This window comes from Flavobacterium cellulosilyticum (assembly GCF_004349355.1).
Classification (GTDB): Bacteria; Bacteroidota; Bacteroidia; order Flavobacteriales; family Flavobacteriaceae; genus Flavobacterium; species Flavobacterium cellulosilyticum.
In genome coordinates, this window is sequence record NZ_SMFK01000009.1 from 57,672 (window position 1) to 155,711 (window position 98,040).

General features: G+C 33.1%; 64 protein-coding genes, 1 tRNA gene and 1 pseudogene (1 of these 66 cut by a window edge). 34 read left to right on the forward strand and 32 right to left on the reverse strand.

Features of this window, described 5'->3' with window-relative positions; translation table 11 throughout:
- The 5 genes from E0F76_RS13145 to E0F76_RS13165 form a co-directional block, all read right to left on the reverse strand.
- Positions 1–742 carry the 5' portion of a family 43 glycosylhydrolase gene (locus E0F76_RS13145; RefSeq protein WP_246022060.1) on the reverse strand. 302 nt of this gene lie to the left of the window's left edge, so the window shows 742 of its 1,044 coding nt (coding positions 1–742); its start codon is at positions 740–742; the stop codon falls past the left edge of the window.
- 86 nt (positions 743–828) lie between these two features.
- Entirely contained in the window at positions 829–2,406 is a 1,578-nt protein-coding gene (locus E0F76_RS13150) for a glycoside hydrolase family 43 protein (protein WP_132006833.1), read from the reverse strand.
- Between the two features lie 21 nt (positions 2,407–2,427).
- Positions 2,428–3,783 carry a glycoside hydrolase family 28 protein gene (locus E0F76_RS13155; protein ID WP_132006836.1) on the reverse strand — a complete coding sequence of 452 codons (1,356 nt, stop codon included), beginning with the start codon at positions 3,781–3,783 and terminating at the stop codon, positions 2,428–2,430.
- 208 nt (positions 3,784–3,991) lie between these two features.
- Complete coding sequence (locus E0F76_RS13160; RefSeq protein WP_132006839.1) at positions 3,992–5,512, reverse strand: sialate O-acetylesterase; 1,521 nt, start codon at positions 5,510–5,512, stop codon at positions 3,992–3,994.
- 229 nt (positions 5,513–5,741) lie between these two features.
- A complete protein-coding gene (locus E0F76_RS13165; protein WP_132006842.1) occupies positions 5,742–6,839 on the reverse strand; it encodes a T9SS type A sorting domain-containing protein in 1,098 nt (365 codons plus the stop codon).
- Positions 6,840–7,440: 601 nt separating this feature from the next.
- On the opposite strand from E0F76_RS13165, the gene E0F76_RS13170 reads away from it, so the two are divergent.
- From E0F76_RS13170 to E0F76_RS13220, 11 genes are all read left to right on the forward strand, one after another.
- Entirely contained in the window at positions 7,441–11,097 is a 3,657-nt protein-coding gene (locus tag E0F76_RS13170) for a rhamnogalacturonan lyase family protein (RefSeq protein WP_132006845.1), read from the forward strand.
- A 66-nt stretch (positions 11,098–11,163) separates the two neighbouring features.
- A complete protein-coding gene (locus E0F76_RS13175) occupies positions 11,164–12,300 on the forward strand; it encodes a hypothetical protein (RefSeq protein WP_132006848.1) in 1,137 nt (378 codons plus the stop codon).
- Between the two features lie 75 nt (positions 12,301–12,375).
- Entirely contained in the window at positions 12,376–13,656 is a 1,281-nt protein-coding gene (locus E0F76_RS13180; protein ID WP_132006851.1) for a HupE/UreJ family protein, read from the forward strand.
- A gap of 408 nt (positions 13,657–14,064) precedes the next feature.
- Positions 14,065–16,296 carry a polysaccharide lyase family protein gene (locus E0F76_RS13185; protein ID WP_132006854.1) on the forward strand — a complete coding sequence of 744 codons (2,232 nt, stop codon included), beginning with the start codon at positions 14,065–14,067 and terminating at the stop codon, positions 16,294–16,296.
- 843 nt (positions 16,297–17,139) lie between these two features.
- A complete protein-coding gene (locus E0F76_RS13190; protein ID WP_246022061.1) occupies positions 17,140–19,362 on the forward strand; it encodes a fasciclin domain-containing protein in 2,223 nt (740 codons plus the stop codon).
- Position 19,363: 1 nt separating this feature from the next.
- Complete coding sequence (locus tag E0F76_RS13195) at positions 19,364–22,648, forward strand: SusC/RagA family TonB-linked outer membrane protein (protein WP_132006860.1); 3,285 nt, start codon at positions 19,364–19,366, stop codon at positions 22,646–22,648.
- 19 nt (positions 22,649–22,667) lie between these two features.
- Complete coding sequence (locus E0F76_RS13200; RefSeq protein ID WP_132006863.1) at positions 22,668–24,164, forward strand: RagB/SusD family nutrient uptake outer membrane protein; 1,497 nt, start codon at positions 22,668–22,670, stop codon at positions 24,162–24,164.
- A 14-nt stretch (positions 24,165–24,178) separates the two neighbouring features.
- The gene (locus E0F76_RS13205; protein WP_132006866.1) at positions 24,179–25,867 is read left to right on the forward strand and encodes a fasciclin domain-containing protein; all 1,689 of its coding nucleotides are present in this window, start codon (positions 24,179–24,181) and stop codon (positions 25,865–25,867) included.
- A gap of 53 nt (positions 25,868–25,920) precedes the next feature.
- On the forward strand, positions 25,921–27,375 hold the full coding sequence (locus E0F76_RS13210) for a fasciclin domain-containing protein (RefSeq protein WP_132006869.1): 1,455 nt from the start codon (positions 25,921–25,923) through the stop codon (positions 27,373–27,375).
- Positions 27,376–27,395: 20 nt separating this feature from the next.
- Positions 27,396–30,575 carry a SusC/RagA family TonB-linked outer membrane protein gene (locus E0F76_RS13215; protein ID WP_132006872.1) on the forward strand — a complete coding sequence of 1,060 codons (3,180 nt, stop codon included), beginning with the start codon at positions 27,396–27,398 and terminating at the stop codon, positions 30,573–30,575.
- 28 nt (positions 30,576–30,603) lie between these two features.
- Entirely contained in the window at positions 30,604–32,364 is a 1,761-nt protein-coding gene (locus tag E0F76_RS13220) for a RagB/SusD family nutrient uptake outer membrane protein (protein ID WP_165932704.1), read from the forward strand.
- 1,697 nt (positions 32,365–34,061) lie between these two features.
- Here E0F76_RS13220 and E0F76_RS13225 read toward each other — a convergent pair.
- Both E0F76_RS13225 and E0F76_RS13230 read right to left on the reverse strand, forming a co-directional pair.
- The gene (locus E0F76_RS13225; RefSeq protein WP_132006875.1) at positions 34,062–36,005 is read right to left on the reverse strand and encodes a RagB/SusD family nutrient uptake outer membrane protein; all 1,944 of its coding nucleotides are present in this window, start codon (positions 36,003–36,005) and stop codon (positions 34,062–34,064) included.
- Between the two features lie 27 nt (positions 36,006–36,032).
- Complete coding sequence (locus E0F76_RS13230; RefSeq protein WP_132006878.1) at positions 36,033–39,101, reverse strand: SusC/RagA family TonB-linked outer membrane protein; 3,069 nt, start codon at positions 39,099–39,101, stop codon at positions 36,033–36,035.
- A gap of 1,282 nt (positions 39,102–40,383) precedes the next feature.
- On the opposite strand from E0F76_RS13230, the gene E0F76_RS13235 reads away from it, so the two are divergent.
- From E0F76_RS13235 to E0F76_RS13255, 5 genes are read left to right on the forward strand one after another with little or no spacing between them, the layout of a single operon-like run.
- Complete coding sequence (locus E0F76_RS13235) at positions 40,384–41,649, forward strand: oligogalacturonate lyase family protein (RefSeq protein WP_132006881.1); 1,266 nt, start codon at positions 40,384–40,386, stop codon at positions 41,647–41,649.
- A gap of 9 nt (positions 41,650–41,658) precedes the next feature.
- Complete coding sequence (locus E0F76_RS13240) at positions 41,659–44,394, forward strand: glycosyl hydrolase (RefSeq protein WP_132006884.1); 2,736 nt, start codon at positions 41,659–41,661, stop codon at positions 44,392–44,394.
- A 21-nt stretch (positions 44,395–44,415) separates the two neighbouring features.
- On the forward strand, positions 44,416–45,540 hold the full coding sequence (locus E0F76_RS13245) for a glycoside hydrolase family 88/105 protein (RefSeq protein WP_132006887.1): 1,125 nt from the start codon (positions 44,416–44,418) through the stop codon (positions 45,538–45,540).
- Positions 45,540–48,521, forward strand: a complete 2,982-nt coding sequence (locus tag E0F76_RS13250) for a glycoside hydrolase family 2 protein (protein WP_132006890.1) — start codon at positions 45,540–45,542, stop codon at positions 48,519–48,521. The genes E0F76_RS13245 and E0F76_RS13250 overlap by 1 nt, the downstream gene beginning before the upstream one ends.
- Positions 48,511–50,304 carry an alpha/beta hydrolase fold domain-containing protein gene (locus E0F76_RS13255; protein WP_132006893.1) on the forward strand — a complete coding sequence of 598 codons (1,794 nt, stop codon included), beginning with the start codon at positions 48,511–48,513 and terminating at the stop codon, positions 50,302–50,304. The genes E0F76_RS13250 and E0F76_RS13255 overlap by 11 nt, the downstream gene beginning before the upstream one ends.
- A 54-nt stretch (positions 50,305–50,358) precedes the next feature.
- Here the strand turns inward: E0F76_RS13255 and E0F76_RS19715 are convergent, their stop codons facing one another.
- Positions 50,359–50,700 carry a helix-turn-helix domain-containing protein gene (locus tag E0F76_RS19715; RefSeq protein ID WP_246022062.1) on the reverse strand — a complete coding sequence of 114 codons (342 nt, stop codon included), beginning with the start codon at positions 50,698–50,700 and terminating at the stop codon, positions 50,359–50,361.
- Positions 50,701–51,227: 527 nt separating this feature from the next.
- Here E0F76_RS19715 and E0F76_RS13265 point away from each other — a divergent pair.
- The 4 genes from E0F76_RS13265 to chrA all read left to right on the forward strand — a co-directional run bounded on the left by E0F76_RS13265 (position 51,228) and on the right by chrA (position 54,791).
- Positions 51,228–51,584: a carboxymuconolactone decarboxylase family protein gene (locus tag E0F76_RS13265; protein WP_220398924.1), complete on the forward strand. Its 357-nt coding sequence runs from the start codon at positions 51,228–51,230 to the stop codon at positions 51,582–51,584.
- 10 nt (positions 51,585–51,594) lie between these two features.
- A complete protein-coding gene (locus E0F76_RS13270) occupies positions 51,595–52,653 on the forward strand; it encodes an NAD(P)-dependent alcohol dehydrogenase (protein WP_132006899.1) in 1,059 nt (352 codons plus the stop codon).
- A 170-nt stretch (positions 52,654–52,823) separates the two neighbouring features.
- Positions 52,824–53,384 (forward strand): DUF6642 family protein, encoded by a 561-nt coding sequence (locus E0F76_RS13275; RefSeq protein WP_132006902.1) that lies wholly within the window; start codon positions 52,824–52,826, stop codon positions 53,382–53,384.
- A gap of 96 nt (positions 53,385–53,480) precedes the next feature.
- On the forward strand, positions 53,481–54,791 hold the full coding sequence (gene chrA / locus E0F76_RS13280) for a chromate efflux transporter (protein WP_132006905.1): 1,311 nt from the start codon (positions 53,481–53,483) through the stop codon (positions 54,789–54,791).
- A 69-nt stretch (positions 54,792–54,860) separates the two neighbouring features.
- Here chrA and E0F76_RS13285 read toward each other — a convergent pair whose 3' ends face one another.
- A complete protein-coding gene (locus E0F76_RS13285) occupies positions 54,861–55,541 on the reverse strand; it encodes a TetR/AcrR family transcriptional regulator (RefSeq protein WP_132006908.1) in 681 nt (226 codons plus the stop codon).
- Positions 55,542–55,680: 139 nt separating this feature from the next.
- Between E0F76_RS13285 and E0F76_RS13290 the strand changes: the two genes are divergently transcribed.
- The 3 genes from E0F76_RS13290 to E0F76_RS13300 are packed head-to-tail and all read left to right on the forward strand — an operon-like array spanning position 55,681 to position 58,533.
- Positions 55,681–57,216, forward strand: a complete 1,536-nt coding sequence (locus tag E0F76_RS13290; protein ID WP_132006911.1) for a SulP family inorganic anion transporter — start codon at positions 55,681–55,683, stop codon at positions 57,214–57,216.
- Between the two features lie 43 nt (positions 57,217–57,259).
- Positions 57,260–57,892: a DUF2490 domain-containing protein gene (locus E0F76_RS13295; protein ID WP_132006914.1), complete on the forward strand. Its 633-nt coding sequence runs from the start codon at positions 57,260–57,262 to the stop codon at positions 57,890–57,892.
- 11 nt (positions 57,893–57,903) lie between these two features.
- Positions 57,904–58,533: a carbonic anhydrase family protein gene (locus E0F76_RS13300; RefSeq protein WP_132006917.1), complete on the forward strand. Its 630-nt coding sequence runs from the start codon at positions 57,904–57,906 to the stop codon at positions 58,531–58,533.
- A gap of 245 nt (positions 58,534–58,778) precedes the next feature.
- On the opposite strand, the gene E0F76_RS13305 is transcribed toward E0F76_RS13300, so the two are convergent.
- From E0F76_RS13305 to E0F76_RS13385, 16 genes are all read right to left on the reverse strand, one after another.
- Positions 58,779–59,903: an ABC transporter permease gene (locus tag E0F76_RS13305; RefSeq protein ID WP_132006920.1), complete on the reverse strand. Its 1,125-nt coding sequence runs from the start codon at positions 59,901–59,903 to the stop codon at positions 58,779–58,781.
- A gap of 301 nt (positions 59,904–60,204) precedes the next feature.
- Positions 60,205–61,311 (reverse strand): ABC transporter permease, encoded by a 1,107-nt coding sequence (locus E0F76_RS13315; protein WP_132006925.1) that lies wholly within the window; start codon positions 61,309–61,311, stop codon positions 60,205–60,207.
- A gap of 100 nt (positions 61,312–61,411) precedes the next feature.
- Complete coding sequence (locus E0F76_RS13320; RefSeq protein ID WP_132006928.1) at positions 61,412–62,146, reverse strand: ABC transporter ATP-binding protein; 735 nt, start codon at positions 62,144–62,146, stop codon at positions 61,412–61,414.
- A gap of 129 nt (positions 62,147–62,275) precedes the next feature.
- Complete coding sequence (locus E0F76_RS13325; RefSeq protein ID WP_132006931.1) at positions 62,276–63,172, reverse strand: ABC transporter ATP-binding protein; 897 nt, start codon at positions 63,170–63,172, stop codon at positions 62,276–62,278.
- Positions 63,173–63,261: 89 nt separating this feature from the next.
- Positions 63,262–64,137, reverse strand: a complete 876-nt coding sequence (locus E0F76_RS13330) for an HlyD family secretion protein (RefSeq protein ID WP_132006934.1) — start codon at positions 64,135–64,137, stop codon at positions 63,262–63,264.
- Between the two features lie 47 nt (positions 64,138–64,184).
- Entirely contained in the window at positions 64,185–65,465 is a 1,281-nt protein-coding gene (locus E0F76_RS13335; protein WP_132006937.1) for a TolC family protein, read from the reverse strand.
- The gene (locus tag E0F76_RS13340) at positions 65,462–66,055 is read right to left on the reverse strand and encodes a TetR/AcrR family transcriptional regulator (protein ID WP_132006940.1); all 594 of its coding nucleotides are present in this window, start codon (positions 66,053–66,055) and stop codon (positions 65,462–65,464) included. Before E0F76_RS13340 ends, E0F76_RS13335 begins: the two co-directional genes overlap by 4 nt.
- Before the next feature lie 84 nt (positions 66,056–66,139).
- Positions 66,140–66,760 carry a methyltransferase domain-containing protein gene (locus E0F76_RS13345; protein ID WP_132006943.1) on the reverse strand — a complete coding sequence of 207 codons (621 nt, stop codon included), beginning with the start codon at positions 66,758–66,760 and terminating at the stop codon, positions 66,140–66,142.
- Positions 66,753–67,058 (reverse strand): DUF202 domain-containing protein, encoded by a 306-nt coding sequence (locus E0F76_RS13350; protein WP_132006945.1) that lies wholly within the window; start codon positions 67,056–67,058, stop codon positions 66,753–66,755. The genes E0F76_RS13345 and E0F76_RS13350 overlap by 8 nt, the downstream gene beginning before the upstream one ends.
- A complete protein-coding gene (locus E0F76_RS13355) occupies positions 67,055–67,261 on the reverse strand; it encodes a YgaP family membrane protein (protein WP_132006947.1) in 207 nt (68 codons plus the stop codon). The genes E0F76_RS13350 and E0F76_RS13355 overlap by 4 nt, the downstream gene beginning before the upstream one ends.
- Before the next feature lie 25 nt (positions 67,262–67,286).
- Positions 67,287–67,484, reverse strand: coding sequence for a DUF6132 family protein (locus E0F76_RS13360; protein WP_132006950.1), 198 nt, complete (start codon positions 67,482–67,484; stop codon positions 67,287–67,289).
- Positions 67,484–67,786, reverse strand: a complete 303-nt coding sequence (trxA, locus tag E0F76_RS13365) for a thioredoxin (RefSeq protein WP_132006953.1) — start codon at positions 67,784–67,786, stop codon at positions 67,484–67,486. Before trxA ends, E0F76_RS13360 begins: the two co-directional genes overlap by 1 nt.
- Before the next feature lie 2 nt (positions 67,787–67,788).
- A complete protein-coding gene (locus tag E0F76_RS13370) occupies positions 67,789–67,986 on the reverse strand; it encodes a hypothetical protein (RefSeq protein WP_132006956.1) in 198 nt (65 codons plus the stop codon).
- A gap of 18 nt (positions 67,987–68,004) precedes the next feature.
- The gene (locus tag E0F76_RS13375; protein WP_132006959.1) at positions 68,005–69,411 is read right to left on the reverse strand and encodes an MBL fold metallo-hydrolase; all 1,407 of its coding nucleotides are present in this window, start codon (positions 69,409–69,411) and stop codon (positions 68,005–68,007) included.
- A gap of 77 nt (positions 69,412–69,488) precedes the next feature.
- Positions 69,489–70,292 carry a sulfite exporter TauE/SafE family protein gene (locus E0F76_RS13380; RefSeq protein ID WP_132006962.1) on the reverse strand — a complete coding sequence of 268 codons (804 nt, stop codon included), beginning with the start codon at positions 70,290–70,292 and terminating at the stop codon, positions 69,489–69,491.
- A gap of 64 nt (positions 70,293–70,356) precedes the next feature.
- Positions 70,357–70,986, reverse strand: coding sequence for a Crp/Fnr family transcriptional regulator (locus E0F76_RS13385; RefSeq protein WP_132006965.1), 630 nt, complete (start codon positions 70,984–70,986; stop codon positions 70,357–70,359).
- 860 nt (positions 70,987–71,846) lie between these two features.
- Here E0F76_RS13385 and E0F76_RS13390 point away from each other — a divergent pair.
- Positions 71,847–72,704 (forward strand): alpha/beta fold hydrolase, encoded by an 858-nt coding sequence (locus tag E0F76_RS13390; protein ID WP_132006968.1) that lies wholly within the window; start codon positions 71,847–71,849, stop codon positions 72,702–72,704.
- 56 nt (positions 72,705–72,760) lie between these two features.
- Positions 72,761–73,324 carry a C40 family peptidase gene (locus E0F76_RS13395; protein WP_132006971.1) on the forward strand — a complete coding sequence of 188 codons (564 nt, stop codon included), beginning with the start codon at positions 72,761–72,763 and terminating at the stop codon, positions 73,322–73,324.
- Between the two features lie 155 nt (positions 73,325–73,479).
- On the opposite strand, the gene rocD is transcribed toward E0F76_RS13395, so the two are convergent.
- Positions 73,480–74,730 (reverse strand): ornithine--oxo-acid transaminase, encoded by a 1,251-nt coding sequence (gene rocD / locus E0F76_RS13400; protein WP_132006974.1) that lies wholly within the window; start codon positions 74,728–74,730, stop codon positions 73,480–73,482.
- Between the two features lie 150 nt (positions 74,731–74,880).
- Between rocD and E0F76_RS13405 the strand changes: the two genes are divergently transcribed.
- The 3 genes from E0F76_RS13405 to E0F76_RS13415 all read left to right on the forward strand — a co-directional run bounded on the left by E0F76_RS13405 (position 74,881) and on the right by E0F76_RS13415 (position 77,246).
- The gene (locus tag E0F76_RS13405) at positions 74,881–75,333 is read left to right on the forward strand and encodes an Lrp/AsnC family transcriptional regulator (RefSeq protein WP_132006977.1); all 453 of its coding nucleotides are present in this window, start codon (positions 74,881–74,883) and stop codon (positions 75,331–75,333) included.
- 96 nt (positions 75,334–75,429) lie between these two features.
- Positions 75,430–76,203 carry a dienelactone hydrolase family protein gene (locus E0F76_RS13410; RefSeq protein WP_132006980.1) on the forward strand — a complete coding sequence of 258 codons (774 nt, stop codon included), beginning with the start codon at positions 75,430–75,432 and terminating at the stop codon, positions 76,201–76,203.
- A 26-nt stretch (positions 76,204–76,229) separates the two neighbouring features.
- Entirely contained in the window at positions 76,230–77,246 is a 1,017-nt protein-coding gene (locus E0F76_RS13415) for a M28 family metallopeptidase (protein ID WP_132006983.1), read from the forward strand.
- Positions 77,247–77,558: 312 nt separating this feature from the next.
- Here the strand turns inward: E0F76_RS13415 and E0F76_RS13420 are convergent.
- Positions 77,559–77,632, reverse strand: a tRNA-His gene (locus E0F76_RS13420).
- Between the two features lie 62 nt (positions 77,633–77,694).
- Complete coding sequence (gene bshB1 / locus E0F76_RS13425) at positions 77,695–78,411, reverse strand: bacillithiol biosynthesis deacetylase BshB1 (RefSeq protein ID WP_132006986.1); 717 nt, start codon at positions 78,409–78,411, stop codon at positions 77,695–77,697.
- A 40-nt stretch (positions 78,412–78,451) separates the two neighbouring features.
- Here bshB1 and E0F76_RS19890 point away from each other — a divergent pair, with 40 nt between their 5' ends.
- Complete coding sequence (locus E0F76_RS19890) at positions 78,452–78,586, forward strand: hypothetical protein (RefSeq protein ID WP_281275286.1); 135 nt, start codon at positions 78,452–78,454, stop codon at positions 78,584–78,586.
- Positions 78,587–78,589: 3 nt separating this feature from the next.
- Here E0F76_RS19890 and E0F76_RS13430 read toward each other — a convergent pair whose 3' ends face one another.
- Positions 78,590–79,660: an isochorismate synthase gene (locus tag E0F76_RS13430; RefSeq protein WP_132006989.1), complete on the reverse strand. Its 1,071-nt coding sequence runs from the start codon at positions 79,658–79,660 to the stop codon at positions 78,590–78,592.
- A complete protein-coding gene (locus E0F76_RS13435; protein WP_132006992.1) occupies positions 79,660–80,097 on the reverse strand; it encodes a PaaI family thioesterase in 438 nt (145 codons plus the stop codon). Before E0F76_RS13435 ends, E0F76_RS13430 begins: the two co-directional genes overlap by 1 nt.
- A 128-nt stretch (positions 80,098–80,225) precedes the next feature.
- Between E0F76_RS13435 and E0F76_RS13440 the strand changes: the two genes are divergently transcribed.
- Together E0F76_RS13440 and purL are read left to right on the forward strand one after the other, a co-directional pair.
- Positions 80,226–81,743, forward strand: a complete 1,518-nt coding sequence (locus tag E0F76_RS13440; protein WP_132006995.1) for a right-handed parallel beta-helix repeat-containing protein — start codon at positions 80,226–80,228, stop codon at positions 81,741–81,743.
- An 88-nt stretch (positions 81,744–81,831) separates the two neighbouring features.
- On the forward strand, positions 81,832–85,503 hold the full coding sequence (gene purL / locus E0F76_RS13445; RefSeq protein WP_132006998.1) for a phosphoribosylformylglycinamidine synthase: 3,672 nt from the start codon (positions 81,832–81,834) through the stop codon (positions 85,501–85,503).
- 262 nt (positions 85,504–85,765) lie between these two features.
- On the opposite strand, the gene E0F76_RS13450 is transcribed toward purL, so the two are convergent.
- Together E0F76_RS13450 and E0F76_RS19720 are read right to left on the reverse strand one after the other, a co-directional pair.
- Entirely contained in the window at positions 85,766–86,077 is a 312-nt protein-coding gene (locus tag E0F76_RS13450; protein ID WP_132007001.1) for a hypothetical protein, read from the reverse strand.
- 324 nt (positions 86,078–86,401) lie between these two features.
- Positions 86,402–86,581, reverse strand: a pseudogene (locus tag E0F76_RS19720) (SemiSWEET family transporter); the annotation flags it as partial.
- 437 nt (positions 86,582–87,018) lie between these two features.
- On the opposite strand from E0F76_RS19720, the gene recQ reads away from it, so the two are divergent.
- From recQ to E0F76_RS13470, 3 genes are all read left to right on the forward strand, one after another.
- Positions 87,019–89,115 (forward strand): DNA helicase RecQ, encoded by a 2,097-nt coding sequence (gene recQ / locus E0F76_RS13460; protein WP_132007004.1) that lies wholly within the window; start codon positions 87,019–87,021, stop codon positions 89,113–89,115.
- Between the two features lie 1,423 nt (positions 89,116–90,538).
- Complete coding sequence (locus tag E0F76_RS13465; RefSeq protein ID WP_132007007.1) at positions 90,539–95,821, forward strand: polyketide synthase; 5,283 nt, start codon at positions 90,539–90,541, stop codon at positions 95,819–95,821.
- Positions 95,822–95,902: 81 nt separating this feature from the next.
- Positions 95,903–98,040, forward strand: a 2,138-nt coding sequence (locus E0F76_RS13470) for a non-ribosomal peptide synthetase (RefSeq protein ID WP_165932705.1), incomplete at its 3' end; no start/stop codon positions are given.

The window sequence follows — 98,040 nt, forward strand, 5'->3', positions numbered from 1 at the left end:
ATGAAAAAACACCTAAGCCTTTCCAAGAATCAATTATCATCCAATTATTATTTTTCCATCGAAATACTTTTGGACCTTCACCACGATCTTTTACCACTTTTTTTCCACTATCTGTCCAAGTATACAAGTCTACGCTGTCTGCATAATAAATGGATTTTCCTTCATTTTCATTGTTGTAATACATCCGCCAAGTGCCATTTGGCAATCGAAAAACGGAGGCGTCAATGCAGCGATCAGAAGCCAAGTTTAGTCTAGATTCAAATTTCCAATCGATTAAATTTTCACTGGTCAAATGAACAATGTAACGCGGATGATACCAATCTTCAAAAATACCTGGGACAATAGTCAAGTACATGTGGTATTTTCCATTGTTCTCGATGACTTCGGGCGCCCAATAAGTCACATCTTTTAGGGTATAATTTATTTTACAATCGGTTTTATACGTCCAATGCGCCCCATCTTTTGATTCGGCAATGCCAATGGGAGTTCCATGGACCCAACTTACTCCATTTCCCCCGATATTGGCTCTTCGATTGGTGTAAAACATAAACCATTTCTTCTCTTTCTTATTCCAAATCAAAGTTGGATCAGCAGCTCCATCGTATATTTTATCACGATATAAAGGTTTATCGGCGTTATTTTCCTCCATATTTTTTGGCTGGTTTTGACCAAAAAGAGGTAAAAAAAGATGGAATAATACAATAGCACCTACTATTTTAATTCTCTTATTTATTTTTTTCATATTTAATATCTAACCTTTTTCATATTTATAATAATTTCCATGGTTGCAAACCTCATTTTTAATGACGGTATTCTTTAATTTATAAACTATTTGACATCAAAGAAATCAAAATCGGCATACCCTTTAGACGGAAGTAAACTTGGACTAATATACGTGATTCCGACTTTGGCTCCAATCCATGTGCCCACTTGCGAAACATAACTTTTTCCGATAGAACTATAATTTTCACCATCTACGCTGTACAAATACTGATGATTTAGTTTATCGTCTACTTCGACTTTTAACCAAATGGTATTGGTGTTCATTGGTATACTTACAACCCGTGTTGGAATGACTGTTCGCGAACGAAGTTTAACGGCTTCAAAAAGAGTAAGATGGTTTGCTGTTGCCCCTTTTTCTAGACATAAATAAGTATAGGTGTTACCAGCTATGGTAAGTCCCGCACTTTCCCCTTCTTTCTCAGGATTAAATTGCAGTTTAGTTATTGCAGTAAACGAAGGAGCCGAAAACTTTTGAAGCAACACATTAGGCGCATGAAAAAGACTTCCACTATCCGTTATATTTGGTACTGCATTCAAGCGTAAAAATCCCTTTTTAATATCTAAATCACACCATTTTTTATCTGGTGCAGCTTGCCATTGCCATTGTAATCCTAAAACAGGAGAAGAAAAATCATCCGAAGTCTGTGGCCCTACTTTTGGATAACTTTTACCTACATTTGGTTTTTTGAATCCAAGTACGGGTTGCCCGGTGCCGTCATCGTCTTTATCTTCACCTATAACAGGCCATCCATTCTTCCAGATTGCTGGTTGTAGATGTACTATTCTTCCGTAGGCTCCTTTGGACTGAAAATGGATAAACCACCATTCTCCCGTTTGTGTCTCTACGAGTCCTCCTTGATGAGGCCCATTGATTGCGGTTTTTCCTTGACTTAGAACAATTTTTTCTTCATAAGGCCCATAAATATTTTTTGATCTAAAAACAGATTGCCAACCTTCCTCTACTCCACCGGCTGGAGCAGCAAAATAGTAATAACCGTCTCGCTTGTCCATAAATTTAAATCCTTCGAGCACAGGTTGTTTAATTAGATCCTGATAAATTATGACACCATCATCGAGCAGTTTTTTTCCGTCAGCAGACATCATATGCAAAATCGCTGGCCCTGCTCCTACCACTCCATGAATTAAATAGGCTTGCCCATCTTCATCCCAAAACGGACAAGCATCTTCCCAATTGGTTACTTTCTGAACAGTATTTAATTCCCATTTGGTTCGTGGATCTTTGGTTGTAGCCATAAAAAGACCGTCTTCGGGAGTACAGAAATACACATAAAAAACGCCTTTATGGTATCGAATTGAAGGTGCCCAAGAACCTTGTCCCGGCTGTACTTTTTCGTAGCGTTGCAACGGAAGATTATCATACACATAATTTATGATTGTCCAGTTTACGAGGTCTTTGGAATGCAATACAGGAATACCGGGTTGACAATTAAAACTAGAAGCAACCATATAATAATCGTCGTTTACTCGAATAACATCCGGATCCGAATAATCAGCGTAAAGTATTGGGTTTTTATACGTTCCGTCCCCATTATCGGGCATCCAAACTTGGCTTTTTACCGAAAAAGAGAATAAAAGCAATAGTAAAATACTATATTTTTGCATATAAATTGAATTGAAAATCAATTATTTAATAGTTACTTTATTGACTTCTTCCTGAATTAACCACAGACGATTGTCGTTTAATTCTGTTGTCGTTTTACAATTGATAAAGGATACCTCATCCGTGTGTCTTACATAATAGCCATGCGCATTAGTTTCTCCAAACTTGCTGCCTTCGGGATATTTACCATCGTATTCCATGACATTTTGGTTTGTTGCTGTTATGCCTCCTTTTACATTTAAATCCACATTTTCAAAAAGAACGTTTTGAATATTATGACCTTTAATTCCAGTTATAATTGATGGATATTGTTGAGTAAACTTTTCTCCCTTTATATTTTTAATATAAATATTTGATATTGTTCCAATTCGTGGATTTCTCTCAGGCACTGTTCTTTTTCTGTCTGCCAATAAAATAAAGAAAGCTTGACCACAATTGGTAATCGAACAATCTCTAATATTGATATTGTCGATCACAGCTCCATCCATTGATTCAATCACAATGGCCGAATTCTGAAAAGCATTTTTTAATACCAATTCAGAGATATCAAAATTCATGTAAGAACCTAAACCATCTGTTCCTAATTTAAAACAATTGCCTGCATTAACATTTAATTTATCGATAATGCATCTTCGAACAACGATATCTTTACAACCATATTCGCTACCACTTTTGAAACAAATTCCATCATCTTCCGACTCGATATAGCAATCTTCAATCAAAACTTTATGGCAGTCAACAATATCTATTCCGTCGCGATTTGGTGTTAGACTTCCCGTGTTTACTTTTAGGTTTTTAATAATGATATTATCCGATTCGATATAAACTTGTGTCCAACAAGCTGGTTTTATAAGGGTAATATTCGAAACAGTAATGTTTTTAGCCCTAACAAAAGCCAGAATAGAAGGGCGATCTTTTTCTGTTCCAATTTCTTTTACGTGCATCCAAGGTTCATAATCTCCTTGACCATTAATTGTTCCTCCGCCCGTAATAGTTACATTTTCGACTTTATTGCCATAAATTAATCTTCTTTGACAATCTTGTAGCATCCGATTTGGATACTGGGTTTTTATCAAATGATGGGGATAATCTTTTTCATCATCAGACTTAATTCCAAGAATTGTAGCTGTCGCATCAATATTCAATGTCATATTATTTACTAAACTCAGTTGCCCCGTAAGGAACACTCCATTTTTTAAAACTACTGTTCCACCTGTTTTACCACAAGCTTCAATCGCTTTTTGAATGGCTTTTTGATCATTTGTTTTTCCGTCTCCTTTTGCACCAAAATCAGACACATTATAAATGGGTTTTATTATTTGTGAACTGACGTTTTGAAGCGATAAAAATAACAGTGATACTAAAAAAAACTTATACATACTCAAGTGGTTTAAAAAATAGAACTAATTGTTTGAAATGATTGTGAAAAATCTTAAATTTAATAGTAACCCATTGGACGTTATTATTTTTTATTTTGATTTTTACTATTATTTTAAGTCTATCAAAGTTAATTTTATTGAATTATTAAACTAATATCAGGATTAATATGTTTTTCATTTTTTATAATTATATTGAAAATTATTATCCTCATAATTGATCCCAATCATTTGTTCGGAAAGGGGAAGCTGGTAAGTTTTCTTTATTGAACAAATTGGGTTCTGGGACTGCTTTCCAGGCAAAACGAACTGCAATTGGATTTTTTACTTTTGGAGAAGAAACTACAATCGTTTTTCCATCAATTTTGGCATCAGCTGGATAAAAAATTTGGTCTTCTCCTGCAATTTCAAATTCTTTCAAAAAGTCTCCGGTTTTTACTAATCCAGAATCAGCATAATCAAAAAATAATTGAATGCGATCTTTATTTATTTTCATGTGATTATAAATCGGCCCAGAAAAAACTAAATTTGGCTCATTATAGTTTTTAGCACGAGCTAGTAAAGCCAATCGATGTCCCACGGTTTGTTTATCGATTGGATGAATGTTTTTGGCATCTCCTACATCAGTTGTCACTACCATTCCCGAATTAGATACGGTTTTCAATGCCATAAGCTGTGCTTCCCTTATGTCAGGATTTTGACTCCTATGTGGCGCTATTTGAACATAATAAAACGGAAAATCACCTTGTTTCCAATCGGCTCTCCAATTTTTAATCATAGCTGGAAATAAGCTACGGTAGAGATAAGGTTGATCGGCATTGCTTTCTCCTTGATACCAAATTGCCCCTTTTATGGTATAATTAATCAAAGGGTGCAGCATCGCATTATACAACACATAGGAAGTTTTATTGTCTTCTTTCCTAGGTTTTTTTATATCACTTTTAGACAAATCATTGTTGTTGGCGATTCGTTCTTTTTTCAAATTTAAATAATAGTTTTCCAGCTTTTCTTGGTATATTTTTTCATTCTTGGCATCGTTTTCAAGAATGGGTAAAAAATCTGGATTTCCTTCTAAAACCTCTTGAGAAGTCCATGCTTCCGCTTTCGTCCCTCCCCATGAAGTCGAAATTAGACCGATAGGAACATGTAGTTTTTGATATAAATCTCTTCCAAAAAAATAGGCTACAGCCGAAAAGGATTTGATGCTGTTTGGTGAACATTCTTGCCAGTTTCCTGTAACATCATATAATGGTTTTGGAGAAGCAGTAGTCAATACTGTAAATAATCTAATATTTGGAAAATTGGCGTTATCAATCTCTTCTTCATAATTTTTCACTCCAGTTTTCCAATTATTTTCGACTCTGCCAACAGGGAAAAACATATTGGACTGACCGGAGCAAATCCAAACTTCGCCAATAAGAACATTATGTAAAATAATTTTATTTGTTGCTTCGATGGTGATGTTGTATGCTTTTTCGCTGCCTTGAGGAGTATCTACAGCTACTTTCCAAGTTCCTTCGGAATTTGCAGTAATTTCAATAGGACTATTTTGCCATCCCAGTTGAATGTTTATCTTTTCATTTGGCGATGCCCATCCCCATAAATTTACCATTGCATTTTGTTGTAAAACCATATTATCACCTACTAGCGAAGGTAGCTTTACTTGAGCGATTACAGCTTGTTTTACAACCAAAACAAGAATAATTAAAAGGATTTTTTTTATGTCTATCATTCATATGTTTATTTATTGTTATAAAACTTTTAAATGTAAATGAGTTGAAGATAATAAGTATCCTGTGCTTTCCTGTATCGTAGGATGTCATTAATCATTAAATTTTAATCAAATGTTTTTGGTATAAGTGATTTTCCCAAGTACCGATTCGCTCAACAATCTGGTTTTAAAACAAAAAAAGAGTTTCATTTTACAATGAAACCCTTTTTAAAATTAAATTTTTAGTAATTTATTTCACTATCACTTTTTTAGTAGTTGCTCCATTTTCAGTTTGTACTTTTACAATATAAATTCCAGAAGATTGATTCGATAAGTCTACAGAATTTGTATGACTAGCTGATACTACTTGTTTTCCATTAGAATCAATAACCGAAATCAATTTTACAGCAGAAGGACTATTAACATTGATTTTACCACTAGTTGGGTTTGGAGAAACTGAAATAGTATTGTCTAAAGTATTAGCATCAAGTCCTAGATTAGCTTCGGCAGTAACATTTGTCATTGCTGGTACCGCTACAATGGGTGGAGTAGCTGTCGCATCTCCTGCAATAGCAGGTACTACGGTAACAACGATATGTTTGCCAACTCCAGGAATAATTTTACCCGCAGTAACATAACCGTCTACAAATGCTTTTTGATCATTAGTAAAAACTAAAGTTCCTCCGTTAATTGTCATAGAACCCGTACCAGTACGTGTAGGCTGTTCTTGAATTGCTAATGCTGCGACACCTAGTTTTGAAGAACTTGTTTTTAAGATACCTCCATTAAGATTCACAGTTCCAACGGCATAATAGCCTCCAATAATTATTGCACCACCGTTAGAGCTTTGATCTACAGATACTAATCCACCATTAATATTTAACACACAGTCGCCTTTTTCAGAAATAATTAAAGCATTTTTTGCATTTAGATTTCCACTATTTACAGTTACTGTTGCAGGATTACTTAATACACCTAGATTCAGATTGCTTCTAACATTTAGATTACCACCATCGACAATTAATGTACCACCTGTATAGTTCGCCACAGATGGTGTAAGTGTGCCTTTGATATTTATACTACCACCTGCATTTATCGCTAGTGTAGTACACGTTGCAGTTGTTGCGCTACTTAGTATAGGATTATTGGTAGCTGGATTAATAACCACCGCAGATGCAGATGGAACAACTCCAGTATCCCAGTTTGTAGCAGTAGCATAATCAGTATCAGTTGTTCCTGTCCAAGTTTGAGCATTGATGTTTATGGTTGCCATAAATCCAAATGCACAAAACAGTAAAGCCCTATTTTTTGTTAATTGGTTAATTTTAAAAGAGTAGTTTTTTTTCATTTTGTTTTTTTTAAGGATGATAAATAGATTAAGATAATTGATGTTTTTTTTTAATTCTGTTTTAAATAGACGTGAAATGATTTAAAAAATAACATATTCAATAAATATTTCGTTAAAATTTCAATATCAAAAATATTTAATTGCTATTTTATTAGTATCCTGTACTATCCTGATTAATTAATTATCAAACAATATAAGAGGTACAATACTTCCCATTTATCTAGTGTTTGTTAATGATTAAAATTTCTTAAAATTGATAATTTAACACTTATAAAGTATTATAGGGTTCCAATTTGAGGGTATTTCATTAAGATTTGCCTTATATAATTTCGTAACAGTATCATTTTTATATTAAATTCAAATTCCTAATACTTATTAAATCGTCAAAAAGTCTAACCAATTATTTCAAATAAACAGTTAATTTATATTATCTTAATCCTTATGAAATTTTAAAAAGATGGACAGGATTGTACAGGATACTATTTGAAAATTAACCTAATAATTTTGAAATATATAATTTAAACTTATTTTAAATAAAATAAGTTTAATGAATCTCCCCACAAAAATTAAATTATTCTAATTGTTACCTATAAATCATTTTATGAAAAAACAACTCCTTTTTAATTTTTCTAATTTTATTTTCCAGAAAACATCTTTTGGGATTGCTGCTTTAACTGTACTAATTCTAATGAATACACAATTCACACTTGCTCAGCAATGGAATGTGATAGGACAAGAGAGTGACGTGTCAGCTTTAGCTACTTCCAACACTTCTATTGCCGTTGTGAATAATGGAGTTAATTTTACACCTTATGTCGTTTATACGGAAAGTGGAGTACTCAAAGTGAAGAAACGATTGAGCGATGGTACTTGGACACAGCTTAGTACAGATTTAGCCTCTAGTGCTACTTATTCACAAATTTATGCCGATCCGACTGGTAATTTATATGTTGCTTATATTGATCTCTCTGCTGGTTCTAAATTAGCAATAAAAAAATATGATTATATTGCCGGGACATGGGATGCCTTAAATCCTGCAGATAGTAATTCACTTTATGTTTCAACTGGTAACGTAAATCAAGCAAGTACTAAGTTTTCAGGACAGCGTTTCTCCATCGCATTTGATTCATTTAATACGCCTTATGTTGCTTTTTCTGATGTTGGTATGATCCCTTATGTTAAGCAATTCAACGGGACTTCATGGGTAACTGTAGGTACTGGTCCTGCAACTGCTGGTCTTGCTGCATTACCAAGCTTAGCAATTGACTCTACTGACAAACCTTGGTTAGTCTATTCTAGCGTAACTGGAACAGGAGACACTACTGGAACTTTGGCCCTTTTTAGTTTTAATGGTACTGTATGGACTGAAACCATAAACCCTACTCCTATTAGTAATATTCGCCAAGTATGCATTGCTAATTATGGCACTAACAAACTATATTTTGCAATGTTTGATATCAACAGTTCGAACAAAACTACTGTTATTTATTATGATAAAACAGCAAATACTTGGAGTAGCAAATCAATTCTTTCTTCAAGAGATGGACAATATATCAGCCTAATCAATGATTCTGTAGGTAATGTATATTGTTCTTATATAGACAAATACAGTGGATCTTCTTATTTACAAGTAGCCAGAGTACACAAGTTAGAGAAAGAAGGCAGCACTTGGACAGAATTGTTCGATGTCACTGCCGCACATGGCATTGATGAACCAACAGGAAACGTTTCCATTGCCATAGGAAGCGCACCATATCCCTATGTTGTCTATACTAAGACAAATTCAAGTAGTGTAACGACACCTATTGTGAGAGGGTTTGTTCCTGCTCCTCCTCCAGCGGTCCTTACTACAAACGCAATAACTAATATTACTACCACAACTGCTGAATGTGGTGGTAACATCACCTCCAATGCTGGACAGGCAATAACAGAAAGAGGTGTTGTTTATAGCATTTCTAATACAACTCCTACTACAGCAAACACAAAAGTTGCAGCAAGCTCAGTTGGGACAGGAAATTTTTCGGTAACACTTTCAGGACTCACACCTACAACTTTATACTATACGAGAGCTTATGCTATTAATAGTGCTGGTACTTCTTACGGAGAGGTGGTTAGGCTGAACACTCTTGTTGTGCCTGATGCTGTAGTTACTACACCTAGACAAGTGGAGTTTTTAACGAGAGGCCTTGTGGCGGTTCGCAAATCTACTACTACTGTATATTTAAGCTGGCGAATGCTAGGAACAGATCCTTCTAGTGTTACTTTTAATGTGTATCGCAATGGGGTAAAGATTACGACATCGCCAATCACAAATTCTACTAATTATTTAGATACTAGTACTGCCTCAAATGATAACTATAGTGTTACATCGATTGTTAACGGAGTCGAAAGCACACCTTCTATTCCTGTATTTGTGTGGGCAAGTAACCAAATGACAGTTCCTATTCAGATACCAGTTGGCGGTACCGTTCCCGATGGACGTTCGTATACCTATGAAGCTAATGATGCTTCTGTGGGTGATGTAGACGGAGATGGAATCTATGAAATTATATTAAAATGGAATCCTACTATTGTAAATGATAATGCAGGAGGATATAGTGGTAAACAAATCTTTGATTGTTATAAACTTGACGGTACTTTATTGTGGAGAATTGACTTGGGAATCAATATGAACGCAGGACCACATTATAATCAGTTTATGGTGTATGATTTTGATGGTGACGGTAAAGCCGAGATTATTTTAAAAACGGCAGACGGTACAGTAGATGGAACAGGGGTAGTTATTGGTAATTCAACGGTTGATTATCGCAATTCTTCAGGTTGGGTACAACAAGGACCTGAATTTCTAACTGTTTTTAATGGATTAACAGGTGCTGCTATGTCAACTGTTACCTATCAACCATCACGAGATAATGTAGCAGACTGGGGGGATAATTATGGTAACCGTCAAGATCGTTTTGTATCTGCAGTAGCCTATCTCGATGGAGCAAGACCTAGTTTGATAGTAGGTCGTGGGTATTATAATAGATTAACTCGTGCAGCTTATGATTGGCGTGATGGACAACTTACGATGCGTTGGAAATTTGATAGCAAAGATACTAGCGACCCTGGAAATGAAGCTTTTTCTAGTCAAGGAAATCATCAAATGCAAATAGGCGACGTAGATGGAGATGGAAAAGATGAGGTAATTAATGGTTCTAGCGCTGTAAACGATAATGGTAAGCGTCTTTGGACGTATGGCATGGGACATGGCGATGCCTTACACATGACTGATATGGATTTAGATCTTCCAGGACAGGAAATTTGGATTAATCTAGAATCTCCAAGTAATTATACACCATTGGGGCTTAGACAATACGATGCCAAAACAGGACGTACTAATTGGGGAATTGCTACAGGAACTGATGATGTAGGACGTTCTATGGCTGCAGATATCGATCCTAACTATAAAGGATATGAAATGTGGGGCTCTTCAGGAGGGAATGTTTATGATTCAAAGGGAAATTCGATAAGCACATCTGTACCTTCTTATAATTTTGGAATATGGTGGGATGGCGATCTTGGACGTGAACTTTTAGACAGAACGTATATAGATAAATGGAATCCAACCACTAAAAGTGCAGGACGTTTGTTTACTATTTATCAATCAGCTCCTATTTCATCTAACAATAGTACTAAAAGTAATCCTTGTTTAATGGCTGATATCTTTGGAGACTGGAGAGAAGAAGTAATATATAGAAGATCTGATAATACTGGACTTGTTATTTTTACTACAAACACATCTACCAATTACCGTATTCCCACATTGATGCATGACACACAATATCGTACTGCTATAGCTTGGCAAAATTCTGCTTACAATCAGCCGCCTTATCCTAGTTATTATATTGGGTATGATATGGCTACTGATCCTACAACAGGAAACGTTATAACACCTACACCCAATATTTATGTTGCAAAGACTAATAGTTTAGGTTTATCGCCTACCAATGGAGAGATCTCATCATCTGCAATTAAGGCGTATCCGAATCCAACTTCAGGTTTGTTTTCATTACAATTGAATAGTTTGGAATCTGGAAAAGCAAGTATAAAGATTGTTGCTTTGAATGGACAAGTTGTTAAACAACGTGATGTTTTACTAACAGGGAAAAATCAAACTGTTTTGTTTGATATTTCTGCTGAGGCATCTGGAGTGTATTTGTTAAAAGTTACGTCTAAAGAAGGTGAAACTACTCAAAAAATCATATTACAAAAATAAGAGTTATATAATAAGCAAGGCGGCCTGTTCTTCAAAGGAACGAGCCGCCTTTTTTAATAAAAAAAAATGAGATATATTTTAGTTTTAATATTGGCCTATTTTGCACCATCATTCATGAATTCTGGGGAAATACTCGCTCATATTAGTAAGATAATTTATCTTCAGGGCAAAGTTGGAGAAAGGACTTTAGTTATTAAAATGATGTGTTATGATGAATCTCCTATTAGAGACATGACTTATTTTTTTGATGATGCCAAAAAAGATTGTTTTTTTAAAGGCAGGATTATGGGTAATGCTTGGCGGTTCTATCCAGAATCCGTAGCGGCGAACAAAGCTTTAGAAAATAAAGAAGAGTTATTGATTGCTGAAAGCAAAAATGGCTTTTGGAAAGGGTATTGGCTTGATAGTTCAGGTAAAAAAATAAATATTAATCTAAATCCGATACTTAATATCCCCACCTCTAAATACAATTATTTTTCACAGATGAATGATTTTGATTCGTATGAGGCATACAAGATTTCGAAAATTAACCTGACCAAAACTAAAACAGCTAAAACGTTAAAGAATGTTTCAATTGATTGGTTCTTGGAAAAAGAATCGGGAATTTCCTTTTTTAGATTGCGAAGTTTGAATAAGAATTTAAAAGTAGATAGTTTAAATGTTGCTCTTGAGACGATGCACTTAGCACTTCTACAAAACTATTATCATCTGAAGCCCGATAGAAAAGAGTTAATAGTATCAACTGAACTTCTGTATTTGACAAAGGATTTAATTAGCTTTAAAATTATTTCGAATAGTATTATTAAAGGACAAAATCCTTCAAAGTCACAGCAATTGGTTACACTGGATATTCAAAGTGGAAAACAGATTGATTTGGAAAGTCTAGTATGGTTTGGAAAAAAGACAGCTAAGAAACCTTCTGCAAATGATGTTCAAGAGACCTTTGAGTATAGAAAGTATGTTTTTGCGTCTAAAATATTTTCGATGTTGAAAACTCTTTATCCAGATAAAATGAAAAACACGGTATGTGGTTTAAATAAAGTAGATACATGGGCAATACCTGCATATGCGGTAACGAAGAAAGGATTGCTATTAGGTTTTTTTCCTTCTGGAAATTGCAGCATTCTTGATTGGGCAATTATTCCTTATAAGTCCCTTACGCCGTATTTAGAAAAAAAATACAGCTTAACTGCAATGAATTAAAATGCCTAAATGTTTCTAATTCCAATTTTTATTAAAATTTACATCAATTAATTAATTACGACGCTTAAAGTTTATATGTACAAAAATAAAATTATAGGTTTACTCGTATTGCTATTTTTTTTAGGACAAGGTACGGCAATAGCACATGCTTTACCCGATAGTAAAGCACAACTTATCGTTGAAAAAGATCAGATTTTAATTAAATTCAGCTCTCCATTAGAAATAATAGAGACCGCTTATAAAAAATCTATTTCGCTTCAATCGCTAATGGAGTTAAACCATTTAAAACAGTATTATTTAAAACATATTCTGGTAACCGATTCCTTACGTAGTTCATGGGACGTAAGTGTAGCTTCAATATTAATTAATGAAAACGAAGATCCTATTGTGGGCAAATACAAGCAAGTTATTGCCTCGATATATCTTAAACCAAGTAATCGTAAAAGTCTGAGAAATTTTGATCTTTATTGTGATATTATACTTCATCAAATCCCAACTCAGTCTATTTTGTTTTCCGTAGAACAAGATTGGCAAAAAGGAATTGCACCCGAAAATTCCAAACAAATAGGCGTAATCGCGTTCGATTCTCAAATGGGAATAATACCTCCTTTAAAGATACAATTGGGACATGGAACCTGGTTTACGGGTTTTAAAAGTATGGTACAATTAGGAATGCAACATATTAAAGAAGGAACAGATCATTTGCTGTTTTTGCTTGTTTTATTATTACCAGCTACACTTGTAGTACGCCATAAAAAATGGGGTGGCTTTGGAGGTGTAAAATATAGTATTGTCGGTTTGCTAAAAATAGTGACTGCTTTTACAATTGGGCATTCGCTTACTTTATTGATCGGTGCATTGGGCTGGTTGCATTTACCTTCGCAACTAGTTGAAGTGCTGATTGCCTTTTCTATCTTAATTTCGGCTATACATGCCATTTACCCTCTTTTTCCTGGGAAAGAAGTTTATGTTGCGGCTGGTTTCGGCTTGGTTCATGGCTTGGCTTTCGCAAGTATTCTAGTAAATCTCAATCTTGATATAAATGCTATGGTTTTGAGCATATTAGGTTTTAATATCGGAATCGAATTGATGCAACTTTTTGTTATTGGCATTACTGTTCCGTGGATTATTTTGCTAAGTCAATCTTCAATATACCAATATGTGCGCAACCTTTTGGCAGTTTTAGCAGGAATAGCAGCACTAGCTTGGATTAGTGAACGGATTTCAGGACATTCAAATTGGATCGCTGTTTTTATATTAAAAAACACTCAATATGCTCCATTAATAATAGGAATAGTAGCGATTACTGCTTTACTTATCAATTTTGGACAACGAATTAAAGTTGAAAAAAGATAATTTAAACCTTCTGAAAGCAATTCATTTTGAATTTTTAAAATTGTTTTTTTATTAAAATTTCAAAATAAATGCTACTCTTTCAAGCGCAACTTATCGGCTAAGTTTTTAATTTACTTAGAGGTAAAATCCCAAATAACAAAGAAAATTGATAGTAATATTGATTAAATGCATGAGATATTGATAATTACATGTTTATATTTTTTTTATGACAAAATACATAAAGAAAGCAGGATGAGACAGGATACTCTTTGACAAGTATTTAAATAATTTTGATATCTATAAATTAATCTTCATTTTTTTAAGAAATAAACTTTAGACTTTATCAATTGTACACCAAATATTAGCTGTTTAAAATTAATTTTAAACAAAGGACATCATAAAATTTAATTTTTAAATAATAACCATATTATGAAAAAACAATTACTTTTTGATTTTACAAAGTTTCTTTCCAGAAAGATTTCTTTTAGAATTACTACTCTTCTTATTTTTTGCATGCTAACAGTACAGCTCTCTTTTTCAAAAAACAATAAAACTGTTGTTTTAGATCCAAGTGACGTTATTGTTGTTGATAATGGCACCACAGTGAATTTGAAAAACGGAATTGTAAATGCTACAATTACTAAATCAAATGCAGCTGTTACCAGTCTTATTTATAATGGCATTGAATTAATAAAAGGAGGTTATAATGGTGGTTCGATTTATTGGAGTTGGAATATGTCTAGTTATCAAAATCCATCAGGATGTACCTATTCTTTAATTACAAATCCTTCTGGGAACAATTTTGATTCTGCTGAAATAAAGCTGCATATGACCTGGAATGGTTCATCAAGTACAGCAGCTATGGATGTAGATGTTTACTATTCGCTTCAGCGTAATGTTTCTGGATTGTATGCAGCGGCTACTCTGACGCACCCTACCTCCTATCCAGCAAATCCTGGTGGAGAATGGCGTATGTCTAGCTATCCCAATCCAAGATTTGATTGGTTGAGTGTTGATTCATTGCGTAATCTAATTATACCATCTGGCTCAGCCTCAACAGCTGCTGTTGCTGGTGCACCTCCAGAAAATTATTTGATTACATCGGGACCTTTTAAAAATAAATATGAATGCAAATATGACTATAGCGCTGATTTTGGAGCCATTGATACTTGGGGATGGAGCAGTACTGCTGATAATGTAGGCTTATGGGTTACGGCTCCAAGTAAAGAATATTATCCAGGTGGTCCAATGAAGCGTGAACTCATGTGCCATTCAACCCCTGTTTTGTTGAATATGCTAGGAGGAACTCATTATGGGCAGGGCACTGAAACTGCTGTTGCTGCCGGTGAAGATTGGCAAAAAACCTATGGTCCATTCTTGATTTATTGTAACAAAGTACCAGCAGGCACAGCTAATGCCTCCCTCACTTTGTGGGAAGACGCAAAAGCTAAAGCCAAAACGGAACAAGAAGCATGGCCTTTTAGCTGGCATAATAATTCGGCTTATACAAAAGAAAGCGGACGTGGAACAGTTACAGGTAAATTAGTAATCAATGACACTGGTAATCCCAATGCATCGGCAGCTAATACATGGGTTGGACTTGCTATACCGCCAACCGGAAGTGGTAATGTTATTAATTTTCAAGCATGGAGTAAAAATTATCAATTTTGGGTAAAAACAGATTCTAATGGTAACTTTAGCATTCCGCATGTATTACCAGGCACTTATAGCTTATTTGCCTTTGGTCCTGAAGCAATTGGACAACTTTCTTTGTCAAATTATACAACGGTAACGGCTGGCAACACAAACGCTTTAGGAATGGTAAATTGGACTCCAACACGAGTTGCACCAACAGTTTGGGAAATGGGAACTCCCGATAGAACTGCTTCAGAATTCAAACATGGAACCGATTGGTGGACCAGTAATACCTATCCCAATCCAAATTGGGCAAAATTCATGGATTATATCAGTGAATTTCCAAATGATGTAGACTTTACCATAGGTCAAAGTAATTTGGCCACTGATTGGAATTTTGTACAACCTAGCAGTACTAATGTTCCTATTTCAAATCCAACATGGAATGTAAACTTTAATTTAGATACTGCTCCAACAGTAGGATCAACTGCATCTGTATATGTTGCATTAGCTACTAATAACAGTGCTGCATTGATCCTGAATGTAAATGGTGTTAATGTAACTTCGCCTTCAACAGGGATGATTCCTGGTAATGCTACTAATGCTATGATTCGTAAAGGTATTCATGGTGCTTTCGCAGAAGTTCGTTTTAACTTTCCTTCTAGTAATTTGAAATTAGGAGCTAATACAATTAGCTTTTCAATACGTAGAGTTGGTGGAGCAAGCAGTGGTGAAGTTATGTATGACTACCTTAGATTAGAAGCAAGTGGAACCACATTGACAGTTGATTCCTTTGAAAAATTAAATTTTATAAAAGCGTATCCAAATCCAACAAAAAATAGTGTGACGCTAACTATACCTGAAACTTCAGTTTTACAGAAAATAGAGGTGTACAATAATTTAGGGCAATTGATGGCTAAAGAATCTAAAAATACAGTATCACTTGAGAAATTAGATAGCGGTACTTATTATTTCGTAATCGTAACATCTACAGGGACCTATGTTAAAAAGATTATTAAACTATAATCTATTTTTTTAAGGCCGTCGATAACTCGTATCAAATGGTGTAGAAATGTATATCATTGAGAAAAGTTAGCAACTAATCGAAAAGTTAATTTTGAAAAACTGATATAACATTAAATAAAATAGTAAACAGCAGTAAATTTTTCTGCTGTTTTTTTATTTAGTAAGTTCAAATTTTAATGTGGCTTACTTAAAACTGTTGAACAACGGTCTGTGTTTGTGTGTACAAATAAAAAATACACTATAAGTGGAATTACATATTTTAAGAATCAAAAACATTTTCAACTTTATATTATCAAATAACTTTTCTATCGTGTAAATCTTTACCAATTCTAGTTTGTTTGCTTAAAGTACTATCCGAGACTCAAGATTTTGAATGTATTGTAAAATAAAACCGCTGATTCTTATAGCTACAACGGTAAAATAATTTGGATTAGAGTTGAACGTCCCTTTGAACTACTTAAATAGAGTTGTTTCCTTTAACAAAACAGTACTATTTACTATTTTATTTTCTAAAAAAGCCAAATAAGCTATCAATTTGAATTTACATATGACTGTTTTGAAACAAAATAATTGTTAATTATCAACATTAAAACACATAATAAAGAAAAAATTTATGTGATTTTATCAGAGTGAAGGTATATTAATAGAATAATAGTTAATATTTTAATAATTTATTTTTTAATCCATTATTTTTTTTCAACAAAAAAAACACCTAATACAGGATAGGACAGGATACATGTAGCTGTATAACCCTTTAAATTTGATAAATGTTAAAATATTAATAAATTACAGTTAAAAACTGCATAAATATTTGTTCACAATTTTATAAGTTAAACCATAATGATGAAAAAAAACCACTACTATTTATTTGTCCTGCTTTTTCTGGCGCTCCTGTCTAGTTGTAGTCAAGACGTATTTAATGAGTATTATGCTCGTCCAGAAGGCCTTGAAGACCCTATTTACCAACAACTCGAGGCACGTGGCAATTTTAAAAACCTGACCAATCTAATCGACAAAGCGGGTTACAAAAACATCCTAAGCAAAGCAGGATATTGGACTATGATGGCTCCTAATGATGAAGCTTTTACAAGTTTCTTTCAAGAAAAAGGAATTACAAACGTTAGCAATATTGATTCACTAACTGCTGCTAAAATTGTAAGGTATGCACTTATATATAATGCTTTTCGCTTGGAACGTCTATCTGACTATCAATCTCCAATAGGTTGGGAAGTTGATAATGCTTTTAGAAGAAGAACTGCTTTTTATGATGGATTTCAAACTAAAATCATAAATGGGGTTTCAAAAGTGATTGTGGGCTCTAATCGCAATGGTACCAATTATTATATTAATGGGGATAATAACAACAAATATATTTCCTACTTTACTAATGAGTATTTTGCAGCACAAAATTTAAGTAATCATGACTATAATTTTTTCTATCCAAATGCAAACTACTCCGGTTTTAATGTATTAAATGGTAGTGTAAAGGAGGCTGATATAATTGCAGAAAATGGGGTTATACACGAAGTACAGAAAGTTTCACTTCCTTTATTGAATATAGACCAATATCTTGAAAGTAATAGCAAATATACTCTCTTCCGTAGTTTACTTGAAGATCATTTGGTTAATTATTATTTCAACCAAGATGCGACAACAACATACCATAATTTTTCTAAAAAATCGGACAATGTATATGTAAAAGTATATGATCCTGAATTATCATTTTCTCTAAACAATGAGAACTTTATAAAACAATCTGATAACGACGGTCAAAGTGATGCTTATACCCTATTTGTACCTGAGAATACTGTCTTACAACAATTTATTACTACTGTCTTACTAAAAAATTATACGGCTCTTGAAAAACTTCCAAAATATGTTTTTGTGGATTTAATAAAAGCACACATGGTTCCTAATGCAGTATGGCCTTCTAAAGTTGGTTCATACAACAACGAATTAAAAGAAAACATTAGGTTTAACTTTAACACGGATATAACAGACGCTAAAATATTGAGTAATGGCTTCTTTTATGGGACTAATAAAATACAAAAATCCAACTTATTTTTTAGTGTATATACTTCAGCTTATTTAGATCCAAAATTTACCTTAACGACTCGAATTTTAAATGACGGTTCTGGTTATAGAGAAATGATTAGCAATATCAACCAAAAATTTACCTTATTTCTACCTTCTGACACTGTTCTTCGCGGTCTTGGATACGACTATGATATTAATCGTTCAGAATGGAACTATACCTCTCCAGTTAACAATGTAAAAGTAGCGGGAAGTATTGCCCGTTCTCGTCTATTACGAGTTTTATATAATGGAATCATACTTACTCCAAATGGAGAATTAAATAATTTATCAGGTTCAGGCATCATTCGTTCTGGTGATGATGTTCTTCCGGGAGAATATATAAAATGGAAAAACAATAAAGTTTTTGCCGCTGGAAATGAATTCGCAGGGAATACTGTTAATATAATTGGATTTGAAGACCAACAAAATGGACGTACATATTATGTAGATAAGTTACTTGAATTTAGTGAACAAGTTCAAGGTCTTAAAATTAAAAGTTTAGCTGCAGTACCTGGTTCAGAATATGCTTCTTTTTACAGTTACTTATCCAATTCTTCTATATATGAAGCCGCGACAGGTAAGATACAAGGAGTAGAACTTGGAACCTCTTATACATTTGTAATACCTAATAACGCAGCAATTACACAAGCCGTACGTGATGGAAAACTTCCTGGGAACACAACAACTGGCGTTCCTAATTTTAATCCATCTCTTCAAGGGCAAAAAGACATGGTAGCAGATTTTATTCGCTATCATATTTTAGCAACACGAACTGCTTCAGATGATGGGAATGTATATGGTCAACTTGAAACTTTAAGAAGAAATGATCTTGGAGAGAAAACCTATATTCAAATTACAAGTGCTCCTGGTATTTTAACATTTAAAGACTCTGCAAACAGAATTACGAACTATATTCCAAGTATGAGCAACAACTTAGCAGATCGATCATTAATTCATTTAGTAGACAACTATCTTTTATATGCACAATAAAATGAGAAATAAAATCACAAAATTACTTTACACTTTTTCATTTGCCTTGATTATAATGGCAGCACTACCTAGTTTGGCTCAAGAGTCTAAAACAACACTAGTGCGTGGTCAGGTAATCGATGCAAAAGACAAACAACCTATACCGGGATCAACTGTTATAGAACAAGATGCAGAAAACCGTACTATAACCGGCGTTATAACTGATATTGATGGGAATTTTGCGATACACATCAAAAACCCAAAAAACAAATTATTTATTTCAACTATTGGATTTATTTCTAAAACAGTTCTAATTAATGGTCGGGAGACAATTAAAGTCAGCCTAGTTCCATCAGTAGAATCTTTAAATGAAGTAGTCATTAAGAGTCAAAAAAAGGTCGACAGTGGACTTCTTAACATTGCAGATCGGGACCGAACTACAAGTTCAGTTACAATAAAAGCCAGTGATTTAGAAAACACTCAAGCAGCATCTATTGACGAAGCATTACAAGGGCGTGTTGCGGGAGTCGACATTTCTGCCACTAGTGGAGATCCAGGTGCTGGAATGCAAATCCGTATTAGGGGTACTTCTTCTATTTCTGGATCTTCGAATCCATTAGTAGTAGTAGACGGAATGCCATACGAAACTTCAATACCAGCAGATTTTAATTTTGGTACTGCAGACGAACAAGGCTATGCTGCTTTGATCAATGTAGCTCCATCGGATATTGAGACAATCACTATCTTGAAAGATGCCGCTGCTACAGCAATGTGGGGTTCCCGTGCAGCAAGTGGAGTTTTATTAATCAACACAAAACGTGGATCTATTGGTGCACCTAAGATTGGCTACACTTATACAGGAACCTATTCTAAATTGCCTAAGACCATACCTATGCTAAGTGGAGATCAATATTCACAATTGATTCCAGAAGAATTCATGAATCGAAGTGGAGTTCCATTAAATACACTCAATGTAAAAGAATTTCAATATGACCCTCAAGACGTTTATAATTATAAAAACTATAGTAATAACACCAATTGGATAGATGCTATAACACAGACAGGACTAACGGGCGAACACAATCTTTCTTTACAAGGGGGTGGGGAAAAAGCCCGATATTTCACTTCTGTTGGATATTATAATTCTAAAGGGGTAACAAAAGGGACAGGATTTGAAAGAATAAATGCAAGATTGAACTTAGATTATATTGTTTCTGATCGTATCCGTTTTAAAACAGACATTTCGTATACTCACTCAGACACACAACGTAATTATGTTAATACATATGGAGGATCAGATGCAGATCGTTTGCGAAGTGTAGCCTATAGTAAAATGCCAAACATGGGTGTTTTCGAATATGATGAAATGGGAGTGTTAACCCCTAACTATTTCTCTCCAGCACAGAATATTCAAGGATCTTATTCACGTACTTATAATCCTGCTGCTATGGCAGAATATGCAACCAATGATCAAAGTCAAGATCGAATTGTACCGCATTTTAACTTGATGGTAGACATCATTCCTAAAGTGTTGATATCTACATTTGATTTGCAATTTGATTTCAACAATACAAAAGCTAAATCTTTTTTACCACAAAATGCGACAGGACGACCTATTACAGAAACAGTTGTTAATCGTGCTTCAGATGCTGATGTTGATGCTTCTAATGTGGTTACAAAAACCAATTTTATATATTCTCCGAATATTGGTAAAAATCAAACATTGCAAACTATATTATCCTTACAATCTAATGATTATAGATATGAGTCTTATCAAGCGCTAACTTCAAACACAGCATCTTCTTTGCTTACAGATCCTTCAGTGCCTTCTAGAACACAAAATTCAGAATTAAACTTATATACTAATAATAGTCAATCAAGAAGTGTAGGGAGTTTGCTTAATGCACAGTATGGTCTATTAGATCGATATATCTTAAATGTAGGTTTACGCGCAGATGGAAATTCTAAATTTGGCCCTGAAAATAGATATGGATTATTCCCTTCTGCATCTGCCCGTTGGAGAGTTTCAGGCGAATCATTCATGAAAGGTCTTACTTTTATAGATGACTTAAGTATTAGAGCCAGTTATGGAAAATCAGGTAATGCTCCTCGTTATGACTATCGCTATTTTAATGTTTATGGTAATTTTGGATCCGAATATTTAGGTCTTAATGGAGTTTATCCACAAAATATTGAATTAAGCAATTTAAAATGGGAGACTTTGACTGGTAAAAACTTAGGATTTAACCTTCAACTATTTGATAAACGCGTAACATTAGATGTAGATATTTACCAAAACAGAACAGATGATTTAATTTTTCAAAATCTTGATATAACTACCATTTCAGGATACAGTAAATTAGATCAAAATGTGGGTACATTAGACAATCAAGGTTGGGAAATAGGTCTTAATACAATTCCGTTTAAATCTGATAAATTAAGAGTTGAATTTAATTTTAACATCTCCTCAAATGAGAATGTAATTCGTAAGATTTCAGAATATTTTCCAAGTGAAAGTGGAAATACGGATGTTAATGGACAATTCAAACGTTTTCTTCAAACTGATAACCCTTTTGGTTCTTTCTATGGGTATCGTTTTAAAGGAGTCTACACAGATACAGATGCTACTTTAGCTAGAGATGCGAGTGGTAATGTTATAACAGGACCTAATGGTCAAACGGTTTTTATGCGTTTCAATTACCCTAAAACAGATTATGTATTCCAACCTGGAGATGCCATTTATGAAGACATTAATAAAGATGGTAATATAGACAGCCGTGATGTGGTTTATTTGGGGAATAGTAACCCTAAATTCACAGGTGGTTTTGGTCCAACAGTTACTTTGAATAATCAATTTAAATTTTTGCTTTATTTCACCTATAGATTAAAATATGACATAGTGAATGGATCAGATATGCTTGCAACAAATATGTACGGTTGGGATAATCAAAGTACAGCCACTTTATCCAGATGGAGAAATCCTGGTGATGTAACGAATATGCCTAGAGCAGTTTATGGCACTGGATACAATTGGTTGGGTTCTGACCGCTATGTAGAAGATGCTTCTTTTCTTCGTCTTCGTTCTATAACTTTTAGCTACAATTTCAGCAAAAAGTTTTTGAAACAAATAAAAATGGATGATGTACGATTTTATATAACTGGAGATAACTTGCTTACATTTACTAACTATAAAGGGCAAGACCCCGAAGTTAATATGAAAGGTGGCGATCCATTTGGAATTGCGATTGATTATTCTCGTACCCCTCCTACTCGTCGATTTACACTAGGTATAACAACTCGTTTCTAAATAAAAAAATATTTAATTTATGCGAACTAAAATAAATTCAATACTAGCAATACTTTTAATTTTTGTCACTTCAATTTCATGTGACAACTATTTAGATTTACGTCCTCAAGATGGGATCATCCGTCAAGAATTCTGGAAAACTAAAGAAGATATCCAAGCGGCTGTAATAGGCATCTACTCTTCTCTATTAAGTAACCCTCCAGGTATTGGTGGTGACACTGTAAGCGAATACTTATTTATGTATGGCGAACTTAGAGGCGATTTAACAGCTCCAGGAGTTTATGTAACTACAGACGAAAGAGATATAATGAATTCAAACATTGTATCTGCAAATGCACTAACAAGTTGGGCCGCATTCTACCGTGTAATCAATTATTGTAATACTGTTATTGATCTTGCTCCAGCTGTGCTTGCTAAAGATCCTACATTAACACAAGCACAATTGAACAATTATCTTTCGGAAGCATTAGCTATTAGAGCGTATTTATATTTTACTCTGGCCCGTACTTTCAAAAATGTTCCTTTAAAACTTAATGCTACACTATCTGATTTGGATAATTTTCAATTACCAGTTACACCACAAAATGAAATTTTTGCTCAGGTTATAAAAGACTTAAATTTAGCAGAAGAATATGGTGTTAAAGATTATAAAAGTATCGCTTCAAACAAAGGAAGAATCACGGTTTATGCAATAAATGCGATGCAAACTGATGTTTATCTTTGGATGGAAAATTATCAAGGTGCACTTACTGCGGCCAACAAGGTAATTGATTCCAATAATTATCAATTAATTCCCGCATCAAACAGTTGGTTTAATAGAGTGTATGCAGTAGGTAATTCTTCTGAAAGTATCTTTGAATTTCAATATACGACTCAAAATTTAAATCCTTTTTACAATATGTTTTTACAACGTCCTGAGATAATTGCATCTCAAAAAGTTTTTGAAGAAGTATTTGGTATTGATTATAATAATGCATTAAATAAAGATATACGTGGTGAACGAGCTTCACTTGTTCCTGGAACCAATGAAATATACAAATTTACAGGTCTAAATTCAGACGAACGTAAATCTTTACAAGAATCTGACACGCACTGGTTTGTATATCGTTATGCAGATGTGCTACTTATGAAAGCAGAAGCTCTTGCCGAATTAAATCAAGGTGAAGAAGCAGTTGCTATTATTAAAAACTTAAGAGAAAAACGTGCTGCTATTAGTGCAACAGCTTTAAATGTGGACGGGAAAAATAAAATTGATGTAATTGATTATATTTTGGCAGAACGTTCCCGCGAATTTGCTTTTGAAGGTAAACGTTGGTTTGATGTTTTACGAAATGCTAAAAGAAATAATTATAGCCGAATTGAATTATTAATCAATATGGCTTTATCAAGTGCACCAGCAAATCAACAACAAACAATCATTACAAAATTAAAAGATTCAAATAGTCATTATTTGCCTATCAATGATTATGAATTATATTCTAATAAAGCGCTTGTACAAAATCCATTTTATAAATAATAAATAAAGAAGTCATGAAAAGATATTTAACATTAAACAGATTGATGAGACTTACTTTGGGGGTTTTATTAACGATAACCTTTCTTAATTGTACATCAGAGAAGTTCAAAGAATCAACAGATGAAACACTAAATATTACGGATTACATTAGACAGGATAAAGATTATTCAATGTTTTTAGAAATTCTTGAAATTACCAACTATGCTTCATTTATGAATACATATGGTACTTACACCTTGTTTCTTCCTACTAATGATGCTATCAAAAACTATTTAAGTGATTTAGGTGTTACATCTATTAAAGATGTTCCTTTAGTAGACTTGCAAAATTTAGTAAAGCTTCATATACTAGATCAAAAAGTAAATACAACTTCATTTACTGATGGTAAAATTGCAGCTCCAAGCCAATATGGTCAATTTTTAGTTACTGGAGCATCTAATAGTAATGGCGTTTCAAGTATTACTGTAAATAGAACTTCAAACATTGTTGTTTCTAATATAGAAGTTGGGAATGGAGTTATTCATGTAATAGATAAAGTATTAAGAGTAGCAAATAAAACTTTGGCTAAAACTATTGAAGCAGATAAAACGCTTACCATATTTACAGAAGCATTAAAAGCTACTGGATGGTATGACAAATTAAATCAACCAGTTGCTGATACAAAAAATTTAAACCAATATTTAACTGTGTTAACTCAAACTGATGAAGTATTTAAAGCGGCAGGAATTAATAACATTGCCGATTTAAAATTAAAATACAGCCATTTGAACGATCCATTGAACGTTAAGGATAGTTTAAATCTTTTTGTAAGCTACCGTATCATACCAAAATTGCTATACCTAGCAGATTTAGCTGTTACTCCTGCTGTTGAAACAAAAGCGCCACTTGAAGTAATAAGTGTTAAATTGAGTAAGGATACTTTATTATTGAACCAAGAGGTTTACAATGGTATTTTGGAAAAAGGGGTTGTTGTTAATAGGGAAAAAAGTGATGGTACAGCTTCAAACGGTGTTTTACATTTCGTAAATAAAAATTTCTTTATTAAAAAACGCTTACCTGCGCCAGTATATTTTGATGTTGCAGATCAGCCTGAGTTTAGAAAACTTACTTCTATTTTTAGACAGCATTTAGGATTAACAGCTAGTCTTTTTCAAGCTGAAATGAGTGAGGTAACTTGGGACGGAGCTAATCGGATTACTTACTTGGATGGTAAAGCAGGTAGCTCAACTGGAGGGGGTTGGCACGGAGATTTCCTAGAAATACTCCGTTTTAGAACAGGTTATATTCAAAATGTTCAGTTTAAAACTCCTGTAATTATAAAAGGAAAATATAAAGTTTGGGTTGGTTATAGACCACAAACTACTAAAACACCACTTGTTAAAGTATACTTTGATGGTGTTGAACTTCCTAAATTGATTAACTTTTTAGAATACCCAACTGCTACGGCAAATGATCAAGAAGAAAGAGTTCTAGAATCTCAAGGGTACAAACACCATGTTACTCCTTATGACAGAAATCAAAATTCAAGGCTTTGTGGTGTTATCGATGTACCAACAACTGGCAGACACGTAATAAAATTTGAATCACTTACATCAAATACAGGTGCACAAACATGGATTGATGTAGTTGAGTTTCGACCTATAGATATGGATCAGCTTTGGCCAAAATTACAATCAGGCGGTGATGGTATAATCTACCAATAATCACACCTTTAAATTTAAAAAGTAATCAAAATACAAATTTAATCACTTAAAAAATGATCTCATTAAAATCAAAATATAAGAAACTATTTGTTGGAGTTCTGACAATAGCTTTAGTCTCGTGTTCTAACCCTTGGGAAGATCGCCAAAATAATGGAGATGCAAATCTAAGTGTCAATCTCAGTGAGGTAATTACTAAAAAGACTGAGGTTTCAAAGTTTGGTGCGTTAGTAGTTCAAACTGGATATGATAAAATTCTGTCTGAATCTAAATCGTATACTGTTTTCGCTCCAACTAATGAAGCTATGGACCAAGTGGATCCTGCTAAATTAAGCACTCCTGAGGCACTTTCTCTTTTTGTAGCAAACCATATTGCTTTAACTGCGTACTCCTCCATAAGAACTCAAGCCAGCATAAAAATAAAAATGTTGAGTGGTAAATATCTAGAATTTAAAGGTAATACTTTGATATCAGATGCAACTATTGTAACAGCAGATCAATATGCTAAAAATGGTGTATATCACATCATAAACAAAGCATTGACTCCAAAGCTGAATATCTGGCAGTATATTAATAGTCAGGTTAACTCCTCTTTAATGAGTAAATATTTGATTAGTTTAAAAGAATTAAACATATATAAAGCTGATAGTATTGCAAAAAGTACTGCAATACCAGGTGCAATGTCTGACTCATTAACTAACTCTTATTTAAGAAATGTATACAACCTTAATAATGAGAAAAATTCTTATACGTTGTTTTTGATGGAAAATGATGGTTATACCGCAGAAGTTGACAAACTAAAACCATATCTAACTACACCAAAAGCAGATTTCACTACAACTTTAACTAGTTATTTTACAATTAGAGATATGGCTTTTCCTAAAGCCTATCTACCAAATGAAATACCAAGTGTATTGACTTCACGTTTTGGTGTAAATGTAACCATTGACAAAACCCAAATTATTGGAGAGCCTATTATTTTAAGTAATGGTATTATATATCGTATTAAAAAAGTAATTGTTCCGTTAGTAGATCGTTTGGTTACAACCAAAATAGAAGGGGAAAAAAATTCATCATTCTTACCAACAAACCTACGAAGTAAGATTTTCTATCGTGACAAACAAGATCCATTAGGAATTAATTATAACGATATTATGGTACAAAACCCGGGTGTTTCCCTTTTTACACTAAACTATAATTCTGGTAATTTATATAGCACCACTTACAAAGTATATTGGAGAGCGATTAATGATGTACAAACTAATGTATTTCAACAACGTCTTCGTATAGGAGGAGTAGTTCAAGCTGATGGAACTATAAAAGATGTTATTAAATTATTCGATTATACTGATGTAGCAGTTGGAGTGTATAATGAAGTTTATCTTGGAGATTTTACTTTGGAGCAAGCAGGTAACATAGATTTGATTTCACTAATAGCTGCAAATACAACCACAAACGGGAATAACTCACTTACTCTTGATTATTTGAAATTTGTTCCTGTCATTAAATAATATTATATAAAAAATTAGTTATGCTAAAAATAATTCAACTAACCTGCCTTATAAGTACCTTTTTTGCTGGTAATCTTAACGCTAAATTGTACGCTCAGACTTCTCAAGATTCAACTGCAACTGTCGTAAAATTCAACAAAGCAAAAGGAGTCACGGTACAAGGCGTTATTAAAAACGCAAAAACAAAAGAAGGACTGTCAGGTATAAATGTCGTTGTAAAAGGCTATTCGGCCACAATTACAAATAACGATGGTAGCTTTAAAATTAGAGTGCCTCATTTAGAGTCTTTAATCACTATTAGTGGTCAAGATTTTCAAACTAAAGTTTATGCTCTTAAAAATCAAGAATCGGGTATAGAAATAGTACTATATGAAGCCAATTATGCGCAATCCAATGAAATAGCTAATTTACCTTCGGGTGACGAGCTACAGTATTCTAATACTAAAGCGGTAAGCGTAGTCAATTTCAATAAAGATCAATGGGCCAATCCCGTAAAAGAATCTGTTGGAGATTTTCTTCAAGGAAAGGTTGCTGGGCTTAATAGTATAAGAAAATCAGGTGTTCCAGGAGCTGGTGCACAATTAAATTTACGTGGTTTTAATTCATTATATGCTACTAATAAACCGTTAATTATAGTAGATGGAATGATCTATGATGATGAAGATTATGGTTCTGGAATAATTCAGAACAACAGTTCCTCTCCTCTAGCTAATGTTGATGTAAAAGATATTGAAAACGTAACCGTTCTAAAAGATGCTTCCTCTATTTATGGAACCAAAGGAGCAAATGGAGCTATTATCATTAATACAACACGACCGGTAGATTTGTCAACGAAAATTGATTTTACCATGTATGGCAGTGCCAATCAGACGCCAGACCAATTACCTCTTTTAGGAGCTGATGCATACCGCACACATATTTCGCAATTAGGGATTTCTCGTGGATTAACACAAGATCAAATTGCCAATCAGCCTTTTATGAATAATGACCCCCTTGTTTCTGGATATTACAAATATCACAATCAAACTAATTGGCAAGATCAAGTTTTTAAATCCAGCCAAAGCCAAAATTATTTTCTTAAAGTTCGTGGTGGAGATGACATCGCAAAATATGGTTTATCTGTAGGTTTTCTTGACAATAAAGGCATTATTCAAAATACTGGATCTCAACGTTATAGTACTCGTTTAAATGCAGCTTTGCGTTTAACGTCAAGATTTACAGTAGATGCGAACCTATCTTTTATCAATAATATACAAAATCAATGGGATCAAGGTTTAGCTTATAAAACTAGTCCTATGTATTTAGCACTGACAAAAGCACCTTTTTTAGCTGTTAATGACATAAATGATTTAGGTGGAGTTTCTCCTAACTTAGCTGACGTAGATTACTTTAATGTAGGAAATCCAGACGCAATTTTTAATAACGGAATTGGAGTTAATAAAAACTACCGTTTCTTCGGAAACTTGAATTTTAAGTATGTAATTAATAATTATTGGAATGTTACTACTCTTTTTGGTTTGACTTTCAACAAAGAGAGAGAGTCTTTCTTTATTCCAGACAAGGGAATTGCAGACATTATTCTTCCTACTGCAATTGGCAAAAACCGTTCTGGAAATGAAGTACAAAGTTTGTCTAGTATTTATACTGACACCTATGCTAATTACGCTAAAAAATTCAATTACAATCATAACTTAGATATGCGTTTTGGCGTAAGATCTCAGAGTAATAAGTCTGAAAGTGATTTGGGTTTAGGTTATAACTCAGCAACGGATGACTTTACAAGTGTAGGTGCTGGTTCTAACCTTTTACGTCACGTTGGCGGAGCTTTAGGAGAATGGAACTGGTTAAACATTTATGCAAATGCCAAATACAATTATCGAGATAAATATTTCATTTCCACAAGTTATGCTGTAGACGGTTCAAGTCGTTTTGGTGATAAAAATGGCTCAAATCAATATTCTTTGATGACTTCTTTGACAGGTGCTTGGTTAATTTCTTCTGAAAATTTCATGAAAAATTTAAAAGCTATCGATTATTTAAAAATTAGAGGAAGTGTTAGTGAAAGCGGCAATGATGATATTGGTAATTTCACAGCTCAAAAATATTACGTTTCTCAAAATTTATTGGGTATACAAGGTTTAGTACGTGGTAACATTGGAAATCCAGATTTGAAATGGGAAACGGTTAAAAAATTAAATTTAGGTCTTGATTTAGGCTTATTTAATCAACGTTTAAATGCTACTATTGATGTTTTTTCTAACAAAACTGATAACATGATCATTTATGAATCAATTGCTAAAACAAGTGGTTTTGATTATATAGTATCTAATAGTGGTAAGATGAAAACATTAGGTGCTGAGTTGACTTTAAGCAGTCGTATTATCAATACTTCTGATATCACTTTTGATGTTAGCGTTAATTTAGCTAATTATAAAAACGAAATACAAAGCCTTCCAAGCGGAAATATACTAACTCATTTTGGCGGTGCTACTTATATAACATCTGTAGGGAATGATGCTAATTTGTTTTATGGTTTACAAAGCAATGGAGTGTATAAAACTACTACAGAAGCTCAAGCAGATGGTATGTCAAGACGATTAACTAATGGGCAATTAATTCCTTTTGGTGGTGGAGATATCCGATTTACAGATACAAATGGTGACAAAGTTATTGATGATAAAGACCGTATGATAATTGGTAATCCAAATCCAACCTTAACAGGTGGTTTTTCAACAAATTTTACTTATAAACGAATCAGCCTTCAAGCTTTATTTAATTTTTCAGTAGGAAACGACATTTATAATGGTCTACGTTATAACCTAGAAAAAATGAGTGGTTATGAAAATCAAAGTATTGCTGTCGAAAATCGTTGGAGAGCAGAAGGTCAGCAAAGTGATATTCCAAAAGCCACATGGGGTGATCCTTTAGGAAATTCAGAATTTTCAAGTCGTTGGATTGAAGATGGTTCTTATTTAAGACTAAAAACATTAGTATTAGGTTATGATTTTAAGGTTAACGAATTGAATTATGTAAAATCTATAAAAATATATGCTACTGCTAGTAACTTGTTTACCCTAACAAATTATTTAGGATATGACCCTGAATTTAGTGCTACTTCATCCATATTTGGACAAGGAGCTGATATCGGTTTAGCACCGCAGTACAAAACCTTTCAATTGGGATTACGTTTAGGCCTTTAATTTTTTTCACACTATAGAGAACAAAAAAATGATAACAACAATCAGAACAAAAATAAAAAACAGTACCGTAGTCGGATTATGGTTGATGACAATAGTAGTTAGCTTACACTCCTGTCAGGACTATCTTGATGTACAACCTCAAGACAAGCTTTCTGGCGATCAAGTATACCGTAATATTTATGATGCAGATGCAGCGGTAGTAGGAATCTATGGTAAATTCATGGGCCTTGCAGAAAAATACGTAATTCTTAACGAAATGCGAGCAGATTTGATGACTACTACAAGAAATTCAAGTCCTTATTTAAAAGAGATTTCAGAACATAATGTTTCTGCAAATAATCCATATGCAAACCCGAAAGATTATTATGAAGTTATTCTAAATTGTAATGACGTTCTTAAGAATTTCGATATTATGCTTGCTAATAAGAAATTTACCCAAGCACAATACAATCAACGTTATGCTGATATCGGAGCTCTACGTTCATGGGTATACTTACAATTAGGGATTCAATATGGTAATGTTCCTTATATTACAGATCCAATCGAAAATTTAGATGATGTAAAAAACAGTTCAAAATATCCTAGAATTCCATTTGATCAATTATTAGACAAACTGCTAACGTTTACCACGACCTTAACGTATACGAGCCCATATGACTCAGCAAACACTCTAAATATTAATGTAGACGGTTATAATACCGCTAAATTCTTTGTTAATAAAGAATGTTTATTGGGAGATTTAAATCTATGGAAAGGGAATTATAATGAAGCAGCTAAACATTACAAAACGGTTATGGAAACGTCAACTAATAGTGGTACTGATACAGAGCGTTATGATAACTATCGTATAAAATATGCTGAAGTAGCAACCAATAACGATTTTGCTGTAGGTTATGTTAGATATTCTGAACAAGATGCTAGATCTTTAATAAATAACAATACACAAGGTTGGAGATCTATGTTTGCTCGTAGTAGAGATGTATTGTGGAATACGGAATGGATTTGGTCTTTACCATTTGACAGTAAATTTTCACCTAAAAACCCATTCATCGACATATTTTCAAATCGAAGTGGGTTGTATTTAGCGAAACCTTCTCAGCAAGCGATTAGTTTATGGAATAATAATAAACAAAGAAATGGCTTTCCTTATGATGCACGTGGTCAAAAATTTAGTTATACTGTAATTGACGGTGACGAGGTTATTATGAAATACCTCTATAAATTCCTAAACCCTGTTACTCTTAATCCAGCAGATGCTTTTCAAACAGGTGGAGACTGGTTTTTATATCGTGCTGCAAAATTGCATTTACGATATGCAGAAGCTGCAAATAGAGATAATAAACACAAAATTGCTGATGCCATTTTAAACTTTGGTATAAAAGCTGCATATGATGTACCAGGTACTATTGATGTTACAAATATTCAAAAAACCAAAGATGCCTTCCCTTATGATTTTGATGCACGTCAAGGGGACTTTCCTTTTTATAGAGGAAATTGGTACCGTGGTACAGGTATTCGTGGACGTGCCTATTTAGAAAGAGCCCCAGTAGTAGGAGATAGTTTAATATCAATTGAAAATAATATTATTAATGAAGATGCATTAGAACTTGCTTATGAAGGAAACCGTTGGGAAGATCTTGTACGTGTTGCATTACGCCGCAAAAACCCTGCTTTTTTAGCAGATAAGGTATATGATAAACTTAATAAAGAAGGAAATTCTCAAGCAAGCTCCGTTCGAACTAAACTAATGAATGTAAACAATTGGTATTTACCATTTACTTGGCAATAATTATTTGTATTATTTCTTAGTTTAGCAAACAGTTTTTTATTTTGGTTAATAAAATTAGGTTCACTTTAGGTTTTAATATTTTAAATCCTAAAGTGACCTTTTTGGTTATTTGCTATAACACTTTTTTAAATGTAATGGTCAAAAATGGTTGGTAAAAAGCTGGAAATAATATAAAATAAGATGTTGCCATAAGTTTATTGAAATTCGTTTCAATAAACTTTTTTTATTTATGAAAAACTCCAAAAAAGCGTTGCCTAACGTGTAAAAATATTCAAACAATTAAATGGGAAATAAGGAAAAACAAACAACGATTTAAATGTGAAAATTGTGGTCAATAATTGTAAGCAAATAATAAATCTATTGCGGATTCGAATAGAGACATCAGGTTTAAAATTGTATAATTGGCAATGATATTTTGATGAAATAGCATTTGAATAAGGTTGTAATAGCTGGACATTACAACGCTGTTTTCTAAAATGCTTGCAAAACTGCTGTTTTAGAATTTAGCGCTATTAATGAAATTTATTTATTCTTGGATAGGGGCTATTTTTCAAATACTATTAGATTAAACTTTCATTTAATACTAACACAGCTTTCTAGAATGAGGAATGGAGGGTGTTTTAAAGAGATTACAGAAGAACTACAGACTTTAGCAACCTGAGAATCAAAATAAAAAGCATCCCATCTGATGGCGATAAATCAGCTATAAAATCATTAAATAAAGTTTGTCTTAAAATGCCTTTACAAAGATGTGTGGTTCATCTATAAAGGATGTCCGAATATTGCTTACTCAAAATCCTAAACAGCTATCTGGATTTGAACTCTAATTAAAAACCATTAAAATTACTCTGCCAATTCGAGCAAAGCACTTGGGTGATCCTATTGATTTTAAATATTTACGAAATTATGCCATATTGAAATTATTCATTTGGTAATAGAATATTGATATTTTACTAATCAAAAATATATACTATTGAATCGGTAAAATTTTGGTCTATTCATAATATGGTCAGAAAATCATTTATTACAATTAAAAAAAGCAATACCAAATATGTTTCCTATATAAAAGAGTATAAAAACCGAACTTAATATATTCATTAGAAACGGTTTTAGGGCATTTAAAAACCAGCTTATATATTCATAGAAGTTAAACTTGGCAAATGGAAAAATCTTTTTGAAATAATATTTATAGTCATTATTGTCCGGTAAAATTAATTCTTTATAAAAGTACGGTCCCTACGGGACAAATCACATATTACAACTTTCTTACTGCCAATATTTAACCTCTACAAGGTAAGCTCCGTTAGGAGCAAAATATTGGTAGAAATAAATCAAGTCAATCTAACCCTAATGTCCCGTAGCGACTGTATCTATTCCGTTTTATCTCTTGTGAAAAGATTTAATCAGACAACAAGGATTTACAGTATAAAAACTAAAATAAAGCTATGGTTATTTTAGCTATTAGTATTCTAAAATATATTATATAAAAGATAAGATTGAACTACCCTCCTATTTCGAATATGAATCAACCCTATTGCTAATTGGTTGCTATTCAGTAGAGAACAAACCCTCCTAGTTTTGATTAGGTATCTAATAAACATAATGGATCACCAACTGTTCTTTAACCAAAGAGAAAAAAAAAAAGCGCTATAGTCTGAACTATAGCGCTTAAAATTCTAAGATTTTAGAGTGATTAATTAATACCCAGGATTTTGCATTGCTTGTTTTTCAGTAGCTGACAATGGTTTTCCGCTTGAATAAACAGCATCTAAGAAAGCTTGAGGTATTGGACGTAACATATGAATATCTTTAACATTTGCTGCAGCTTCTGGATTATAAGCTTTTGCTCTAGCTACCAATGTTTTAGTTCTACTCAAATCTTCCCAACGATGAAATTCGCCGCAAAGTTCTCTAGTACGCTCATTCAATATTAAACACAACATACGATCATAATCGCTAGTGTAACCAAGTTTTGTAATTACGGCTTGATCCTCTGCTGGTAAAGCACTAATACTAGCAATTGTTAAACTCGTTGCCAGAGTTGTAGGTATAATATTATTAGATTCATAATAGGAGTTTTCACTCATAAATGAACTCGCTCTACCTCCTTGAACAGCAACAGACCAAGCAGCTGAACCATCAGTGTATGCCGCTCTATCTTCTCCTACTTTATAAGTAGCACGATTACGTACGGCATTGACGTAAGGTAATGCATCTGAAAATGCACCAGTACCTAATTTTGCCAAACGCACTTTTGCTTCTGCAGCAAATAAACTAGTTTCTGCTGAACGTGCTAAAATGATATCACGACTTCCTTTTATAGCATTAAAATCAAGTCTAGAACCGTCCATATATTTACTAAGAGATGGAAATCTTACATCAGCCATTAAGCCAACTTTATCCGCAGCATAAGCAACAAAAACAGAAGGTATCGTTTTTCCTGTTTTTGAATAAGTAATTACATCTGTATTTTTAGTTTTTGCAAAACGAGTATCAGTTGCAGCATTGATAATGTACATAAATCCTAAATCCCCATTTACATAATAAGTTCCAGATTTGTTATTTACTAATGCTTTTGTTTGAAAACTTTTCCAGAAACGAGAATCATTTACTTTATCAAATACATCAAATGTAAAATAAGTAGGTGCCAAACGACTAAATGGCCTTCCTCCTGCTGTATTACGAATCATTTGAGGTAATTGATCATAAGTAGAAATAAAATACAGGTGTTGTTGATTCCCTCCAGTAGTCAATTGATTGGAGTTGAAATCTGCAGCAAGAATTAATTCAGACAGTTTTTCATTTGCACCATTCGCCGCTTTAAAGTCCCATAAATTGACATAGTTTGGCGCTAATGGATGGCGTGAAATTACCTCATCAGAAAAACTTACTACTTTTTGCAAATCGGCAAGTTTTGTTGCTGAGTTCCAAGAATCATTCAATTCGCTAGCACGTGATAAATATGCTTTTGCTAAATAATGAGCAGCAGCATCTTTTGTAATTTTATTTGGTGCACCTACATTAGCTAACAAGTTATACGCTTGTGTAAAATCAGCGATTATTTGCGTATAAATTTGTTCTGAAGTAGCTCTAGTAAATTCTAATTCTACTGTGGTACTTACATTTAATTTTAGTGGAACACCACCATATTGTCTTACCAATTTCAAATAGTTATAGGCTCTCATGAAGTAACCTTCTCCTAACGCAACTTTTTTGATGGCATCATTTGTTGAAACAATTGCAGTTGCAGACTCAATCAATTGATTGGCGTTACCGATTCCTACATACAAATTGTCCCAATTGGTATTAGCAGCAACAGTATTAGCGTTAGATACATTTACAAAAGAACCAAAGCCACTTGCATAGGAGTTCCATAAGTTATTTGATGGATCACCACCAATATGAAATTCATCTGTTCCAGATTCATTTGCTGTTAGTGGCACCTCACGGTTCATATCTAAAGCAAATACCTGATAATAAGTACCAACAGACAATGCTTGAATTCCATCCTCTGTCTTCAAATATTCTTTATTAAAAGCGGTGGTTAATTCTTCATCTAAGAAGTCTTGACTACAAGAAGTACTTAGACCTATTGCAGCTACTAGCATCAAACTGATGTATAGTGTTTTATAATTTTTCATATTTTATTTGTATTAAAAAATTTTATTTTAAAATTCTACATTTAGGCCTAAAGTAAATCCTCTATTTGAAGATGTAGTTTGAGTATCTAAATCTGTCCATTTTAGTTTAGAGAAAATCATACCTGGATTGCTTGCTTGAACAAATAATCTCATTCTAGAAATACCTATCAGATCAGCCATTTTGTCTTTTATCGTATATCCTAATGAAATGTTACGTATTTTTAAGAAAGATCCATTTTTATAACCTAAAATAGTATTGTAAAGATCTCCCGTTCCTGCTGAAAAGATTGGTTTTTGATATGCAGCATTCGTGTTGTTATCAGTATAATAGTCAATTTGTCTTTGGCTAGTTTTTCCACTTAAGTTTTCACCACCAGCATTGTATATATACCCCATACGACCAAATACAAAGAAAGAAAATTCAAAATTCTTGTAATTAAAAGTATTGGTTAATCCAGTAATGAATTTTGGTTCAGTACTACCAATTATCACACGGTCATTGTTAGCATCAATTTTATAATCTCCATTTTGATCCACAGGTCTTGCGTTTCCAAATGTGAAAACGGTACTTCCCGCAGCAGCATTAAATTTTGCCATTTCTGCAGCATCCTCAGGTTTCCATATTCCGTTTGATTCAAAACCATAGATTACTCCTTGTGGCTGCCCAATAAAACGATTATTATTTATATCATTAAATTTTCCATTTTGTAATGAAACGATTTTGCTTTTTTGCCATGAACAACTTAAGCTAGAGCTCCATTCAAAATCATTTGTTCTAAAGTTTACAGTATTCAAAGTAAGTTCTACTCCATTCCCTTTTGTTGAACCAACATTTTGGTAAGTAGTATAAAAACCCGTAATAGTTGGAATACCTCTATCGAATAAAAGGTCTTCAGTTCCACTAGTATAATATTCTAAACTACCTGATATTCTATTATTAATTAATGAAAAATCAACTCCGTAGTTGTATTGTGTTGTTCTTTCCCAACCCAGATTAATATTTCCTAATTTTGAATTATTTACAAGTCCTGAAGAAGTAGCATAAAGAATTGGGTCTAATGGAGGTTGAGTTGCATAAGCATCAACCGCAGCATTACCAGTAATTCCATATCCTGCTCTCAATTTCAATTGATTTATCCAAGAGACATCCTGTAAAAAACTTTCTTTATCCAAACGCCAAGCTAACGAAGCACTTGGGAAAAAGGACCATTTGTTTCCAGGAGCTAATTGAGACGCACCATCATAACGACCTGATGCTGTAAATAAATATTTATCATCATAGCCATAGTTTATTCTACCCATATAAGACAATAAACTAGTTTTAGTAAGGTTTGATGAATAACCAGCAAGAGTTACATTTGCAGGAGTCAAAGCGTTCCACTTATTAGCTACATTCAGAACGTTTTGGGCCGACATAGCATTTTCTTCCATTGAATATTCTGTTTGACTCTGTAATAATGTCATTCCAAAATCGTGGTTTCCTATTGTTTTATTGTAGAAAAGCAAATGATCTAAAGTATAGGATATGGTTTGTTGCTTTTGTAATGAAGCAAAACTTGTTCCTGAACGAGCAGATGACAGTCCATTTAAAAACACCCCATTGCGATAAGAAGTAATATCTGGACCAAAATTTACACGGTATTTTAAGCCGCTAAGTTTTTCAGAAAAACCTCCAAAATCTATCTGAGAATAAAAACTTCCGAACGCACGTAAAGTCATACGTTGATCCTGAGAATATTTGTCTTCATCATAAACGTTTCTGATAGTTGAATCCCCTCCTGGGTTTTGAATTCTTACACCATTAGCATCAAAAGGCATTGCGTAAGGTAGATTTTGTCTTGCAGTGGTATAAATTCCACCAGAAGTTGCAACAGCAGATCTACCTACAGTAGATTGACCGAATTCTTGAATACCATAACTAGTATTAAGATTAGCTCCCATAGAAAACCATTCTTTAGGCTTAATATCTATATTTGCAACACCATTATAACGATTGTAACTTTGACCTTTTAATGTCCCCGTATTTTCCATATATCCAAAAGAACCATACGCTTTAACTTTATCCGAACCACCACTCACACTTAAAGTATGTTGCTGTGTAATTCCGGTTTGAGTAACAAACTTAGTCCAGTCAGTAGTCGCTACTTTAGAGCCATCCCAAGTTCCAGTAGCCCATCCTTTTTCGATGTTAGCCCATGCAGTTGGATCAGCAGTATCTAAGAAAATAGTTCTATCATTGGCAATTGTTGGTGCATCTCCTTTTGCAAATGCAGTTGGATTAGAATAATATCTGGCCCAACGACGTAATTCAATATAATCGCCAGCATTCATGTTAGGAGCACGCTCATGAATTGTTTCTGTACTAACAGCTGTATCGTAATTTAAAGTAAACTTACCGTTTTTACCTTTTTTAGTAGTAACGATAATAACCCCATTCGCTCCACGAGAACCGTAAATAGCAGTAGCAGAAGCGTCTTTCAAAATATCTATTGCTTCAATATCATTTGGGTTAATAAAATCAATTCCACCTGAATTTAATGGAATTCCATCTACAACATAAAGTGGCGAATTTGTAGCTGAGATAGAACGAGATCCACGAATTCTAATACTTCCAACTGTCCCAGGACGCTCGTTGCTAGAAATATCTACACCCGCAGCTTTTCCTTGCATGGCTTGAACTGCATTTACTACAGGTCTAGACGCAATATCTTCAGAACTTACACTTACAATTGAACCTGTAAGATCTTTTTTCTTCTTTGTACCATATCCTACCACAACAACTTCTTCAAGTTTAGATCCTTCTTCTTCCAAAGAAATATTATAAGAATTGGCCGTTCCCACTTTAATTTCTTTTGTTTTAAATCCCAAAAACGAAAAAGATAGTGTTTCTCCCGGAGCTACAGTTATACTGTATTTCCCATCCATATCAGTACTTACACCCTTTTGAGTACCTTTTATGAGAACGTTTACCCCTGGCAGCGGCAAATTAGACAGTTCAGTAACAGTTCCTGTTACTTTTTTTTCTTGCGCATAACTAGAAGTGTAGGTTAGCACTCCCATTACAAAAATCAAGAAAAGAGTGATTTTGTTTTTCATGTAGTTTTTTTTGTTTAGTTAATATTAAAAAATTGTCAATCTAGTACACAATAAAGCAATAAAAAAAATCATTATTTTCTAATATGTAATCGATTACGCAAAACTATGTATTATCTTTTAATTATCCAACATTAAATTTGGAAAAAAATTATTAAATAAAAAAAAATTTTGATGTTAAATTACATATGCAATAAAATAACCCTTATTTAGTAGTTAATTGTTTACATACGAAAAAACTAATTAATGGTATATTTCAATTTAACCTTTTAACTAATACAATAAGTAGTTACTTCTTTTTTTGTGCTTTTTGTCACAACACTCACTCCTAGTATATAATACCTGATTCATCAGTTATTATTTTAGACATCTATTTTCTCGGAGCATATCCTGATGTATATAAAGAAACACACAGTATCAAACACATTAATAGTTTAGTTTTCCCATATAAATAATTTAATTGATTAATGAATCAAATTTAGTATTTTAATAATTCCATCTATCCTGTTCTATCCTGATATCTTCAATAGATTTTATCCTAAAAACTAGCATTAAACTAATTTTTGCAAACGTCTAAATATCAATTAATTAGTTTTAATAATTTCATTCAAAATAATTACTTTACTATTGTGCAAAAGCAATTTGAACTTTAATAATTTTAATGATTGATTTTTGTAAAATGTTGGGTATATATTAACTTATTTTAAACAAAAAGAAACTTAATTATTATTGAAGAAAATTAGTTGTACTACTTTTAGTTCTACCACTCAATCTAGGAAAACATTAAGTAATAAAGGAAACCAAGAATTGGTTTATTGCTACCGATTTCTTTGTTTTGAGCTTGAACTGATCAAAGTCGAAGTACGTTTTATTTGTTTATTTCTAAAAATTGATGATTTTATTTTAGAGATTATATAACTTTTTTTCTAAAAAAAAATAAAAAAGAAGTAATTATAGTTTAGCTAATTTTAAATGGTTCCAACTTTTTTACTAAATAAACAATCCGTTAAAATTATTTCTTAACTTTCAAATCTCCAATTAATTTTTTAAAATTATGATTTGAATCCAACTAATTTTTGGTCCCTAAAGTATTGTAAAGACTTCATTTCTTTAGCTAAATCAGTAGAGTAACTAGAAACGACTAATTCTAATATTGATTTTATTTTCCCACAAATTTTCTAAGCAAAAAAAAATTATACTGAATAAATTGAAAACAGGATGCAACAGGATAGCAATTCTAATGAGATACTTTATTTTTACTTAAAATCTTTTAATTAATTAGTAAATGAAAAGTATTAAAACGGTGTTGGCAATTGTTATTTTATTTTGTTATTCCTGTAAAGAAAAAAAAATAGTCACGAGTTTTAATAATAATAATAATACTCAAACCAAAACACCAGTTTTAGAAACATCCAAAGAAAGTTCTTTGGCTAAGGTTTGGATAGATGCTACAACAGGACACAAAGTCGAAAAATTAATAGACAGGGAAGGGGCTAACAGTAGTTTTTACTTTAATAATAATCCTTTTTTGCCAACCAAAGACAAAAAGAGCTGGTTGATGATTTTTTATGGAAGTACTGCTCAAGGGCAACAACTATTTTCGATTGATTTAAAAACCAAAAAGATTGATCAGATTACAAATAGAGGTGGAAATAAAAGTGGTGAAATTGTTGGGGTAAAAACCCGCAAGGTGTACTATAGAATTAAAGACAGTATTTTTTCTACACATATTGATACCCATGAGACAAATTTTATTTTTAAATTTCCTGATGATGAAGTAGGTTCAGTAGCAACATTAAATGCAGATGAAACTTTACTTGGGGGTGTTTTATCCTCAAAAGAAGAGCAGGAAATTTTTAAAAACAATCCATCAAAATCGAGCTATTTTGATAAAATTTACGATGCCAAACTGAATCGTGTTTTAATTACAGTAGACGTGGTAAATGGAAAATTAACAAGGTTATTTGATGAAAATGCTTGGTTGAATCATGAACTCTTTTCCCCTACGGATTCAAAATTATTTATGTATTGTCATGAAGGACCTTGGCATAAAGTAGATCGAATTTGGAATATTGATATTGATACAAAAGAAAGAACCCTTATCCACAAACGAACTGTTGAAAGAGAAATTGCAGGACATGAATTTTTTAGCCCTGACGGAAAAACAATTTGGTTTGATTTGCAAATACCAAGAGGAGAAACGTTTTATTTAGCCGGTAAAAATTTAGATACTAACAAAGAAAAAAGGTATGCTCTAAAACGTGACGAATGGTCGATTCATTATAACATAGCACCAGATATGAAATCTTTTGCAGGTGATGGTGGCGATTCTGGTCAGGTGGCTCATGCCAAAGATGGGATGTGGTTGTATCATTTTGTTCCAAAAGGGGATAGTCTGATTGCTGAAAAGTTAGTGAATATGAAAAATCATAATTACAAATTAGAACCCAATGTGCATTTTTCACCCGACGGAAAATTGATCATTTTCAGGGCCAATTTTGAAGGAATTACTCAAGTCTATGCAGTAGAAATTAAAAAATCAAACCAATAATTTATTTCGATGAAAATTAAAAACATTTACGCTTTTATACTATTAGGAATTCTATTCTCTTTGCCAGTTTCGGCTCAAAATCAAACCACAACTTCTCCCTGGCCAGAAATTGTAAATACAAATCAACCATGGGCTCGCTGGTGGTGGATGGGAAGTGCTGTTGATAAACCCAATTTAAAGAAAAGTTTAGAAGATTTTCATAATGCTGGAATTGGTGGTGTTGAAATAACGCCAATTTATGGCGTAAAAGGTGAGGAAAATAATTTTATTGATTATCTCTCTCCAAAATGGATGGACATGTTGGCATATACTATTAAAGTTACCGATAGTCTTCATATGCAAGTCGATATGGTCTTAGGAACGGGTTGGCCTTATGGAGGACCTCAGGTGACTTTAGATCATGCTGCAACCAAATTAATTGTGGAAAAAATTCAGCTTCAAAAAAATGATAAAATTAATCGTGAAATAAAAGTAGTTGATCCCAAAGAAAGTATTCCAGCCAAACTTTTATATGTTGTGGCTTATGGCGACAATGGTAATTATGTCGATTTAACCAATCAATTAGAAGGAACACATTTGAAGTGGAAAGCAAAAAAAACAAATTATACTCTTTATGCCATTTTTAGCGGAAAAACGGGACAACAAGTAAAACGCGCTGCGCCAGGTGGGAAAGGATATACTTTAGACCATTATTCAAAAGAAGCACTCGAAGCCTATGTACAACCTTTTGATAAAGCCTTAAATGGTTATGAAGGTAAATTACGTTCAATTTTTAATGATAGTTATGAAGTATATGGTACCGATTTTACCCCTGCTTTTTTCGAAGAATTCCAAAAAAGAAGAGGTTATGATTTGAAAAAAAACATGCCACAATTAGTAAGTAAAACGAATAACGAAGTAGGAAACAGGATAAAAAGTGATTATAGAGAAACACTTTCGGATTTGTTATTAAACAAATTTGATAAATCTTGGACCGAATGGGCTCATACTAAAAATTTTAAAACCAAATTACAAGCACATGGATCACCAGGAAATTTGATCGATTTGTATGCTTCTGCAGATATTCCGGAGTGCGAAACTTTTGGTTCAATGCCTTTCGATATTCCTGGATTAAGAAGGGAAAAAGAAGACATTAGAGAAGGCGATGCTGATCCTGTAATGCTTAAATTTTCATCATCGGCGGGACATATTGCTGGAAAACCATTGGTTTCATCAGAGACTTTTACATGGTTGAGAGATCATTTTAAAACGGCTTTATCGCAATGCAAACCAGAAGCTGAAGATTTGATGCTAAACGGAATCAATCATATCTTTCTTCATGGTTCTACTTATTCTCCTACTAGAGCTGCTTGGCCAGGTTGGAAATTTTATGCTTCAGTAAATTTCAATGCTACTAATACGATTTGGGAGGACGCTCCTGCCCTATTTTCTTATATCGCAAATTGCCAGTCAATGCTTCAACAAGGAAAGCCCGATAATGAGAACTTACTTTATTGGCCAATTTATGATACTTGGAATGACTATCATGATGGTTCGTTGTTTTTCCAATTCAAAATTCATTCTTTGTCAGAATGGTTGTATGGAACTTCATTTTATGAAACAACTAAAAATCTAACGAAGAATGGTTATGGTGTCGATTATATTTCCGATAATTTTATTTTGCAAGCACATGTAGAAAACGGAAAAATTGTATTACCAGGAGGAACTTATAAATCATTGATTGTTCCAAATTGTAATCAAATGCCATTGGCTACTTTACAAAAATTAATCGACTTGAAAAAAACGGGTGCCGTTATTATTTTTGAAGGACTACCTAAATCAGTTCCTGGTTTTAATCAATACAAAAAACAAAACCAACAATTAGCAAAGTTAATTAATAAAAACGCTGCAATTATTTCTCCTGTTTCCAATTTATTTAAAACTTTAGAAGGTGCCAAAGTCTACCCAGAAACATTGGTTACTTCAGGTTTAAAATTTATAAGAAGAGATGTCGATGGAGAAAAAATTTATTTCATAGTCAATCATACTGCTAAAACAATAGATGGTTTTGTTCCTTTGCAAATAGCAAATAAAGAGGTGGTTATATTTGACCCATTGACTAAAAATTACGGAAATGCAGAAGTGAAAAAAACTTCAAATATTACTTTTGTGAAATTGCATATAGAGCCTGGACAGTCGTTTATTCTGAAAACAGAGAAAAAAACATCTCAACAACCATGGCGATATTACGAAAAAACTGCAGATCCTATTGTCTTAAATGGAGAATGGAACATTAAATTTGATAAAGGGGGACCTCTATTGCCTGCAAATGCCAAAATGAATAACTTAGAATCTTGGACAAAATTAAACAAGGATGCAGAAGCTTTCTCTGGAACAGCAACCTACACACTTGAATTTGAAAATCCAGGAATTGATGCCAACAATTGGAACTTGAGCCTTGGTGATGTTCGCGAAAGTGCGAAAGTATGGTTGAATGGCACGTATATTGGTGCGGCTTGGTCTGTTCCTTTTAAATTAAATATTGGAAAACTGAAAGAAGGTAAAAATGTAGTAACGGTTCAAGTGACCAATTTAGCAGCTAATAGAGTGAGAGATATGGAACTAAAAGGCCAAGAATGGAAAATCTTTTATGAAATAAATATGGTGGATAAGGATTATAATAAATTTGATGCAACCAAATGGAGCCCCACACCTTCAGGATTGTTAGGGCCAATTACCATTACACCTTTAGAACAAAAAAACTAATAAAAACAAAGTAGTATTAAAATGAAAAAGACACTATTATTTTTCGCTGTTAGCCTAGTATGTGCAAGTACTCTAGTAGCACAAAAGGCTTTCGATAAAAAATTGGTATTGAAACAAATGGAATCTGCCAATGGCTATTTTATGGACAAATGGCCTGATACTGGCAAAACAATAATAACCAATAAAGAACGTCCGAGTAATATTTGGACTCGTGGGGTGTATTATGAAGGATTAATGGCATTGCACGAAATCTATCCTAAAGAATCGTATTATAACTATGCCTATTCTTGGTCGGAGTTTCACAAATGGAGCTTTAGAAACGGGAGTGCAAATCGTAATGCCGATGATTATTGTGCGGCACAAACGTATATTGATTTGTACAATTTAGAACCCGATTCTAAAAAATTAAAAAGTACGAGAGCAACGATGAATATGTTGTTGAACACTGCTCAACTCGATGATTGGTCTTGGATTGATGCCATACAAATGGGAATGCCAGTTTTTGCCAAAATGGGTGTTTTAGAAAATGACAATCGCTATTACGAGAAAATGTATGCCATGTACATGTATTCTAGAAACAAACATGGTGATCATGGTTTATACAATCCTAAGGATGGATTATGGTGGCGTGATGCCGATTTTGATCCGCCGTATAAAGAACCAAACGGAGAAGATTGCTATTGGAGTCGTGGAAACGGATGGGTAATTGCTGCTTTGGCAAAAGTCCTAACTATAATTCCAGAAAACGCTCCTCATAGAAAACAATATGTATCTGATTTAAAAGCTATGGCTGCTGCCTTGGTACCGATACAAAGAACTGATGGTTTTTGGAATGTGAGTTTGCATGATGCTACTAATTACGGAAGTAAAGAAGCTTCAGGAACAGCACTTTTTGTGTACGGAATAGCATACGGCATTAACAGTGGAATTTTAAAAAAAGAGCTGTATTTGCCAGTTGTTCAAAAAGCTTGGAAAGCACTAACTACAGAGAGTTTACACGAAAATGGTTTTTTAGGGTATTTGCAATCAACAGGTAAAGAACCGAAAGACGGACAACCATTAACTTATGATAAGATCCCCGATTTTGAAGATTATGGTTTGGGTTGCTTCTTGTTGGCAGGTTCAGAAATTTATAAAATGAAATAATGATTAAATTTATAAAAGCATTTTGTTTTATCTGTTTGCTGAGTGCGGTCTCCATCGCTTTTTCTCAAGAATTCAAGAGGGAAAAATACAATTTCAATGCCGATTGGAAATTGAAAACTGGTGACTTAAAAGGGGCTGAAAAAAATAATTTTAATGATAATAAATGGGAGCGTATTACGCTCCCTCATGCCTATAACCAAAATGAGGCTTTTAAAAAAGATATCGAAAATCTAACCACAGGGATTGTTTGGTACCGCAAGAATTTCAAATTGCCTCAAGGGATTTCCAACAAAAAAGTATTTTTAGAATTCGAAGGAATCCGACATGCTGGCGAAATTTATATAAATGGTGCCAAAATTGGTTTGCATGAAAACGGTGTCATGGCTTTTGGTTTGGATATTTCAAACTATGTAAAACCATTTCCATTTCAGAATGTGGTGGCACTTCGTATTGATAATGATTGGAAATACAGAGAACAAAGTTCCAATGCTACTTATCAATGGAATGACAAAAATTTTAATGCGAATTATGGTGGAATTCCCAAAAATGTATTCCTTCATATCACAGATAAATTATACCAAACGCTCCCTCTTTATTCTAATTTAGAAACTACCGGAACTTATATTTATGCGAGTCAAATAAACATTGCCAATAAATCAGCGGTAATTAATGCAGAATCGCAGCTGAAAAATGAATTTTCCGTTTCTAAAACAGTTACTTATCAAGTAGAACTATTCGATTTAGACAACAAAAAAATAGCCGAATTCTCAGGAAACAAAACGACGATTGCACCAGGTGAAACCAAAACAGTAAAAGCATCGCAAGTTATCAATGATTTGCATTTTTGGAGTTGGGGATATGGGTATTTGTATACGGCGAAAACAATTTTGATAGTAGATGGAAAAGAGGTTGATGCAGTTGCAACCAAAACAGGTTTCCGTAAAACCGAATTCAATAATGGTGAAATTGTTCTCAATGACCGAGTAATTCAGATGAAAGGCTATGCACAAAGGACGAGCAATGAATGGCCAGCACTAGGAATGTCAGTCCCTGCTTGGATGAGTGATTTTAGTAATCAATTAATGGTCGAAAGTAATGCCAATTTGGTCCGTTGGATGCATGTGACACCTTGGAAACAAGATGTAGAATCATGTGACAGAGTGGGATTAATGCAAGCCATGCCTGCAGGTGATGCCGAGAAAGATGCCAAAGGAAATCAATGGATTCAACGGGTGAATTTAATGAGAGATGCCATTATTTACAATCGAAATAATCCGAGTATTGTCTTTTATGAATGTGGAAATGAATCTATAAGTGAAGTCCACATGCAGGAAATGAAAAATCTCAAAGATACTTATGATCCTCATGGTGGCAGAGCTATTGGATCACGTGAAATGCTCGATAGTAATGTGGCAGAATATGGTGGCGAAATGCTGTACATTAATAAAAGCGCTCGAAAACCCATGTGGGCAACTGAATATTCTCGAGATGAAGGAATGCGTAAATATTGGGATGAATATTCACCCCCATTCCACAAAGAAGGAGATGGACCTTTATATCGCGATAAAGACGCTTCTGATTACAATCACAATCAAGACCGTCATGCAATCGAGGATGTTATTCGTTGGAATGATTATTTCGTCGAGCGTCCTGGTACAGGTAAAAGAGTGAATTCAGGTGGAGTAAATATTATTTTTTCGGATTCTAATACGCATCATCGAGGCGAATCAAATTATAGAACTAGTGGAGAAGTTGATCCAATGCGCATTCCTAAAGATGGCTTTTTTGCACATCAAGTAATGTGGGATGGTTGGGTTGATATCGAAAAACAGCGCACTCACATATTAGGACATTGGAATTATTCTGATGCGACGATAAAAAACGAATATGTGGTTTCTTCAGGAGAAAAAGTGGAGCTTTTTGTAAATGGAAAATCGAAAGGGTTTGGTAAACGCAGCAATACTTTTTTATTCACTTTCGAAAATATTCCTTTTGAAGCGGGTACATTAAAAGCCGTGAGTTATGATGCTCAAGGCAAAAATCTTAGTGAAGATAAAAAGATTACTGCAGGAACTCCTTTTGCTATTAAATTAACTCCGCATACCAATCCAAATGGATTTGGTGCAGATGGATCTGATGTGGCTTTGGTTGATGTGGAAGTGGTAGATAAAAACGGCCAACGTTGTCCTACCAATAATGCGATGATACATTTTACATTGACAGGAAACGCCACATGGTTGGGAGGCATTGCACAAGGGCCAGATAATTATATTTTGTCAAAAGATTTGCCTGTCGAAAATGGTGTCAATCGCATTATGATTCAATCTACACCGCAATCTGGTGCCATAAGTATTAGTGCTCAATCAAATGATTTGCAATTGGCTACAATTACATTTAACACACGTGCTGTTAGTGTTGAAAATGGACTTTCGAAGCAATTACCAGGAAAGGATTTACCCTCCAATTTACAACGTGGACCTACTCCAGAAACAGCTTCTTATTCGATTAAAAGAACGCCAGTTTTTATTTCGCATGCCACAGCATTAGCCAATAATGATGATGCGTACAAAAGCTATGATGACAATGAATTGACCGAATGGACCAATGACGGAAAAGTAAGTACGGGTCGCATTGTATATACTTTATCTGCACCTTCTCAAATAAACCAATGTGTGGTTAAATTTACAGGCTGGAGAACCAAAAGTTATCCTATTCGTATATTAGCCGATGGAAAAGAAGTTTTCAAGGGAAACACCAGTCAAAGTTTGGGTTATATTACACTTGATTTAATTCCAATTTTGGCCAAAGAAATAACTATTGAGTTAACCGGAATTAATACGGAGAAAGATGGTTTTGACAAGATCGTTGAAGTCGATCCTACAAAAGAATTGGATTTGTACAAAGATAAAATGGCCGCAGAAGCTAAAGGGCAACTGCGAATAGTTGAAATAGAATTTTATAAAAAACAAGATGAAGAATAGTAGTTTTAAATTAGCATTGATTTTTAGTTTTGGTTTTACGTCCTTGATTTTTTCTCAAAATAATGAAATTCCATTATGGCAAATAATACCTGGATCTATTGATGCAGTCGATTATAAGCAAGAACCTAGAATTGACGATAAAGGAAATATAACAGGAATCAGGAAAGTTACTGAACCTACTTTGAAAGTTTTTTTGGCCAATAACAAAAACACTAAAAATACGGCAGTAATTATTTGTCCTGGTGGTTCGTATTCTCTTTTGTCTCACGAAAAAGAAGGGGATAAAGTGGCGGAATGGTTTAATTCTATTGGGGTCTCAGCTTTTGTTTTAAAATACAGATTACCTAGTGATATCATTATGAAAGACAAAACAATTGGTCCACTTCAAGACGCACAAGAAGCCATTCGAACATTGAGAAGAAATACAGCAGAATGGAACCTTGATCCAGCTAAAATTGGGATTATTGGATTTTCAGCAGGAGGACATTTAGCATCCACCCTTTCAACACATTATAATGATAAAATATATGAATCAAAGGATAATGGAAGTGCTCGCCCTGATTTTTCCATTCTAATTTACCCAGTGATTTCTATGGAAGATGGAATTACACATAAGGGCTCAAAAGAGAATCTATTAGGTAAAAATGCCAGTAGTGAAATGGTTGCCAAATATTCGAATGAAAAACAAGTTGATTTTAATACGCCCATAACATTTCTAGTGCATGCTACTGATGATGGAGCAGTTCCCGTAGAAAACAGCATCAATTATTATCTTGCATTGAAAAAAAATAAAGTAGCTGCAGAAATGCACCTTTATGAAAGTGGCGGACACGGTTTTGGTCTTGGTGTTCAAGGAACGAATGTCAATTGGCCAAAAGCCTGTGAAAAATGGTTGATTGCCAATGCATTTATTCCCAAAGCTGATGGCTATGTTTTTTCCTATTTTAAAGGAAACGGCGAAGATGGTTTGCACTTGGCTTACAGTGAAGATGGCTATAAATGGGATTCTTTAAAAAAAGACACTTCTTTTTTAACTCCAGAAGTTGGTAAAGACAAATTGATGCGTGATCCATGTATTATAAAAGGAGGTGATGGATTGTATCACATGGTTTGGACCGTGAGTTGGACAGATAAAGGAATAGGATATGCCTCTTCAGCCGATTTGATTCATTGGTCTACGCAAGAATTTATTCCAGTTATGGCTCATGAGAAAAATGCCCGTAATACTTGGGCTCCTGAAATCACTTTCGACGAAAAAAACAATCAATACATGATTTATTGGGCTTCAACTGTAGAAGGGAAATTTACCGAAACTAAATCAGAAGAAGAAAAAGGGTACAATCATAGAATATATTACACCACAACTAAAGATTTTAAAAAGTTCTCGCGCACCAAACTACTCTATGAACCGGGTTTTAATGTAATAGATGCCACTATTTTAAAACAAGATAAAGGGTTTGTTATGTTTCTAAAAGATGAAACTAAAAATCCTGTGCAGAAGAATATTAAAATGGCCTATAGCGAAAAATTAACTGGACCTTATACCAAAGCAAGTGCACCAATTACTGGAAATTATTGGGCTGAAGGACCAACAGCAATACAAATTAATGGTGCTTGGACGGTGTATTTTGATAAATATAGAGATCATAAATATGGAGCTGTTCAGGAAACGGCAACTGGTTGGCAAGATATTTCAGAAGGAATTAGTTTCCCATCGGGTACTCGTCACGGAACTATTATTAAAGTTCCAGCAGCAGTAATTGATAGTTTGAAAAAGGAATAAATCAGTTTATTGGTAAAAAACCTAATTAGCAACTGCACGATTTCAAGCTACTATCTAATTCATCATTCTATATTCATTTGGCGTAAAGCCAGTACATTTTTTAAACATACGATTTAAATGCTGAGTGTATTTAAAACCAAGTTCAAAAGCGATTTTACTAATTGACTTTTCAGTATCGAAAATCTTTTCCTTGGCCACATCAATCAATTTTAGTTGCATGTGTTCCTGCGCCGATTTTCCCGTTTCTTTTTTAATTAAATCTCCAAAATAGTTGGGAGAAAGATGCAAACGATCTGCAAAATATCCAACAGAAGGCAACCCTAAATCTTGGGTAGTTTCTGACTGGAAATAATCGTTCAATAGGTTTTCAAATTTTGATAAGATATCAGTGTTCATATTTTCTCTGGTGATGAATTACCTATCATAAATCGAATGCAATAGTTTAATAGTAACTCGATATTATTGGTAATAATACTTTTACTATGTTTATCAATAACTGATCCAATTCGTACTCCAGTTTGCTCAATAAATCTTTAATATTTTGTTGTTCTTTCAAAGACAAATGCAAAGATTCATTCGAATCATAAGAAAAAAAGGAAAACTGAATCATTTGCATGCCAAGTAAGGTACCTTTTATTAAATCAGGATGAAAAAGTAGTGCTAAACCTGAAGGCTGATAATTCTCTTCATTATTGATTTTAAGAACTTGCTCAGGACTAATAAAAACCAGCTTTCAAATCCTGACAGTAATTGAAGGAATAGGTTAGTATCAAGAACTAAGCAAATCCATTCAAATAATACAAAAAGAGAATGTAGTTAAAATTCTTAAAAATCTAACTTATCAAATTTTTACCGACCAAATTATTTCTTTACCTTTAACACATCAATCTACCACTCCTCCAGAAAATAGACTGGAAAAAGGATTGGCCAGACAAAAGGAAATTTTTGGCGACCAGATAGATAAGAGGTATAAAAATTCACCCAAAGATTTATTACACATTCAACACTATTTATCTGCTAATTGTTTTGGTAATTATATTTCCCGAAAAGGATTGGAAGTTCAAGTTCGGGAGATGATAACACTTTCATTTCTAATTGCAATGTGTGGAACAGAAAGCCAGATAAAAGGTCATATTAAAGGCAACATCAATGTAGGGAACGATAGACAAAGCCTTATTAATTTAATGACACAATTACTACCCTATGTGGGCTATCAACGTACTTTAAATGCCATTAATTGTTTGAATGAAATTGTACCCATAAATAATATAATTAATTAAAAACACAGATATGAACACAATACAAATTAAAGCTTACGGTGCTGCTGACAAAGATGCAGACCTAAAAGAGTTAAACATTAACCGTAGAGATGTTACTGCAAAAGATATAGAAATAGAAATTTTATATTGTGGGGTTTGTCACTCCGACTTGCATACGGCTCGTAATGACTGGGGAGGAACACTATATCCTGCCGTTCCTGGTCACGAAATAATTGGAAGAATTACCAAAGTAGGTAGTGAAGTCACTAAATTAAAAGTAGGCGATTTAGCAGGTGTTGGTTGCCTTGTAGGTTCATGTAGCACTTGTGATAGTTGTAAAAATGATTTAGAGCAATACTGTTCTAATGGCTGGGTTGGAACTTACAACGGTCCTGACAAACATTTAGGAGGTCACACTTTTGGCGGTTATTCCGAAAAAGTGGTTGTGGAGGAACACTTTGTATTAAAAGTCCCTGCCAACTTGAATTTGGCTGCCGTTGCGCCTTTACTTTGTGCAGGAATAACGACTTGGTCACCATTAAAACATTGGAAAGTTGGAAAAGGCAGTAAAGTGGCTGTTATTGGCTTAGGTGGTTTGGGGCATATGGCGATTAAATTAGCTAAAGGTTTAGGTGCAGATGTGACTTTGTTTTCAAGAAGTCCAGATAAAGAAAAAGATGCATTAGAATTAGGAGCTGATTCCGTAGTTATTTCAACTGATGAAGAGCATATGATAGCTGTTGGCGGAAAATTTGATTTGATTATTGATACTGTCCCGTATATTCATGATATCAACCCTTATATTTCCACTTTAAATACAAATGGGACTTTGGTTTTAGTTGGTTATTTAGGGCCATTAGATCCTTTTTTAAATACTGTTCCATTGATATTAGGGCGAAAATCAGTTGCAGGTTCATTGATAGGTGGAATTGCCGAAACACAAGAAATGTTAGATTTTTGTGGAAAGCATAATATCGTATCCGAAATCGAAATTATCAAAATGCAAGATATCAATGAAGCGTATGAACGTATGCTAAAAAGTGATGTTCGTTATCGTTTTGTAATTGATATGGCTTCATTGAAAGCATAATATCGATGCTTTTTTTATAAATAATCCCAAACATTTTATTTTGATTGTGCTTGGGATTATTCTTTTTTAAAAGAGAAGATAAAGACTTCTTAAGCCTTACTTCTACTCTGTTTTTTCTCCTTAAAAACATATCTTTGCTATCAGATAAACTACCTCTCTAAAAAATAACAATGGATCAGGATAAATTTATTTTCTGCCTCGAAGGAGTTCGAGATGTAGAAATTACAACAGCTACTTTAGTAGTCAAAAACTTAGAACAATTGGCCCTAGAACAAGGGATTCCGAGTATTTATAAATCCTGTGATACTATTGAAGGATTAGTAGATAGCTTAAGTGCATTACTTTATCACGATCATAATTTTAAAGATTATGAGATTATTTATTTAGTGATGCCAGGTGAACGAAACAACATCTGCCTAAATGACTACTATTATAGTTTTGAAGAAATAGCCGAACTATTTGAAGGTAAAATGAAAGGTAAAATCATTCATTTTTCTAATGCCAAAGTATTAGATTTAAGTCCTGAAGAGGCACAATATTTTTTAGATATTACTGGAGCTACTGCCCTGTCTGGCTACGGAGAAGTGTCCTATAAATTACCTAGTTTTGCTATCGATAAAGCGTTCTTTAGCTTGTGTCAAGAAATTGATGATGTAGTTGAAATTGTAGAAGAATTGCATCAAAAACATTATGCTCTTTGTAAATTACTTGATTTTAGATTGTATTATTAAAAACCATCAAAAAATAAATTACAATAATAAGCAATTCAATCCAACCTTACATTCAATTCTAATTAAATAGTAAGAGACATTAAACAGAAGTAACGAATGGACAAACCTACTTTCCAACAAGCATTAAAATTCTGGATTAAACTTGGTTTTATAAGTTTTGGCGGACCTGCAGGACAAATTGCTATTATGCACGAGTATTTAGTTGACAAAAAAAAGTGGGTCAGCGACAGTAAATTTCTACATGCTTTAAACTATTGTATGATTTTACCTGGTCCCGAAGCACAGCAACTCGCAACGTATATAGGATGGATGCTTCACGGAACTTTAGGAGGTCTTACCGCTGGAATTTTGTTTGTATTGCCATCCATGTTTATTCTTTTTGGATTAAGCACCATTTATGTTACATTCGGAAATATCCCTTGGATTTATGCTATGTTTAGCGGATTAAAACCCGCTGTAATTGCAATTGTAATTTTAGCATTAATCAAAATTAGTAAGAAATCGCTATTAAGTCCATTTCATTATTTAGTAGCAATAGCGGCCTTTATTTGTATTTTCTTTTTGAATATACCTTTTCCACTTATAATTATCGGTTCCATCTTAATGGCAGGATTCACACGACAATTTTTTCCAAAATTCTTTGCAATATCAAAAAAATTAACACCGCATGAGACTACTGATGAAAATGAATATTACATCAACAAAAACACAGTTATCTCAGATATTGGCTTCAAACCATTGCGTTTTTGGAAGCAAATAGCTGTTGGCGTTTTACTTTGGACAATTCCTTTTATATCCTTTTATTTTCTAACTGCTGATTTCGAATTTTGGAAAAAGCTATCCGTTTTCTTTACCAAAGCGGCATTTGTAACTTTTGGTGGTGCGTATGCTGTATTGCCTTATGTGGCTCAGGTTAGTGTGGATCAATTTCATTGGCTTACGAATTTACAAATGATTGACGGTCTTGCTCTGGGAGAAACTACTCCAGGGCCTCTGATTATGGTTCTTGTGTTTGTTGGTTATATGGCAGGATACAATCATTTTGGCAATTCAATAGCTATGGGAGCACTAGGACTAGTAACTACTACATTTTATACTTTTCTTCCCTGTTTCCTGTTTATATTTATTGGAGCACCTATTATCGAAAGAACCCAGGAAAACAAAAAAATAAAAGAAATCCTTGCTTTAGTAACAGCTGCAGTTGTTGGCGTAATATTAAACTTGACTATTTATTTAGGTAAAGCGGTTCTTTTTCCAACTAGGTTTTCCTTTCTAGAACTGGATTATAGCGCACTTATTTGGACATTTATTTCTTTTGTTGCCCTGTTTCGCTACAAAGTAAATATGATTACTTGGATTGGAGTAAGTGCCATTTTTGGACTTAGTTATTATCTAATAACACATTAATACATGTATTTAAATCCAACAAGGTTCGATTATTTAAATAAATTTACACGAAAGTTCAAAAAATTCCAATTACAATTTAGTATCAATACTTGAAAATACTAAATTTTCTAAAAAAGCAATTATATCAGTTTCGTTTTTATTTTCGCCAAAATCAGTTAGCAAGGGAAGGTGAACCATAAAATAATTTTGAAAATGTGCCATTTCAATTATAGTGGTCGCTAATGATTTCGGATACTTATAATCGGAATTATATTCTGAAATCACAGTTCCAATTGCAGCACAAAGTTGCTTATAAGGTTTAAAAAAATGGTGTTTATTATCTTCGCCAACGTGATTTGTCAAATATACTTTAGACCCTTCTGATATTACAATTTGATGCAATAAACTTTCATTTATATAAATAGTCATGTCATCATCTTCTACAGTAGAAGCTAATAATTTTATTATTTTCTTTAATTTAATTGAAGGATCTAAAATGTTATTGGTCTCATAACTAATTTGAAATTCTAACCAACTCCAATACCAAGCTACAATATATATCAATAAACGATGCTTATTTTCAAAGTAACGATAAACACTTGCTTCTGTCGAATTTATTTCTTCTGCCAGTTTTTTAAAAGTAAAAGCTTCAAAACCATTCTTATAAATCATTTGAATACTGTACTGAATTATTTTTTTTCCTAATTCTGAGCGCTCTGGATTACGCAGATATAATTCCTCATTCATTTTTATTTGTACGTGTAATTTCATTTGAAGTTGTTTTGTTAAACTATTTCTTTTTGCAAAAGTAAGAATAAATATTTAACAATTATTTATAATAGCATTACTATTATTATAAATAACATTACTATCTTTGTGAAAAATTTTTATAAATAAAAACTTGAAAAACATGTTTAAAGAAATTAAAAATGATTTACCCGCAAGTATAATAGTATTCTTTGTGGCATTACCATTATGCTTAGGAATTGCTTTAGCTTCGGGAGCACCCTTATTTGCAGGAATAATATCTGGCATTGTTGGAGGTATAGTTGTTGGTATAGCAAGTGGTTCTACTTTAGGAGTAAGTGGCCCAGCAGCAGGATTAGCAGTAATTGTTTTAACAGCTATTGGTACTTTGGGTTCCTGGGAAGTGTTTTTGATGGCTGTGTTATTATCAGGAGCAATTCAATTACTATTAGGATTTGCAAAAGCAGGATTTATTGCTTATTTCTTTCCTTCAGCTGTGATAAAAGGAATGTTGACTGGGATTGGACTTTTAATAATCCTAAAACAAATTCCACATGCTCTTGGTTGGGACAATGATGCGATGGGTGATGATTCTTTTTTGCAAGTAGATGGACAAAATACGTTATCCGAAATTGGAAGCGCCTTAAATTTTATTACTCCTGGTGCCGTAGTTATTGGAATACTATCGTTAGCTATTTTAATTTTTTGGGATAAAGTATTAATGAAAAAACATAAAATATTCCAAATTATTCAAGGTCCAATTGTTGTGGTTGCATTGGGTATATTGATGAATTATTTTTATCAAAACGGAATTTTAGGTTTTTCATTAAATGAAAAGCAATTAGTTTCATTACCTGTTCCAAGTTCAGTAACTGACTTTTTGGGTCAATTTACTTTTCCAGATTTTTCGTCCATTACTAATCCACAAGTTTGGTCAGTAGCTATTGTAATTGCGATAGTTGGAAGTTTAGAAACCTTATTATGTGTTGAAGCGACAGATAAATTGGATCCAGACAGAAGAATTACACCAACCAATCGTGAATTGAAAGCGCAAGGATTAGGTAATATTGTTTCAGGATTGATAGGTGGTATCCCAATTACACAGGTTATTGTGCGTAGTTCTGCCAATATTTCCTTTGGAGGAAAAACAAAAATGTCGGCAATTCTACACGGATTATTCTTATTGATTAGTGCTATTACACTAGTGAAATTAATGAATATGATTCCATTGGCAAGTTTGGCCGCAATATTACTAATGGTGGGTTACAAATTAGCAAAACCTTCCTTATTTGTTGATATGTACAAATTAGGACAGGAACAATTTGTCCCTTTTGCGGCAACTGTTATTGCTATTTTAGCATCCGATTTGTTAAAAGGAATTTCAGTAGGAATTGCTTTTGGTATCTTCTATACTTTACGTCACAGTTATAGAAACTCACACCACCTGAAAGATAAAGTAACTACTGAAGATGGCTCAGAAATACACCATATTGTATTGGCTCAAGAAGTTTCGTTTTTTAATAAAGCAAGTGTAATAAAAGCATTAGATGCAATTCCTGCCAATTCAAAAGTGATTATTGATTTTTCTAAATCAAAATCAGTTGCCTATGATGTATTAGAAATTGTAAAAGATTTTGAAATCCATGCCAAATCGATGAATATTATCGTCGAAAAAATTAAATTTATACCAGCAGCATAATGAAATAAGAAATTTTAGTATTGTTTTTATATTACTTTCAACCATGGGATTTGCTCAAAAAAGCGACATTGGTAATTGGTTAATTTACATTGGAAATCAAAAGATAAATAAAAATTGGAGCATTCATAATGAAATACAATATCGTTCCTACAATTTAATAGATGATACCAATCAACTGCTTTTAAGAACTGGAATTGGATATAATTTAACTGAAAATAATAATACTATTTTATTGGGTTACGGATTCATTAACACTCAAAAATATGTACCAATTTCGGATGATAAATTAGCAATTAATGAACATCGTATTTTTCAACAATTTATTAATCGTCAAAGATTTAACAGACTTTATATACAACACCGCTATAGGATTGAAGAACGATTTTTACCAAACGATTTTCAAATGCGATTTCGCTATTTTTTAGGCGTAAATGTTCCTTTAAATAAAGAAACTATGGATAAGAATGCGTTTTACTTATCGGCTTACAATGAGGTATTTATTAATACCGAAAATCCACTATTTGATCGCAATCGGCTTTATGGAGCTTTGGGTTATGTCATCAATGAAAACATCAAAATAGAAGCTGGTTTTATGGCACAAACTGTAGAAAATTCAAATAGAAATCAATTCCAAATAGCAATATTTAACACTATTCCTTTTAACAATAATAATTAAAATAAATAAAAATGAAAACATTAACTAAAGAAATGCAAGATGGTATTTCGCCTTTAATGGCTTTAGAAATACTAAAAGAGGGCAACAAACGATTTGTAAACAATTTAAAAGCAAATAGAAATTTATTACAACAAGCCAATGAAACCTCTGACGGACAACACCCATTTGCAGTTATCCTGAGTTGTATTGACAGTAGAACATCTGCTGAACTAATTTTCGACCAAGGTTTAGGTGATGTGTTCAGTGTTCGAATTGCAGGAAATATTATCAATGAAGATATTTTGGGTAGTATGGAATTTGGCTGTAAAATAGCAGGTTCAAAAATAATAGTTGTTTTAGGACACACTAAATGTGGCGCCATAAAAGGAGCTTGTGACCATGTAGAAATGGGGAACCTTACTGCATTGCTTACTAAGATCAGACCCGCTGTTGATGATGAAACTACCACCAAAGAAAATCGAAATTCAAGTAATGAAGAGTTTGTTGAAAACGTATCTGCTATCAACGTAAAACGTACCGTGAAAGCCATCTCAGAACGCAGTCCTATTTTAAAAGAAATGATTGAAAGCGGAGAAATTAATATTATTGGTGGGTCTCACAACATTGCAACTGGTGAGGTTACTTTTTACCCTCAAACATAGGTTTAAAACTCTTAGAACCGTACAAATAGAAAATTTGAGTTGAATATCACAACAAGGATTACATTCTATTCTGAATAAATAACAGCTCGTGTAGGAGTAAATTACCCTAGTATTAGCAATTAGTCAGGAAGTTTGGAATGGTCTTTTATTCCAAACTTTGCTTTTTATAATGCTATTTTTAAGCGAATGCTTTTGTACTTTTGAAAGTATCTTTAAATTTTAGCATAACTCAATTTAGACATTCTTTAATTCACTTTTTTATAGGTCCAAACAGCGATGCCATTTAGGGCAATTGCATAGAAAACAATCATAAAAAAGGGTTCAGAAATATCCGAAAACGTGGCGCCTTTGAGCATTACCATCCTAATAATCTCTACAAAATACCGTATTGGATTCAGCAATGTAATATTTTGCGCCCAGATAGGCATACTTTCTATGGGGGTAAATAATCCGCTCATTAAGATAAATAGGACAGCGAAAAACCAAGAAATAAACATGGCTTGTTGCTGTGTATCGGAATTATTAGAAATAATTAATCCAATGCCAAGAATCACCAATAAATAAATGGAAGTGAAGAAATAAATCAATGCAACACTTCCTAAAATAGGAACGCTAAATACAACTCTGGCAATCGTAAGTCCAACAGTCAAAATTACTAAACCCAAAACCCAAAAAGGAAATAACTTACCTATAACGAACTGGTATTTTCGAATGGGAGTAACATTAATTTGTTCTAAGGTACCCATTTCTTTTTCTCGCACGATGTTCATTGATGATAAAAACAATGTTAGCATTGTCACTAACAATACTAAAATCCCTGGAACCATAAAAGTTTTGTAGTTCAATGTATTGTTGTACCAAAACGATGGAATCATCACGATATTAATAGGTTGAACATAATTATCTTTATTGTATTGATACAATTGTGTTTGAACTTTTTGATTGAATCCAGTAATTATTTGTGAAATATAAACATTCTCCACTCCCGCCGCTGCACCATCTATGGCATTGATGCTTACCGATAAATTGGCGTCATTTTCCTTAATTAAATCCCGTTCAAAATGATTTGGTATTTCGAGAATGACATTTACCTTTCCAGTTTCCATTTGAAAATCAGCTTCTTTTTTTGAAGAATAACTATCAATAATTTTAAAATAACTAGAAGCTTGAAATTTAGAAATCAATTCTCTTGAAGCTACTGAATGATCGTTATCGATATACGAAAATTTGATGTTTTTGATTTCGAAACTGGCTGCATTCGATAAAATTAGCAATTGCACCAATGGCAAAACAAATATTATAGGAAGCATTCCTTTATTTCTAAATATTTGTCGGAATTCCTTTTGAATGATGAATAATATTGTTTTCATTTTTTATTGCTTTTTTTGCCACGAAGACACTAAGTCACACAGTTTTTTATGCTGCAGATTTAACTGACTTAAAAGGATTTTCTATTTTTTTAAATTGCCATTGCTATTGTCATTGCTATTGTCATTGCCATTGATATTGCCATTGATATTGCCATTGATATTGCCATTGAAATTGCCATTCAAATTGCCATTCAAATTGCCATTGAAATTGCCATTGAAATTGCCATTGAAATTGTCATTGAAATTGTCATTGAAATTGTCAATGCTATTGTCATTGTTATTGTCATTACTATTAAAATTGTCATTCCAATCTAATTTTATATTTCTTGATACTTACCGCAATAAAAAACACTGTCATTCCAACAAGAATTAAAGTTTCTTTCCAAATAACATCTAGTGTTGCCCCTTTTAATAAAACAGCTTTTATAATGATTATAAACCATTTAGCGGGTATTATATTACTAATTACTTGCAATAGCAATGGCATACTTGAAATGGGGAATATAAAACCTGAAAGTATGATAACAGGTAGCATTAACCCCATTAGCGAAAGCATCATTGCGGTTTGTTGGGTTTGTGAAACGGTCGAAATTAATATTCCTAACGAAAGTGCAGTTGTGATGAATAAAACACTTTCGAATGCCAATAAAAATATATTTCCTTCAATCGGCATTCCGAATACAAAAAATCCTAAAAGCAGAATAATTGCTGCATTTATTATAGACAAGAAAATATACGGAAAAACTTTCCCAACAATAACCTGAAATGGCTTTAAAGGCGAAACCAGTAGCACTTCCATGGTACCCAATTCTTTTTCACGGGTAATGGAAATAGAGGTCATCATTGCCGACACCAGCATTAATATAATAGTCATAACACCAGGAACAAAAGTAAAAACACTCTTTAATTCAGGATTATAATAGAGTCGGGTTTGCGTTTGTATTTGATGGTTTGGTTTGTTGTTTTTATTGATTTCATGCGTATAATTTTGTAAAATGGCATTTACATAATTAGATATTGTATTGGCAACATTTGGATCAGTAGCATCCGTAATCACTTGTACTTTGGCTTGTTTAAGTGTTTGCAGGTTTTTAATAAAATTCTTTTCGAATACTAATACAGCTTTAACTTTTCCTTTTTTGAAAACACTTTCAATTTGTTTTTCGTTGGTAATTTCCTGATTTATTTTAAAATATGCTGAGGCACTGATTTTATTAATTATTTTATGGGTTTCAGCGTCTTTTGATTTATCTAAAATGGCAATATTGACGTTATTAATTTCGTTAGTAATAGCAAAACCAAACAACATTATTTGGGCAATTGGCATACCGAAAAGTATGAACATAGTCCGTTTATCACGAAAAATGTGATAGAATTCTTTTGTTACAAAACCGATGAATCTTTTCATTTTTATACAGGCATTAGGAAAAAGCAATAAGGCATTAATTAAAGGGCATTAGTCATTAATTAGAAATTTTGGCTTTTGGCAAATGCCTTATACCGCATAACTACTCCACATTTCTAGCTAATTTCAAAAACACATCGTTCATTGACGCAACATTGTATTTGGTTTTCAAGTTATTTGGCGTGTCAAGCGCTTCAATAACTCCTTCGACCATAATAGAAACACGATCACAATATTCGGCTTCATCCATATAATGCGTGGTGACGAAAATGGTCGTTCCTTTATTGGCTTCAGCATAAATCATTTCCCAAAATTGTCTTCTGGTAATTGGATCAACTCCTCCTGTTGGTTCATCAAGAAATACGATTTTCGGTTCGTGTAATAATGCAACCGAAAACGATAATTTCTGTTTCCATCCTAATGGTAGTGAACCTACTAATTTATCAATCACATCTTCGAGACCTAATTCAATGACTAATTTTTTTGTTTTTTCCTTTATTTGAATTCTGCTTAATCCATAAATTCCACCAAAAAAAGTAATATTCTCTTTGATCGTTAAATCATCATACATCGAAAATTTTTGACTCATGTAACCAATGCTTCGCTTCACCATTTCAGTTTTCGTTTTCACATCAAATCCCGCAACCAACGCTTCTCCTGAAGTAGGGTTAGAAATACCAATAAGCATTTTCATAGCGGTAGTTTTTCCAGCCCCATTGGCACCAAGAAAACCAAAAATCTCGCCTTCAAACACATCAAACGAAATGTTATTAACCGCAGTGAAGCCGCCAAATCGTTTGGTTAAATTGTGTACTTCTATTATTTTTTCTTTTGTCATATTTTTTTATTGCCACAAATCGAACTAATTATCACAATTTTTATTGCCACAGATTTCACGGATTTTCAAATAGAATAATTATTAAAATCGAATTCAATAGAAAAAATCTGTGTAATCTGTGTTAACTCTTTACAAATCCATAAAAACATCTTCAATTGTTGTATTTCCTATTTTAATTTCAATTTCAGTATTGTTTTGTTTTTCAAGGTAATGTTGTAAATCAATACTATTAAAAGTTGAACTGTTATCGATATAATGAATGAACTCTCCAAAGGCAAAAACACTATATTGACTTGGGTATTTTTTCAAATCCAGAATCAATTGATGCCTGTTTTTAGCTTTGATATTATAAATAACTTTGTCGTATTTTTTGATGATATTTTCGGGCGAATCAATTTTTAAAATGCTGCCTTTTTGAATTAAGGCAATTCTATCACAAAGTACAGCTTCATCCATGTAAGGTGTAGAAACTAAAATCGTGATTCCTTTTTTTTGCAATCTTTTGAGCATTTCCCAAAATTCTTTTCGAGAAACGGGATCCACACCTGTTGTAGGTTCATCTAAAAACAAAACTTTTGGAGCGTGAATTAACGCACAACATAAGGCCAATTTTTGTTTCATTCCACCCGAAAGCGCTCCTGCCCTTCTGGTTTTGAATGGTTCAATTTGAATATAAATATCTTTGATTAAATCGTAATTTTCTTCAATAGTTGTACCGAAAATCGTGGCAAAAAACTTCAAATTTTCCTCGACAGTTAAATCTTGATACAAAGAGAATTTTCCTGGCATATAACCTACTGAATTCCGAATGGCGACATAATCCTTCACAACATCAAAACCCGCAACAGTTGCCGATCCTTCGTTGGCCAATAAAAGCGTGGTTAATGTTCTAAAAATGGTGGTCTTCCCTGCTCCATCTGGTCCAATTAACCCAAATAATTCTCCTTCTTTTACCTCAAAAGAAATGGCATCAATGGCTTTGATTTTGTTGTACGATTTTGAAATATTTTGGACTATTATACTCATATCATTTTAGCCAAAAGCCATTAGGCAAAAGGCAATAGTTAAATTAGCATTTACATTTAAACTTATGGCTATTGGCTAATGCCTTTTGCCTATTTAATCCACATTTCGGCTGGCATTCCTATTTTTAAAACACCATCATTTTTTACTTTCACTTTTACAGCATAAACGAGATTAACCCGTTCTTCTTTGGTTTGAATGATTTTCGGAGTAAATTCAGCTGATGATGAAATCCAGGAAATTGTTCCTTGATAGGATTTCATTTCTTTACCAAAATCAATTTTCACGCTTACAATTTGTCCAATCTTAATTTTTGGCAATTGCGTTTCATCCACATAAACACGTAAAGTCATTTCAGTAATATCGGCAATTTTATATAATGGTTTTCCAAAAGCAGTAACCTCGTTTGGTTCGGCATATTTTGCTAAAACAGTTCCCTTTATGGGATTGATTATTTTGCATTTTTCAATCTGGTCATTGATTTTTTCTATTTGTACATCGATTGATCTTACATCGTTTACGATAGGATCATTCTGAGTTGCAACACTTTTTATTTGCTCATTCAATACATTTACTTTGCCTACAATTTCGTCTACTTGCCTTTTTGTAGCAGCATTTTCAGCAAACATATTTTCGATTCTCTTTTTTTCGATTAAGGTAGTTTTGAGTTGTTCTTGCAAAACACTTCTTTGAGACAATACATTTCTAGATTTAGAATAAATCGTCGCTTTTGAAGCGATTAACTGTTGTTTGCTATAATACAACTGAGTCGTATCTACCAATCCCACTTGTGTTTCTGGCTGTAGAATAACACCTTCTTCGAGTTTTAAATACTCAATATTTCCATTCGCTTCCGAAGAAATAGTAACTTCGGTAGCTTCAAAATTGCCGTAACCATCTGCTTTGTCGTTGTTTTTAGTACAAGAAATCAAACTTGTAAGGATTAAGAATGTGACTATTTTCATCATTATATATTTCTTTTATTTTTTAATTTGATTGAATTTGATTCAACTATTTAATTTCCCAATTCGGGAATTAAAGGGATACCTTTACTAATTTGATAATTGGCTTTGGCCAAATCCAACTGAATTTCATGCGTTTTTTGATTTATCTTGGCTTCAAATAAATTGGTGAATTCCACCAAATATTCCGATGACGTAATGACACCATTTTTTAATTGTGCATCCATTGATTTAACCACATCTTCTCGCAAAGTAATTATTTCAGAATCTGATTTGATGATTCCTTCCGTTTTATATATTTCGTTTTCCATTACTTGCAATTGCAGCTTGTTGTTAAGCAAAAAAGTTTCTTTTTCAGTTGAAACAATGGCTGCCGAAACCGAAAGCATTTGTTTTTCAGTTTTGGATTTATTCCAATCAAAAACATTCCAATTGGCTTTTAATCCAACGATATAAAATGTTTGAAATGAATTATCTAACATATTCAATCCAGGATTTCCGTAACCTGCCTGTCCAAATGCATTAATTTTTGGCAATTTATTTTTTGAAACTATATTTTTTGAATCCTCAATTTGTTCGTTTTGAAAATCAAAAAGTTTCAATTCAGGACGATTATTTTCTAAATTGAAATCTACTGAGATTATGGATTGAACCAAAACTACATTTTCGGCTATTGTCGAAAAAGTCAATGCAGACAAATTTTCCAACAACCTTTTTTTATCAAATTGAATACTGACGAGTTGTTGATTAATTTTTAATTTTTCAGCTTCCAATACTTTTTCTGATGAAGGTAGAATGGCGCCAAATTTGACTCCAGTTTTCACTTCGTTAATCTTGGAAATTAATTGGTCTTGTTTCGAAAGTAAAATAGATTTTTGATTTTGGAGTAACAAAACCGAAAAATACAACTGATTAATTTGAGTTTTGATTTGATACAAATTCACTTCAACTTGTTGTTGTTGGGTTTTGGATTGTAACATTTTGAGTTTTGCATTCGCATCGATTAATCCACCATTATACAACAATTGATTTACATCTAAAGTTGCACGATATTGGTCTTTATTAATTGGAACCACATTAGGCAACGGAATTGGCAAACCCGTAACATCCGATTGATAGGTTGCTTGCGCATTAAGATCGATTTTAGGCAATTTCCCTAAATTGAGAACATCAATGTCCAATATCGATTTTTGTTGCAATAAATCAATTTGTTTGGCCAAAGGGTAATTTGCATTTGCCAAAGTATAGCAATCCACCAAAGTTAGTTTTTCTTGCGCCGTTGCAAACAAAGGCAAAAGCAATCCTGCCAAAGCTATCTTTATAATCAGTTTCATTTTTTTATGGAATTAATAATTTGTTCAGCGATTGATGTTTTTCGTTCTTCCATCATTTGATTGAATTCAGAATCTGAAATATGAATTATTCCTTTAACCATTATTTGGGCTGCAAAAGGAAAAACAGTCATCGAAAATATATCGAGCAAAAGTTGTTTTGGATTAATGGGTTTTAAAATTCCAGCTTGAATTTCGGTTTTAATTTGAGTAAGAAACAATTCTGGATTGGGTCTTTTTTCATTATTAAAAAACTGCATGACAAATTCCGGATTATTATTCATTTCTTGAATTACAAAAGCAGGTAGAAATGGATTTTGAATTACAAAAGAAATATAACTTTTGGTGAATTTTTTAATTTTATCAAAAACACATTCCTCTGAATTAAATATATCATTGATTTGGGGTGCCAATTCTCCGAATGCATTCATAAAAACAGCTTCGAATAACAATTGTTTGTTTTTAAAACAATAATGTAGCATTGCTTTGTTGATTCCCGCTTCATCTGCAATTTCTTGCATCCTCGCACCTGCAAAGCCTTTTTTTTGGAATACAATTCGAGCAGCATTAAATATTTTTTCTTCTGTTGTCATTATACTAACTATACGGTTTAACCATTTGGTTAGTAAATGTACTAAAAAAAAGTATTCAATAAGAATACTTTAATAACTATTACTTTAATTTTCCTTTTTCAATAATTCTACAAACAATTCATTATTAGCTCTTTTTGGAATTGAATTTTGACATAATTCCATTTTTAAAATATGGAAATTTTCACCAAATAGCATTTCATATTCTTTTTGAGTCCCACCAAATGGAGGGCAATCTTCGAAAATTTTATTAAAAAGCAAACCTGCTAATATTCCGTTTTCTTTCAAAAGCTGATGCACTTTCAAAGCATATTGGATACGCATTATAGGTGGCAATGCACAAAAAAAAGTTTGCTCAAGAATTAAATCATATTTTCCTTCATGATCAAAAAAATCACCTTCCATTATTTTAACATTGGCGTTTTCTTTGAATTTTTCCCGCAGATGTTCCACTAATGTTGGAGCAATATCAATTATTGTAACATTTGTAAAACCGAGTTGCATCAAATACTCTGCTTCATATGAATTTCCACAGCCTGGAATAAGTATGCTTATGTCTTTATTAATTAATGTATCTATATATTCTTTTAGTGGAGGAGAAACTCTGCCCACATCCCAACCTGTATCATGCACTTTGTACAAATGATCCCAAAACTCTTGGTTCAACACTTTCCCATCCGTGGTCAAAAATGATTTGGAACTACTCAAAATAATCTATTTTATAATCCCCTATATTTTTTTCGTTTTCTCCAATCATTTTTTTCTGTTTGAAAAAATTAATTATTCCCATTATAAAAATCACTGCTGAAATAATAAAAAAAATAATCTCTATGTAAAAACTGTTATCAATTTTCAGTAAGCTCTCGACACTAATCTCTGCAATAAAAAAATACAAAGAAGTTCTTAGAAATGCTAAATAAGTTGTTTGATTTGCCAAATTAGTTCTTTGCAAAGCCAATCGTTCCCTTAGAATGAGATCTTTATTAATTGTTTTTTCTGGAATCATTTTGTTTTTTTACAGGTATTAAAACCAAAAGGGAAGTATAATGGGCAAAAGCTTATAAAACTAGTCACTAAAAAGATAATGGCTAAAGCTCCTAAAACTATTGCTGCAGATCCTTCAATCGCTTTTGTAAAATATAAAACACCAATTACAATTGCAAAAACTACACGACTTATTCTATCTGCTGAACCCATGTTTTTTTTCATGATTTTGAATTAAATTGGTTAAAAATTAAGATTTTTTTGGTGCTTTTACAAACATATTAAAAAGCAATCCACCCATCAAAGCACCGTATAAAGTACTATTTAATGGTTTTGAAGTTATCGCACAAGTTCCTGATAAACAACCCACATAATGATAATAAAGATAGCCTCCAATTGCTCCCGCAATAATTCCAATTCCCGTTACGATAATCCCTTTTTTAGTCATTAGTTGCTTTTTTCAATAATCGTTTTTATGATTTCTTCTTTGGTTAAAACACCTGATTGTCGCCATAATTGTTTTCCATTTTGAAATAAAATCATTGTAGGTACGCCACGAACCTGATATTTTGATGCTATGCCTTGGTTTTTATCGACATCTATTTTTATAACTGTAATTCGATCTCCTAAGTTATCTTTTACATCTTTCAAAATTGGAGCTAACATTTTGCATGGTCCGCACCAAGTAGCAAAAAAATCAATTAATACTGGTTTTTCTGATTTTATAATAGTGTTAAAGCTAGTACTCATATTTATATGTTTTTAATATTTGGTAATGCACAACCATTAGGACCGCAACCTAAATTGAAAATTCCTTGATATAAAAAAAATAATCCAAAAGCTATAAAAAACCAATCATGAGTGATATAGGCCTGAGAAAACAAAAACAGTGCAAAAGCCAATCGAAGCCAACGCATAAAATGCCAGTTTGTAAAAATTAATTGTTTCATTTACACAAGGTGTTTCACTTATTTCAAAGTTGTTGGACAAACAAAATTGGTTGTTTTTATTCCTGTTTTTTTAATGGCCGAAAATCCACCCAAAATATTAACTACATTATGATATCCTCTTGCTTTTAGTATAGAAGCAGCAATTACAGAACGATAACCCCCAGTACAATGTATGAAGAACTCTTCTTCTTTTGGAAATTCTGCTAAATGATCATTAATATATTCTAAGGGTGTTGAAGGAGCATCAATAACATGTTCTGAGTCATATTCAGGTTCTTTTCGAACATCAAAAACAGGTACTTTATCCTCCATCATATCTTCTAAGGTTTGTACTGAAACTGAACTTACGGTGTCATACTCTAATCCTTCATTTTTCCAGGTATCAAACCCTCCTTTTAAATAACCCAAAGTGTTATCATAACCAACTCTTGCTAGTCTCAATATACTTTCCTCTTCTCTTCCCACTGGAGTAACTAAGAGGATGGGTTGTTTTATATCTTTAATTAAAGTCCCAACCCAAGGGGCAAAATCACCGTCAATTCCAATAAAAATAGATTTTGGAATATGTCCTTTGGAATAATCGTCTTGATGGCGAACATCTAGAATTACCGTATCAATTTCATTGGCAACTTTTTCAAATGTTTCAACATCATATGCAACCGCATCTCTAATAATATTTTCGACATTACCATACCCCTCTTTGTTGAGTTTTGCATTCAATGGAAAATATACTGGTGGAGGCAATAAACCATCTGTTACTTCTTTTATAAAATCTTCCTTAGTCATATCGGCACGCAGCGCATAATTGACACTCTTTTCTTCCCCTATAGACCCTACTGTTTCTTTACTTAAATTTTTACCACAAGCACTTCCAGCACCGTGAGCAGGATATACAATCACATCATCAGCCAATGTCATTACTTTTGTTCTCAAACTATCAAATAGGATTCCTGCTAGTTGCTCTTTTGTCATATTAGATGCTTTTTGAGCTAAATCAGGTCTTCCTACATCTCCTAAAAACAAGGTGTCACCACTAAATAAAGCATGATCTTTTCCGTTTTTATCCTTTAATAAATAACACGAACTTTCCAGCGTATGACCTGGGGTATGAATAAGGGTTAGCGTAATATCACCTAGATGAAATACTTCACCGTCTTTTGCAATATGGGATTTAAAACTTGGCTTAGCTGTTGGCCCAAAAATTATAGGAGCTCCCGTTTTTTTGGCTAAAGTGACATGTCCGCTAACAAAGTCTGCATGAAAATGTGTCTCAAAAATATATTTTATTTTTGCGTTATCTTTATCGGCTCTATCAATATAAGGCTGTACTTCTCTTAATGGATCAATAATAGCCACTTCACCATTACTTTCGATATAATATGCACCTTGCGCTAAACAACCTGTATATATTTGTTTTATTTTCATTTTTAAAGTGTATTTATAATGTAAATTTATTTAATTTTTATTCGAATTCTATACTAAATCAACAATTTAGTAAATTATTATGAGAGAAACAATTCTTTAAGGATGATGTAAATTCCCATTGCAAGTACAAACCAACCAAAACCTATTTTAAGTTTTTCATCATCTACTTTTTTGGATATAGCGTTTCCTATTAGAATCCCACCTATTGATGCGATCGTAAATAGCTGCAATAATTTCCAGTCTATCATTTCATTACCCATAAGATCACCCGTAAACCCAATTAATGATTGTGATGATACTATAAAAAGAGAGGTTCCAACAGCCATTTTCATGGGTATTCTAGCGAATATAAGTAAAGTAGGAACAATTAAAAATCCACCTCCAGCTCCTACAAATCCAGAAACAAGTCCAATTAAAATTCCTAAGAATACAATTTTAATATAATTGAGTTTTTCACTTTCCGAATGTATGATTTCTTTCAAAGGTTTTATCATTCTAACCGATGCAAAAATCATGACAAATGCAAAAACTACCATTATCAAAACTGATTTGTGCATGGTAAAAATTTCAGATGTGAAGATAACTTCCGTGATATTAGGAACAAGTATTTTTCGAGTTACAAACACCGTGAGTACAGAAGGAATCCCAAATAAAATTACCTTTTTAAAATCAACTAATTTTTGTCGGGCCTTATGAATCCCACCAACCAATGAAGTTGTACCAATAATAAATAACGAATATGCTGTGGCCAATGTAGGCTCAATTCCCATTACATAAACTAAAATAGGAACCGAAAGTATGGAGCCACCACTTCCAATCATGCCCAATGTTATTCCAACAAAAACTGCTAATACATATCCAATAGTTTGAGATAATTCCATTTATTATAAACTTTGAATACAAAAGTAGCTGTATTATACTCTCTTTTTTGTAACAAATGTTACCTTAACGCAATAATACAATTGAGGATCTATTCAATTTAATTTTTCCCTTGTTTTCTAAAGCTTTAAGCAAACGTGAAATTACAACTCTTGAAGTATGTAAGTCATAGGCTATTTCCTGATGTGTACTTAGAATTTCATTGGAATTATTGATTTTCACCTTTTCAAATAAATACTTTAACAATCGCTCATCCATATTCATAAATGCCAGATTATCAATAGCTGATAGCATTTCTTTTAAACGATTATTATAACTATTAAAAACAAAATTTCTCCAACTTTTATATTTACCTAACCATTCTTCCATTTTAGCAACTGGAATCATGACAACTGTACCTTTTGTTTCAGCAACAGCTCTAATTTCACTTTTTGTTTCTCCTAAACAACATGCCATTGTCATGGCACAGGTATCTCCTTTTTCGATAAAATACAATAACAATTCGCCTTCATCAAAATCCTCTCGTAAAATTTTTATAGCTCCTGAAATTAGTAGTGGCATTTTCCGGATTGGATCTCCAAAATCGATTAAAACATCCCCTTCTTTAAAATCTCGTAATAAAGAAGATTCTGTAATTTCATCGATTAATTTATCTTCAAATAGGTATCCGTAAGTCTGTTTGATTGAATCTTTCATTAGTATTGAGGCATTTTTTAATGGTAAATTTCGTTAAAATAAATTACTAAAAAAATTAAAAGGTCAACTAAAAATACCTTTAGAAACAAATCGTTTTTAAAACAATTAACCTCATGGATAACAAATGATAGAAAAACAATTTAATTCATTTTCTGAATTTCACTTCAAATAAAAAAAATCAGCAACTAATGAAAATACTTATGGTAGGCGGAGTTGCTGGATAAGCAACTGCCGCCACAAGATTAAGAAGATGAAGCGAAGAAAATGAAATTATAATTTTTGAAAAAGGATAACAGGTTCGTTTTGAATATTGTGGTCTACCCTTTCATAAAAGGAGACAAAATTACAATTCGAAATAAATTTTTTATAGGATCAATTAGACATCCTTCTTTCTATCGAAAAGACAACTTTAATAGATTTTAGAATCAAATTCGAATTCGGAAACGGTCCAATACCTAATGCCATCAACATGCATAGGGATACTTTCAGATAATACCTAGATTTATTTGACAAGAACACGAAGTATAATATTTACTGTCAGGTCGATTTAAGAGGCTATCTCGCTGAAAGCATTTTGAGAAATTATAACAATTATTTCGTGAACTTTAATGGTGATTAAATACTTTTAAAACCAATGAATTGTTAAAATTTAAACTGTCAGATTAAATACAAAAGCCCATCAACATTTTTTATAGGATAGTTGAAGGGCTTTTTTCTGTGTTATTTCCAAAGAGTGAATTATATAATTCTTAGGATAAATTTCGTAAGACTTTCCGTTAATTCAATCCCTAATTTTGCTATTTACATTTTATATTATCCCTTTTGATAATTTCAAATCAACTAAAAACAACAAAATCATCATGGAAACAGCAACGAAAGGTTACAATTTAACGATTAATGTAAACAACTTTAATTTGTCTTATGATGATGTTGGCGAAGGAAGTATTCCCATTATCTTCTTGCATGGTTTTCCTTTCGATAAAACAATGTGGCAAGGTCAACTTGATTTTTTTAAATCTTCCTATCGACTGATCGCTTACGATAGCAGAGGGTTTGGAAAATCAACAGACGAGGAATCAGTTCTTAGTATTGATATGTTTGCGGATGATTTAATAACGTTTATGGATACATTAAATATTGACAAAGCCATTCTTTGTGGTTTGTCAATGGGAGGCTTCATAACACTTAATGCAATGAAAAGATATCCAAATCGTTTTGAGGCTATGATTTTATGTGATACACAATGTATTTCCGACACTCCTGAAACCAAAGTAAAACGATATGAAAATATTCAAGAAATAGAAGCCAATGGAGTATCAAATTACAATGAAGGTTTTCTAAAAACTGTTTTTCATAAAGACTCCTTGGCAAACAAAACAGATTTAGTGAAGCAATTGCGAGATGTCGTGTTTTACAATTCCCAACATGTTATCAGTCAAGGATTAGTAGCGTTGGGCGGCCGATTAGAAACTTGTTCTTGCTTGAGCGAAATACGAATTCCAACATTGATTATTTGCGGTAAGGGAGATTTAGTAACACCATTGGAACAATCTAAATTTATGAATAAAAACATCAAAGGATCTATTCTCAAAGTCATTGAAAATGCGGGCCACGTATCCAACTTAGAACAGCCTAAAGAATTCAACAAGCATCTAGAGGAATTCCTGACCTCTTTAAGTGGTATAAATGTGTTCAGTCTTATTGAAAATCAAAAATAAAATTAAATGATTAACAATAATTTGATTTCTCTTATTACTTACTAATTCCTTTTTTTATGATTTCTAAAAAATTAAGTTCCGTACTATTTGCAAAACTTATGGGGTTAGTAGTGCTATTCTTGTGTTTCATCACCTACGGTTCATTAAAAAGAGTTAATAGACTACCTAAAATTGAAGAAACTTATATCAAAAACATTCCTATAGCTCCTATTAAAACTACTATTTCTTTAAGGGACAATATTGTTCTCTTTGGAAAGGAATTATTAGGAACTCCTTATGTTGAAGCTGCCTGTAGTAGGGATGGTTTTGATTGTTCTGGATTTGTTTTCTATGTTTTTCAGCATCATAAAATTCAGGTACCGAGAAGTTCTTCCCAATTTAGTGATTTTGGGAGAGAAATACCTATTGAAAACGTAAGAAAGGGTGATATACTGGTGTTTTTAAGTCCTACCAGAAACAGTATAGGCCATGTGGGTATTGTTACAAATCCAAAAGGAAAAGAAAGTGATTTTATCCATGCCACTTCGGGTAGAGAAATGAAAGTGATTATTACCAATCTACAAAATGCGGGCTATACCCGCAGATTTGTAAAAGCTGTAGATGTACTATTTACTAATTGATGCAAAGATTTATTGCCGAATTCAGGTTTTCCACTTTATGGCTTATCACCTCAATTTCAATGATTGCAACTTCAGTATTTCAACTCTTTTTTTACCATCAATTTCAGCCCTATACTATTACTATATTATTTAAATGATCAAGTCTATCCTATTATTTATCTAAAATCATTCAATGACTTTTCTATAATTGCTAAACATTCCTCAATTTGACTTTCAGTAATGACCAATGGTGGCGCAAAACGAATTTTGTTACCGTGAGTTGGTTTTGCTAATAATCCATTTTCACTAAATTTCATGCAAATCTCCCAAGCCAAATCAGATTCTTCATCACAATCAACTACAATGGCGTTTAATAATCCTTTTCCTCTAACTAAGGTTATCAAGGAATTTCTTTGGGCAATTTCATTCAACCTTTTTCTTAAAATTATCCCCAAACGTTCAGCATTTTCGGCCAATTTTTCATCTTTAATAACATCTAAAGCAGCAATAGCAACAGCAGCAGCAATTGGATTTCCTCCAAAAGTGGAACCATGTTGACCTGGTTTAATCACATTCATTATAGCATCATTTGCCAAAACTGCCGAAACAGGATATACACCTCCAGAAAGTGCTTTTCCTAAAATCAAAATATCGGGTTGCACATTTTCATGATGAACCGCCAATAATTTTCCCGTTCTTGCAATTCCGGTTTGCACTTCATCGGCAATAAATAGAGCATTATACTGTTCACAAAGAGCTTTGGCTTTCGCCAAATAACCTTCTGCAGGAACATAAACTCCAGCTTCTCCCTGAATAGGTTCTACTAAGAAACCAGCAATATTGGGCGTTGATTGCAATACTTTTTCTAAAGCTTCAATATCATCGTAAGGAATTTTAATAAAACCGTCAGTGAAAGGACCAAAACTTTTACGGGCATTTTCATCATTCGAAAAGGAAATTATGGTTGTAGTTCTACCATGAAAATTATTCTCACAAACAATAATTTGCGCCTGATTTTCTGGAATTCCTTTTACTTCATACGCCCATTTTCTACACAATTTAATCGCCGTTTCCACCGCCTCGGCACCGGTATTCATAGGCAACACTTTATCAAAACCAAAATAGTCAGTGATGTATTCTTCAAAGTTTCCTAATTTATTATTATAAAAAGCACGTGAAGTCAACGTTAATGTCTGCGCTTGCGTGATCATGGCATTCACAATTTTTGGATGACAATGCCCTTGATTGACTGCGGAATAAGCGGATAAGAAATCAAAATATTTTTTCCCGTCCATATCCCAAACATAAACTCCTTCTCCTTTTTCTAAAACTACGGGTAATGGATGGTAATTGTTCGCACCATATTTATTTTCTTTTTCTATTAATGCTACTGCTTTTAACGAAAGTGATTGTTGTAATTGATCCATGAATGATTGCTTTTTTATACTATAATAACACAAAATTACTGTAAATTTTTATATCTAGATAACAAATAGGACTTATTGACTTATATTTGTTTAAAATAAGTCAAATTACATTTATTTTATAATAATAAAAATAATTTATACAAAAACCTTATGGAAATATTAGATAATTTTGATGTTGCTATTATTAAAGAATTAGAAAAAGACGGTAGAATGGCTTATTCGACAATTGCCGCTAATTTGAAAATTTCGAATACAATGGTGCACCAGCGCGTAAACAGATTAATAGCTCAAGGAATAGTAATGGGAATAAAGCCAATTATAAATGAGAAAAAAATTGGTTATGATTGGGGTTCCTACACAGGAATTACCCTCAATAAAGATCAAGATTCTAACAGAATAATTGAGGAGTTAAAAAAAATTCCTGAAATAACGGAATGCTACTACATTTCAGGCTTGTACACGCTTTATGTAAAAATAATTGCCAAAAATCATGAACACATGCGAAAAGTACTTTATGAAAAAATAGATACTATTCCTGGTATTTCAAAAACCGATTCTATAATGGAATTAGGTTGCGCTTTCAAAAGAAATGTAAGTTTGTAATTATTGTAAGACAACTATTAAAAAATGCTTAAAAACAGCATGTTATTCGATAATCGCATCTATTTATTTCTGATATTTGTTAAAAATAATATCGCTATGAAAAACTACCTCTACTTATTATTAGCCCTAATTTTGGTTTCAAATACCAATTTTGCACAATTAAAACCAATAAAATACAACGATGACACTCAAGTTTTGAACGGTTTTAGTATTCAACCACAAACTAAAAGGCCTCAAAAACCTGGAGTACTAATTCTTCCGGCATGGATGGGAATTGACAAGCAATCGAAAGATGTTGCCCAAAAATTATCAAAAATGGGTTATTACGCCTTTGTTGCTGATATTTATGGCGAAGGAAATTATCCAACAAATTATGCTGAAGCTGGAAAACAAGCTGGACATTTTAAAACCAACTACCTAGAATATCAAAAAAGGATTTCTTTGGCTCTAGCCCAATTAATTAAAGCTGGAGCAAATGCAAATAACATAGTTGTTATTGGCTATTGTTTTGGAGGAACTGGAGCACTTGAAGCAGCACGAGCGCATTTAAACTTAAAAGGAGTCGTTTCCTTTCATGGTGGATTAGGCCGAGATTCAAAAAGAACAATTGAACCCATTCTAGCTAAAATTTTAGTTTGTCACGGCGCCGATGATCCGTATGAATCTAAAGAGGAAATCACCGCTTTTCAACAAGAAATGCGAGATGCTAAAGCCGATTGGCAAATGATTTATTATGCTAATGCTGTACATGCTTTTACCAATCCAGACGCAGGAAATGACAATTCTAAAGGAGCGGCCTACAATGAAAAAGCTGCAAAAAGATCTTGGGCACATATGAAACTTTTCTTAAATGAAGTATTAGAAAAATAAACCAAAGACTAATCTATAAACTAAAAATGAAAAAATTATTTATCCTTTTTTTATTATCAGTAACTATTTCCTGCACCTCGCAAAAAAATAGCTTTTCAAATGCTAATCCATCAGAATATGTAAAAACAATTACTGCTGCCGATCTAAAAACACATATTTATATCGTAGCATCAGATGAAATGCAAGGCAGGGAAACAGGTTCTTTAGGTCAAAAAAAAGCAGGGGAATACCTTATCAATCAATATATAGCAAACGACATTTCATTTCCAAAAGGAGCAACTGATTTTTACCAACGAATTCCTGCCTCTTTTTTGAACGCCATACGCAATGATAACCTTGCTGATTCTGAAAATATTTGGGCTTTCATTGAAGGTTCTGAAAAACCTAATGAAATCATCGTTGTCTCTGCCCACTATGATCATATTGGCATCAAAAATGGTGCAATTTATAATGGTGCCGATGATGATGGTTCAGGAACTGTAGCTTTATTAGAAATTGCTCAAGCATTCGCAAAAGCAAAAAAAGAAGGTAATGGTCCTAAACGATCTATCTTATTTTTACATGTTACTGGCGAAGAACACGGTTTGTTAGGCTCAAGGTATTATGCTGAAAATCCTTTATTTCCTTTAGCGAATACAATAGCCGACATCAATATTGATATGATTGGTCGACATGATGAATTTCATAATGATTCAAGCAACTATGTATACATTATCGGTTCCGATTATTTGTCGACCGATTTATACAACATTTGTGAAGATGCCAATAAAAATTATGTAAATATATCCTTAGATTACAAATTTAATGATAGAACAGATCCAAACCGTTTTTATTACCGTTCTGATCATTACAATTTTGCCAAAAATGGAATCCCATCTGTATTCCTTTTCAACGGTGTTCATGCGGACTACCACAAAGCAACAGATACCGTTGAAAAAATTGAATTTGATGCTATGGCAAAAAGAACACAACTCGCTTTTGTAATTGCATGGGAATTAGCCAATAGAGAAAATCGACCTGTCGTTGATAAAAGTGGAACTTAGTTTCCTCAATTAATAAATTATAATTAAAGAGCTTCGAAGAAATTTGAAGCTTTTTTGATTCTATACCAATTGCTGTTATTTGGGCGTATCCCTTCGGGTCGGGCTTTTCGTTCCCGCTTTTTAGTATCCCGTAAAAAAACGGGATTCTAAAAGAGCTCCACTTCATCCCTTACGCAACGCAACCGAAAGCTACTAGCAGTTTGAATTAAATGAAATTTAAATTTCCTGTTTTTTAAAAATTCTACAAAATTTTTCATCTACAGTTTATTCCACAAAAAAAGCCTCGAATTTCTTCGAAGCTTTTACGTTTTGGGTGGATGACCGGTTTCGAACCGGCGACCTCCGGCACCACAAACCAGCGCTCTAACCAGCTGAGCTACAACCACCATTTTTAACGAGTGCAAATATAGCACTAAACTTTTCTTTTGCAAAGAAAAAATTAAAAAAATTACATCAAATTTTCTAAACTATTGACTGCCAAATATCTTTCAACAGTAAAACCTTCCGCAAAATCGGTTCCAATCAATCTTCCAAGCTCCTGAACACGATAATTAAGGCTTTCTAAAAAGTTTTTTGAAGCTATTGGTGTTTCTGGTTCATTTGATCCTGGATTATAAAATTGAGAACTATAAGCTAAAATAGCTTCAATTCTTTTATCATTAAATCCTGTAATGTCAACAACAAAATCAGGATTAATATTTTTCCATTGCAAATAATGATAGACTACTTTAGGCCTCCAAGCTCCTTGCTTTTCGCCATTGAGTTCGGTTTCAATTTTCATCAAACCAGATAAAAAACAAGCATCCGAAACCAATTTACTTCCTTTTCCGTGATCAATATGTCGGTCATCAATAGCATTACACAACACAATCTCTGGCTGGTATTTTCGAATCATTTGGATGATTTTCAATTGATGCGCTTCGTCATTAATGAAAAACCCATCACGCATATCCAAATTCTCTCTGGCAACAATACCCAATATTTTAGCTGCAGCAGCCGATTCACTGTTTCGTATCGCGACAGATCCACGAGTACCCAGTTCGCCACGAGTTAAGTCGATGATTCCAACTTTTTTCCCTAAAGAAACTTCTTTTGCAATGGTACCACCACAACCCAATTCAACATCGTCCGGATGCGCACCAAATGCTAGTATGTCTAATTTCATAATTTATGTTTAATTTTTATTCAATAAGAATGCAATTTCAATGGCAATTTCAATGGCAATGACAATGGCAATGGCAATGACAATGGCAATGGCAATCGCAATTTCAATAAAAAATCTTAATTCTGCAATCTGTTTTCTGCAATCTGTTTTCTACAATCTGTTTTCTGAAATCTGAATTCTAATTTCTGTAATCTAAAACCTTCTTCATCGTTGCCGATTTATTCACACTTTCCTCCCACTCTTTACTAGGAATACTATCTTTTGTTATGCCACAGCCCATAAACAAATGCGCTATTGAACCACTTATTTCCATGCAACGCAAATTTACAAACAAATCAGAACTTATAGCATCATCTGCATTACTTCTATTTAATTCGCCCAAAAAACCTGTGTAAAATGTTCGATGGTAGTTTTCGTTTTCCAAAATAAATATTTTCGATTTTTCTTTTGGTAAACCACAGACTGCAGGCGTTGGATGCAATAATTCAATAATGTTTCTTAAATAACACTCTGAATTCATAGTAGCCAAAATATCGGTTTTTATATGCCAAATACTTCCCGCTTTGATACTATAAGGTTTTGAAACTAAAATTTCCGAAGCAACACTATTTAAATTATCAACTATATAGTCTGTCACAAATTGCTGTTCTTCTTTTTCTTTGTTTTGCCATACTACTTCAACAGAATCATTATTTTTTTGTGTACCGGCCAAGGCTATGGTTTTAACTATTTTATCATTCGATTGTAATAATTGCTCTGGTGTTGCACCTAACCAAGTACCTACTTTTGGATGATAAAAACAATAAACAAAAGTGGTGGGATACAAATAAACTAATTTTTCAAAAGCATCTATTAAATCAAAATCAGCTAAGGCAATGGTTTCTTTTCGAGATAAAACTACTTTCTTAAATTCATTATTTTCAATAGCCTGAATGCCTTTTGCAACGAGGTCAATAAAATTCTTCTTTTCTATTTCAGTTGGTATTTCAAGACTGCTTTCCTTAGCTAACAACTCTTTTTTATCAATTATAGACTCAATTATTTCTGACTGATTTTCAGGAATTAACACCTTTTGACTTCCGTCAAATGAAGCAAAAACAAAACCTTTTTCGGTAAAATCATTAATTTCAACTAAAGTATCATTTTTTTGAAACAGCGCTGTTAAGGTGTTTTTATTTGGCTTTTTATAAATTACAAAAGGTAGATTTTGAGCAAATTGCTTTTGGGCTTTTTTTAAAATCACTTCCATTACTCTTCTTTCTTTTTCCTTTTTGGTATGATCATAGTAGTCAATTTACAAATCGAAATTAATGATTCGTTTTCATCCGTAATTCTAATTTCCCATAAATGAATACTACTTCCTTTGTGAATTATCCTTGCTGTTGCAGTTACTATTCCATTTCGTTTTGCTTTGACATGATTAGCCGAAATTTCAATTCCACGTATTTCACTTTGCTCGGCATTGACTAACAAAAAAGAAGCAGCACTTCCTACACTTTCAGCCAAAGCTACAGACGCTCCACCATGCAATAAACCCATAGGTTGATGAACTGAAGGATTCACTGGCATAGTTGCTGTCAGGAAGTCGGAACCAGCATCAACATAAACTATATTTAACGTTTGCATCAATGTGTTTTTAGAAATAGTGTTGCAAAAGTGAAGGAATTTTTCTTTGTCGAACGTCATTATTTTGTATTTAAAAATGTAAATTTATAGATAAAGATTTTGAAAACAAATGTTATCAAGATTCAAAATTAAAATTGATTCCATAATCCTTCAGGAATTTTACTATTTTTACAAAAAAATCTAACGAAATGCGTCAGTTTACCTTTCTGTTTTTTATCGGAATTATTATTATTTCTATTAGCTCTTGTCGAACAGATTTCGAAGCCATTCCAAGTTCAGGTAAATTAAAATTCTCAAAAGACACCATTTATTTAGACACCGTTTTCTCTACAATAAGTTCTAGTACGTACACGCTAAAAATTTATAATCAAAGCAAAAATGACATTAACATTCCCAGTATAAAATTAGGTAAAGGTCTCAATTCTAAATATAGAATGACTGTTGATGGAATGCAAGGAAATCACGGAAAATCATTTGACAATGTCAATCTTTTAGCCAAAGATAGTATCTACATCTTTATTGAAACAACGGCCGAAAGTACGGATGCAAACCCGACCGACTTTCTATACACAGATCAAATTTTATTTGACGGAGGAGCTAATCTACAAAAAGTGGAATTGGTGACACTCATTCAAGATGCCGTATTTCTATATCCTAAAAAGCAGACTGATGGCACAACTGAAACTCTTCCAGTTGGAGATAAAAAAATTTACGGCTTCTTTTTAGATGAAAATGATCCTGTAAATGGCAACGAGCTTCATTTTACTAATCAAAAACCGTATGTAATCTATGGCTATGCAGCTGTTCCTTCTGGTAAAACCGTAACTTTTGATCCAGGTTCAAGAGTTCATTTTCATGCTGAATCTGGACTTCTTCTATCGTCGAATGCAACATTAAAAATAAATGGGATAGCTTCAACAACGGAAAAACTAGAAAACGAAGTTATTTTTGAAGGAGATCGATTAGAACCCGATTTTTCTAATGTACCAGGACAGTGGGGAGCAATTTGGTTAACAGATGGCAGCACCAACCACAAAATCGATCATTTAACAATTAAAAACGCTACTATAGGTTTATTAATTGACAATAATAATGGTTCAACAGTACAAATTAAAAACACTCAAATTTACGACTGTACTAATTATGGTATTCTTGCCCAAACAGCTAAAATTAATGGAGAAAATTTAGTGATTAATAATGCTGGTTTAGCAGGTTTAGCGTGTACTTATGGGGGAAGTTATAAATTCACTCATTGCACTTTCAACAATAATTGGTCTAGTTCGAGTCAAGTGGCAGTAATAGTCAATAATTATTATATTGGAGCAACACCAGAAGTCAAAGACCTCAGTTTAGCCACATTTAATAATTGTATTATATATGGTTCTTATTCCAACGAAATGTTATTAAGCAAAAAAACAGGTTCTTTATTTGAATACCAATTCAATAATTGTTTGTTAAAATTTAGTGACTTTTCATCCAATTCTTTGTACCAATTCGATACAGATCCAACTCATTACAATGCTATAATTAGAAATAAAGATCCTAAGTTCTTAAAAGTTGAATTTAATAAACTCAATATTGATGATACTTCAGCGGCTTTCGCCAAAGGAAATGCGACGTACCTATTACCAATGGATATTTTAGGAAATGTAAGGACTTTACCACCAGATTTAGGTGCGTATCAAAATAAAGCTTTTCCAAAATAAATTTTCAAAGTCTTTAGTTAGTGTTTTTTTGCTCTTCCTAACTTTTTAAACTAAATTTGCACCGTTAAATACAACAAACTACACAACAATGATTCATTTCTTTGAAAACCAAAGCAAGACAGTTTTTGCAGTTCACACTCAAAACGAAATTTCGGCTGAAGACACATCAAAATTAAACTGGCTTTTTGCCGACTCTAATAAAATTGAAAAATCCGTTTTGGCGGATTTTTTTGTTGGTCCTCGTGCCACAATGATTACGCCTTGGAGTACCAATGCTGTTGAGATTACTCAAAATATGGGTGTTTCTGGAATCATTCGTATCGAAGAATTTTATAAAGTAGCGGAAGATTTTACCGACTTCGACCCGATGCTTTCTCAAAAATACAGAGAATTGAATCAAGACATTTTTACGATTCACATTCAACCAGAAGCGATTTTGGATATTGATGATATTGCTGCCTACAACAAATCGGAAGGTTTATCATTAAGCCCAGAAGAAGTGGACTATTTAGATAATCTAGCTACTAAATTGGGTAGAAAATTGACCGACTCAGAGATATTTGCTTTTTCTCAAGCCAATTCAGAACACTGTCGTCACAAAATTTTCAACGGAACTTTTGTAATTGATGGAATAGAAAAAGAAACTTCTCTATTTAAATTAATAAAAAAAACATCTCAGGAAAACCCGAATGATATTGTTTCGGCTTACAAAGACAATGTAGCTTTTGTAAAAGGACCAAGAGTGCAACAATTCGCTCCAAAAACTGCCGACAAAGCTGATTTTTATGAGATAAAAGAATTTGATTCGGTTATTTCATTAAAAGCAGAAACACACAATTTCCCAACAACTGTAGAGCCTTTCAACGGTGCTGCAACAGGAGCTGGTGGAGAAATTCGTGACCGTTTAGCTGGTGGTCAAGGTTCGTTACCAATGGCAGGAACAGCGGTTTATATGACATCATACTCTCGTTTGAAATCCTTCGACCCTACTCAGGATGACAGACCATGGGAAAACGGGATGGCTGAAAGAAAATGGTTGTATCAAACGCCAACAGATATTTTGATAAAAGCATCCAACGGAGCGTCTGATTTTGGAAATAAATTCGGTCAACCTTTGATTACAGGTTCTCTTTTAACTTTCGAACACCAAGAAAATAACCGCAAACTAGGTTACGATAAAGTAATTATGCAAGCGGGTGGAATTGGTTACGGAAAATTGGACCAAGCCATTAAACACAAACCTCAAGAAGGCGATAAAATCGTTATCCTTGGTGGTGAAAATTATAGAATTGGAATGGGTGGCGCTGCGGTTTCTTCTGCCGATACAGGTGCAATGAGTTCTGGTATTGAATTGAATGCCGTACAGCGTTCTAACCCTGAAATGCAAAAACGTACTGCCAATGCCATTCGTGGATTGGTAGAAAGCGACCTAAATCCTATTGTTTCTATTCACGATCACGGAGCAGGTGGACACCTAAACTGTCTTTCGGAATTGGTAGAAGAAACGGGTGGATTGATTGATTTAGATAAATTACCTGTGGGCGACCCTACCCTATCGGCCAAAGAAATAATTGGCAACGAATCTCAAGAAAGAATGGGATTGGTTATTGGTCAAAAAGACATTGACATTTTACAACGAATTGCAGATCGTGAGCGTTCGCCAATGTATCAAGTGGGTGATGTAACAGCCGATCACCGTTTTACTTTCGAATCAAAATCAACAGGAGCAAAACCGATGGATTATGCCTTGGAAGATTTCTTCGGTAGTTCGCCAAAAACGGTAATGACCGATAAAACTATTAACTATAACTACCCAGCTATAGAATATACAATAAGTGAAATATCAACTTATTTGGAACAAGTATTACAGCTTGAAGCTGTAGCTTGTAAAGACTGGTTGACAAACAAAGTAGACCGTTGTGTGGGCGGAAAAGTGGCCAAACAACAATGTACGGGGCCATTGCAATTGCCGTTGAATAACTGTGGTGTAGTAGCTTTGGATTATTTAGGAAAAGAAGGAATTGCTACTTCAATTGGTCACTCTCCTATCGCGTCCTTAATTGATCCTGTTGCAGGAACAAGAACTGCAATTGGAGAGTCTTTATCAAATATCGTTTGGGCTCCAATAAAAAACGGAATGGACGGAATTTCACTTTCGGCCAACTGGATGTGGGCTTGTAAAAACCCAGGTGAAGACGCTCGTTTGTACGCTGCCGTTGAAGCTTGTTCTGAATTTGCAATCGAATTGGGAATCAATATTCCTACTGGAAAAGATTCGCTTTCGATGAAACAAAAATATCCAAACGACGAAGTGATTGCGCCAGGAACGGTAATTATCTCAGCCGGCGGAAATTGTACCGATATTAGAAAAGTAGTAGAGCCTGTTTTGCAAAAAGACGGAGGTTCCATCTATTACATTAACTTATCGCAAGACGAATTTAAACTAGGTGGCTCTTCATTGGCGCAAACGTTGAACAGTATTGGAAATGATGCACCTACAATCAAAGACGCTGCTTTTTTTAAAAATGCATTTAATACCATTCAAGAATTAATTGGCGACAATCAAATTCTAGCGGGTCACGATATTGGTAGCGGTGGATTGATTACTACTTTATTAGAAATGTGTTTTGCTGATGTAAATTTGGGTGCAAAAATTGATTTCTCCGTTTTTGAAGAAAAAGACATTATCAAATATTTATTCTCTGAAAATATTGCTTTGGTTTTCCAAGCAATAGACGATGCTACTGTTGAAAGTGTCTTGAATAACAAAGGTGTTTCTTTCTATAAATTAGGAACTGCAACTACAAATGGTATTTTAGACTTTGGTCCTTGCGGATTAGACATTGAAAAATACAGAGACATTTGGTTTAAAACCTCTTATTTATTAGACCAAAAACAAGCGAAGAACGGAACAGCAAAAGCACGTTTCGAAAATTACAAAAATCAAGCATTAAACTATACTTTCCCTGCACATTTCACTGGAAAAAAACCTGCAATTGACAATTCAAAACCTAGACCAAAAGCAGCCATTATCCGTGAAAAAGGAAGTAATTCCGAGCGTGAAATGGCAAACGCGATGTACTTAGCTGGTTTTGATGTAAAAGACATTCACATGACTGATTTGATTTCGGGTCGTGAAAATCTGGAAGACATTCAGTTTATTGGAGCTGTGGGAGGATTCTCGAATTCCGATGTTTTGGGTTCTGCCAAAGGTTGGGCTGGAGCATTCTTATACAATGAAAAAGCAAAAAATGCTTTAGACAATTTCTTAAAAAGAGAAGATACTTTATCAGTTGGAATCTGTAATGGTTGCCAATTGTTGATGGAATTGGAAAAAATAAATCCTGAGCACGAAGTACATGGAAAATTGTTGCATAACGACAGTCACAAACACGAAAGCATTTTCACCTCGATATCGATTCAGGAGAATAAATCAGTGATGTTATCAACATTAGCTGGTGCCACTTTAGGAGTTTGGGTTTCGCACGGTGAAGGAAAATTCAGTTTGCCATTAGCCGAAGAAAACTACAACATCGTGGGTAAGTACGGTTACGATTCCTATCCTGCCAATCCAAATGGCTCCGATTACAACACGGCCATGTTGTGTGATACTACAGGCCGTCACTTGGTAATGATGCCACACATTGAGCGTTCTACTTTTCAATGGAACTGGGCGAATTATCCAAAAGACAGAAACGACGAAGTTTCTCCTTGGTTAGAAGCTTTTGTGAATGCTAGGTTGTGGATTGAGAAATTGTAATTTGAAAATATATTATTTTTTAAAAAACGTCCCGATAAATCGGGACGTTTTTTTGCTTTAGACTGAACAGTTTTACTTTTTCATTAATTGGTTCATAAGATTCCCCCTCTTAGTGCGAAGGAATACTTTGCTTTTTCCAATAGAGAATCAGAAATTAGCAAATAAATTATTTCTTTTTACCTAATTCTCTTCAAAATCTACAAATCCACCATCCTATGGAGAAGGAGAAATAAATTGTTATTGACTACTTTTATTACACTTCTTAATCTATTTCATTTTCTTCTAAATCTTTATCGTTATGAAAATCGTCGTCTAAATTTTTTATATCTTCTATATTCAAGTTGGATTTTTCTTTTTTAGGATTTTCATTTGGATTAGGTTCGTCTGGATTGTGACCATTTCTAACCGTAAATCCTTGCTCAGCAATTTCTGCATTAGTTTGTTGACGTGATTTATCTGATGGAAAATAATCTATTTCATCAGCGTGTTTTAAAAATTTACTATCTATGGATTTAGATTCGTCAGTTTTATCTTCTTTATCATCAAATTTTTCGTTTTTATCTGGCGCTTTCATAATTTATTTATTTTAATTAATTCTTTACAAATTTAAACCAGTTTGACATTAAAACATTATATAATTACTATTTCTAATTGTATAATTATCAGTATTTTATTTAAAAAAAAAGTGAAAATTCTAAAAATGTAAATTATGAAACATTAGGCTGAAAAATTATAATTCTTATTTACATAAGCATCTTAATTTTGGATTATTGTAAACTAATTAAAAAATATTCAAAAAGAAATTTTCCGTTATAACGCTTTTGTATATTTTAACAACACGGCAAGTATCGCAGGCATTCAGAATGCATTGTATTTTTAAAAAAAAACTATAAATTGCTTATTCCCGTTCACAATATAGTATAAAATATATCATAATAGCATTCAGCAAAAAAGTGATAGCATTGGTCATAATTATCGGAATATCTTTTTTTAGAATTCCATAAATAACCCACAAAGCAATACCAAAAGTCAAAACGCTAAAAGTCAAAAATGAAATATCTTTCACTTTTTTTGTCTTCCATACTTTTACAAATTATGGTTCAACGGAAAGAGTTACACAAATGCCGGCGGTAAATCCTATAACATTAATTAGATTCATCATTAGTAATTTTATTAAACAAGTTATTTTTATTGGCTTATAATAATCAACTAAACTATTTCAGCTGTTTCTATTTATTTGACTGAAAAAAAAAAATGAAAATTATCCCATAATTTTCTAAAAGGAAAACTGATAATAATTAATAAAAATACTAAATTCAATTACATTTAAAAAATCGATAGTTTAATTCATTTATAGATTATTATAATGAAAAGAGGAAGTTTAGAAACAGCAAAACCTGCAGATCCAACTGTGGGGATGAGAAAAATCATTTCAAAATCAATCAGAATTTAATAAAAGGATCACCTAATCGAGTTTCTTTTTTTATTACATTCGTTTAAAAATATCCGCCAAAAATGACAACAGAAATTTTACATGCCAAACTCAAAGAAAATTTCGGATTCGAAAAATTCAGACCCAATCAGGAAGAAATTATCAATTGTATACTTTCAGGAAAAGACACTTTGGCGATTATGCCCACAGGTGGAGGGAAATCAATTTGTTTTCAACTTCCAGCCTTAGTTTTACCCGGAATAACGATTATAATTTCGCCGCTTATCGCTTTGATGAAAGATCAAGTAGATAGCTTGAAAGCAAATGGAATCGCCGCTTGTTTTATAAATAGCAGTCAATCGAGCGAGGAACAGCAAATGCATATCCAGAATTTAGTAGACCAGAAAGTCAAATTGGTTTATGTCGCTCCAGAAAGTTTGTCCTACCTCGAAAATGCTTTCAGTCAAATCACGATTAGCCTAATTGCAATTGATGAAGCACATTGTATTTCGGCTTGGGGACATGATTTTCGACCCGCCTATACTAATTTGGGTTATTTGAAAAACCGCTTCCCTTCTACTCCAATCCTTGCATTGACTGCAACTGCCGACAAAGCTACCCGAACCGATATTAGCGAACAATTGAATTTGGTTGAACCAAAAATATTCGTTGCTTCCTTCGACAGAAAAAATTTGAGTCTCGAAGTGCGTCCTGCTTTAGATAGAGTCAAACAAATTATAGATTTTATAAAAGACAAGCCCAACGAATGCGGAATTGTTTATTGCTTGAGCCGAAAAACTACGGAAGAACTTTCGGAAAAATTACAAAAAACAGGGATTAATGCCAAAGCCTATCACGCTGGTTTGGATTCTAGACTGCGTTCAAAAACCCAAGACGAATTTATAAACGATGAATGTCAGGTGGTTTGCGCCACGATCGCTTTTGGGATGGGGATTGACAAATCCAATGTACGTTGGGTGATTCACTATAATTTACCTAAAAATATTGAAGGCTATTACCAAGAAATTGGTCGTGCAGGTCGGGACGGATTGCCTTCTGAAACCGTTTTGTTCGAAAGTTATGGTGATATGATTCAGTTGCAAAAATTTGCTTCCGAAGGACTGAATGCCGAAGTTCAATTGGCAAAACTAGAACGAATGAAGCAATATGCAGATGCTTTGAGCTGTCGCCGAAAAATATTGCTTTCTTATTTTGGTGAATTGGTAACCGAAAATTGCGGCAATTGCGACATTTGCAAAAATCCACCCGCCTTTTTTGATGGAACCATTATTGCTCAAAAAGCATTGTCGGCAATCATGCGCTTGCAAGAAACGGAAGCATTACCCGTAATTGTTGACTTTTTGAGAGGTTCAAAAAACGCATCTATTTACGACAAAGGCTATCAAAATTTAAAAACATACAGCGTTGGTGCTGATATTTCTTGGTACGATTGGAATCAATACCTCATCCAACTTATAAATTTAGGCTATTGCGAAATTGCTTTTCACCAACAAAACAAAATAAAGTTAACTCCTTTTGCTAAGAAAGTATTATTTGAAGGCGAAAAAGTACAATTAACTACGGTTCAGAAAGTAAGCAAAGACAAACCAACAATTAAAGAACGAGCTAGCCGAACAGCGACCGATTCACTTTTTGAAACCCTTAGGAAATTGCGTTCCGAAATCGCCAAAGAGGAAGAAGTTCCCGCTTACATCATTTTTAACGATGCTACTTTAAAACAATTAGAATCCGAACGACCAATGAGTGATGCTGAATTCCTAAACATAGATGGAGTTGGAAAAGCAAAATTAGAAAAATATGGAGATGTTTTTATTAAAGCAATAATCGAATTTCAAAAAAACAAAACAGTACGACCAAAAAAAGAAGGAAGCACGTATAAAGTAACTTTAGAAATGTACCAAAGCGGAATGTCTGTTGACGAAATCGCTGGCAAAAGAAATTTGGGTGCAAGTACTATAACTTCTCATCTAGCCAAACTATATACAGATGGACATCCAATCGATTTGAGTACCTATATTACCAAAGAAGAAATTTCAAAAATTGCTGAAGCTAAGATTAAACTAGAATATACAACTGCATTGAAGGCCTACTTTGACTTTTTTGAAGAACAAATGGCGTATGATAAAATCAGAATTGGATTGGCAATGATTGATAAATGAAAACTGAAACTTTATAAACAATCTATTGTAGTTTTAATTCAAATGGTATAGTAGAAATAAGATTATTAAACTTGAAAAGACACTTTCATTTATTTTAAACCTAAATCCATAAATTGCAATTATTGTTGAATGTTTTCCATGCAATCAAAATGCTGTTTAACATCATTAAATAATCAATCTAAGTACTTAATTAGTCTAGAGTCTATCATAGATAATACGACATCAAAAATGATAAATTGACTTTAAAAATTCATTGAAATAGTATCATAATTATACGTTCCAACTGCTTTATCCTTATAAAGACATAAAGGCCTTAAAATAAAACCTTGTCTAAATTTAACTGTCCCTGAATGCTTAAAAAAGTTACATTCCAGTCAAAATTTTTGGCAGAATTGATTCCATAATTGGTCTCTATAGTTAATGCATTTATAGTTTTGGTATGGAATTTAATTTACTCTATTAATAGACCCAATATATATCATAACTCTCCATTTATAAGAAATGAAATTTTCTAAAGTATATTTAGTATCAATAATTATTTAAGGAAAACATGCCTTCAAACCAATAAAGTCGGTTAAAAACTAGGTTGTCATATATAGCTTTGTAAGATATTACTTTATTTATAAATAAAACAGACGAACTGTATCACATTAACGATGAAGTGCGTTAATTTGCATAAAATGAAGGTAATTTAAAATAATTATTGCACCTAAAAATATTTTAATATTATATTCATCTTAATTCAAACCATTTTAATTGATTCCTATTTTTGTGAATTTAAGTAAAAACAATGTATTTAATTTAGATGTAATTTACTGTTTAATTTACATATAATCAGTTGCTATAATGATGTTTTACAGCAATAAACACTCAATAAATTTTAATATACTATATTTTAAAATGAGGATGAAAAAAGTTTTGAGAATAACGTTAAAAATTTTCAAAATATTTAAAATATCGTAAATAAGCTTTTCTGAACTATTATAAAGTTCTTAAATATTCCTATTAAAAAATAGTCTTGTAAGTTAAAACTCTATATATTAAACGAATAATAGTTAATAAAGTATTTTTGAATGAAAATTAAACTCAAAAAATTTAATTCTATTAATCTAAAAAATGTCATTCATCGACGATAATGGCTTTCTACAGATAAATACTAGTAATAGTGAAAACTTTTTCTTTTTTTTGTTTATCTTTAAAATGCTAATAGAAGTATTCTTCAATCTATTAAATTATATTAAATAAAAAATAATATAAAGACTAAAGCTAATAATAATTTTACATTTTAATATTATCTGATTAGGCTATTGTAAATAAAAAAAACTTAACCATTTTGCACTAATAAACTGTTAACTAACATTTAAATAAAATTTTTAAAAGTTTAAATCAAAATTTACCCAAATTTAAATTTAACATAATTATAATGAAAAGATCTAACAACAATAATTTAGAAATCGAAATAAATGGGTATAAAATGATGTATCCAGATAGTACATTGCATGCGCTTTTTGCAGAGCGAGCTGAAATGTATTCTAATTCAGTAGCAATTGAATTTGAGAATAAAATTGTTACTTATGGTGAACTAGATATAATGACAAATCAAATAGCCAATTACCTTTGGTCTCAAGGCTTACGACCTGGACAAATTGTTGCTATTTCTATGGAGCGATCTTCTAATTTAATAGCTTCTCTTTTTGCAATTATGCAGTGTGGTGCTGCTTATTTACCTTTAGACCCAAAATTTCCAACTGCACGTCTTGAATTTATGCTTAAAGATTCGGAGGCTAGTTTTTTGTTAACTACTAAAACACTATCAACTTCATTAGTTCATTGCCAAAGAACTATTTTAATAGAAGATATATTGACTTTACTGGACAAATATCCCATCATACCGTTAACTGTTTCAATTTCACAAGATGCTGTTGCCTATATAATTTATACTTCAGGATCTACTGGAAAACCAAAAGGAGTAACAGTCACTCATAAAAATTTAGTTAACTTCCTTTTCAGCATGGCACTTGAACCTGGGATTAACGAAGACGATAAGTTATTGTCCATAACCACAATTTCTTTTGATATTGCGGGTTTAGAATTATTTCTGCCGCTAATCAATGGTGCTACAGTAGTTTTTGCTGACTATGAGACTACTCGTGATGGTCAGCTTTTACTTAATTTTTTACAAAACAAAGAAATTACTATTCTACAAGCCACACCAACTACTTGGCAAATGTTAATTGATTCAGGCTGGGAAGACCCGCTTGCTTTAAAAGTCCTTTGTGGTGGCGAAGCTATGCCCTTAAATCTCGCACGTCAGCTAATTTCAAGATGTGATTCGCTTTGGAATATGTATGGCCCTACAGAAACTACAATATGGTCCGCCATAAAACAAATTCATGCAGATGATACTATAATTACTATTGGACGACCTATTGCAAACACCCAAATTTATTTATTAAATGAAGATGGACAAGCCGTTGCACCTGGCTCAATTGGAGAGATCGTTATAGGAGGAGATGGTGTAGCACAAGGTTATTGGAAACGCCCAGAACTTACAGCTGAAAAATTTATTTCAGATCCATTTTCGAAAGAACACAACGCCATCCTGTATCGCACGGGGGACCTTGGAAAATTACTTCCAAACGAGGAGTTTCAATGTTTAGGACGAATGGATCATCAAGTAAAAATCAGAGGACATCGAATTGAATTAGGTGAAATAGAAGCTACATTAAACAGTCTTCCTGGAGTAAAACAATCTGCAGTTATACTAAGTGAGCAATTTGGGAATGAAGCTAAACTTGTGGCTTATTTGAAATTTAGTGAGCAATTGCAGGATGAAAAGATGATTCATGATGCTCTTTCAAAAATTTTACCAGAAATTTTATTACCCACTAAATATATTTGGGTAGATGATTTTCCAATTACACCAAACGGAAAAATTGACAAAAAAAACTTACCTATTCCGAAATATCAAAGACCTAGTTCTGCTCCTCTTTTCAAAAAACCAATTACTCAGTTAGAAAAAGATATTGCAGAGATTTGGAGTGAACAATTACAAATACCAAGAATAGGTGTAGATGACGATTTTTTTGATATGGGTGGAACTTCACTTCTAGCACAAAAAGTAACTTCATTGATGAGACAACGTTTATTCTTGGATATTGCTGTGTCTAAAATCTATATTCATCCGACAATTAGTGAACTTTCAAAGATTTTACGTGAGAATATAATAAATGAGGATTTATTTGTTTTTAAAAAGACTAATGATATAACAACTTCTGCTGATATAGCTATTATTGGTATGGCTGTAAGATTACCAGGTGCAGATTCAATAGAGGAATTATGGGAAAATCTAAAGGGTGGAAAAGAAACTATTTCATTCTTTTCTAAAGAAGAATTAGATAGTAGTTTACCTGAAAGTCTTCGAAACGATCCACTTTATATCGGAGCTAGAGGATTATTACCTTCCGCTAAAACATTTGATGCTGGTTTCTTTGGATTAAACCCACAACTTGCCGCAGCTATGGACCCTCAAATTAGGATATTTTTAGAAATCGCTTGGGAAGCATTGGAGCAATCTGGACATTTACCTAAACATTATAAAGGAAGTATTGGAGTATATTCAGGTAGTGAAATTAATACCTATTACGAAAACAATATATTTAACAACAATGAGCTAAAGAGCCAAATAGGTGATTTACAAATTTATACAGTAAATGGTAAGGATTTTATTGCACCTCGTACATCCTATCATTTAAACCTAAAAGGACCATCGGTTAGTGTCCATTCTGCCTGCTCTACTTCATTATTAGCAGTTGCTGAAGCTGTGAAAGCAATACGGACTGGTATGTGCGATATTGCACTTGCTGGAGGATCTAGTGTAACAGCACCAATTTATAGTGGACATCTTTATGATGATGGATTTATAAAAAGCCCTGATGGTAGAACTCGCCCTTTTGACGCTTCTGGAAAAGGGACCGTATTTAGTGATGGAGCTGGTGTGGTGCTTCTAAAAAGATTAGAAGAAGCTCAAAAAGATGGTGACATTATATATGGACTTATCAAAGGTGTAGGTGTAAATAATGACGGAGGAGACAAAGGCAGTTTTATGGCTCCTAGTGCTAAAGGTCAAGCTGGAGCAATTATTAATGCGTTTAACGATGCTCAAATTGCACCTTCATCAATTAGTTACGTTGAAGCTCATGGAACTGCGACTCCAATTGGAGACCCAATAGAAATTGAAGGACTTAAAATTGCCTATGGTAAACAGGATAAAAATGGATTTTGTGCCCTTGGTTCTATCAAAAGTAATATGGGACATACCACTGCTGCAGCTGGTGTGGCTGGGTTAATAAAAACAATATTGTCAATGCGTCATAAGCAAATCCCACCTATGGTTGGATTCAATAAACCAAACCCAAATATAGATTTTGATAATAGCCCTTTCTACATCAATAACAAATTGATCGATTGGAAAGTGGATGGACCAAGAAGAGCTGGAGTGAGTTCATATGGAATCGGTAGTACTAATGTACACGTTATTGTCGAAGAATATGAAATGAATCCTTTACCATCTTGTAATGAACGACCATTACAATTACTAACTTGGTCTGCAAAAAATAAAAACAGTTTATTGGGTTATGAAAATGCTTTGGGTCACTTTCTTGATACCACAAAAAACATACCTTTAGCAGATGTAGCCTATTCATTGAATGTAACTCGAGATGACTTTAACCATCGAAGTTTTTTGATAGCTGATTCTACGAATAATGCAGCTGAAAAATTAATTTCTCTAAAACCAATAAGTACTAAATCCTCAATATTAAAGAGTATACCTAGCGAAATGGGGTTCCTATTTCCTGGACAAGGCGCTCAGTATTTACAAATGGGCAAAACACTTTATGATAACGAAAAAGTGTTTCGTGACGCTGTAGATAAATGTGCCGAGTTACTGATGGAAGATTTAAAATTGGATATTCGTCATATAATCTATCCAGAAATTAACTCTACTAAAGCAGAAGAACTTTTAAAAGATACTCGCTTAACTCAACCCGCTTTATTCGTTACAGAATATGCTTTGTCTCAGCTGTGGAATAGTTGGGGTATAAAACCCACTTTCCTTTGTGGACAAAGTATCGGAGAGTATACCGCAGCACATTTAGCTGGTATCTTCAATTTAAAAGATGCTTTACATATAGTTGCTGTAAGAGGACGTTTGATAAGCCAACTTCCAAATGGTTCAATGTTAGCAGTACGTGTTCCAGTGGATAAATTAAGCAAACTGCTTCCTGATACTCTTTCCGTTGCGGCTATAAATTCAAATCAGTTTTGTGTTGTGTCAGGTACTACGCAAGAGATAGCCGAATTTAATCAGAAACTAGATTCTCAACATATTCCAAATAAGATTCTTAGTACGAGTCATGCATTTCACTCTTCTATGATGGATCCTATTTTAGATTCATTCAAAAAAGAGTTAGAAAAAATAAAACTAAGTATTTCTCGATTACCTATTATTTCAACAGCTTCAGGGACTTGGTTAACTGACACAGAAGCCACAAGCCCTATGTATTGGGTTAACCATTTAAAAAACACAGTTCGATTTGCAGATGCAATGGATACTGCATTTGAATTAGATGATTTTATATTATTAGAAGTAGGACCAGGTCAAAGCCTTACTACTTTAGCTCGCCAACAAGCTAGTGGTAAAATCATTGCTGCTTTTCCAAGTTTAACCTTTCCAAAAGACGAACATGAAAATGAATATTCCACTTTATTAAATGCTCTAGGCGAATTATGGTCAAGAGGATTAAACCCTGATTGGAAATCTTTCTATTCCCAACATGAAAGACAAAAAATAAATTTGCCTAGTTATGTATTTGATCGCAAACCATGTTGGATAGAACCATTAAGTTTTATTGAAACTAAGGTAATTCAAACACTTATTATTAATGAATCGCCTTTAGTTTCAATAACAACTGAAAATAGTAGCATCCAAACTAACGATTCTAGAATAGATTCAATACTTATTAAGATTTCAGAAATCATAAAAAATGCCTCAGGAATAATTTACGAATCGGATTCTGCAACTAATACCTTTTTAGAATTAGGATTAGATTCATTATCGCTAACACAGCTGTCAGGTAGATTAAAAAAAGAGTTTAATTTGCCAATTACTTTTAGACAATTGAATGAAGAAATTCCCTCACCGTCGCTTTTAGCAGATTATTTAGATATTAATTTGCCAAAAGAACAACCAGTTAAAATTACACAAGAAAAAAATGAATTGGTTTCAAACCAAACTGCTGTACCACTTAATTTATATAATGACAAACAATTATTGTCAAATCAAAATCAAATTACATTAGAGCAGATAGTTCAACAAATTCAACTTTTGAACAAGAAGTTAGATTCTTTACAAAATAATCAAAACAGTGCACTATCTGGAACTACTTCTTTTACTAATTTAAAAGATGAAAATTTAATTAGTCCAAATGGAGTTACGAACCAAGAAATAAATAAAACTATTTCAAAAATAAAAGTTACGCAAAGCACTGAAAATGATACAGCTAAAAAAAAGTATACCATAATGGCAAATGAACCTCCAGTTCTAGGAGGAAAATTGGGTCGCGATGAAAACGGAAACCCTGCGTGGTTTATAGAAGATCCTAATCAAAAAGGAAAATTTGTAAATATTGAATTTTTGGAATAAAACCAATTCATAACTATTACTCCATATTAAAAATTACCCCCAAAAACTAACTTTTAAATTTAACAGAATTATATCTAACTAATGGAAAGCCAATCTCAAACACAAATTGAAATTCAATTTAATCCATTTTTACCTGAAATTGAACGTGTTATATACACAACAAATTCACAGTTGGAAATATGGACAGATTGTGTTTTTGGAGGTAGCGATGCAAACAAAGCTTATAACCTTTCTGTTTCCATTAAATTTACAGGTAATTTAGTCATAGATGCACTTGAAAATGCTGTAAAGACTCTGGTAGATCGTCATGAATGTTTACGAGCTAATTTTAGTTCAAATGGACGTTTTATGAATATTTTTAGAGATTTTATTATCGATATTTCTCATAATGATATTTCTCAACTACCTACGATAGATAAAGAAAAGAGCAAAGATACCATTATAAAAGATGAGTTAAATTCACTTTTTGACCTTGTCAATGGTCCTTTATTTAAAGTTAAATTAATTAAAACCGATGAATTTGAACATATATTAGTAATTACTCACCATCACATTATTGGTGATGGTTTAAGTTTTGATATCATTTTGGAAGAACTTAGTACACTTTATTCCGCTCAAGTAGAAAACAAAGTTCCGAATCTTCCCAATCCAGAACGATTCAGTGAGTTTGCTGAAAGAATAAATTCGTTAATGGAAAGTGATGAATATCAACATTTAGAAGATTTTTGGCTTAAAATTTATGAAGAATCTGTTCCCTTAGTTAATTTACCAATTGATAACATAAGACCTTCATTACGGACATATAATAGTCAACGTCTTGATTTTCCTGTAGACGATAATCTTATAAATTCACTAAAACTAGTAGGAATAAGCTCTGGTTGTAGTTTAGTTACAACTTTACTTGCTGCATTTGAGTTGTTTTTAAGCAAACAAACAGGTCAAAATGATTTAGTAGTAGGATTTCCGTCATCAGGAAATATATTATATGATATGAGACAAATGGTTGGAGATTGTGTTAATCTACTTCCTTTGCGTAGTAATATAAGTTCAAACATAAGCTTTATAGATTATTTAAAACAAAGAAACTCTCAATTATTTGATGCATATGACCATCAGCAAGTTAGCTTTGGTCATCTACTGCATAAGTTTGCGATTGCTCGTGACCCTTCAAGAGTTCCTTTGGTTCCGGTAATATTAACAGTTGATTTAAATCGGGATATAGAAAGCGAGTTTTCATTTTCAGGTCTTTCTCATGAATTTAAAATTAATCCTAGAGAATACGCAACCTTTGAAATTCAACTTCATGCTTTTAGAACCAAAAATGGTCCATCATTTCAATGGTCCTATAATACTACCCTATTCAAACCTGATACAATTAAGAAAATGATGTTGTCTTTTGAGCAAATATTGCAAAAGATTGTTGAAGACCCATCAAAAACAATAGAACAAATTTCATATCAGGATTATACAAGTGCATACAATGAATTAAATGCAACCTCAACTAACTATTCAAATGTAGCTCTTCATGATTTAATCGCATTACAAGCTCAGAAAACCCCAAAGAATATAGCTTTGGGTTTTAATGACAAAGTTATTTCTTATGAAGATCTTCAAGAGCAGACTAACCAAATGGCTCATTATTTGAAAGCTCAAGGTGTATTACCGGGTGATTTTATCGCTGTTTCTATACCACGATGCCCAGAACTAGTGATTTCATTATTAGCAATTATGCAGTGTGGTGCTGCATATCTTCCTTTAGATCATGAATATCCTTTAGCGCGATTAGAATTTATGTTGGAAGACTCAGAAGCTAAATTTTTGCTAACTAGTAATACTCTGTTAAATGCCTTGCCGAAATGGTCTAATAGCATTTTAATAGAAGATGCTATCACTGCATTAAATCAATATCCTGCAACAAAGCTTCAAAACAGAGTCGATCCTGAAAGTATCGTATATCTATTGTACACATCCGGTTCTACTGGTAAACCAAAAGGAGTTCCTATTACTCACAAAAACTTGGTTAATCTCCTTAGTACAGTTGCTATTGAACCAGGTATAAAAGAAACAGACAGACTCCTGTCTATTACAACTATTTCTTTCGATATAGCTGGTTTAGAATTATATTTACCACTTATTAAAGGTGCCACATTAATTCTAGCTGACCACGATACAGCAAGAGATGGTAGGCTATTACTTGAGATGCTAGAAAAAGAAAAAAT

Excerpts from the sequence above, each read along its gene's own strand:
- E0F76_RS13150 (WP_132006833.1), bottom strand. The coding sequence starts at position 2,406 with ATGCAAAAATATAGTATTTTACTATTGCTTTTATTCTCTTTTTCGGTA.
- E0F76_RS13155 (WP_132006836.1), bottom strand. The coding sequence starts at position 3,783 with ATGTATAAGTTTTTTTTAGTATCACTGTTATTTTTATCGCTTCAAAAC.
- E0F76_RS13160 (WP_132006839.1), bottom strand. The coding sequence starts at position 5,512 with ATGATAGACATAAAAAAAATCCTTTTAATTATTCTTGTTTTGGTTGTA.
- E0F76_RS13165 (WP_132006842.1), bottom strand. The coding sequence starts at position 6,839 with ATGAAAAAAAACTACTCTTTTAAAATTAACCAATTAACAAAAAATAGG.
- E0F76_RS13170 (WP_132006845.1), top strand. The coding sequence starts at position 7,441 with ATGAAAAAACAACTCCTTTTTAATTTTTCTAATTTTATTTTCCAGAAA.
- E0F76_RS13175 (WP_132006848.1), top strand. The coding sequence starts at position 11,164 with ATGAGATATATTTTAGTTTTAATATTGGCCTATTTTGCACCATCATTC.
- E0F76_RS13180 (WP_132006851.1), top strand. The coding sequence starts at position 12,376 with ATGTACAAAAATAAAATTATAGGTTTACTCGTATTGCTATTTTTTTTA.
- E0F76_RS13185 (WP_132006854.1), top strand. The coding sequence starts at position 14,065 with ATGAAAAAACAATTACTTTTTGATTTTACAAAGTTTCTTTCCAGAAAG.
- E0F76_RS13190 (WP_246022061.1), top strand. The coding sequence starts at position 17,140 with ATGAAAAAAAACCACTACTATTTATTTGTCCTGCTTTTTCTGGCGCTC.
- E0F76_RS13195 (WP_132006860.1), top strand. The coding sequence starts at position 19,364 with ATGAGAAATAAAATCACAAAATTACTTTACACTTTTTCATTTGCCTTG.
- E0F76_RS13200 (WP_132006863.1), top strand. The coding sequence starts at position 22,668 with ATGCGAACTAAAATAAATTCAATACTAGCAATACTTTTAATTTTTGTC.
- E0F76_RS13205 (WP_132006866.1), top strand. The coding sequence starts at position 24,179 with ATGAAAAGATATTTAACATTAAACAGATTGATGAGACTTACTTTGGGG.
- E0F76_RS13210 (WP_132006869.1), top strand. The coding sequence starts at position 25,921 with ATGATCTCATTAAAATCAAAATATAAGAAACTATTTGTTGGAGTTCTG.
- E0F76_RS13215 (WP_132006872.1), top strand. The coding sequence starts at position 27,396 with ATGCTAAAAATAATTCAACTAACCTGCCTTATAAGTACCTTTTTTGCT.
- E0F76_RS13220 (WP_165932704.1), top strand. The coding sequence starts at position 30,604 with ATGATAACAACAATCAGAACAAAAATAAAAAACAGTACCGTAGTCGGA.
- E0F76_RS13225 (WP_132006875.1), bottom strand. The coding sequence starts at position 36,005 with ATGAAAAATTATAAAACACTATACATCAGTTTGATGCTAGTAGCTGCA.
- E0F76_RS13230 (WP_132006878.1), bottom strand. The coding sequence starts at position 39,101 with ATGAAAAACAAAATCACTCTTTTCTTGATTTTTGTAATGGGAGTGCTA.
- E0F76_RS13235 (WP_132006881.1), top strand. The coding sequence starts at position 40,384 with ATGAAAAGTATTAAAACGGTGTTGGCAATTGTTATTTTATTTTGTTAT.
- E0F76_RS13240 (WP_132006884.1), top strand. The coding sequence starts at position 41,659 with ATGAAAATTAAAAACATTTACGCTTTTATACTATTAGGAATTCTATTC.
- E0F76_RS13245 (WP_132006887.1), top strand. The coding sequence starts at position 44,416 with ATGAAAAAGACACTATTATTTTTCGCTGTTAGCCTAGTATGTGCAAGT.
- E0F76_RS13250 (WP_132006890.1), top strand. The coding sequence starts at position 45,540 with ATGATTAAATTTATAAAAGCATTTTGTTTTATCTGTTTGCTGAGTGCG.
- E0F76_RS13255 (WP_132006893.1), top strand. The coding sequence starts at position 48,511 with ATGAAGAATAGTAGTTTTAAATTAGCATTGATTTTTAGTTTTGGTTTT.
- E0F76_RS19715 (WP_246022062.1), bottom strand. The coding sequence starts at position 50,700 with ATGAACACTGATATCTTATCAAAATTTGAAAACCTATTGAACGATTAT.
- E0F76_RS13270 (WP_132006899.1), top strand. The coding sequence starts at position 51,595 with ATGAACACAATACAAATTAAAGCTTACGGTGCTGCTGACAAAGATGCA.
- E0F76_RS13275 (WP_132006902.1), top strand. The coding sequence starts at position 52,824 with ATGGATCAGGATAAATTTATTTTCTGCCTCGAAGGAGTTCGAGATGTA.
- chrA (WP_132006905.1), top strand. The coding sequence starts at position 53,481 with ATGGACAAACCTACTTTCCAACAAGCATTAAAATTCTGGATTAAACTT.
- E0F76_RS13285 (WP_132006908.1), bottom strand. The coding sequence starts at position 55,541 with ATGAAATTACACGTACAAATAAAAATGAATGAGGAATTATATCTGCGT.
- E0F76_RS13290 (WP_132006911.1), top strand. The coding sequence starts at position 55,681 with ATGTTTAAAGAAATTAAAAATGATTTACCCGCAAGTATAATAGTATTC.
- E0F76_RS13295 (WP_132006914.1), top strand. The coding sequence starts at position 57,260 with ATGGGATTTGCTCAAAAAAGCGACATTGGTAATTGGTTAATTTACATT.
- E0F76_RS13300 (WP_132006917.1), top strand. The coding sequence starts at position 57,904 with ATGAAAACATTAACTAAAGAAATGCAAGATGGTATTTCGCCTTTAATG.
- E0F76_RS13305 (WP_132006920.1), bottom strand. The coding sequence starts at position 59,903 with ATGAAAACAATATTATTCATCATTCAAAAGGAATTCCGACAAATATTT.
- E0F76_RS13315 (WP_132006925.1), bottom strand. The coding sequence starts at position 61,311 with ATGAAAAGATTCATCGGTTTTGTAACAAAAGAATTCTATCACATTTTT.
- E0F76_RS13320 (WP_132006928.1), bottom strand. The coding sequence starts at position 62,146 with ATGACAAAAGAAAAAATAATAGAAGTACACAATTTAACCAAACGATTT.
- E0F76_RS13325 (WP_132006931.1), bottom strand. The coding sequence starts at position 63,172 with ATGAGTATAATAGTCCAAAATATTTCAAAATCGTACAACAAAATCAAA.
- E0F76_RS13330 (WP_132006934.1), bottom strand. The coding sequence starts at position 64,137 with ATGATGAAAATAGTCACATTCTTAATCCTTACAAGTTTGATTTCTTGT.
- E0F76_RS13335 (WP_132006937.1), bottom strand. The coding sequence starts at position 65,465 with ATGAAACTGATTATAAAGATAGCTTTGGCAGGATTGCTTTTGCCTTTG.
- E0F76_RS13340 (WP_132006940.1), bottom strand. The coding sequence starts at position 66,055 with ATGACAACAGAAGAAAAAATATTTAATGCTGCTCGAATTGTATTCCAA.
- E0F76_RS13350 (WP_132006945.1), bottom strand. The coding sequence starts at position 67,058 with ATGATTCCAGAAAAAACAATTAATAAAGATCTCATTCTAAGGGAACGA.
- E0F76_RS13355 (WP_132006947.1), bottom strand. The coding sequence starts at position 67,261 with ATGAAAAAAAACATGGGTTCAGCAGATAGAATAAGTCGTGTAGTTTTT.
- E0F76_RS13360 (WP_132006950.1), bottom strand. The coding sequence starts at position 67,484 with ATGACTAAAAAAGGGATTATCGTAACGGGAATTGGAATTATTGCGGGA.
- trxA (WP_132006953.1), bottom strand. The coding sequence starts at position 67,786 with ATGAGTACTAGCTTTAACACTATTATAAAATCAGAAAAACCAGTATTA.
- E0F76_RS13370 (WP_132006956.1), bottom strand. The coding sequence starts at position 67,986 with ATGAAACAATTAATTTTTACAAACTGGCATTTTATGCGTTGGCTTCGA.
- E0F76_RS13375 (WP_132006959.1), bottom strand. The coding sequence starts at position 69,411 with ATGAAAATAAAACAAATATATACAGGTTGTTTAGCGCAAGGTGCATAT.
- E0F76_RS13380 (WP_132006962.1), bottom strand. The coding sequence starts at position 70,292 with ATGGAATTATCTCAAACTATTGGATATGTATTAGCAGTTTTTGTTGGA.
- E0F76_RS13385 (WP_132006965.1), bottom strand. The coding sequence starts at position 70,986 with ATGAAAGATTCAATCAAACAGACTTACGGATACCTATTTGAAGATAAA.
- E0F76_RS13390 (WP_132006968.1), top strand. The coding sequence starts at position 71,847 with ATGGAAACAGCAACGAAAGGTTACAATTTAACGATTAATGTAAACAAC.
- E0F76_RS13395 (WP_132006971.1), top strand. The coding sequence starts at position 72,761 with ATGATTTCTAAAAAATTAAGTTCCGTACTATTTGCAAAACTTATGGGG.
- rocD (WP_132006974.1), bottom strand. The coding sequence starts at position 74,730 with ATGGATCAATTACAACAATCACTTTCGTTAAAAGCAGTAGCATTAATA.
- E0F76_RS13405 (WP_132006977.1), top strand. The coding sequence starts at position 74,881 with ATGGAAATATTAGATAATTTTGATGTTGCTATTATTAAAGAATTAGAA.
- E0F76_RS13410 (WP_132006980.1), top strand. The coding sequence starts at position 75,430 with ATGAAAAACTACCTCTACTTATTATTAGCCCTAATTTTGGTTTCAAAT.
- E0F76_RS13415 (WP_132006983.1), top strand. The coding sequence starts at position 76,230 with ATGAAAAAATTATTTATCCTTTTTTTATTATCAGTAACTATTTCCTGC.
- bshB1 (WP_132006986.1), bottom strand. The coding sequence starts at position 78,411 with ATGAAATTAGACATACTAGCATTTGGTGCGCATCCGGACGATGTTGAA.
- E0F76_RS19890 (WP_281275286.1), top strand. The coding sequence starts at position 78,452 with ATGGCAATTTCAATGGCAATGACAATGGCAATGGCAATGACAATGGCA.
- E0F76_RS13430 (WP_132006989.1), bottom strand. The coding sequence starts at position 79,660 with ATGGAAGTGATTTTAAAAAAAGCCCAAAAGCAATTTGCTCAAAATCTA.
- E0F76_RS13435 (WP_132006992.1), bottom strand. The coding sequence starts at position 80,097 with ATGACGTTCGACAAAGAAAAATTCCTTCACTTTTGCAACACTATTTCT.
- E0F76_RS13440 (WP_132006995.1), top strand. The coding sequence starts at position 80,226 with ATGCGTCAGTTTACCTTTCTGTTTTTTATCGGAATTATTATTATTTCT.
- purL (WP_132006998.1), top strand. The coding sequence starts at position 81,832 with ATGATTCATTTCTTTGAAAACCAAAGCAAGACAGTTTTTGCAGTTCAC.
- E0F76_RS13450 (WP_132007001.1), bottom strand. The coding sequence starts at position 86,077 with ATGAAAGCGCCAGATAAAAACGAAAAATTTGATGATAAAGAAGATAAA.
- recQ (WP_132007004.1), top strand. The coding sequence starts at position 87,019 with ATGACAACAGAAATTTTACATGCCAAACTCAAAGAAAATTTCGGATTC.
- E0F76_RS13465 (WP_132007007.1), top strand. The coding sequence starts at position 90,539 with ATGAAAAGATCTAACAACAATAATTTAGAAATCGAAATAAATGGGTAT.